Source organism: Serratia sp. H1w (assembly GCF_000633355.1).
Lineage (GTDB): Bacteria > Pseudomonadota > Gammaproteobacteria > Enterobacterales > Enterobacteriaceae > Chania.
This window is the reverse complement of record NZ_AYMQ01000054.1, coordinates 1-115343: the sequence shown is the minus strand read 5'-3', so window position 1 is coordinate 115343 and position 115343 is coordinate 1. Positions and strand designations below refer to the sequence as shown.

Below are 115343 nucleotides of genomic sequence, written 5' to 3'. Positions count from 1 at the left end.
GCAGACTCTGCTAGAATTGGCAACTATTCGTCTATCGTCAGCGCTAACATAGCAATATTGCTGCACAACAAGGAATGCAAATGAAGAAACTGCTCCCCCTTCTTATTGGTCTGAGCCTCGCGGGCTTCAGCACCATGAGCCAGGCAGAGAACCTGTTGCAGGTTTACAAACAGGCCAGGGAAAGTAACCCGGATCTGCGTAAAACCGCTGCTGACCGTGATGCGGCGTATGAAAAAATCAACGAAGCACGCAGCCCGTTGCTGCCACAGCTTGGCTTATCTGCCGGTTATACCTACGCCAACAATTTCCGTGATGCCGATGGGCTTAACAGTAAAACTACTCAAGGCTCGCTGGGGTTGACCCAGACCATCTTTGACATGTCCAAATGGCGTGCGCTGACGCTACAGGAAAAAGCCGCCGGGATCACCGACGTCACTTTCCAGACTTCATCGCAGCAACTGATCCTGAATACGGCCACCGCCTATTTCAACGTATTACAGGCGATCGATGCCCTGTCCTACACCCAGGCCAACAAGCAGGCGGTTTACCGCACCTTGGATCAGACCACCCAACGCTTTAACGTGGGTCTGGTTGCGATTACCGACGTGCAGAACGCCCGTGCCAACTACGATACCGTGCTGGCCAACGAAGTGACCGCCCGTAACAACCTGGATAATGCGGTGGAAGTGTTGCGTCAGATCACCGGCACCTTCTACCCGGAACTGGCCTCGCTCGATACCAATAAATTTAGCACCAAGCGCCCAGAGGCCGTTAACAACTTGCTGAAGGAAGCGGAAAGCCGCAACCTGAGCCTGTTGTCTGCACGCCTGAGCCAGGATCTGGCTCGTGAACAGATCAAATCGGCTCAGACCGGCTATATGCCAACTGTCGATCTGAATGCCTCTACCGGTTTAACAAACTCCAAATATACCGGATCCAGAGCTAACATCCCCAATAGTGGCGGTGGAAGCGACTCGATTAACGGCCAGAACCAGGTCGGCATCAGCGTTAGCGTGCCACTGTACAACGGCGGCGTGACCAACTCTCAGGTACAACAGGCGCAGTATAACTTCGTCGGTGCCAGCGAGCAGTTGGAAAGCGCTCACCGCAGCGTAGTGCAAACCGTACGTTCCTCCTTCAACAACGTCTCTGCCTCCATCAGCAGCATCAGCGCTTATAAACAAGCGGTGATCTCTGCTCAGAGTTCTTTGGATGCCACCGAAGCCGGTTATGAAGTCGGTACGCGTACCATCGTCGACGTGTTAGATGCGACGACGACGCTGTATAACGCCAAACAACAGCTTTCCAATGCGCGTTATTCCTATCTGATCAACCAGCTAAACATCAAGTCTGCGCTCGGTACGCTGAACGAAAACGATCTGATGATGCTGAACGGATCCTTGGGTAAACCTATCTCCACCGCGCCAGACGTGGTTGCACCACCAACCTCGGCACAAGATGCCTACGTTGACGGCTCCAGCACCACCCGGCCAACGGCCAGCAGATAAGCTGCTGTGGCAGCTTAGCGCTACCCAATAACGGGGCCCGGCATTTGCCGCGCTCCGTTTTTTTATCCGTTAATCGTGCTTCTGCCCATCACCTCACGGTCTCTCCAAGGGTTAATGTTATGATTACCAAGACGGGCGCAGCATGCAGCGCCCCTACGTGATGAGCCTGTTGAAAATTATCTACGGCCTCATATTGGTGCTTATCTGCTGAATGGGATCTGATGGATAACGCTTCACTCTGGCAACGGTTGATCACCGAAGGCGCATTACCGCCACAGCTGCGCCCCTCCCCAGCCATTTATGCCTCTTGGCTGCGTTGCAGCCACCTGATGCAACCCGCGGTGTGGAAAGCCCCACATCGCGCCCTGGGTACCACCTTCAACTCGATCTGTCAGCGTAAGGATGATTTTATTACGCTCGGCCAGGCGGCGTTGGAGGATGCCTGGGAATATATGGAACAGCGCCACTGCGTGCTGCTGATCCTCGACGAAAGCGGCTGCACGCTGTGGCAATGCGGTGACAAGGCAACTGGCGATCAACTGCTCGAACTGGGTTTTGCACCCGGCGCGTATTGGGCGGAAGGCGATATCGGCACCAATGCCCCTTCCCTGGCCGCATCGGAAGGTCACCCGGTGCAGATCCACAGTGACGAACACGTGCGCGAAGCGCTGCATGGCTGGTCATTTTGCGCCGCACCGGTGCATGACCATAGCGGCCGTCAGCGCGGCATGCTGGCGCTGGGCTGCCAGTTGGCCGATTGCAACGCAGGCGATCTTTCGCTGATCCTGGCGATCGCCAGGGAGATCGGCAACGCCCTGAACGCCGACGGCCTGTTAGCCGAATCCAACCGCCATCTCAACCAGCTCAATGGATTGTTGGACAGTGTAGACGACGGCGTCATGGCCTGGGATCACCGGGGTTATCTGCAATATATCAACCCTCGCGCCGCCGCCATGCTGAAACTGCACGAACAGCAGAGTCAGGGCAAACCGCTGTCACAGCTGTTGACGCTACCGGCGTTGCTTAACCGCGCCATCAATCAACGCCAGCCGTTACAGCATGTGGAGGTGACCTTTGAAAGTCAGGGCCAGTTTATCGCCGCGCTGCTCACCCTCAAACCGATCCTGGATGGTGAGCACTGTAGCTTTATCGCCTTGCTGCACCCTCTGGAAAGGCTGCATCAGTACGTCAGCAGCCAGATTGGCCGGGTCAGCCACACCTTTGAACAGATGCCTTCGGGTACTCAGGAAATGCGCCGCCTGATCCGCTATGGTCAGCAGGCGGCGAAAGGCCATCACCCGATTTTGCTGTGCGGTGAAGAAGGGGTGGGGAAAGAGTTGGTCAGCCAGGCCATCCATAATGCCAGCGAACGGGCCGCCGGGCCTTATATCGCCTTGAATTGCCAGTTGCTGCCTGAGGAGCAGGGGTTAAAGGAACTGCTGGGCAGCGATGCCAATGAAGATGAGGCGGGCCAGCTCAGCAAGTTCGAACTGGCCAACGGTGGCACGCTGTACCTTGAACAGATCGAATATCTGCCAATGGCGATGCAGTCTGCCCTATTGCAGGTGCTAAAAACCGGCGTGGTGATGCGCATGAATTCCAGCCGCGTGATCCCGGTCAACGTGCGGGTGATCGCCACTAGCGCCGCCAACCTGGCGCTGTTGGTGCAACAGAACCGTTTCCGCCGTCAGCTGTTTTATAGCCTGCAAGCCTTCGAGATCCAGATCCCGCCGCTACGCCAGCGCCTTAGTGACATCCCTTTGCTGGTCCAACACCATCTGCGCGCCCTGGAGCAACACTTCCAGTGCCGCTTCCGGGTGGACAATGAGGTGATGACCCAACTGGGTCTGTACCTGTGGCCGGGTAACGATCTGGAGCTGAAAGGAGTAATAGAACGCGCCGCGATGATTTGCCACGGCCATCATATCCAACTGGCCGATTTGCCTGCTCACCTGCTCAGCCATCAGCCGTTGGTGGAAAGCGACACGCAGCCAGCCATGCCGCTGCTAACGTTGGCAGAAATGGAGCGACAGGCGATTATCCGCGTGGCCAACGTCAGCCACGGGCAGCTTAACGAGATGGCGCAGCTGTTAGGCATCAGCCGCACCACCTTGTGGCGTAAAATCAAACAGTTGCAGATTGATATCAGCCAATTCAAACTACGTGCTTAATGACTGAGCTGCAAGGTTCCGCGCTCCGCATCCAGCATCGCTTTCTGGCCGTTGCGGGTCTTGCTCAGGCATTCGCTCATACCGACCACCATCGGGATCCCCATCGCTTTGGCCAGGATCGCGGTATGAGACAAGGCGTTGCCACCGCTCAGGCAAATACCCAGCACCATGCGGCGGTCGAGCATCACGACGTCGGAAGGCATCAGCTCATCCATCACCAGGATCGCTGGCTCATCGAGCACAATCGCCGGGATAGGTTGCCCTGCCAGATGGCTCAGCGTACGACGCAGCATGTCACGCACGTCCACTTCACGCGCCTGTAAATACTCATCATCCAGCGCACGATAATCGGCAGCAATCTGCTCCAACTCCAACCGCCACGCCTGTTCCGCGCTGCATTGTTGCTGGGCGATGCGGGTGAAGGCGGCCTGTTGCAAATCGGGATCGTCTAACAGCATGCTGTGCGCTCCAAAGATCGCCGCCTGCGGTTTACCGATCAGCGTGCCAGTGCGATCCGCCAGCTTGTTCAGGTCGTTGAGGGTTTGCTGCAATGCGATGCGCAGGCGCTGCTGCTCATTGAGCACATCATCGGCCCCTAGTTGGCGCTCTGCCGTTTGTGGCCAGAAGTTCAACACCTGGTATACCGGGCCGCTGCTGACGCTTTCTTCCACCGGAATGCCGTGCAGCGAAGGCAGTTGCTGCTCAGACACGGTTTCACCAAAATGCTGCTCCGCCAACGCCTTGAAAGCCGCCAACGCCTGATCGGCCTGGGTACCATCGGCAATCAGGCGGATGGTGTCGCCGTGACGAACCTGCAACAGCGCCAACTGATTCAGGCTGCGCGGGTTGGCGCACTGGCCGTGTTTTTCCAGCACCAGCTCAGCCTCAAAGGGAGCCAGAGCCTCTGCCAAACGTGCCGCCGGGCGAGCATGCAGCCCATGCGGATTTTGTACTGTCCAGCTCAGGCTTTTACCTTGGCTCAACGGTAAGTTCAGAGGTTTACTGACGGAGACCTCCTCCCCAAGCTGGACTTGCTTGGCCTGCAACGCCCCTTTCGCCTCTTCCAGCACCTGTTCCAGGCTGCCACCCGCATTAGCTGCGACGACCGCCGCCAGTGTCCCTTCAACCAGCGGTGCCGAACACAGCACCACCTTGGCCGCCACCTCTGGGTCGAGCAGTTCAAGCGCGGTTTCCGCACTCAGTAAGGCGCTGCCGAGATCCATCAGCACCACAATCCCCGTTCCATCGGAGACGGACTCGATCGCTTCCATCACTTTTACCGCATCGGTGCCGATCGGATGTAATTCATCATCCACCCCCGCCGCCAGCGCCAGCTTGCAGCCTTCCCCGCGCATCATCTGGCGGGCCAGTTGTTCAACACCCTGCGCCAATTGCGCACTGTGCGAAACCACCACAATATTGATCATCCGGCTTCCTCCACTACCGTGGCCAGCGTTTGCATCATCAACATCGCAGAAGTTGCCCCCGGATCCTGATGGCCGATGCTGCGTTCGCCAAGATAGCTGGCACGTCCTTTACGGGCCTGCATGACGATGGTGGCCTGTGCAGCCTGCTCTGCCCGAGCAGCGGCCTGCTGCAACGCCTGAGTCACGCTGAGCTGCTGCTGTAGCGACTCGCCCAGGCTGGCAACCACCGGCCCCCAGACGTCACACATGGTTTTATCGCCTGGCTCTGCCTTGCCGCGCATCGCTACGCCTTCCGCCCCTTCCTGGATCACCTGCTTCAACTCTGCCAGATCCAGGCTCTGCTTGGCGTTGGCCGCCTGGGCTGCACGGATAAAGAAAGTACCGAACAACGGGCCACTGGCCCCGCCAACGCTGGAGAGCAACGTCATGCCGGTGTTCTTGAGAATAAAGCCGATGTCCTTGTCCGCCACCGAGGGCAGCTTTTCCACCACCTTGCTAAAACCACGATTCATATTCAGGCCGTGGTCGCCATCGCCAATATCGCTATCCAACTGAGTCAGAAAATCCTGTTCGCGGGCAAAGACTTCGCCGCAACGCATTAACCACTCAACCACCTGCTGCTTGCCTAATGTCATGTGTCCTCCTCAACCCCAGCGCAGCGCTGGCGTGTTTACCGGCGCATCCCATAGCGATAACAGTTCGTCATCCACTTGCAGCAAGGTGATGGAAACCCCCTGCATATCCAATGCGGTACAATATGACCCTACCAGGTTACGCTCGATCACGATCCCGGCTGCGGCACAGCGCTGTGCCAAACGATGGTAAACCCCATACAGTTCAGAAAGCGGCGTGGCCCCCAGGTTGTTGACCAACGCAATCACCCGATCGCCCTGCGCCAAGGCCCGTTTGCTCTGGATCTCTTCGCGCCATTCCCCCTGCTGGCGATCCCAAACGCGGATCGTACGCTGATAATCACCGTGGTCGATCAGGGTGGCAAACATGTCATCCACCGTTTGATCGAGAGTGGTAAACGTCCGCCGTTCGATCCCCGGTTCACCGTGAATACCAACGCCAAACTCCATCTCGTTTTCTGCCAGGGTAAACGACGGTTTTCCTGCCGCAGGCACGGTACAAGCGCCCAGAGCGATCCCCAGCGAATGACCTTGGTTGTTGATTTTGTGCCCCAGCGTCACCAACGCGTCCAGGTCGTCGCCCCGTACCGCTGCCGCGCCGAGCAGTTTCTCCATCAGTACCGTGTTGGCAACACCACGTCGGCCAGCGGTAAACAGGCTGTCTTTGACCGCCACATCATCATCCACCAGCACCGTGGCTACCGGTACACCGCTGTCATGCAGCAATTCGGTCGCCGTTTCAAAATTCAGGATATCGCCGGTGTAGTTCTTGATGATCAGCAACACCCCGGCACCGCCGTCGATGGCCTGGCCACAGTCATACATTTTATCCGGCGTCGGCGAGGTGAAGATCTCCCCTGGGCAGGCTCCGTCCAACATCCCTTCACCGACAAAACCGCAGTGCATCGGCTCATGACCGCTACCACCGCCAGACAGGATCGCCACTTTGCCAGGGATCGGCCCCGCCGTACGGGTCACAAACACTGGCTCCTGATGCACCTGCAACTCCGAGTGAGCAGCGGCCATGCCGAGTAACTGTTCGTTAAGGACCGAATCGACCTGATTGATTAGCTTTTTCACGATGAATTCCTCTGTAGGGAACAGCGGGCGCGTTAACCGCGCCCGATGATTTATGCTCGCTGCAACCAGGCGCTACCCAGCTTGTCTGCCGTCAGGATGGCCGCCAGTACGCTTTCCGGCGTCACGCTGAATGGCATGTTGTGAATGGTTTCGCCTTTGGCACAGCTAGCCTCGGCCACTTTGCCGATTTTCTCTGTCAGTTCACCGGTGATACCCATCTGCGCCAGGGTGATCGGCAACCCGACCTGCTGGCAGAAGTTCAGCACCGTTTCAATCTGCGCCATTGGGCTGTTTTGCAGCACCAGTTGCGACAGAGTGCCGAACGCGACCTTTTCCCCGTGATACAGATGATGGCACTCTTCCAGCACGGTAAAGCCGTTGTGGATGGCGTGCGCCGCCGCCAGGCCACTGCTTTCAAAACCAATGCCGCTCAGATAGGTGTTGGCTTCGATGATGCGCTCCACCGCTTCGGTGACCACACCAGACTCCGCGGCCAACTTGGCCTTAACCCCTTCAGCCAACAGCGTTTCATAGCACAGCCGCGCCAGATTGAGCGCCGCCAGCGTAGATTTTCCCCCAGCCATACTGGTGGCCTGGGCATCGAAACAGGCCTGAGCTTCAAAATAGGTGGAGAGCGCGTCACCCATGCCCGCAACTAACAGGCGAACCGGCGCTTTGGCAATAATGGCACTATCCATTACCACCATATTCGGGTTGGCGGGATAGATCAGATATTCTTCAAACTCGCCGCTTTCGCTGTAGATCACCGACAACGCGCTGGTCGGTGCATCCGTGGAGGCAATGGTCGGCATCAGTACCACCGGCACATGCTGGTAATAGGCTATCGCCTTGGCGGTATCCAGCGTTTTACCCCCGCCGATACCGATCACGCCTTTACAACCGTGGCTTTTCAACTCCTGACCAAGCCGATCGATTTCCTTGTGGCAGCATTCGCCATTGAAAGTGCAGGCATGGTATTTCACCCCGTGCTGATGCAGGCTGCCCATCACCGTATCGCCCGTCAGTTTCATGACGAAGTCATCGGCGATCACAAAGTAATGGTCGGCAAGGGCCTTGGCGTATTCGCCAACGGAAGCCAACGCATTGGCTCCCTGGATGTATTTGCTGGGGGATTGGATGATTCTCAACATAACTGACTCCTTGTAGGGACGTTAACAGGTAACGTTCAGATTTCAGATGTAGGTATCGACGCGTTGTTCTGTTGCTGACTATACGGCTTGCGCTCAGGTTGGCGAGCAAGGAAAAAAACGTTACATAATGGAACATAGCTTCAGGCAAAACGTTCCATTATGTAACGCTTTTGCTGCGGCTATGTGCCGTAAAGCGAACTAGCGCACACCCCAACGTATAAGTGCGTAAAGAGTGGATCCTGCGGGCATTTCAGCTTTAATTTTGAGCATCTTTCCCCTATCCTATCGACCACTACTGGGCAAGGGCGAATACAGCCCGCATGATGGGATAAATATCGATGAAACGGACCAAAAACATCAACAAAGACACCTTCCGCAAATCCTGGCGCAGCTACCGCGTTGCGCCCGTAGCTTTGGCGATCAGCGCAGTATTTATGCTGGCCGGCTGCGAACAGGCGGATGAGACGGTGTCTCTGTATAAAAATGCCGACGATTGTTCAACCTCCAACCCGTCGATGAGCGAGCAGTGCACCACCGCGTACAACAACGCGCTGAAAGAAGCGGAAAAAACCGCGCCTAAATATGCCACTCGCGAAGACTGCGTAGCCGAATTCGGCGATGCGCAATGTACTCAGGCTCCAGCACAGGCTGGCATGGCCGCAGAATCACAAAGCAGTGGCAGCATGTGGATGCCGCTGATGGCAGGCTACATGATGGGCCGTATGATGGGTGGCGGGGGCTATGCTCAACAACCGCTGTTCAGCTCTAAAAATGCCGTCAGCCCGGCAAACGGCAAGTTTGTTGATGCTTCCGGTAAAAGCTACGGCCCGGCAACCGCAGGCGGTCGTTCCATGACGGTACCAAAAACTGCCATGGCACCAAAACCGGCGGTGACTAATACCGTGACCCGTGGTGGTTTCGGTGAGTCCGTAGCCAAACAGACCAGCATGCAGCGCAGCAGCGCCACCTCTAGCTCACGCAGCATGGGTGGTTAAGGCATGAAACGCGTTGCGATTAGCGAGCGCCCAGACTGGCGCGAAAAGGCCACCGAGTTTGGTTTCCAGTTTCACACCATGTATGGCGAACCCTACTGGTGTGAAGATGCCTATTACCAGTTCACGTTAGCGCAGATCGAAGAGCTGGAAGATGCCACCGCCGAGCTGCACCAGATGTGCCTGAAGGTGGTAGAGAAGGTGGTCAACAGCGATCAGCTGATGGCCAAATTCTGCATTCCCAAGCACACCTGGGAATTCGTTCGCAGCTCCTGGCGCACTAATCAGCCTTCGCTGTACTCGCGCCTCGATCTGGCCTATGACGGCATCAACCCGCCCAAATTGCTGGAAAACAACGCCGATACACCAACCTCACTGTATGAGGCGGCGTTTTTCCAATGGCTGTGGCTGGAAGATCAGATCAACGCTGGCAAGCTGGATCCGGCCGCCGATCAGTACAACAGCCTGCAAGAAAAGCTGATCGAGCGTTTCGCCGATCTGCAAGCCAACCACGGCTTTGGCCTGCTGCATCTGGCCTGTTGCCAGGACAGCGAGGAAGATCGCGGTACGGTGCAATACCTGCAAGACTGCGCGCTGGAAGCGGGTGTGCCGACCGAATTCCTGTTTATGGAAGAGATTGGCCTGGGCGAGAAAGGCCAGTTTACCGATCTGCAAAATCAGGTTATCGGTAATCTGTTCAAGCTCTATCCGTGGGAGTTTATGCTGCGCGAGATGTTCTCCACCAAGCTGGAAGACGCTGGCGTACGCTGGCTGGAGCCGGCTTGGAAGAGCATCATCTCCAACAAGGCCTTGCTGCCATTGTTGTGGGAAATGTTCCCGGATCATCCAAATCTGTTACCCGCTTACTTTGCCGAAGACGATCATCCACCAATGGATCACTACGTCACCAAGCCGCTGTTCTCACGTGAGGGGGCCAACATCCAGATCGTTCAGAACGGCCAGGAAGTGGCACGCGTAGATGGGCCATACGGCGAAGAAGGCATGATTGTGCAGCAGTTCCATCAACTGCCACAATTTGAGGGCAGCTACACGCTGATCGGCAGTTGGTTGGTTAACGATCAGCCATGCGGCATCGGCCTGCGTGAAGATCGCGAGCTGATCACCCAGGATCTGTCGCGCTTCTATCCGCATATCATCCTCGGTTAGCTGTAAAGCGGGCGCAGCATGCAGCGCCCCTACATAACGAGGCGATTGACGTTCTACTATCAATCTGAGGCGCGAAATTTTCGCGCCTTTTTTTATGCTTCATCGCTGGTGATTAATCGATTAACCTCATATACTCAAAGCGTCTGTTCTCCTCGGGCGGAGCTACCAGATATGAAATTGACCGCCATTATCCCACCGCAGGTAAATCTGCAGGATGGGCGCTTTACCGCATCTGATGTACAGCATAAATCCACTACCCTGGGCAGCCTGGCGGGGATATTTGCCGATCATCACGCCTGGCAGGCGATGCCAGCGGAGTTTGCCGTTTACAGCGTAGAGATGCTGCCTTCCCCGTTACAGGAAGGTGAGCTGTTTGTCGGTACTACGCATCTACAGCCGGGCAAGGTAGGTGACGAGTTCTTTATGACACGTGGTCATTATCACCAACGCCGCGAACAGGCCGAGTTCTATTTCGGGTTACGCGGCAAGGGATTGCTGTTGCTGCAACATCAGGATGGCGACTGCACCCTCGAACAGGTATTTCCCGGCAGCGTCCACCATATTCCCTCCTTTACCGCCCATCGTCTGATCAATATCGGTGATGAAGTGCTCTCTGCGCTGGCGGTCTGGCCAACGGTGGCCGGGCATGATTACAGCGCCTTACAACCACAGGGCTTCAAACTACGGGTGTTGGCTGACGGCGATAGCTGGAAAGCGGAGGTGCAATATGAGTGATTCCATGTTGCCGTTTGGCTTGGACGTGCGCGTGACCCACGATCCGATGGGCTTTGGTTATGGGGACGAAGTGATAGGGCCGCTGCCAGAAATCCGCACCTTGGACCAGATCCGCCCTTCTCTGCGCGATCCCGAGTGTGACGGCCCAGAGCAGGTATACGCCATCGTGATGGATGTGGCCAAGCAGCAGCATCTGGCCGAGCTGAAAAAACGCATGTTGCTATTCGGCATTGTGACCTATGCCAAAGGCCAACTGGGGCGTGAACCGATACGTAGTCAGGGGCATATTCACCGCATAAGCCAGCACAGCGGCTGGTCACCACCGGAGCTGTATGAAATCTGGCAGGGTAAAGCGATTATCTATATGCAGGAACGGGTCGAACGAGATCCGGGCCGCTGCTTCGCGGTCCATGCCGGGCCAGGGGAAAAAGTGTTGGTGCCGCCGGGATGGGCCCATGCCACCATTTCCGCCGATCCCCATCAACCGTTAACCTTCGCCGCCTGGTGCGATCGCGAATACGGCTTCGAGTACGAGGCGGTACGGGCTCACAAAGGGCTGGCCTGGTATCCTTTATTGCAGGGCGATAACATCGTCTGGCAGCAAAATCCCCACTATCAGTCCGGCAGATTGCACGCCGTTGGGCCACGGCACTACGCTGAGTTTGGCCTGAGCGATGAACCGCTCTATACGCAGTTTGAGACCGACCCGGCGCGTTTCCAGTTTATTGCCAAACCGGGCAGCGTAGCGGAGAAATGGCTGAGGTTTGAGCCTTGATTGAAGACGGGCGCAGCCTTGGGTTGCGCCCGATTACCGATGGATTAAGAGAATAAACCGCAGGCGACGCCAGCCGCGGCCAGCACCAGCAGGCCAAGCATCGCCTTCACCGGTGAAAGCCCACGTTTAGCCATCAGATACCAGGTAGCCAACACCACGATCAACGGCATCAGGTTAGGGAAAATGCCGTCCAGCATCTGTTGCAGGTGAATGTTCACCCCATCCTTGGTAATAAACTCCAGGCCGGTCCCCAGCTTGACGTAGCTGGCCGCCACGCCCCCCATCACAAATACCCCTAACAGGGAAAGCGCTTCACGCAGGCGGGAGGATTTGCTGCTGACCAGCATCTCCACCGAGCCGGACCCCATGTTATAGCCCTTCATAAACAGCCAGTAAGAGCCAGGAATAACGATCAGGCTGAAGGCAATAATATAAAACAGCGGCCCAATCACGCTGCCCCCCGCGGCCAAGGCCATGCCGATACTCAGCAGGATGGGGATCAACATTCCCGGCAGCATGGAATCACCGATCCCGGCTACCGGCCCCATCAAGCCCACCTTCAAGGTGTTGATGGTTTCACCGTCGATCGGTTCTCCGTTGGCCCGCTTCTCTTCCAGCCCGATCACCATGCCGTTGACGATCGCGCCCAGCTGCGGTTCGGTATTGTAGAATGAGGTATGGCGGCGGATCGCCTCGATACGCTGTTGCTTGTCCTGATACAGTTTTTTCAGCGCGGGCATCATGCTCAGGCAAAAACCATAAGACTCCAGACGCTCAAAGCTCATCGAAGACAGGTTATACATCATCCAGGCACGCCAGCAGCGGCGCAGATCCTGCTTATTCAGTTTGGGTGTTGGCGTTTCCATCAGAATTCATCCTCATCATCGGCCTGTGGCCCAGCCTGTACGTTGGCAATCTGCGGCTCCGGCTTATAGTTGTAGTGAATGAGCGCCAGCAGCGCACCGACAATCACCAGCGCCACCATGTTCAGCTTGAGGAACACGATGCAGATAAACCCCACCAGGAAGTAAATCAGCATGCTGTAGTTTTTAATGATCTGCTTGAGAAGAATGGCAATCCCCACAGCAGGCAGAATGCCGCCGACCACGTTCATGGTGGTCAGCACTAGCGCGGGTAGGCTGTCCATAAAGGCGTTGATGTAGCGCGCCCCGAAGAATACCGCGATAAAGGTCGGCACAAAGCGCAGCAGGAAGTTGGTCACCTGCGGCCAGATGGCACTGTTGAGATAGATCCCCCGCTCATCGCCCTGCTCTACCGCCACGTCCGCACGGTGGTTCCAATAGGAATTGAGCACCATCATGGCGTTGAACAGCACGGTGCCCATGATGCCGATGGTCGCCGCCAGCGCGACCGCCACCTCCGGCCCTTTGCCGGAAAGTATTCCCAACGCAATCGCCGGGAAGGCCACAAAGTTGAGGTCGGCCGGCATCGATCCACCCGGTGTTACCATGGCGATATACACCGCCTGAACCGCAACACCGATGATGATACCGGTCTGTACATCGCCGAGGATCGCCCCCACCAGCATACCGGATACCAACGGGCGGCTGAGAATATACCAGCCTCCTGTCAGCCCCAGCAGCCAAGGGCTACTCAGCGCGCCGAGATAGCAGAGTATCCCGATAAGCGTCGCTTCAAACCACATAGTTAACTCCTGTCAGTCAGACCTGTTTGAGTTTCTTTTTGGCATCCAACCAGCTGAAATGGCTGGCGTCGGGTACCAGACGGAATTCGATCGCGTGACCACGCTCGCTGAGGAAATCAAAGGCGGCGGTCTCTTCGTGATTTACCGATTGGTTAGGACCAATGGTCACGGTTTGTGCCCGTGCCGACATCGGCCCAACGTTGATCTTCTGGTTACGGTTTTTCAAATCGATACCGGCTTCCAACAGCCTGCGCAGCGTGAGGGGGGATTTACCGATCACGAAGTATTGCTTGTCGCTGGCGATCACCTTCGGCAGCTTTTCTATCGCCTGCGCCACGGTGAACAACCACACTTTGGTATCCTGTACCGCTCCTTTCATCACCGACGACAGCAGCGGATCTGCCGCTACCTCATCGTCGATCGCCACAATCCCGTCACAGGGCAGTTCCTTCGCCCAGCGGGTCACCAGTTGGCCGTGGATCACCCGGTCGTCGATACGTACAAATGAAATCGCCATGGTTTCTCCTCAGAAATCGTCCTGTTGCACCGTTTGCGCCGGGCGGGCAACCACGATAGCTTCTCCCCCCTGCGCCACCAGCTCACGTGCGGCATGCTGCACATCCACGCCTTCCAGCAAATCGGCACTCATCAGCAGCATGGGGAAGTTCACGCCGGTCACCACCGCCATCGGCACAGCGTTATGCGGATCGAATGCATGGCGGCAAGCCACGTTATAGGGGGTGCCACACAGTAAATCGCACAGCACCAGCACCCCGTCGGCACCCGAACCAATCCGTTCCAGCTCGGCTGCAAAATCCTGTTTAAAAGCCTCAATACCGCCAGTTTCATCCAGACTGACGTAGCTGGTGTGCGGCAGCTCGCCATAGACCATGCGAGCGCTAGCCATTAGAGCCTCTGCCAAGGGGCCATGTGAGATCACCATCACTTTCAACATCGGTTTATCCCCTTACCCAGGCTTTGATAGTGGCGAGGGTTTTCCCCTGGCTACTGCCAGCAGGGCTGATACGGTAGGCCCCAACCGCTGCCGGGACGATAAAAGTTTCTGCGTAATGCACCACAAACGGAGCGAATCGGCCTTCCGGGCTATCAACAACCGCCTCTTCCCCCTCGATCAGATTCAGCACGTTGACCCGTCCTTCGGTATGATGCAGCACCGGTTCACTGAACCAATGACGGCGGGTTTCAATAAACTCACGTTCATGCAGACCGGTACGCTCTTCTCGCCACCCCTGGCCCTCGGCAACCGGCTCGATACGGTTCACCAGATGCTCCTGCACCCACGCGGTATCGCGCTGCCAGTCGATCACCTGCTCGCCATGTTCCAGATGTACTGGACGCGGCAGCCCATCCATCCCCAGACGGCCCCAGTCCCATAATTTGAAGGTGAAAATGTAAGGCGTCGCGCTGATTTCCAGCACCATGGCCCCATCGCCGGAGCAATGCACCGTGCCCGCGGGGATCAGGAAGTGATCGTGTTGCCTGGCCGGGAACTGATTGACGAACCGATCATCATCAAAAGCTTTTTCGCCCCGCTGCGCGGCAGCCAGGTCCGCCATCATGGCTTGTGGATCGGTACCGGTTTTCACGCCTAGATAAACCTTGGCCTCTGGCTCTGCCGCCAGAATGTAGTAGCTCTCATCCTGGGTATAATGCATGCCAAAATGCTGCTGGATATATTCGGTTATCGGGTGCACCTGGAAACTGAGATTCTGACCGCCGATGGTATCCAGAAAATCAAAACGGATCGGGAATTCGGCGCCGAAGCGGGCATGAACCCGTTCACCCAATAGCGGGCGAGGATACAGCAGCACCAAATCCTGTGAGGGGATCTCGACCCGGACGTCACCAAACCGCATTAGCAGGCTGTTTTCCTCGGGCACGCAGTCAAAACACCATGCATAGTTGGCTGCCGCCGGGTCGAGATCGAACTGTTGCTTCATCCATTGACCGCCCCACACGCCGGGATCAAAGAACGGTACTACACGAAACGGCTGCTGGGTGGCCTGCTGCAAACCGGCGTGGAACGCGGCACCGGCCACCAGTTTGGGTGAACCTGCCTGATTGGTATCCAGCACAAAGTTGGCACGCTGCAACAAGGGGGTTTTATGACGATCGAAAACCCGCCATTCAACAAAGAACGCACGCTTATAACGGCGCAAAACGTCTTCATTCAGGTTGGCTACGCCCCAGTTCCCCAATTCGCCCCGGCGGAAACGCTGCTGTATCTCCCAGCGGGCCAGATCGGCATAAACCAGTACATCCCCTTCGGCGATCAGTGCCGCCCCTGGCCCATACACCACCACCAAACCGTTCTCGATGGCTGCGATTGCCGCGCGCAGCCGTTGTATCGCCTCATCAGCAAAAAACTCCGGCATTTCGTGGCAGGACAATACGCCAAACACCCGGTCATCCGTCAGGTTACGCTCGATCATCGCGTGGATATGGCTTTCATCAAATTTGGCCTGCTCGGCGTTCAGCGCCAGCGCTGGCCGTAAAGGCTCGATCAGCTGCGATTTCAGCTCGGCCAAATCCACTCCGTGGTAGCAATCCACCACCAGCACGGTCTTAGCTAATCCTTGCGCTGCGATATGATTACCGATGGCCTCCACGACGCCCGGCCAGCCTTGCCAGGCAGCACGGTCAAACCCCTGTACCACCAGCTCCGGGTATTTGTCATAGTTTGCTTTACGATGTTGCTCGGACATAATCTTCTGCCTATGCACTGAAAACATAACCAAAGATTAATCGATTAACCTATTGTTAAACAGCTTGGTTAACGGGATTAACCTCAAATAAAGGCGATAAAGCGGGTTAAAACCCAGGTTATTGCGATAGCCATCACAAATTATTTTGGTTATTTGCCAATAAAAGGTTAATCGTTATACCTTAATGATAGATCCCGCCTGCAAACAGGATAGTAAATGAGCACTATAACGCTGGCCGACGTCGCCGCCCGGGCGAACGTCTCCACCGCCACGGTTTCCATGGTATTACATAATCGTGGCCGTATTTCGGATGCAACCCGCAAGCGCGTATTGAGCGCCCTCGATGAGCTGGGCTATGTCTATAATCAGACGGCGGCCAACCTGCGCAATCGCAGCAGTAATCAGGTCGGCCTGTTACTCCACGACATCACCAACCCGTTCTACGCGGAAATGACCGCTGGGCTGAGCCAGGAAATGGAACGCCACCAGTTGATGCTGTTTTTGGCCAACAGCGAAGAGTCCGCACCCAGGCAGCAAAAGTTTGTCGACTCGCTGTTACAGAACAATGCCAGTGGCATGGTGCTGTGCTCCGCACGCCAAACTCCACCGCTGTTCTTTGAAACGCTGAAGCGCCGCAACATCCCGGCAATTATGGTGGTGCGCCCGATAGCGGATGCCCATTTCGATTTTGTCGGCACCGACAATTTTTTGGGCACCCAGTTAGCCACGCAACATCTGCTGGATCTGGGCCATCGGCATATTGCGTTTATTGGCGGCTCGGTCAGTTCCACCTCTCGTGCTCAGCGCTTGGGCGGCTATACCAGCAAGCTGTTGGAAAGGGGCATTCAGGTTAACGGGGAATGGATCGTTTGCAGTGAGGCTAGCCAGAGTTCCGGTGCCAAAACCTCAGAGCAACTGTTTACTGCCTACCCGGAGATCACCGCAGCAATATGCTATCAGGATATCGTAGCGCTGGGAGTCATGCAGACGTTACGCAAACTTGGCCGCCAGGTAGGCCACGACTTTGCGCTAATCGGCTTTGACGATATTACCGAGGCCTCCCTGGTACAGCCGGGGCTGACCACGGTGTCCGTCGCCTCACGCGAGATTGGTCGCAAGGCTGGGGAACTGCTATATAGCCGGATCCAGGGCAACGACGAGCCGCCAAAACGCATCATTCTGCCGCCTTCGCTGGTGATCCGTGAATCTTGCGGCTACGGCAGGTAATCGATAGGGAGCCGTAGCCCCCAGACGATCAGCCAACCTGCACCGAAAGCATACTCAGCGCCGCCATTTCAATCCCATCAACCGGGATCGAGATCGGCTCTTTGCCATCCCAGCCACCCAGGACATACAACAGTGGCAGGTAATGCTCCGGTGTCGGGTTCGACAATGCCGCGCCTTCATGCTGCATAAAGTTCACTAACGGGTGGTTTTCGCCCTGATATTCCAGGTTATCACGCACGTACTGGTTGAATGACTCCGCCCAAGGATACGGGCTGGTATCACCCTGCCATTTCGCCATCCGCAGGTTATGCACCACGTTGCCACTGGCCACAATCATAATGCCTCGATCGCGTAGTGCTGCCAGTTTACGGCCCAGCTCATAGTGATATTCCGCTGGCTGAGTCCCGTCGACGCTCAATTGCACCACCGGGATGTCGGCTTGCGGATACATCTTGATCAACACGCCCCAGCTACCATGATCCAGGCCCCATTCGCTGGTATCGGCAATCACCTGAACCGGTGCCAGCAGGCTTTGCAACTCTGCCGCCAGCTCCGGTGAACCCGGTGCCGGGTACTGAGTATCAAACAACGCCTGTGGGAAGCCGCCAAAATCGTGGATGGTTTTTGGTTTTGCCATCGCCGTCACCGCCGTTCCCCGGGTATACCAGTGGGCAGACACGGCAACGATCGCCTTTGGCCGCGGCAATTGCTCACCCAACGCACGCCAGGCCTGGGTATAACGGTTTTCTTCCAGCACGTTCATCGGGCTTCCGTGGCCAAGAAAGAGTGCAGGCATACGAGAGGTGGTCATAATATATCCTTGGTTAACGTGATATTCGTTCTGCTGACTACATTACGCTGTTTGCTTTACCGAGGCAGCCGGATAACCCTGATGATGATCGTCAAGAAATTTGAATGGCTGAATCGATTGGAACAATCAGCCAAATCCGCTCGATTTATGCCTTTACTCTGTTAGTATCAGAAAATAAACAATTTTTATTCGCATAAAGGAGCATGCATGTCTGTACCGCTGATCCTGACCTTGTTAGCCGGAGGCGCTACCTTTGTCGGTGCCCTGCTCGGTATTATTGGCCAGAAGCCTTCCAACCGCCTGCTGGCGTTTGCACTCGGCTTTGCCGCAGGGATTATGCTATTGATTTCGCTGATGGAAATGCTGCCAGCCGCGCTGCACACCGTCGGCATGTCGCCCATGCTCGGCTACGGGATGTTTATGCTTGGCCTGCTTGGCTATTTTGCCTTGGATCGCCTACTGCCCCACCAGCATCCGCAAGACCTGGTACAAAAGCCGATCAAGCCCCATAACCTGAAACGCACCGCCATGCTGCTGACGCTCGGCATCAGCTTGCACAACTTCCCGGAAGGGATTGCCACCTTTGTCACCGCCAGTGCCGATCTGGAACTGGGGATGGGCATTGCGCTCGCAGTGGCCATTCACAATATTCCAGAAGGATTGGCCGTCGCTGGGCCGGTGTATGCGGCAACCGGTTCCAAAACCAAGGCCCTGCTGTGGTCCGGGATCTCCGGGATGGCCGAAATTCTTGGCGGTGTACTGGCCTTCCTGGTACTGGGACCCATGGTTTCACCGGTGGTGATGGCATCGATTATGGCTGCGGTGGCGGGGATCATGGTAGCGCTGTCGGTGGATGAATTGATGCCGTTGGCCAAAGAGATCGACCCACACAATAACCCAAGTTACGGCGTGCTGTGTGGCATGGCGGTGATGGGATTCAGCCTGACGCTGTTGCAAAGCGGCGGTATCGGTTAAACCATTCGAGCATAAAAAAAAGCCACGTGTTAGGCGGCTTTATACGGGCATTGATGATACAGATGGGCGCAGCATGCCGCGCCCCTACCCGATTTCGGTCAGCTAATCAGCTGGCCTTCTTTTCATGCGACTGGCGATAGGCCACCAGATCTTCGATGGTCAGCACCACCATGTCATGTTGCTTGGCAAAGGTGATCACTTCCGGCGCATGAGCCATGCTGCCGTCATCGTTAGTCAGTTCGCACAACACGCCAGCGGGTTTGAAACCGGCCATGGAGACCAGATCGATGGTCGCTTCGGTGTGGCCACGGCGACTCAAGACGCCACCAGGCTGAGCACGCAGCGGGAACACATGGCCTGGGCGGTTCAAATCGCTCGGCTTGGCACCGTCGGCAATGGCTGCACGGATAGTCGTCAGGCGATCGCCTGCTGATACGCCAGTGGTCACGCCCTGCGCCGCTTCAATCGTCACGGTAAAGGCAGTCTGGAACTGGCTGGAGTTGTTGGTGACCATCATCGGCAGCTCAAGCTGCTGACGGCGATCTTCGGTGATACACAGGCAAACAATGCCGCTACCGTGGCGAATGGTCAGCGCCATTTGCTCAACGGTCATGGTTTCTGCGGCGAAGATCATGTCGCCTTCGTTTTCACGGTTTTCATCATCAAGCACCATCACACCGCGCCCGTTGCGCAGTGCATCAAGAGCGCGTTCAACGCGTTCTACCGGCGTACCGAAATCTGAAAGTAGAGTCTGATTCATGGTAAGAAACCTCATTAAAATTATGGATTACCAGAACCAGGGCGATCTTGAGGAGTGGCTATGCCAATAGCCAAAAAAATAACGCAAGCGAGCATAAGCCCGACAGGTGTCGTTACTCTCTCCCATCCGGACTATAACCGTCGGCCCCGGAATTACACCGGATCTGCTGACCTCTAACCCACTCCTGAGAGATAGATTGAGCGCTCGCGGGCTTTCACCGTGAATGGTGATTTACCGCCGGTGGGGACTTGCACCCCGCCCTGAGAATAAGCACATCGACTATAACCCCATCGCTTTGGGGTTTCAAGCCATCCAGTCGCGTAATGAGGGATCGCGCAGCAAACACGGTAATAGTTTATCCGGCAGGCAACTCGCATTACACTAAGCACCAGCCACCAAATATCAGAAAGGGAAACGCCATGATTGACCCGAAAAAAATTGAACAGATCGCACGCCAGGTCCAAGAGTCGATGCCTAAAGGCGTACGTGAATTCGGGGAAGACGTTGAGAAAAAAATCCGTCAGGTGCTGCAAGCGCAGTTGACCCGTCTGGATCTGGTTAACCGCGAAGAGTTTGACGTACAGACTCAGGTGCTGCTGCGCACCCGTGAGAAGCTGGCACTGCTGGAACAGCGTCTGACCGAGTTGGAAAGCAAGTTGAATACCGCACCGGTAAAACCGGAAGGCGAATAAGTTTGTACGCAGGGCGTGGCTACACGCCCTGACTGTTTGATGACGCTTTACGCGGCAGCACCAGCCAGATCAGCACCAACATCGCCAACGCATACAGGCTTTTCCAGCCGATAATCACCAGCAATAACAGGCACAACGCGGAGCCGACGATCGCCATCAGCCGCGAGCGCCCCTGCAAGATCCGCCATCCCGCCAGCATACACAGCAGATAAATCAGCACAAAAATGCCATTGGCATACACCAGCAGCGTATCCAGCGGCAGCTTCAGGGTATAAATCAGCAAGGTGAAAAGCAGACAGCACCCCACCACGGCGCTCAACGCATTGACCGGTACCTGGCCCGCAGAAAGTTTAGCCAGGCCACTGGCAGGCTTTACCTGCGCTTGAGACCAAACCAGGCGGGCAAAGCTCTGGGTGTAAATATTCACGCTGGCAAAGCAGGCCAGATAGCCGATGATGCAGGCAATCCACAGCGCATGTTCGCCAAACAGTTGCACCACGATCCCCGGCAACGAAGCGGCCGCCGCCTGATGTTCACCGTAAGCATGGAAATGCAGCACAGCCACGGTACAACCCCAATAAACCGCCCCCGCCACCAGCAGCCCCAGCATTAATGCGCGTGGAAAATCTCGCTCTGGCTGACGGAATTCGGTCGCCAGATGAGCAAACGCCTCCAGCCCGACAAAGCACCAGAACATCACCGCCAACGCGTGGAACATGTTAGGGGGAGAAATATCGCTGACCGCAGGCCACGGAATTTGGGAGGGAGTAATACCGCCTTGCCACCAGATAGCCCCAACCAGCGCTATCACCAGAATGGCAATCAAGGTCTGAATATTGGCACTGGAACCGGCACTGCGCGTGCCAAGCAGCCAGATCACCACCAGCGTGGCAATCTGTACCAGCAACAAGCCGTTGGCATCCCAACCAAAGGTTGCCTGCCAGAATCCTGCGGCGATTTGTAATGCAGCGGGCAAGCCGACGGGGATCACGGAGAGGAACAGCCAGGCGGTCACTTTTGCCATGCGTGGCCCAAAAGCCAGTCCCACAAAGTGCGCGGCACCACCGGCGCTAGGGAAGTGACGCCCCAAAGCCGCAAAGGCAATCGCGATCGGGAACACCAGCACAATCAGGATTGGCCAGGCCCACAGGCTGTCACCGCCTGCTACCTGCGCCGCCAATGCCGGAACGGCGAACACCCCGGTACCCAGCAGTGAAGTGGACAATAGCCCAACGCCCTGCGCTAAACTCAGCTCCTGCTTTAGTCCACTCACCGCAAACCACCCTGTTTACCCGTCGTCTTTCAAGCTGCTGCGTTGTTACCTGCACTTACTCACCCCAGTCACTTACAAAAACGTAAGCTCCTGGGGATGAGTAAGCTTGTCGCCTAGCAGCAACTTGAAATCCATAGGGTATAAAAAGTTAACCGCGCCCGTCCTTGATGGCCTTGATGATGTTGGTGGTTGATAGCCCATCTTCAAAGTTCAATACGCGCACATCGCCACCGTTGGCCCAGACTTCGGCGCTGCCAGCAATCTCATGTGGCTGGTAATCACCGCCTTTCACCAGCAGGTCCGGCAGGATATCGGCGATCAGGCGCTGCGGCGTATCTTCTTCGAACGGCACCACCCAATCCACTGCTTCCAGCGCGCCCAACACCACCATACGGTTTTCCAACAGGTTTACCGGGCGGGTTTCCCCTTTCAGACGTTTGGTCGAGGCATCACTGTTCACGGCAACGATCAAGCGGTCACCCAATTTACGAGCATTCGCCAGGTACGAGACATGGCCAGCGTGCAAAATGTCGAAGATGCCGTTGGTCATCACCACCTTCTCACCACGTTGACGCGCCTGCGCCACCGCTTTTTTCAACTCGGCCTCGGTCATGACGCCAAAACCGGTTTCGGCACGGCCACGAATGGCGTTTTCCAATTCGATTGGCGAGACGGTAGAGGTACCCAGTTTGCCTACCACCACGCCTGCGGCGGCATTGGCCAGGAAACAGGACTCTTCCAGCGTATTGCCCGCAGCCAAAGCCGCAGCCAGCACACCAATCACCGTATCGCCAGCACCGGTCACGTCAAACACTTCCTGTGCCTGGGTTGGCAGATGCAGCGGCTCACGGCCTGGCTGCAACAGCGTCATCCCTTGCTCAGAACGGGTGATCAGCAGCGCAGACAGTTCAAAATCCGCCACCAACTTCATCCCACGCGTCACCAGTTCTTCTTCGCTCTGACAATGGCCGACCACGGCTTCAAATTCGGACAGATTTGGGGTCAGCAGCGTGGCTCCACGGTAACGTTCAAAATCGGTGCCTTTCGGGTCGATCAGTACCGGAACCTTGGCCGCACGCGCCAGAGCGATCATGCCCTGTACCTTGCTCAACGCACCCTTGGCGTAATCTGACAGCACCAGCGCGCCGATCTGTGGCAATGCCTGCTGGATACGCTCCATGATCGGCTGCGGATCGACATTGGAAAAACCTTCTTCGAAGTCCAGGCGGATCAGCTGTTGGTTGCGGGACAGTACGCGCAGCTTGGTGATGGTCGGGTGCGTAGGGACCGAGACAAAGTCACAGCGTACGTTAACTTCATTGAGCTTGGCACTCAGTGCACGGGCTGCGTCATCAATGCCCGTCAGACCTACCAGGCGTGAATTGGCACCCAGCGAAGCGATGTTCATCGCGACGTTAGCCGCACCACCGGGACGCTCTTCGATGGTCTCAACCTTGACCACCGGCACCGGCGCTTCCGGTGAAATACGGCTGGTCGGCCCATACCAATAGCGATCCAACATGACGTCACCAACCACCAGCACACCGGCGCGGCGAAAATCAGGTAGTGTAACTTTCATCCGATAACTCCAAACAAGTCAAAAATAAATTCGGCAGATATTAGCATAATAGCCTGCAATACCCGTAAAAGTGCCCAACAACTTACTGCTTGCCCCTCACCCCAACCCTCTCCCAAAGGGCGAGGGAGCGAGTACGGAGCAGCCATCAGGCATCAGAGTCAATATGTAGCACAGGCTGTCCCCTCCCCTTGGGGAGAGGGTTAGGGTGAGGGGATGGACATCGGCACCCTCAGCCCAGCCATTTGCTCCAACTGGCACGTACCTGCTCACGTTCGGCGGCAAACAGCTCGCTGCTGACTTTGCTGGAGTGTTCCTGCAACGCCAGATGGTGGATCTCATCACGCATGGTGACATAGGCCTGGGTCAACGCCCGGGCTTCGTCTTCCGGCATGATGTCGTAATTGGCCATCAGCTCAAAGATACGCACGTTATCCGACCAACGCGTCAGGCGCGGCTCGCCCGCTGCGTAACCTAAGACCAGATATTGGGCGATAAATTCGATATCGGTGATGCCACCTTCGTCCGCTTTGATATCAAACAGATCGCGCTGTTTGCTGCCCAGGTGGTTGAGCATTTTCTCACGCATTTCACGCACCTCCTGCTGTAGCTTGTTCACGTCACGCGGCTTACATAAAATCTCGCGACGGATCGCATCGAACTGCTGATGCAGCGCAGGATCGCCATACACGATACGCGCCCGTACCAGAGCCTGATGCTCCCAGGTCCAGGCTTCGTTACGCTGATAGTCGGCAAAGGCTTCAACGGTACCGACCAGCATCCCGGCGGCACCGGAAGGACGCAGACGAGCATCCACCTCATAGAGAATGCCCGAAGAAGTGCGAGTGCTGAACAAGTGCATCACCCGCTGTGCCAGGCGCAGATAGAACTGACGGCCATCAATGCAGCGATCGCCATCCGTCATCACGTCAGGCGGGCAATCCAGCAGGAACACCAGATCGAGATCCGAACTGTAGCCCAGTTCCCAGCCCCCCAACTTGCCGTAGCCGATCACCGCAAAACCTAATCCCTCCCGCTCATGCAGATGGGTTGGTTGGCCGTAGCGCGCGACCATATCTTTCCACGCCTGTTGCACCACGGCATCAATGATCGCCTCTGCCAGGAAGGTTAAGTGATCGCTCACTTTCATCACCGGCAGCGCTTCTGCGATATCCGCAGCGGCAATACGCAAATGCTGCGCCTGTTTGAACTGCCGCAGCGCTTCCAGTTGCTGTTCTTCATCATCTTCCGGCACCCGCAGGCGGTATTGGCGCAGTTCGCTACGATAGGCATCTGGGGCCACAGGTTGGTACAGCGTGGCCGGATCAAGCAGTTCATCGAGCAACAGCGGATAACGCGCCAGTTGGCTGGCCACCATCGGTGAAGCAGCACAAAGGCGGATCAGGTGACTGAGCGCGGCATGGTATTCCACCAATAGCTCGAGGTAGGTGGTGCGGGTCACAATGCTCAGCAACAGCTGGATCAGGCGCGCCAGTGCCGTGGCCGCATCGTTACGCGAACACACTTCGGCCAGCAGGCGTGGCATCAGTTGATCCAGCACGTCACGGCCGCGTGGGCCAATGGTGCGTTTATCCACGTCGTGACGGAAATCAGCGATGGAGCGCAACATCTGCCGCCGCGCCTCTTCGTTCAGATGGGGCGTCAGCGGTGCAAGCTCGTTTTCTTCCAGCGCATCCTGCCACAGGCTGTGATAATGCTGGTAGTTGGGATCTTCGCCTACGTCCGGACTATCGTCGCCGATCAGGTCGTCAAATACCGCACGCACCTGGCGCATATGTTCTTCCAGCACCGTCATCAACGACGGCCAGTCTGGCTGCTCCATGCCCCAGGCCAGGCGCGCCTGATCCAGTTCATCCTGCGGCAGGGTTTGTGTCTGCTGGTCGGCGATCGCCTGCAACAGATTCTCCAAACGCCGCAGGAACAGGTAGCCGTCACTCAGCTCGGCAACCTGTTGTGCTGTTAATAGCCCCAGTTCACCAACCGCCTGCAACGTCGGCAGCAGTGAACGCCCTTGCAAACTGGGCTCACGACCGCCACGGATCAGTTGGAAAACCTGGGTGATAAATTCAATTTCACGGATGCCACCTGCACCCAGCTTGATATTGTCCTTCAGCCCCCGTCGCCGCACTTCACGTGCAATCATGCCCTTCATGTTGCGCAGCGACTGGATCACGCTGAAATCGATATAGCGACGGAACACAAATGGCCGCAGCGTCTTGCGCAGCTCCTGGCTGTAGGCATCTTCATGCCCGCCCATCAGACGCGCCTTGACCATCGCATAGCGTTCCCAGTCACGCCCTTGCTCCTGGTAATAATCTTCCAGTGCGGCAAAGCTCATCACCAGCGGGCCGCTATCGCCAAATGGCCGCAAACGCATATCAACACGGTAGACAAATCCATCGATGGTTTGCTGATCCAGCGCCTTGATCAGCCGTTGCCCCAGGCGGGTAAAGAACTGGGCATTATCCAGCTCACGCCGCCCACCCTGGGTATGGCCATTTTCCGGATAGGCAAAGATCAGATCGATATCGGAAGAGAAATTCAGTTCGCCACCACCGAGTTTGCCCATCCCCAGGATCAGCAATGGCTGTGGCACACCATCGGCATTGCACGGCGTGCCCCACTCGCGGCAACAGGTTTGATAGAGCCAGTCCCGGGCGCTGACGATCAGCGTTTCCGCTAGGGCACTCAACTGTTGCAGCGTTTCCTGCGTGGAGCATGACTGCTGAGCCTGCGCCCAGGCAATACGCACCAGGCTCTCCCGGCGGAACAGGCGGAGCACACGCATGAGCTGTGCTTCGTCATGCACTTCTTCAAGCTCATCCTGCAACCAGGCGGCATAGTGCTGCCACTCATCGGCAACCGGCGGCTGCTGGCGTAACGTTGCCAGCCATTCAGGATGGCCGAGCAACATGTCGCTGACAAAATCACTCGACGCCAGAACGCTTTGTTCTGTGGCACTGAGCGCTAGCTCCGCGCCCTGAGTTTCCTGAAATCGCTGCACGATATTCTGTGCCTGAAGCTGTAACGCAGCAGAGAGTGGCAACATAGTGAATGACCCGTTCTATGGCCTGCGGCCGGCAGGCCCGCTGGAGTTAACGAACCGCGCCGTTTAACCAGAATGGCGCATGGGATAATGCCTGTTTGCGAGTGGCTTCGTACCAACCCTGCCGACGCTCGGCAATCGCCGATTGCAGTTCGCGCCAGCTTTCGATATACGGCTCGGTTTCGCTGTCTGGATAGGCCCCAGAGAGCAGTGTAAACGCCAGCACCTGACGCGTCAGACGAGGCAGTTGCTCTTGATATTCATCTTCATTCAACGTGCGCGTAAAGGCTTCTTTCAGCTCTGAGGCGCTACGGCCCAACATGATGTCGCTAAAGCGCTTGAAGGAGCCATCCAGCTTCGCCTGCGATTTGGCATCGATAAACGGCCCCCATGCGCCGGTAATCAGCCACGATGTGAGTGCCAACTTACATTGCAGATACTCCGTGCCGTAACACAGCACCTGCGGTTGGGTCGTTTTATCCACCAGCAAAGGCTCCAGCGCCGTCAACCGAGCGCGCAGATCGGTGCTTGCCTTGCGTGGAACCAGGCCGCCAAAGATCACCAACGCCTGACGGATCAGGCCGATGGCTTCCATCACCGCACGGCGTGCCTGCTTGTCGCCACGTAGCCACAGCTCTTCGTGATACTGCCAGTGGCTCAGCGCCAGCTCGAAAGCGGCAATCATGCCCTGTTCAACCGTCGACTTCGGTGCCGGTTTCAACACGCTTAGCGGGCGCAACTCACGCTCAGCATTGCCCTGCGCCAGGTGATAACCCCGGGCCGCTTTGCTGAGGCTGCCCTGGCGTAAACCGCCCTGTTCTGCCAACGCGGTTGCCAAGGCCAGCAAATCACGGGTCTCACCGCTTTTCAGCTCCAGCTCCAGCTCACATAACGGCTCGGCCAACTCACCTGCACACACCTCACCTTGGTCGAGGCCAATCTCGATCTCGCTTGCACCGTAAGTGACCACCCACTTTTCACGCACAAAATCGGTGCGGAACAGTGGCTGTAATGCCTTTTGCAGCGGAGCCAATTTGCAACCCTCCGGCCAGATATCCGCCGGGAATTTTTTCAGCGCCAGCGCAGGCTTGGCAATAGCGACGTTATACTCCGGCCGCTGGTGCAACCCGCCCACCACCGTGCCGGCGGTTTTGATAGTCATTTCATAGCTATCGTCACAACCACGGATACGCAGACCCATATCATGGTTGCGCAGGAAGTTATCAGCGGTTTCATAGTAGATGTTGGTCAGCTTCTGCGGCGCAGAATGCTGATTTGGCCAAGCGGCAATTCGCTCCGGAAGGGTGGCGATCGCTTCAGGGGAAACAATAAATTTCAGTTCTATTTCAACGCTCATAGTTCTTTTACACCAATAGGTTAGGCATTCGCGTGAGTCTTCACGACGGCGGAGCCCGCCAGCCGCACTCAGCCTGACGACGCACAGTGGGAGTATCTTACCGCGATTCTCCCCGACTTGACTCTGCCAACTGCAGAAAAAACCTGTTACGTTATGGAATACGTCGCAACCCACGGGATCCACCATAGTAAGATAGTTCCCATTCCGGTTTTAGCGTTGCGCCGTCAGACTGAACGCTCTACTATCGTTCCATAAATCCACGCAGAAACGATGACATAATGCAGAAATTACGCCTGATTTGCCTTGCCGTGCTAAGTTTTAGCATCACTTGGGGCGCACATGCCGAAGATAAACGCTATATCTCCGATGAATTAAATACTTATGTCCATAGCGGCCCAGGTAATCAATATCGCATCGTCGGCACCTTGAATGCCGGTGAAGAAGTGGCGCTGTTAAGCGTCAATGACAGCACCAACTATGGCCAGATCCGCGATTCCAAAGGACGTAGCGTCTGGATCCCGCTGGATCAGTTGAGCCAGACACCAAGCCTGCGCACGCAGGTACCGGAGTTGGAACAACAGGTGAAAACCCTGACCGACAAGCTGGCTAACATCGACAATAGCTGGAACCAGCGCACCGCCGAAATGCAGCAGAAAGTTGCCGCCAGCGACAGCACCATCAGCGGCCTGCAGCAGGAAAACCAGGATCTGAAAAATCAACTGGTGGTGGCACAGAAAAAGGTCAATGCGGTTAATCTGCAACTCGACGACAAGCAGCGCACCATTATTCTGCAATGGTTCATGTACGGCGGCGGCGTTGCTGGCGTTGGTCTGCTGCTCGGTCTGCTGTTGCCGCGTCTGATCCCGCGCCGCAAGAATAATCGCTGGATGAACTGATCTCAGTTTCGACAGTTTGGGGCACCTGCGGGTGCCCTTTTTATTGGTTTGCGCATCCATCGCCCAATTCATGTAATCTGAATAAACGAGCTATAGAGAGGAGTTAACCCGTGAAAATTTACCTGGTCGGCGGTGCCGTCCGTGACACCCTGCTCAATTTACCGGTCGTCGATCACGATTGGGTGGTGGTCGGTGCCACCCCGGCCGATCTTTTGGCGCTGGGCTATCAGCAGGTAGGTAAAGACTTCCCGGTATTCCTCAATCCACAGACCCATGAGGAGTATGCGCTGGCCCGTACCGAGCGCAAATCCGGCCAGGGTTACACCGGTTTTACCTGCTATGCCGCCCCAGACGTGACGCTGGAAGAAGATCTGCTACGCCGCGATCTCACCATCAACGCCATGGCGCGGGGCGATGACGGGGAATTGGTTGATCCCTATAACGGCAAGTCCGACCTGGACGCCCGTTTGCTGCGCCATGTCTCTGACGCTTTCGGGGAAGATCCGCTACGAGTATTGCGCGTAGCGCGTTTTGCCGCCCGTTTTGCGTTCCAGGGCTTTACCGTCGCCCCAGAAACCAGCGCGCTGATGCAGAAGATGGCCGAGAGTGGTGAACTAGCCTCCCTGACGGCGGAGCGCGTGTGGAAAGAGACAGAGAAGGCGTTACAGAGCCAAAGCCCACAGGTTTACTTCCAGGTATTGCGTGACTGCGGGGCGCTGAAGGTACTGTTCCCTGAGATCGACGCTCTGTTTGGCGTGCCTGCACCAGAGAAGTGGCACCCGGAAATTGATACCGGCGTACACACGCTGATGACGTTGGCAATTGCCGCCCAACTCAGCCCTGAAGTGGATATCCGCTTCTCGGCGCTGTGCCACGATCTCGGTAAAGGCATCACGCCGCAAGAACTCTGGCCACACCACTATGGCCACGGCCCTGCGGGCGTCAGGCTGGTCGAAGCACTGTGCCAACGGCTACGGGTGCCCAATCCGGTACGTGAGCTGGCAAGGCTGGTCGCGGAGTATCACGACCTGATCCATACGGTCAACAAACTGCGGCCGGAAACGTTGTTAAAACTGTTTGATGCTATCGACGTGTGGCGCAAACCGCAGCGGCTGGAACAGATGATCCTCACCAGCGAAGCCGATGCCCGCGGGCGCACCGGTTTTGAAAACAACCCTTATCCACAGGGTGATTACCTGCGCCAGGCCTACCAGGTCGCCAATGCGGTTTCGGTAAAAGAGGTAGTGGAAAGCGGCCTGCAAGGGTTGGCGATCCGCGATGAAGTCAAACGCCGCCGTCAGCAGGCACTGGCCGACTGGAAAAAGCAACAAGAGCCTCAACCTTGAGTTAAACGGATGCCGCATGCAACTCAGCAGACGTCGCATGCGGCTCAACGGGCGCAGCATGCAGCGCCCCTACAACAACACCAATGAATCACGGCTGATTTCAGCGATACTTTTTGCGCCGGTCAACGTCATCGCGACACTCATCTCTTTCCTGATCAACTCAAGCAGATTTTCTACTCCCGCCTGGCCCGCAGTTGCCAGAGCATAGATATAGGCTCGTCCCAGCAGCACGCTATCCGCCCCGAGCGCGATCATCCTCACCACATCCAATCCGCTGCGCACCCCACTGTCTGCCAGAATAGTGATATCGCCTTTTACCGCATCGGCAATCATCGGCAACGCCCGGGCGGTAGAGAGAACTCCATCCAACTGACGGCCACCGTGGTTGGAAACCACGATGCCATCGGCACCAAAGCGCACGGCATCACGTGCATCGTCAGCGTCGAGAATGCCCTTGATGACCATTGGCCCCTGCCAGAAATCACGGATCCATTCCAGATCTTGCCAGGAAATGGAAGGATCAAAGTTGCTGCCCAGCCAACCGATGTAATCGGCTAATCCGGTAGGTTTTCCCAGATAAGTGGAGATATTCCCCAGATCGTGCGGACGTCCGTTTAATCCCACATCCCACGCCCAGGCAGGATGAGTAACAGATTGCCCATAGCGCCGCAGTGCGGCATACGGGCCACTCATTGCCGAATGCGCATCGCGGTAACGCGCACCCGGCGTCGGCATATCTACGGTGAATACCAATGTGGTGCAGCCTGCGGCTTTCGCGCGCTCCAGGGCGTTGCGCATAAATCCGCGGTCTTTTAACACATACAGCTGGAACCACATGGGCCGTTTGATGGCGGGGGCCACCTCCTCGATCGGGCAGACCGACACGGTAGACAGCGTAAACGGTATGCCTTGGTGTTCCGCTGCCCGTGCGGCCTGCACCTCGCCACGACGGGCATACATACCACACAGCCCCACCGGCCCCAGGACAACGGGCATAGATAGGGTTTCGTTAAACAGTTTGGTTTCCAGACTGAGCGCCGACATGTTCTTTAGCACACGCTGTCTCAAAGCCACCTGCGCCAGATCTTCCACGTTGCGCCGCAAAGTGTGCTCGGCGTAAGCGCCGCCATCGATGTAGTGAAATAGAAACGGTGGCAGCTTACGTTGCGCCGCAGCGCGATAATCCGTGCCTGCTGAGATAATCATCTAGCGATCTCCCTTATTACAGTGAATTTTCATCAGGCAGACGGGTAATGCGCGCCTGCCTGGCCTCATCTTCATGCAGATTTTTAATGGTGGAATGGACGAACCCCAGGTGGGATTTTGCCGCTTTACCCGCACGTTCAGGATCGCCTGCCAGGATCGCCAACAGCAATTCCTCGTGCTGTTCAGTCAGCCGTGTGAAGATCGTCGGTAGGGTGTACATACGCTGACGGCTATGCATCACTGAGGACTGCATTAAATCGAAAAAACCACGCATGGTTTGCAGCAACACCACGTTGTGCGACGCTTCGGCAATCGCCAGATGGAAGCGCACATCGGCCTGGGCGGCCAGATCTGGATGATCGCTTTCTTTAAGTGCTAACGTGGCGTCAAAACAGGCCTGTAGCTTCTCCTTGTCGGCGGCGGTGGCGCGCATTGCCGCGTGCCAGGCGGTGCTGGCCTCAATAGCGTGGCGGGCCTCCAGAATGTCATAACGATAGCCAGGGTCGTCGGCAACCAGGGTTCTCAGCGGTTCCACAATACTATGCTGCGACCAGGAAAACTCGTCGCAGACATAGGTACCGCCGCCACGTCGGCTGATGAGCGTTTTTTCGCTAATCAGCTTTTGGATCGCCTCACGTAAAGAGGAACGCGAGACCCCCATTTCGTTAGCCAATTGGCGTTCGGCAGGCAAGCGCATCCCCTCAACCAGTTGGCGTTCGTGGATCATGTGCTTGATGCGCTCAACCAATTGATCGGCCAAGCGCGCGGGCTGAAGCTTGTCGGTCATGGGATCATCCAGGTCAGCCAGTAAGCCTGTAGCGTGGTGATAATCCCCACCATACAGGTAAAGATCAGGCTGTGTTTTACCGTGAAGCGGAACAGGTCAGACTCTTTCCCCACCAAACCTACGGCGGCACAGGCGATAGCGATAGACTGCGGCGAAATCATTTTTCCTGTCACACCGCCAGTGGTGTTCGCCGCAACCAGCAGCACATCCGAGACGCCAATCTGCTGGGCAGTCGTCGCCTGCAAGGCGGCAAACAGCGCGTTGGACGAGGTATCGGAGCCGGTCAGGAACACACCCAACCAGCCAAGGAACGGAGAGAAAAAGGTGAACGCGCTGCCGGTATGCGCCAATGCCAGCGCCAGGGTGGCCGACAGGCCGGAATAGTTGGAAATAAAGGCAAAGGCTAACACCATGCCGATGGAATAGATTGGCAGCATTAGCGCTTTTAGCGTTCCAGCCAACGTGGTGACCGCATCTTTAGGCTTCATACGCAGGTAGATCACCGAGGCGATCGCCGCCACCATAATGGCGGTGCCGGTGGCAGAGAACCAGTCAAGTTTGAAGACCGCGGCATAAGGCGTGATGCTTGCCACCACCGGCGGCATTTTGGCCACCAGCTTATCCAGAAAGGGCACCGGAAAAGAGAGCACCCAATCGTACAGCGCCCCACCTTGCACAAACAGCGCCTTAAACGGAGGGATGCTCCACAGGGTGACCGTCGCAGTCAGGAAAATAAACGGCATCCAGGCGCGGATAATCTGCCCTAGAGTATAATGCTGCTGCGACTGCGTTTGATCGCTAGTTCCCCCTTCGGCGCTCTCAAAGCGGAACAGGCGCTTTGGCTGCCAAACACGTAGGAACAGCGTCAGGCACACCAATGAAACCAGCGAAGAGATGATGTCTGGCAACTCTGGCCCAAGAAAGTTGGAGCTGAGATACTGCGCCAAGGCAAAGCTTCCCCCCGCCACCATCACCGCAGGCCAGGTTTCCTTGATGCCGCGCCAACCGTCCATAATCGCCATGATCCAGAACAGCACTATGATGGTCAGGAACGGCAATTGGCGTCCAACCATCTGGCCGATCTCAAAGCTGTCCAACCCGGTCACCTGCCCGGCAACGATAATCGGGATCCCCATAGCGCCGAAAGCGACCGGTGCGGTATTGACGATCAGGCAAAGCCCTGCGGCATATAACGGATTGAATCCCAACCCAACCAACAAGGCAGCGGTGATCGCTACCGGCGCACCAAACCCGGCAGCGCCTTCCAGAAAGGCACCAAAACAGAAGCCAACGATCAGCATCTGCAAGCGTTGGTCAGGAGTGATAGAGAGAATGGAAGAGCGGATGATGTCGAACTGCCCGGTCTTGACCGAAATCTGGTAGACAAACACCGCGGCGATAATGATCCAGGCTATCGGCCACAGCCCATAGAAAAAGCCATAAACCACCGCAGCGAGCGCACGGTCAATGGGCATCCGGTAGAGGAATAACGCCACCAGTAAAGCGATGCCAACCGTTAACGTCGCTGCAATGTGCCCTTTCAATTTCAGCTTAATCAGCGCAAAGAAAAAAAACGCAATCGGCAGTGCCGCGATTAAGCTTGATAGCCAGATATTGCCAATGGGATCATAAACTTGTTGCCAGGCTTCCATGTAGATTTCTCCAGCGATTAGTCATCTTCACGCCCCCGCTTAATTGGTCCTACCAATAGAGCGAAGTCATACAATTGATAACCGATGGTTAATCTATTGTTAAAAACATGCAATGTCTGTGTATGGTTTTTTGCCGTTTATGTGCCTGAGATTCACATTTTTCCGGCTTTGGTCGGACCAAAAGGAGGGTGCAGCGGAGGCTTTACAGAAAAATTGTAGGGGCACTGCACCCGCTCAGCAGCATGCAACACCCCTGTGATTCTGGTGAGATTACATAAACACCATGTACACCGCCGCCGCGACAACAAAGCGGTAGATAGCGAACGGCACAAACGAGATACGCTTGATAAGCTGCAGGAAAGTCTTGATCGCGATCAGCGCAACCACAAAAGCGGTGGCGAAACCGACGGCAAACATCGGCAGATCATTGAGCGTCAGGAAGTGCAGGCTCTTGTACAGATCTAGCCCGCTGGCCCCGATCATCATCGGCACCGCCAGAATAAAGGAGAACTCCGAGGCCGCAAAACGGCTCACGCCCACCAGCATACCGCCCGAAATGGTGGAGCCGGAACGGGAAAAGCCGGGCCACAGCGCCAGACACTGGAAGCAACCGATCAAAAATGCCTGGCGATAGGTAATATCATCCAGCCCGACCGCGCTTGGCTTTTTCGGCTTCAGCCATTCGGCTGCCAGCAGCAACAGGCCGCCAACCACTAACGCATACATCACATTTTTCGGTTCAAACAGCGATTTGATCATGTCGTGCAGCAACAGCCCCAACGCCACCGCCGGGATCATCGCCAGCAGGATATGGCCCAACTTCAGTTGCCCTGCCGTCTGCCCTTCATGAGGCACCGGCTTACCACCGAAGTGAATGCCGATCAGGCCAAACAGACGACGCCAGAACACCACCACCACGGCCAGGATCGAACCCAGTTGGATAATGACTTCGAACGTTTTCGCCTTGTCCCCGGTAAAACCCAACAATTCCCCTACGATGATCATGTGCCCAGTAGAGGAAACCGGAAGGAACTCTGTCAGCCCTTCGACTACCCCAAGAACAAATGCCACAAACAATGAATGCATGTCCGCCATCAGCCCGCTAACCCCATTTCAAATGTAAAACCGTTAAGGTACAAACACAAAAAAGCGGCAATGTTCAACACCTTGCCGCTTAAACAATTCTAGTTACAGACCAGAATACCGCTCATTAGTTGCATAAAAGTGACAACTCATCAGGCTGGGCGCTTGCCACGCTCAATGATCACCCCAACCCGGCTGGCGTGCGCAACCGCACCCGGCTTGCTGACCTTAATACGGACCCAGGGAGATTTAAAGCGCCGCAGCAAAATTTCGGAAACCTCCTCTGCTACCCGCTCCACCAGTGCAAAACGATTGGGTTGCACATGCTGGATCACCGCATCGCTGATATCGGCATAGCTCAGGCAATCATTCACATCATCACTGGCGGCCGCCTGGCGGTTGTCCCACGCCATTTCGATATCGAACACCAGCTTTTGCTGGATAGTCTGTTCCCAATCATAAACGCCAATGGTGGTGATCACGCTAAGCTCTTCTATAAATACGATATCCATCACGTCATTCTCAGTTTTTGGCCTTGCCGGATACCACTTCCAGCGGAATATGCGTATTATCCATAGATGTTGCGAGTAAAACGACCATTATTAAACGGAACCGCGTTATGAGTGCTACCGCGCTTGGCATGATTATCTTCGCGTATCTGTGTGGCTCAGTTTCCAGTGCGATCCTGGTTTGTCGGATCGCCAGGCTACCAGATCCGCGTGAACATGGATCGGGAAATCCAGGGGCGACCAACGTCCTGCGTATCGGCGGCCGCCTGGCTGCGGCTACGGTGTTGGTGTTCGATATTCTGAAAGGGATGTTGCCTGTCTGGTTGGCTTATGCGTTCAATGTCCCACCGCTGTATCTGGGCCTGACGGCGATAGCTGCCTGTCTTGGGCATATCTATCCGGTGTTCTTCCACTTCCGGGGCGGTAAAGGTGTAGCAACGGCGTTCGGTGCCATTGCACCGATCGGCTGGGATCTCACTGGCCTGATGACCGGTACCTGGCTGTTGACCGTACTGCTGAGTGGCTATTCCTCACTCGGGGCGATCGTCAGCGCGCTGATTGCGCCGTTCTACGTCTGGTGGTTCAAACCGCAGTTTACCTTCCCAGTGGCTATGCTCTCCTGCCTGATCCTGATGCGTCATCACGATAATATCCAACGCCTGTGGCGCGGCCAGGAAGGGAAGATTTGGGGTAAGTTCCGCAAGAAGAAAGACAGTGTTGTGGGGCAGGAAGAGAAGCACGAAGAATAATAAAGGGCCGAAAATTCCGGCCCTTGGCTTTTACACCGCAGGCAGCTCTGCCAGCGGCCAACGTGGGCGTACGGTAACGCTCAGCTCCGGATCGCCACCGTTTTTCAGCCGAACCATCCCGGCGTAGGCGATCATCGCCCCATTGTCGGTACAGAATTCCGGGCGGGCATAAAACACTTCACCACCGCGTTTTTTCATCAACTCTGCCAGCTTGCTGCGCAATGTACGGTTGGCGCTGACGCCACCGGCCATCACCAGGCGTTTAAACCCGGTCTGTTCCAGCGCACGCTTGCATTTGATCGCCAGCGTATCCACCACCGCATCCTCAAAGGCACGGGCGATGTCGGCACGAGTCTGATCGTCGTTGCCGTTAGAGCGGATGGTATTGGCAGCAAAGGTTTTCAGGCCGGAAAAGCTGAAATCCAGCCCAGGGCGATCGGTCATTGGCCGTGGGAAGGTAAAGCGCCCTTCCGTGCCCTGCTGCGCCATTTTAGACAGCATCGGCCCGCCAGGATAATCCAGCCCTAACAGCTTGGCGGTTTTGTCGAACGCTTCGCCAGCGGCATCGTCGACCGACTCCCCCAACAAGGTATATTCACCGATCCCCGTCACGCTGATCAGTTGGGTGTGACCGCCAGACACCAGTAACGCCACAAACGGAAACGCCGGTGGGTTATCTTCCAACATCGGTGCCAACAAGTGGCCTTCCATATGATGCACTGGCACCGCAGGCACGCCCCAGGCAAACGCCAACGCGCGGCCAATGGTTGCCCCGACCAACAAAGCACCGACCAAGCCAGGCCCGGCGGTATACGCCACGCCGTCGATATCGCTTGGCTTCAGGTTCGCCTCTTTCAGCGCAGCCTGGATCAGCGGCACGGTTTTACGCACGTGATCGCGAGAAGCCAGCTCCGGCACCACGCCGCCATAGTCGGCATGCAGTTTTACCTGGCTGTAGAGTTGGTTGGCTAACAAACCGGTTTGATCGTCATACACTGCAATACCGGTTTCATCGCAGGACGTTTCTATACCCAATACGCGCATTACATTTCCCATCATTCACGTGCGGCCGCCAGTTTATCACAATCAACGCCATTTACCGCCTGCCCGCAGCACCCAGACCGCCTGGCGCGCTATGTCGATGATTCACAAGGTTGCCCGCCGGGTGATTAAAAACGAGCAATTTTTTCTGATTAGTCTATAATCGGCGGCTGATGCATAATTGCGCGAGTTTGCCGGAACGCGGCATGTTTCAATTTGCTATGGTGCTTTACAAAGCAGCATCCATTGAAGTAAAATTCCGCACCATTTTGAAAAGGCTGGCGCTTGGCCAGCAGCAAACCGAATTCTATTGAGGTGAGAGGCACATGCCGGTAATTAAAGTACGTGAAAACGAGCCATTTGACGTTGCACTGCGTCGTTTCAAACGCTCCTGCGAAAAAGCAGGTGTTTTAGCTGAAGTTCGTCGTCGTGAGTTCTATGAAAAACCGACTACCGAACGTAAACGCGCTAAAGCTTCTGCAGTAAAACGCCACGCGAAGAAACTGGCTCGCGAAAACGCACGCCGCACTCGTCTGTATTAATCCTTCGGGGGTAACCCCACCGCGTGATTTTTTTCTTTTTCAAGAACACGCAGACCGAGTAGTTGCATACGAAGGCCGTGCTTTCCGAAAGGAATGCGCGGCTTGTTCTCGTTTATAGGCAATCGTAACAGGGGCTTATGGCTGGACGAATTCCGCGTGTATTTATCAATGACTTGCTGGCTCGCACCGACATCGTCGATCTGATCGACGCCCGGGTAAAGCTTAAAAAGCAGGGCAAGAACTATCACGCGTGCTGTCCGTTCCACCACGAAAAAACGCCTTCATTCACCGTTAATGGCGACAAACAGTTTTATCACTGTTTTGGTTGTGGAGCGCACGGTAACGCCGTCGACTTCCTGATGAATTACGACAGACTCGAGTTTGTCGAAACCATCGAGGAACTGGCCACCATGCACGGGCTGGAAGTGCCTTACGAGGCAGGCACCGGACCGACGCAAATCGAACGCCATCAGCGTCAAAGCCTATATCAACTGATGGAACAGCTCAGCGCGTTCTATCAACAGTCACTGCATCAATCCAACGGTACGCAGGCGCGCAACTACCTGCAACAGCGCGGATTGAGCGACGACGTTATCCGCCATTTTGCCATCGGCTTTGCACCTGCCGGTTGGGATAATGCGTTAAAGCGTTTCGGGCGTGATACCGACAGCCGGGCAGCATTGAACGATGCCGGAATGTTGGTGACTAACGATCAAGGGCGCACTTACGATCGCTTCCGCGAACGTGTGATGTTCCCCATCCGCGACAAACGCGGGCGGGTGATCGCCTTTGGTGGACGAGTGCTGGGCGACGGTATGCCCAAGTACCTGAACTCGCCGGAAACCGAAGTATTCCACAAGGGCCGTCAGTTATACGGCCTGTATGAAGCACAGCAGAGCCACGCCAACCCGCAGCGTTTGTTGGTGGTTGAAGGCTATATGGACGTGGTGGCGTTAGCGCAATATGGCATTGATTATGCCGTTGCCTCACTCGGAACCTCGACAACGGCTGAACATATTCAGCTGATGTTCCGCGCCACCGATAACGTTGTCTGCTGTTACGACGGCGACAGAGCTGGCCGTGAAGCCGCCTGGCGCGCGTTGGAAACCGCACTGCCCTATCTGAACGACGGGCGTCAGCTGCGGTTTATGTTTTTACCCGATGGTGAAGATCCGGACACGCTAGTCCGTAAAGAAGGCAAAGGCGCCTTCGAACAGCGAATGGAGCTGGCGCAGCCGCTTTCCACTTTCCTGTTCGAAACGTTGATGCCGCAGGTCGATCTGAGTAGCCCGGATGGCCGTGCCAAACTGAGTACGTTGGCACTACCGCTGATCACTCAGGTGCCAGGTGAGACATTGCGTCTGTACCTGCGCCAACAGCTTGGCAGCAAGCTGGGCCTGCTGGACGATAGCCAGCTCGACAAGCTGATGCCCAAACAGGCGGAAAATGCGAATACTTATCAGGCGCCCCAGCTAAAACGCACAACCATGCGTATACTGATAGGATTACTGGTGCAAAATCCGCGTTTGGCTACACTTATCCCTTCTCTGGAAGGACTCGAGCAGACTAAGCAGGCGGGCTTACCGCTATTTGTTGAGCTGGTGCAAACCTGTTTGGCGCAACCGGGTCTGACCACCGGCCAGTTGCTGGAACTGTACCGGGATAACAAATTGAGTCCACAGCTTGAAACCTTGGCAACATGGAACCATATGATCGTTGAGGAACAAGTTGAGCAACACTTTTTAGATACGCTGACGAATCTCTACGACTCGGTCCTGGAAAAACGTCAGGAAGATTTGATCGCCCGTGACAGAACGCATGGCCTGAATGCAGACGAACGCAAAGAACTTTGGTCATTACAACTGGCACTGGCGAAGAAAGACTGAATACCAAACGGCTTAAGTGCCGATAAATGCGAGGGCTGAGCCCTGCAATATGCCGCCACAGTGGGCCGCGGCAACAACAAAAACGCCCCAAATGCTATTGTTGGCGGTTTCGCCGACCGACACCAACCCAAATACTCTGAAGTGTGGATACCGTCTTATGGAGCAAAACCCGCAGTCACAGCTTAAACTTCTTGTCCAACGTGGTAAGGAGCAAGGCTATCTGACCTATGCTGAGGTCAATGACCATCTGCCGGAAGATATCGTCGACTCCGACCAGATCGAAGACATCATCCAGATGATTAACGACATGGGCATCCAGGTGATGGAAGAAGCACCGGACGCCGATGACCTGCTGCTGGCTGAAAACAACAACAGCACAGACGAAGATGCGGAAGAAGCTGCCGCTCAGGTGCTGTCCAGCGTAGAATCTGAAATCGGGCGCACTACCGACCCGGTGCGTATGTACATGCGCGAAATGGGTACCGTTGAGTTGCTGACACGCGAAGGCGAAATCGACATCGCCAAGCGTATCGAAGACGGCATCAATCAGGTGCAGTGCTCGGTTGCCGAGTACCCTGAGGCCATCACCTATCTGCTGGAGCAGTACGATCGCGTCGAGGCTGGCGAAGCACGCCTGTCCGATCTGATCACCGGCTTCGTCGATCCTAACGCGGAAGAGGACATCGCGCCTACCGCCACGCACATCGGTTCTGAATTAACCACCGAAGAGCAGGACGACGACGAAAAAGACGAAGACGAAGAAGACGAAGCTGAAGACGACAACAGCATCGATCCGGAACTGGCGCGCCAGAAGTTTACCGATCTGCGCGATCAGTACGAAGCAACTCGTCTGGTCATCAAAAAGAACGGCCGCAGCCACGCCAGCGCAGCAGAAGAGATCCTGAAGCTGTCTGAAGTGTTCAAGCAGTTCCGCCTGGTGCCAAAACAGTTCGACTTCCTGGTCAACAGCATGCGTACCATGATGGATCGCGTTCGTACGCAAGAACGTATCATCATGAAGCTGTGCGTTGAGCAGTGCAAAATGCCGAAGAAAAACTTCGTCACCCTGTTCGCCGGCAACGAAACCAGCGATACCTGGTTCGCAGCGGCACTGGCAATGGGTAAACCATGGTCAGAAAAGCTGAAAGATGTGAGCGAAGATGTTCAGCGCAGCCTGCAAAAACTGCGTCAGATCGAAGAAGAAACCGGCCTGACCATTGAGCAGGTAAAAGACATCAACCGTCGTATGTCGATCGGTGAAGCGAAAGCCCGCCGCGCGAAGAAAGAGATGGTTGAAGCCAACTTGCGTCTGGTTATCTCGATCGCCAAGAAATACACCAACCGTGGCCTGCAGTTCCTGGATCTGATCCAGGAAGGCAACATCGGCTTGATGAAAGCGGTAGACAAGTTTGAATACCGTCGTGGCTACAAGTTCTCGACTTACGCCACCTGGTGGATCCGTCAGGCTATCACCCGCTCCATCGCCGACCAGGCACGTACCATCCGTATTCCGGTGCATATGATTGAGACCATCAACAAACTCAACCGTATTTCGCGCCAGATGCTGCAAGAGATGGGCCGTGAACCTACGCCGGAAGAGCTGGCCGAGCGTATGCTGATGCCAGAGGACAAAATCCGTAAGGTACTGAAGATCGCCAAAGAGCCGATCTCCATGGAAACGCCGATTGGTGATGATGAAGATTCACATCTGGGCGATTTCATCGAGGATACCACCCTCGAGCTGCCACTGGATTCTGCCACCTCTGAAAGCCTGCGTTCTGCCACGCACGACGTCCTGGCTGGCCTGACCGCACGTGAAGCGAAAGTGCTGCGTATGCGTTTCGGTATCGATATGAACACTGACCACACGTTGGAAGAAGTGGGCAAACAGTTCGACGTTACCCGTGAGCGTATTCGTCAGATCGAAGCCAAAGCGTTGCGTAAACTGCGCCACCCAAGCCGTTCAGAAGTGCTGCGTAGCTTCCTGGATGACTAAGGTTTAACAACCTCCTAAGAACCCCGGCTTGCCGGGGTTTTTTTATGCCTTATTGCAGGCCTCACCGCGTAGAGGCGCTGCATGCTGCGCCCTTCTGAATAATCAGTGGTTCAATCCCGACGAATTTAGCGACATTGCCAGTTTGTCATCAATCGGCAACCCCGGCTCGCCGGTTGTTTATGCCTTATTGCAGTGCTAGAAATAGCTCACGGTAACTCTCGGTAAGCTGCTCCAACGTCGCACGATTCAATCCACTGGGATTAGGTAATACCCACACCTCGGTTTCGCCCAGCATCATCTCCTGACGCCCCCAAGACGCATTGCGCACGCCAAACGCATTGCTGAACGCCTGTTTCCCCAGGATCGCCAAAGCACGCGGTTGGTAACGCAGAATTTTTTCTTTGAGCGCCTCACCGCCACCACGCAGCTCATCGCGCGTCAGTTCGCTGGCCGCCACCGTTGGGCGCGCTACCAGAGCGGTGATACCACAACCATTATCTTGCAGCTGTAACCACTCTTCCGGAGCCAACTGACGATTGGTGAAACCCGCCTGATGGATCACCTTCCAGAAGCGGTTGCTGCCATTGGCGAAGGGATAGCCCTGATGGGCAGAGGAAAGGCCAGGATTGATGCCGCAGAACACCACCTGTAGATTGGGTGCCAAGAGTTCCATAAGTATTGCGAGTCCGTTGACAGGGATTAATAACGGTTATCGCAAAATCTGCCAGCAATTACAACAGGCTAGAGCTGTACATAAAAACATCATATGGTTTGATGAGTGTAGACCTGCGTCCCCTGATTACCGTATAATCTCGCCTCTTGGCCCCTTAGCTCAGTTGGTTAGAGCAGGCGACTCATAATCGCTTGGTCACTGGTTCAAGTCCAGTAGGGGCCACCAAATAAAACAAGGACTTACGATAAAAACGTGAGTCCTTTAGTTTTTCTGGGATACTTATGGGATACCTCAGAGCGGGAACGTTAGGTATCGAAACCACCTACGGCGGAAAAACATCCATCTCATCGGTGCTTTTGCAGTCTAAAATCCACCATGCCTTTCAGAATATAGAATGAAACTTTTGATGTGACTCTCTAGTTTCTCGACATACTCTTGGTCATTCCAGTTTTTTTCAGAATAACTAGTGCCATTTGTGGATTCATAACGCTTGCCATTATCGTCAGTAAAGTAGGTGATAAAACAAAACGAACCATCAAAATGCTTACTTTCACCAAAGTAAAGGTCGTTATGCCCACCATCTTTATACCTTAGCTTAAAAGTAATGTGGCTGTCCGATGATTCAACATTCACTTTTATGCCCCTTCCAATCAGTTCTTTTTCATACTCCTGAACAGTTGGAATAAGCCTAGGGATGATTTCTTTAAAATCTTCACGAATCTGAGCAATCCGCTTTTCTCGGCCCTCCTCGGCTGCTTTTGTTTTAGAGATACTTTTATCGATCTCACCAAAAAAATCGTCTCTACTCATATCAGTTTCCTTGATCATTAAGAAAAACCATTGTTGCGCATACAATATACTAATTTCACTATTGCAACGATAGCCTCCTAGCGGCAACTCCATCTTTACATTTTATCTTCAGCATAAATCCCGGCTGATATGATGGCTCCACCGATCCGGCGCTTGCCGTAGGCAATCGGCACAGGATTACCCTGAGCGATGGTGTTGACCGGCCCACCGAAAGCGTAGGATGGCTTATTCTCTGGGCTTTCGCGCCGCGCAGCCCCTCCCTGCATCGGGGAAAGCATTTGAGCGACACCACCAATCATCATTGCAGCGCCTGCCTGTAGAGCATAAGACCCCCACGCACCGCCACCAAAAGCCTGACCCCAGGGGGACATGCCAATAGCACCAACGACAACCAATACCGCACCAAGGATGGTCTGAAACATCCCCGCCTTTTTACTGCCGATGATGACCGGCACGATCCGTATTTCGCTTGAGCCGTTATATTCCAGTTCTTCCCGCCCGATGTTCTGTTTACCGCTGAAAATGGCAAAGGTCAGCCCTTTGGCTTTACTGGTCAGCATGAACTTCTCAAACCCCGGCAAGACCGTACACAGCGCCTTGATGGCTTCCCCTGGAGTCTGGACGCACATTTCCATGACGCCCTTCCTGTTGTCTTTCACGAACTGGCGCAACGGGCCATACACACGGACAGTTCTTGTTTGGTTTTCATTGTTTTTCATGGTGTCACCTGTTATTGCTGATCTTCGGTATAGATACCGGCTGAAATTACTGCACCGCCTATCTCACGGCACCCATACCCCACGGCGACAGGATTCCCCTGCGCGGTAGTGTTTACTGGCCCGCCAAAGGCATAGCTCGGTTTGTTATCTGGACTCTCTCGCGTTCGCAGCCCGCCCGCCTGGGGTGAAAGCATTTGAGCGATCCCACCCAGGGCCATTGAGGCACCGGCAGCCATAAGGTAAGAGGCGATAGGTGCGCCTAACGGTGTGAATGAAATTGCAATCAGTGCCACGCCAAGGATGGTCTGGAACAGCCCGGCGCGTTTGCTGCCGATAATCACCGGCACTAGGTGAATATCCTCACTGCCTTTCGTCATTTCCAGCTCGGCTTCGGCAATGTTGCGCTTTCGCTCGTTACCAACGAACACCGCAAAGGTTAAGCCGCGCTTGTGCGCTTCGGCCATGTACCGCTCAAACCCATCAAGCAGGCTTTTAGCCGCTGACATCATTTTGGGGACATTGTGGGCCTTGTATTTAAAATCACGCCCAAACCGCTCAATCAAGGGGCCATGAAAAATCATTTTACGCATAGGTACATCGATAAAAGCCATCGTGTTACTCCTGTTAAATACCGGTGAACGCCGCAAGGCGCTTTTGCTGCTCTTCGCTCACGTCGAAGGCGAACTCTTCATGCTGTAGCTGGTAAGTGCCAAAGCTCATCAGGAAGGCGATCGCCGGGTCTATCTTGTTGGCGGCCTTCTTCTTGTTCGGCTTGATATTGGCGTTGGCGTCGGTTTCCATCACCACGTTAGCCATCGCCCAGGCCAGCACCGGATCGCCGTTGTGCTCGATCACCTTGCGGTTAACGAATACCTCTGCCGATTTCGCTACCGGGCTGAACTTCATATAGGTTTGAGGGAAAGGCTCCACATCGAGGCCGGCCCCCTGTAACTGGGTGCGGATTTGCGTGGCGTTCCAGGTGTCGAAACCCACCAGCTCGATACTGAACCGCTCGGCGTCGGCCAGCACATCATCACGGATGCGGTCATAGTCGATACAGTCACCCGGCGTGGTGCGCAACCAACCCTGCTTCACCCACTGGCGGTATAAGGTACGGTTTTTATTGGCAGGGTTTTGTAGTTGGGCGTCGGGGATATAATGGCGCGTCAGCAGGCGCACAGACCGCTCCAGCGGGAACGTATAGCAAACGCTAGTAATGTCACTGGTGGAGGACAGATCCAGACCGGCGTAACACTGCAATCCTTCCAGGTCGGCTTCGGTATATTCAGCGGCGCAGGCTTTCCAGGCTCCCTCACCCATCCACGGGGTTTCCCCCTGGCACCAGATGTTAAAGCGCTTGGTCAGCATTTCCACCCACTGCGAGGGAATGCCTCGGGCCTTTTGGATGGTATCGGCCAGCGCGGCCACATCGACGGACACCGACAGGTTAGGATTAGCCTTTACCCACTGCGCCGGGTCGTCTACTTCGCTCTCGTCGTCCAGCTCGTAGATCAGCGCAAACAGCGATTCATTCTCTTCTTCCCCGGCCAATATCTGGCAACAGTAATCATAGTGCTGCTTGCAGGCCGATACGATGTTGCTGCCAGCGGTGGTGATGGCAAACAAAATGCCTTCGGGACGTGCGCCCATGCCCAGTTCAAGGGCGGAGTAAACGCCGTTATCCGGGTGCAGGTGATACTCATCGACCACCGCCAGGCTAGGGTTAGTCCCTTCAATGGTTGAAGCTCTGGCCGCCAGCGGCTTTAACAGGCTGTTGGATTTGGCGTAGATCAGCTTGTGCTGTTGGATTGCTACCCGCTTGCGTAGCGGTTTGGACAGCAGGCACATCTGCCGGGCATCATCGAACACGATACGGGCCTGATCCCGGCTTACGGCAGCGGTGTAAATGTCCTGCTGGCCGTGCTCCATCACCAGGAACCAGTTAGCCAGCATGGCCGCTACCGTGGATTTGGCATTCTTGCGCGGTACCTGAATGTAGGCACTGCGGTATTTGCGGCGACCAGTAGACACCACTTTGAACCCCAACAGGTTGGCAAAGGCGAACTGCTGCCACGGCTCTAGCGCGATCGGTTGACCACGTAACGGCCCTTTGACGTGGGGACAGAGGCGAGAAAAAGCGACAAAACGCTCTACTATGGCCGTATCGAACACGTAAAGGGGGTTATTCAGGTCGCTAAAGTACCGATCAACAGCCTGTTTCAGTCGCTCACAGGCCGGGATTTTGCCGCTTTTGACGTCTAGCGCATACTGGTTATAGGCGGTCAATCTCGTCATCCTCGTCAGTTTCCACCGGGTTACGGCGGCGGGATACCGGATCAAAGCCCAGCAATGATGACATTTTGATCATCACTCTTTCCGCTTCTGCCTTGGCACTGATAGAAGGGTTGCGGCTCTCGCTCCCCTGGCTGTTTGCAATGCTGAACCCTCTGGCGAAAATGTCTGCGACCGCCTTTCTGTAAATGGAATAGTTGACGCAATACAATTCAAAGTTGTTCCAGTCGGCGGGGATCAAATCACCGCGTTCGGCCAACTGTTTGCCACGGGCTTTCCACTGCTGGGCCGCAATGTCATCGAGATAAGCGGGAGGTCTGGGTAGTTTTGCCATAATGTTATGAATCTCCATCGGTTTTATTTTTATAAAAAATGCCTCGCGTGAAAATTTGAGGAGGCGGGTGGTTCCTGCAGGAGGTTTTTTTGTCTTTAAAATCCCCCCCTCCCTTCAAATGACAACTATTATCATCTATCGATTTCTGAACGCTTCGGCTAGCTCACGGTCACGCTGTGACAGACGCTTGCCTGTGGCTTGTTCTGGCGTCTTGCCGTGGCGTTTGGTGAACCCATCACGGCTACGCTCCAATCCTTTAAGCAACTGATTAATCTCTTGTTCAGTCATGGCTCGTTACCTTCATACAACCAATCCCAACGGTGAGCGGCGGCTTCTTCCTGCTCCCGGAACTGACCGGCTTTGCGCTGCTGCTTGGTGAGTGGGTCTTGGGTGGTGGTCTTCCTGCTGTGATGGCTGACACATAACCCTTGATGATTGCTGGCAGGCCAGAACAGCACATCGCTTTCACCCTCAATCGGGATGATGTGATCGACTATCTTGGCCGGGGCGTAGATCCCTTCCTTCTCGCACATCACACAGAGCGGGTGAGCCTTGAGATAGGCAAAACGATACTGGCCCCAGCGGTTGGAATAGCCACGCTCGGTACGAGTGCCACGGCTGGCAGTCAGCGCAGCGTTGGCCTGTCGCTTGTGCTCAGGGCAACGGCCAGCCTTTACGCGATTACGGCAACCGGGATAAGTACAACGTTTGAGTGGGTGAGATGGCATCAGTACACTCCTGGCTCGCGGTAGTAGTTCCACAATGAAGTCGTGGTGAAGGGCAGCTCGGCGGTTTTCTCCGCGGCTATCTCTCGGTTCTCATACCAGTGACTTATCAACAACAGGCAACCCACCTTGATAGCTGGGTTAAGCTCCAGCTCATCACCGAAACGCCTACCGATATGTTTCTGGCAGATCTCCAGCGCGGCAGCGATATAACCCTGCAACAAGGTGTCTTCCTCGCTGCCATCGATACGGCAATGCAGCTTGACCTCTTCCAGGCCGATTGATGTTTCACTCATGGCGTAACGCCTCCCTTGCATAGCAGCTCTAACCGGCTGGCTTTCGGATCAGGGATCGCTGAGGCAATGTTGTAGGCCAGTTGCCTATGTCCTTTCTGTTGCCACAAGATACGGCTGGCACTGCCTACATCATCCCGGTAGCGCAGCCACACACGGAGGGTGATCTCCGACATCTCCGCACCCGAGGCCAGCAGCTCACGACCGCTGATCGCTTTCACCTCGGCCCACACGGTAGCCACATCAAACCAGACCTCTTTCTCACTGCCTGATGGCAGCTCAATCGTGGTGAAGTTTTGAATGGTTATGCGGTGGCGCATCTGACCTGCTTTCATTCGTCACCTGCCTTATTGTCTTTGCTGACCTTAAATTCCTGTTTCCATGCCTGGCTAAACTCCTCGCCGCCTTCGCGTGGTGGCATACCTTCACGCTCGCGGGCTTCGTTCGGGCACATCACGCCAGACTTGATCGCCGTTTCGTAACTGCGGAAACGATCTTGTGGGTTGGCGCGTAACAGGTCGGCGGTGTCGAACTCCACCTGGTAACGAGAACCGGCAGACGGGGAACTCAATAGCAAGGCGGCTTTAAGCTGTTGCTCAAAGTTGGTCAGCCAGGGGCGCATTGTCATGGTGAGAAAGGCGCGGCTCGCCTCGCTAAAGTTGCTGTAGGTGCTGTTGGAATACTCTTGCAGGAAGATCGGGCTGATATTGAAGATCCGGGCGATGTCTTCAATGGTGAAGCGGCGAGAAGCTAACCACTCGGCATCCTGATTGCTCATGCCTAATTGTTCATACTCCATGCCACCTTCAAGGATTGGCGTCTTACCGGCGTTCCTGGCCCCCTTGTAGCGCTCCAGGGCATCCATAGCTTTCTTGCCATTAACGCTGTCCAGCCACTCTTTGGCCTTAACGATCCCTGCGGCCATCATGCCATCACGCATAATGCTGGTACCGTGGCGTTGTTGAGCCATACCCAACCCCAGGGTTTCCCGGCAAATGCTGACCGGTGAGCGGGACAAGAAACCATCATCGGTTGAATAGCGCAGGTGCAAGATTTCTTCCTGCAGATAGGTGCGAACTTGACCGCTGAAAGGTTCGGTAATGGTGTAGGCGTAGCGGTGTTTGTCCAGGCGCTTCGGTACAACCGCCCTCGGTGGGTAGGGGTGTAATGATTTTGGTTGGCCGTCCTTGCCCCATTGGATCACCGCGTAGGCGTTACCGTTCAACAGGCAATGGCGCATTAGGGTGCGCTTGAACTGGTAAGGGGTCTGGCAGTCGTTCGGGCGCTCATTGAGCAACACATCAACGGGGTGATCGGCCAACCAGGCGCGGGCCTCTACACCGTTGGTACGTGTTACCCGGTATAAGTAGCAAGGCATGGAGGCTACCGCTTCGCTAATCACCGCCACGGCGTTGAGTACCGCTGGCAGGGTTTCAGCATTACCCGATGAGACATGTTCACCTGAACCGGTGTTGGGGATACCGGCCATCACCAGAAACTCATCAATGGTCATGCTGCGGTTTTCGGTCTTGCGTTTCCACGGCCACATATCACAACCCCGCCAGATAAGCCCAATGGGAGCGCAACTCCACCAGCTCCGGGTGTTGGGTCAACAGTGAGCGCTTGGCGATCTGAATGTCGGTTTCACGGTAGGCCGGTAAGCTGGTCACGGTGATTTCGCGTAACTCGGCGGCCAGCACGGTACGGACATACGGCTGTTGGGTGCTGTCCCACTGATCTTTCAAGGCTCGGAACCCGAAAGACATGCCGGAAATGTCACCACGTTCGACCAGTGTCAGCACATCGCGGCCCAGTTGGGTATCGGGTGGGGTCAGCTCAAAGCGCAAGCCGGTGGCGTCTTCACTCAGCACCAGGGTGCCGGAGGTATTGCGGCCCAGCAGCGCGGTATAGTCATGCTCGTACAGGGCGCGAACATCCGCACCAGCCGCCAGGCTATCTTTGAAGGCATTAGGGGCGAACTGTTCTACAAACTCATCCCACAGCACCTCTGATCGGCTGTTCCACTTCACGGCATAACCCACCAGCTTTTTATCGGCGGCGGAAAGTGTGGCGGTGCGGATTTCAAAATCGGTTTCTTTCATCGGTGCATTCCCTCAGACAGAAAAGGGGCCGTAGCCCCTCCGCTGATACTTACTTTTTGATTTCCAGTACCTTGATGGCGTTGGAATCCATCAGCCCGCCGCCCAGGTACTTATCGGTATGCACCTTGTAGAAACCAGGCTCGGTGATGTTGTCCGGGCGGGTACGGGTGCCAGTGTCGTGATCAACGATGAAATAGCCGCGCTTGAAGTCGCCCACAGCGATTACTGGCAAGCCTGCGGCGGCGTCTGGCATGTTCTCCAGGTAGTGAACCGGGTGGCCCAGCAACATATCCGGATCACCGGCTTGCAGACGATCGCGCCAGATGTAATCCCCGTTGCCGTTCTTCAGCTTTTGCAGCATGGCGGCGGTATTGGAGTTCATCGCCCATACGGCATTTTTGCGGTAACGGCGGCGCAGCTTGAAGACCAGATCGATCAGCTCATCGGCGGTGGGAGTGGTGCCAGCGGAAACCATTTTCTCCAGGGTGCCGAACGGGCGAGCGCGGTCACCGGTAGCAGCGCGGGGATAGGCCAGGAACCCTTTGGATTTTTTCGCTCCGTCACCGTTCACCAGGTCGGTTTCTTCGGTTTCGGCAAAGGTGTCGCTGATCTCTTCGGTCAGCCAGCCCAGAATATCCACGTCGCTAAAGTCGAGGATTTCCTGGGTGGTTTTCGGGTAAGCGTAGATAGGGTTCAGCTTGATGCTGACCTCTTCCAGCTTCGGCGTCGCGGTTTCGGTACGGGCTTCACCTTCGGTGCCACGTCCTACCGCCGCGCCGCCTACGGACACGAGTTTCTTGTATTCGTTGGATTTGGTGGTCTTCACCGTACAGATCTGGCGCATCACGCTTTCATCCGCCAACATGCGCATGATCTCGGTATCCAGCTCAGGGATAACGGAATAGCCGCCGCTCTCATTGACGGTGGTAGATAACATGCGGGTTTCGCCGGTCATGATGTAGTGACGCAACTCTTCATTGGTTACAGTCTTGCCGTCTTTGGCTGGCTTGGCGTTTCCACCTTGGGCGCGTTCTTCATCAGCCAGGGCTTCATAGCGGCCAATATCAGCCTGTAGGGCGTCGGTCTGAGTGCGGAGTTCGTCGAACTGGGTAGCCTCTTCGGTGGTAAGGCTGCGTTTCTCATCTTCGGCCTTGGTCAGCAGGGAGCGCATTTGGGTAGCGAGTTCGGCTTTCTTCTGGCGGAGTTCAATCAATTTTTTCATAGCGGTTTCCGTATAGTGTGAATACAGACGGGAAACCAACTCAGAGAGGGAAGCCGCTTAATAGATTTCCAGTGCGGAAAGGTGGGTGTTAGGCGGCTAAAGTGACGGCTCCCGTCGGAGTGTCACCCCCCAACATATACATGAAAATAAAAAATGAAACCCCTCAAAAATAGAGGGGTAATCATGAGTAATCATGGGTACAAAACATTTACACTTCTTTTTTCTTAAACGCCTCTATCGCACATACCCAATAACCAATAGTGCTATCTGTTTCACAAATTAAATCATTGAGCCTTTCGCTTGGCTTGGCCCCTTTCCTGATTTTGTCGATCGCCTTCATGTAGGAATCGTAAATTGCTGGCTCAATAAACTGCCTCTCAAAGGCGGTGAGTTCACCGCGTTTAAGTTGCCCCTGAATTTCCTTCAATGCGGCTTGAGCATACTCTTTTAACTCTGTCACTTTATCACTAATAGCCGCATCTGCTTTATACCGTGGATACATGACATTCAAATCCTCGGAGATATCATCAACACGGCGTTTAATTTCAAGTAATCTTTCCATATCACCCTCTTCGTTAAATATACTCGGTTACTAATTTATGGCCCGCTGGCACGTCTAATGGGATTGCTTCGCCATTCACTTTAATACACGGAAGCACTTGTTTCACTGGCTCATCGCTATAGATATGCCAGTAGTTCACATCGACATAGCTGATCACATCATGTACCGCAACAACCTCCTCTGTTTTGCGGTTGACTATCTTCACCCTGATACCTTGACGCGCAGGGTGTATATCCAGTATTTCAATGCCCGATCTTCTTTGGCTAGGCTGTGTCATTTTTTACCCCCATTTCATAGAGAAAAGTTTTTTACCCCTAAAACTGTCCGCACTGTCCGCCCTTGCCATTTTATCAATATAAATCATAAAGTTAAGCAGTCAGACAGTTGGTACAAAACTGTCCGCCACTACCCGCCCAAACTACCCGCCTAAGGGCGGACGGTTCAGACACTTAATACCAACTGTCCGTCCACTGTCCGCCCTATTTAATTATATGTATTTATTACATTTTTATTATAAAGGCGGACAGTTCAGACACTTTATTGAAGAAAAAACTATATTCCTGACTCGTTACCCATAGTGTCCCCGCCTCCCGTGGCGGCAGGTAGCCACTCGTCGGCCTCATCCAGCAACGTGATGTTGGACTGGATACGTCCACGGGTTGCCTTCTTCTTAGATTCGGCCTTCTTGTACTCCTTACCATACTCAGCCATCGATCCCGGCATATCCTTACCGAACCGCGTTAATGATACTGGCTTACCCAGGCCATGTGCTGACATGTAGGCCATGTAGGCGTGGTACAGATAACGGCGCGGGGCAAAGGGGATGACCTCTGCATTACCTATGAACATCCCTTCACACTCCACCATAGCCATCAGGTAGCCGCAAAAGTCCACCAGCGAATCACCCTCACGCTTGATGGCTAATGCCTCCTCAGATTGCCGCTGTTCCAGTAAAAGCCCTTTGGCCTCCTGTTGCTTGGCAAAGCGGGTTAACAGGTGCCGGATGATAACCGCCAGCTCTGCTTCAATCTTTTCAGGTAGGTGAATATCGCGTTCCCCATCCGGCACCACATCAGCAAAGTTAAAAATCACCCGCCGCCTTGATATGCCCCCGCTGCGGTCGCTAAAGGTCATTGAGTTGTTGTTCACCGCCAGCACGACAGCAGGGATCCGCATCGAGTACGGCGCTTTGTATTTCGGGTCTACGGCCACCTTGTCACCGCCCGTAATGGCTTTGATCCCTGAGCCGTCACCGGCATACCTAGCCATATCAGAGAGCACGATCAGCGACGCACCGACAATCAGCTCCCGTTCCTTGGGGTTCTCCAGTGAAGACATGCTGGCGGCCACTGTATTACCCTTGCCGGCTAGCATGGTGCAAACCTCGGCAAATACGCTTTTACCACTGCCGCCCGGCCCGGTGACCTCAAGGAATAGCTGCCAGTCATACCGGTTGGCCATCACCATATACAGCGCCGCCAGTACCCGATCGGCTTTGCGGGTATTACCCCCTGTAGAGCGGGTTAACCACTTCCAGAAGTTCGGCGCATGGGTGGCCAGCGTTTCCCCTTCGTGCGCCTGGCTGAATTCGACACCGCTGGCGATCAGCAACCAGTCTTCTCGGCGGTGCGGTCTGAACTCACCGGCCTTGGTGTCAAACACGCCATTGGTGAACCCGATCAAGTGCCGTTCCGTGGCCCCCATCCGGGGTAGGCTCAGTTTCATGGTATCCACGGCGGATTTGATACCTGGCTGTGAGTAAGAGATCTCTGCCTCTCGGTAGATCGCCGCCATTGCCCGTTGCAGCTCTTTATCGGCAATAGGCTTCCAGATCACCCCGTCATAATGATGAACGGTGTCTGAGTCACCATTGATTGCCAGTGCGCCACTGTAGCGAGCCAGAAGCACATCACCGCGCTGGCTGGCCCCCATCTGGTTAAGGGCCGGGGTTGCTGCTTGTTCGACCGCTGGCGGGGCGGCGTTGAACAGGCTATTAATCCGATCAGCGTCGGCCAGCACGGCCACCAGCTCTTTACGGCTGATAAACTCCAGCACCACCGCTTCGCGTTTCTCCCTGGCAGGTTCGGGGGCTAAGTTGGAGGAAAACCCGTTATCAGTCAGCCATTCAGGAGTGACATTCCCGATCGCAAACGCACTCAGCCGCACAGCCAGATCATTGAGTGGCGTTCCCGTTGTTGTTTGCAGTATGGCCTTTGCCGCTACCGCTTTCTCTATAGGACGACCGTTAACCCAACGGTAGACGCAGGAAAACAGCTCATTCGGCCATTGGCTGGTGTTAACCTTCTGTGCCTTGCTCATACCTTTGGCCTCACAGTCATGATGAATTTGCCGATCAGCGGGTGGAACCAGTATTTACTGCCGTATTTGCGCTTGGCCCCTTTGATAACGATCAGCGCCGCTTCACGGAATTTCGCTTCATGCACAATGTGACCGTTACCCTGGCGAACGATCATCACTCCACAGTTACGCGCCAACTCTTCCGCCTTGCTGGTGGATAGGCCCATTTCAGCCGCCAGCGTGGTTAGTGGGGCCATGCCTTCCGGCAGGGTGTCTTTACGCTGCAAGGAGGCCAAAGCCAGCTCAAGCGCTTCTACACGCTTTACCAGTTCGTTGTATTTCAGTGGGCTGATCATTGCTGTTTCTCCCGTAACCGGTAAGAGAGGGTTCCCTCTGCGCCTTTGGCACCTGCGGCAATCCGGGCAATGCTTTTCAGCATGTCGCCCAACTTGAACATGTCTATTTTCGCCTGCTCAACGTCGTAATTTTCACTTTCAGCAGCCCAGAACATGAGATTACCCACGGCGGAAATCCCCTCGATAATGCTGTCATGAACACCTGCAGCTATTTGCTCAAGCTCTGCAGCTTCTTCTAAAGGCACGGTGCGGCCGTCATTGACCAGCCAATAAGCATCTTTACGCATGGGTACTCCCTCCCTCATATGCTTCTTTAATCTCACGCAGGCGGAACAGGACTTTATCCAGCAGTTCGAAAGATATTTCACGCTCATCATCTGGCCCGTCGTGTAATTCCACGGAAGCAGCAAGAAGAACCTCAGCACGGCGCAGCTCATCACTAATCGATATAGCTATTTTTTTAGCCATGACGCACCTCCACGACCTCGGCGGAAACTTCCTCGGTGGCGGTTACGCCATCCGGCCTACATACCCAGCGCATACCCTGAGCGGCTTTCTCGGCACCGCGATAGGTTTTATAGCGGCGGCGGCAGGTTTCTACCGTGGTTTTGCCGGTGCGGTGGTTCGTGGTGGTGACGATGATTTTAAACATGACTCACCTCCGTAGAGGTTTGGTAGCGCTGGTGCATGAACTCAATGCGGTCGGCATCCAGATCTATTCGGTGAAAGTGCAACGGGCTTTCAGTGCGGATCTTGGCAGCAAAAATCAGAGTGAAATCAGTGCACTCAATTTTGAGGCGGGCTTCTTGCTCTGTATCTGCATCGGTGCGTAATACGGTTGGCCTGCCACCATTGGAATAGATAGCCAGGAACAGGAATGTAAATTTAGGGCGAGTTTGGGTAGACTTGATGTCAGCCATGATCGTTACCTCGTATAACGGTTTGGTAAGAAGCCCGGTTAGTGCTCCAACACTGCCGGGCTTCGCTATTTGCACCATTCTTAAAACCAAGGTGCACAAACACCATATATCTAGGTGCATATACACGTCAATGCTTTTCTTTTCTTTCCTTACCTGTATAGTGTTCCTACACCAATATAAGGGGAACAGCATGGCAACAGGCTTTAAGAACAACCGCTCAACAACAAAGGGAATCCGCTTTCCACACGAGTTAATTGAGGAGATCGACGCGAGCGTAGAGCGTGAGAAGCCAGAAAATCCCGGCGCTAATTTCTCGTCATGGGTGCTGGATGCCTGCGGGCGCAAGCTTAAGAGCGAGCAGCGCAAGAAGGCAAAAGAAGAACCAAAGGGCTGACCGATAGGGGTGTGCGACGATGCCGGATACCCCTTTACCCCCACTGGGGGAATACCCTCAATCGCCGATACTGAGTTTCCGGTAACAGGTGCTTTCCCTCTGATTGAGTAAAAGGTAACTGCAGGGATTCCGGTAGTTTGTGTCAGTGGATCAATGTGAACTGTTAATTTATTGAACTGCGCCAATGGCGCGGTTACCGCCAAAGCGTGTCTGATATCGAACTCAGCCAACGGCGGGGTTAACTTGACCTGATCGATCAATGTGATAATCTGGCTTGGCTTAAGTTTTATGCGTTGACACTGGCGGCCCTGCAAGGCCGCTTTTGTTTTATGTGGCATACCTCACCTCACACCGTTTGAGTTTGACGAACTGATGCCAGGTAAGCGTCTAGATCTGACTTGTGGTAAATAACCTTCTTTTTCCCCACTTTATAGAACGGGATCGACACGCGACCAGAACTGGCCCAATTAGCAAGGGTTTGAGGGCTAACGCCTAATTCGGCGGCAGCTTCTTTGCGGGTAAGTTTAATTTCTGTTGGTTCAATTAGTTTCATAAGTATCACCGTGTAATGTTGGTTATCAACGGGGATAAATATGGGGCTAAAAGTTGGAGTATTTCAGACCATTACCCGGATAACTGAACATGATATCCGGGTAATGACTTCCTATAACCGGGTGTAACACATCCAGTACCCAGCTACTGGGGGAGAACTAATTTAAAGTCAGTATATTTCTTTGGCTTAGGTGGTTTCGCTCCTGATGACTTAACCCACTTCAATAATGAGTTGGGGCTGACTTTACCATCATAGTGAATTACCAGTGCCTGATGTAATCTAGTCTGGCTGGCTCCGGGATGTTTTTTCCATGTATCTAAAATCACAGACATCACTTCATCATAATATTTATTTCTTGGCTTAGATGCTCTCTCTCTTTGAGACTCAGAAATAACCTCATTCTTTGCCAGCGCGGATAGGATATCTTTATGTTCTAGAATGCCGAGGTTTGAATCAATAAACTTTCTAATGTTAAATGAAAGCTCTTTAAACCCTAAAATCTCAAGAATAAAAGCACCAGTGTAAAGATCTCCATACTCATCACGTTTGAAGTTTTCAGCAACCTCCTTGGCCATTTTATATTTATAATCTATAGATTTATCGCTAAAATCATGAATATTAAACACATCAAAAAAACTGACATGCGAAATTTTATTGGACTCGTAATTTATCTCATTAATAAAATCATCTAGTGACTTATCACTTTCCATTATTTACCACCAATTCTTTACTTGCGATATCAAATAATAAGCGCCGTTTATCTTCATCACTCATATTCGCCAATGCAGCCAATAAACGAGCATTCATACCGTCAACTTTCTCCACCAGCCCCGCATTCTCCAGAATAGCCCGCTCTACCTTCCTGGCTGGTTCCTGTAGCTCATCAGCACCGAAATGCAGATACCCCTGGGTCACGTCTGCACTGCGTACAGTGCGGTGATTCATTAAGCGCTTGAGAATGTAGGAGCCAACCCCGGCCAATTCAGCCACTGTGCCATATGTGCGCCTGGCGTCGTGACACTTGAACTCGATGGGTATCAATCCATCTGGGTTAGCATCCGGCACTGTAGCGGCCACAATACGGGCTATGACCCGACGAGGCTCTTTAACAATGCCTTTTCTGCCATTAAATACGATGGTTTGCGCATCATTTTTCAATCTTAGGCGGCGGCGGAATATTGCCAGCAGGGTATCAGTGATCGGCAGCTCTAGCGGATCACCGTTCTTAGTGGTATCAATCCAGAAATAGCGACCACCGATATTCACCCTATCCCATTCCAAGCCGAATACCTCAGCACGGCGTAGGCCGGTAAATAAGGCCATATCCAGGGCATCACATATCGACACTGAAACATCATCCCTGACGGCGGCGGATTCCTGCCTTACTTGTTCAACAGCTTTCAACCACCGGCCAAGATCATTTGTCCTGATCCGCTCGGTCTTTCTGGTGGTACCGTGCCATTGTCGTTTTGTGCTTAGAACCATTGTCGGCGGATCAGGTAATAGCGTTTTTCCTTCCTCATCTCGGTAATGGTCATAAGCAAACCGATAAACAGCCCGGAGTGCGCGCGCCCACAAATCAGCCTGAGCTTTGCTTCCCGTTCCTACCCCGGCGCGGAGCAGTGACTTATCGCGACCAAACCAAACAGCCCCTTCGGTTACCGCCTTATGGCGAGCTTCAACACGATCCCGGCTGATATTCGCCATCGGCTGGTTCAACCAGTCACCGGAGAAGTTACCCAAGATGGAGCGGTACTGCTTTGCAGTGACAGGTTTCAGCCGGTGAGCCCGATTATCAATGTAGGTTTCCAGAGCCTCTGTCAGGGTTACTAGGCTCATTGCGTGTATGCGGCGTACATCATTTGGATTCTTGCCAGTGGTCGCTACATCCCCCAGCAGGTCTAAGGCTTTCGCCCTGGCGTTCTCGATGCTGAGATCGGGGAAACGCCCCAGCGTGGCCCGGATGAATTTCCCGTTGCGTTTGCGGGAGATGCAGAAGCTCTTCACACCTGAAGCGCCTACACGCAGTATCAGGCCATTCACAACGGCATCCCGGAACTCCAGACGACCACCAGCAGGATCTGGCTCCAGGGCTATAATGCTGGCTTTGGTAAACTTGAACGGCTTCACAATACGGTATCCCCAAAAAATCGCTTGGTCGCTCTGGGATACTTATGGGATACCTCAGAGCGGTATTTACGAGTATCAATGGGTATTTATACAGTGTCAAGCGTTAAGCTAAATACATGAAAAATAACGAAAGGTAATCATAGGTAAGTCATTAATTTGACACTCATAATCGCTTGGTCACTGGTTCAAGTCCAGTAGGGGCCACCAAATTTTAGATTTAAAATCATACGATTAAGCCACTTCTTGCGAAGTGGCTTTTTTGTTTGCTTGATGTAAATGGCCACAAAATGGCGATGCGTTTTCTTTCTACAGTTTCCTTCCAAGCCATAAGCAATAGCAACCAGCTCACCGTGTGGGGGGCATGCTTCCTCCGAGTAATCCATCAGGCCAAAAGCTTTAAAATTATCAGGCGACGATGCCAACCATTACCTTCTGATATACTGAAAATAAATAATTGAGGAAAACAGGAATACATGTTGAATTCCGATTAAATACTGATAGGGTGTTTATAATTTTTAAAAAACATCAGTACATGAGGAACGGGCATGGTAGCACTAAGAGATATGACAGATGATGAGTTTAAGTCATACCGACTGATTTTCATTGATGAATATGCCACAGATTTGACTGCCTCACGAAACTACTTAATCGAAGAAGCAAAAAAAAGGGCCTCCGAAGCGATAGATGTAGTTTTCTCTCAAGGGATAAACCAACCTCAAAGTAAATTATTCTCCATTATCTCTTCGAATGAAGAAAATACAGCACTCGGATATTTATGGGTGGAAATATCAAAAAAATCCGCCTGGATTTCAGACTTTTGGGTAAAACCGGAATGGCGCGAGAGAGGCATTGGTCGCGCTGCCCTTGCTGAAATGGAGGTGGTACTGGCAAGGTTGGGTGTAAACGAAATTGGGTTAAGAGTGGCCCCGAACAATCCATCAGCCAGGAGTTTGTACGAAAAGTGTGGTTTCCAACTGACTGGGTTTAATATGCACCGTGCATTATGAGGAAAAATAGCACATAACCAGATCATCAAGTACCGTAAGAATAGTATTGCATACCGTGCTTTGCGATATACCTACATTCTAATGATCAAGGGACAATCGTGCAGATAATAAATGCATTATTACCTCATCATTTTGAGCGTCTATCCGCAAGCACGTGTTTTGCCGTTACGTGTAAGGAAATTGATTGGTTTAATTGCGCAAGATCTGGCTGCCAACAACTCATGATTTTGAAGGATCGCGCTGGCGATGTGAACACCAATTTTAGAAACCTTCTACACTCTACTGAGGCTAAGATCTTCCCATCTTTTTAGCGATAGAAAGGAAGAAAACCTATCAAACATTTGCGGACTCAGAGACGCGAGAGGGTAATACCGATGGCAAATGCACTCAAAAAAACATTCTGGATCGCCTGTATCGCAGGTCTCTTACCTTCATTATCCAATGCTCAATCGTCAATGACCATCTTTGAGGATGTACGGATCTTTGACGGTACCACCTTGACGGCCAAGATGAATGTGGCTGTTGAAGGCAATAAAATTACGCAAATCTCTTCCCAACCGATCACTGCAACGGCCGATGCAGTACATATCGCTGGCAATGGTCAAACACTGATGCCAGGCCTTATCGATGCTCACTGGCACACCTTTATGGTTCGACCTACCATGGCCCAGGCATCACTGGCCCCGTTAACGTTTATTACTTTGCTGGCCGGTGCTGAGGCAGAGTCAACGCTGCTGCGTGGATTTACCAGCGTGCGTGATTTGGGGGGACCGGCGTTCGGCTTAAAACTCGCGATTGATAATGGCGTCATCAAAGGGCCACGCATCTGGCCATCGGGGGCAATGATTTCGCAAACGGGTGGTCATGGTGATTTTCGTATGCTTTCAGAGATACCCTCAACTCCTGATCAATTGAGCTATCCGGAGCGCGTTGGCATATCTGCGATAGCGGATTCACCCGATGAGGTTCGCAAGCGCACCAGAGAACAGTTATTGCAAGGGGCCAGCCAGATCAAACTGACTGGAGGCGGTGGAGTTTCTTCCCCCTATGGCCCGTTAGATACGGTGCAGCTCAGCGTGGATGAAATTCATGCCGCAGTCGAGGCCGCTGCGAATTGGGGCACCTATGTAACAGTTCATGCGTATACCCCAGAGGCCATTCGCAATGCCATCAAGGCCGGGGCAAAAGTGATTGAACATGGCCAACTGGCCGATGATGCCACGGCAAAATTGATGGCAGAAAGCGGAACATGGTGGAGTCTGCAACCCTTTTTGGCTGACGAAAATGCCAACCAGCTACCCGATGCGGCCGGCCAGGCCAGAGCAGCACAGGTGTTTGCCGGAACGGATAATGCCTATCGTCTGGCGAAAAAATACGGCGTGAAAGTTGCCTTCGGTACCGACATTCTATTTGATGCCAATCTGGCTGCCCGACAAGGCTCACAGCTTTCGACCATGACACGCTGGTACACCCCAGCCGAAGTGCTCAAAATGGCAACCGCAGATAATGCACAACTGTTGGCACTCTCAGATCGGCGCAATCCCTATCCAGGAAAACTGGGTGTGGTCGAAGTCGGTGCCTTAGCCGATTTATTGCTGGTTAACGGCGATCCGATCGCTGATATCGGCCTACTGGCCGATCCTGGTAAAAACCTGACGGTCATTATGAAAGACGGCCAGATAGTCAAAAACAAGCTGGCGTCGCAGTAAAGGCACGGGCGGTTATATAAATCACCAAGGGGCAACGCAAACCGCGTCACCCCTTGTCTTTCATCTCACCAACCAGCAATCACTCAGCTTATTGCGGCTTCTGCTGCACCTCTTTCCACAGCTTCAACGCCAATAGCACCAAGCCGCCCGCCCCCAGCACCAGCAGGAGCCAAAGCAGGCCCTTCTTCCACATGCTGGCCTCTTCTGCGGCATCTACCGCGCTCAAGCGTTCGGTGCCACCCAGCGTGACCTGGGATTGCAACCCGGCTTCTGGCAACGCATCGGCATCCACCGTTTTACGCAATTCGGCCGGGATCAGACTATCCAAAGGGATCGCCTGAGGCTGTGCCGCTTTATTGCCCCACGTCAGCAGGAATGGCGAGCTTCCCTGGGCGTTGAATATCAAGGTTTGGCTATCACGCTGTGCCGAGACTTCTGGCAGCGAATCGCCCCATTGCTGGTTGATACCTTTCAAGCGGATACCTTGAACCAACAAGCCATTCAGTGGGATGGGTTCAGCGTTACGCCCATTCACCGAGAACACCACCTGCTTGGTCAGCGGGTGCCAGGTATCATTCGCCGCGCTGCGGTAATCGATTTCCAGTGGTAATACCGTATTCTCCTGCGTTGGGCGAATGCTGATATTGTTCAAGGGCTGAGGATTCGGCCAGCTATATTCAGCTTCGCTGGGTGAAATAGCTTTTTGCTTGAAGGTCAGACCGATCCTCTGCTGCTGGGTGTATCGGGAAGACACCATCCCCTGCGCAGACTGGAGTTTCAGATCAGGGGCCGTTTTGGCATCGTTGAATACCAACAGTAGATAACGAGGCTTGGAATAATCGTCAACATCGATGGTATCCAACAACACCCGATCGCTGCCGGAGGCCAGATCCATCAAAGGTACATCCTCGGCGCTAGTCGACCAGTCTTTTAGATCGCTGCTATGGAACAGGCTAACGCGGGTCTGCCAATTATCCGGCAGCCGGTCCCAAACTAGTTTCAACTGGGTCAGGCGGGGATAGTTGCCCTCATGCTGCGGGATTTCCAGCAGATAGGTTTTACCCATTGGCTTGTCGCTATCTACCGGCAAGGTCACTTCGACACCACCAGCGGATTTTAACGAAATGACCTGCTGCTCCTGATTGGTGACCTTTTTGCCATTCATCGGGAACATGCGCAGAGGGAAAGTCTGGCTATTCTCCTGGGTAGTGACATTCGCGGTCAGCGCAAAAGGTACGGCCTGCCCTTGATTGTTGAACACCCGCACATCGCGCATATCCGGCCAAACGCTCTCGGTATACACCGCCTCAGGTAGTTCAATACGGAAAAACGGTTCGTTGACTTCAGTGGCTAACGTCATACCGTAGGCAAAATCTTGCGGTTTCTCTGCCATCGATTCCGCATTGACCGCGCCGGCCAGACAAAGCGAGCCCAGCAGCAACCAGTTATTCAGTTTTACTTTCATACATTCCCTCGTTCGCTTGCCACAGTTGGCTCCTTACCGCGCACCGCTTTGGGTGGCAATGGGGAAAAATATCCCACGATCAACACCAGTATCGCCACGCCGATAAACGAGATGGCCCGAGCCAGCCCGCCACCTCTGGCGCTATCAACCAGTATCAGCTTAACAATGACGATACCTAGCAATGCCGCGCCGCCAAACCACACCTCACGCTGTCCACGGCGGGTTGACCACACCATGACGATCAGTGCTATCAGCATCCACAGTAAAGCGAAGGTCGTCTGCACCAGACGTGAACCCCAGAGCGTATCGGCCCGCCAGGCAATATCGGCGTAATAAGACAGCGCCCGGAGGATTAACCCGTTGCCCCACCAGAACAGGACGGCAAGGGTAAATAACGGTAACGCCTGTTTCAGTAATGCGGCAAATTGCGGGTATTCCCGCCGGGCAAACAGCCCCAGAGTCACCAGGGCCAACAGTGCAAAACCAGCGCCCTCTTCCAACGGGTTCAACAGCGGCAAATAACGCCAGCCGATGCTGACACCATCAAACACGTTGCCTACCAGCAACAGCAACAGAGCCAACACGGCCAATGGGGCCATGGCAATCGCACCATACAGCTGACGATGCTCGGCGAACGGCCAGTATCCTTTACGCAGCGCGCCATGCGTAGCCAAAATGATCAGGGAGAGGAAGCCCATTTGCAGGCCCAGTCGCCACTCATCCATGCCCCACGGCAAGCGCATCGTGCGCCAGAAGACTTCATAACCCAGCGCAAACACCACCATCCAGAACAGCGAGAGGTGTAATCCTTGCTGCAAGCGCAGTAACGGCAGGGAGCTCGCTTCGCGCTTGAGCAGCCAGTACGCCACAGGCAAGGCCAGCAACCAGACCAGGTTCGGCCAACCGAAGTACCATAAAGAACCCATATCGGCCAGTTGGAATAACAGCAAGGCCAGCATGCCCGGCCATAGCAGCCAAATGCTATAACGCAGTTCGAGCCAGGCCAGCCGTTGTGCCACCCAACGCCACAGCACGACGGATAGCGTCAACAAGGCCAGTGCCAGGAAGGCCCCTTGGCCATCGCGAAGCGGCAATCTGCCGGCAAAACCAAGTAGGCAGACCAACCAGAGCAGGATCCCGCCAGCCAGCAGGCCACGGCTGACAACCTGCCGGAATGCAGCATCGGCCACGATTTCGCGCCAGAGGAATGCTGCCGCAAGCCAGGTTAATGCCAACACGGCAAACACCAAGGTGAAGGAAAGCGTCGTCATGCCCGCGCCAAGGGCTACCAAGGCGGAAGCCAAGGCTAGTACCAGCAAGCCAGAACCGCTGAGGCTCATGCGGATTTGTTGTTGCTGACGACCAAGCCAAAGAATGCCCAGCCCTTCCAGCGCCCAGGCCATTGAGGTCCACTCTGCGGACAGCGCCAGAGGGATCGCCAACGTAGTGAACACTCCGCCCAGTGCCAAGCCGGAAACCGCCAACATGCGGCCCAGAGAGGGGTAACGCTTCAAGGCAGCCCAGGCAAGTAACAGGTAAGCCAAACCGAAACCCAGCGCCGAAAACGCTGGGCCAAATTCCCACTGGCGGGTGATCAGATACTGCATACCAAAACCGATTAACGGTGGGCCAAACAGGAGCGCACCATCGATGATCTTCTCACCAGGCAGTTGCGCACGTAACGTCAGGGCCAGACAGAGCACACCAAAAATCACGATGTTGGCAATCAGGAACAGCTGGCAACCCAGGTAGTATTCCGGTAGGTAGTTGTTTACCCCCCATAGCCCGGCAACGCCAAAGGAAAAGACAAAACCCAACAGGTTAAGTGGCCGCCACGGCTGCCAGACGCTGATCGCCAGAATGCCCAGCGAAAGCAGCAGGTAATAGGAGAACAGAGCGATATAACTGCCACCACCGGTAGAAAGCAGCAGCGGTGAAAGATAGCCGCCAATGCTGGCAAGCATCGCCAGGCTGAGGGCACGTTGCAATACGGCCAGCCCCACGCTGGCGGCGCAGATCACCAGCATCAGGCCAAATGCCAACATATGTGGCAACAGCTGATAAAGCCGGAAGGCACCAAACACGGTGATATAGAGCGCGCCGACCGCTCCCCCTTGCAGGATCAGGGCATACATCGTCTGCTTAACACGCAGCCGCCAGCCAAACCACAGCAAAACCCCACTCGCCACTGCCGCACCCATTAGCCTGAACTCAATAGGCAACATGTCGCGTTCGACGGTGTATTTCATCAGGTAGGCCAAGCCGAAGAACAGTAACAACACCCCCAGCTTCGCCAGTGGGTTGCCTTGCATAAACCAGCTAACCAGCCCGCTGAGCAGGTCGTTTTTCGGTTCTTTTGGTTTATCAATAACAGGCTTGGCCACCGGTGGCCGAGGGAGGGTGGCTGCTGGTACGGCAGGCTGCAAGGGAACTGTAACCGATGGAGGTACAGCGATGTCAGCAACGGGTTTAACGGCAGACTGTTGTGCCGCATGTGCCGCAAAGTCATGCGTTTGCTTCGCCACCACTGGTTGCACCACGGGCTCAGGCGTCGGCGTCGGCCGCGATCTCCCGGTTTCAACGAACCGCAGGTCATCCACCTGTTTTTGCAACTGGGTGATGGTGAGTGTGAGTTGTGCAATCTCTCGCTGGTTGCGATTGCCACGGCCGAGCGATATCACCACCGCAATGGGTAATACCACCAGACACAACAACAACGCCAGACCCGCGATAAACAACAATCCGTCCATGGTGCAGCCTTTAGCTCATTTATCGTGGCATCAGTCTTACACCAAAACATAACCGCCGACAATGGATTGATACAGTAGGCCCGGCTCAGGCTGATAAAATACCGTTAGCTTGGCGGCTGTTCTGTGATTGACTCAGGCTGGTTTTTTCTGAGCCGTGGATACTTCCAGAGCCAGCGCCCGCTGACCATACGCCAGTAGAAGAAGACGCCACGTACGGCCCAGTCCATAAACATCCCCATCCAGACACCCACCACGCCCATACCCAGCACGATGCCCAGGAAATAACCGGCGACGACCCGGCAGCCCCACATGCCCAGCATCGTCACCCACATGGCAAAACGAACATCGCGTGCGCCCTTCAACCCGGCAGGTAACACCCAGGACGCGGCCCAGATCGGCATAAACGCGGCGTTAAGCCAAATCAGGATTTTGATGACTTCTTTAACGTCGTCTTCCTGGGTATAAAACGAGGCAAACAGCCCGGCAAAGGGAGCGGTTCCCCAGGCAATCGCCGTCAGGCCAATCGTTGCCAGCCAGAAGATATGCTTCATCTGCCGCTCAGCCTGGGCAATCTGCCCTTTCCCCAGACGCCTGCCGACAATAATGGTCGATGCAGAGCCCAAAGCATTGCCTGGCAGGTTAATCAATGCCGCAATAGAGAAAGCGATAAAGTTCCCGGCGATGACGTTGGTGCCCATGCCAGCCACGAACATCTGTGTCAGCAGTTTACCGGCGTTGAACAGCACCGATTCGATGCTGGCTGGGATACCAATCCCTAACACCTCACGCAGGATGCTGCCGTTGAGCGGCGTAAAATAGCTTTTGAGCGTAATACGCAGCGCCGGATTAAAGCCCACCGCCAGCACAGCAATAATAGCGATCGCACCAATATAGCGGGCAATGGTCAGCCCCAGGCCTGCACCGACAAAACCCAGCCCACCCCAGCCCAAAGCACCATAAATCAGTATGCTGCTGATGATGATATTGAGGATATTCATGCCACCGTTGATCAGCAGAGGGATCTTGGTATTGCCAGCCCCACGCAGCGCACCGCTACCAATCAGGGCGATTGCGGCTGCCGGGTAGCTCCAGACGGTAGTTTGCAGATAAGAGAGCGCCAGCGCTTTTACCTCAGGCGTGGCTTCGCCGGCGATCACATTAATGATCTGCTCCCCGGCCAGATGGATGCCGATCGCCAGCCCCAATGCCAACACGGTCATTAACACCAGCGACTGGCGGGCCGCCGCCCGCGCCCGCTTGCGATCGCGGGTGCCAAGGCTAAAGGCCACCACGACCGTTGTCCCCAGATCCACCGCCGCGAAAAAGGCCATGATGACCATATTGAAGCTGTCAGCCAGACCGACACCGGCCATCGACTCTTTGCCGAGCCAGCTTACCAGGAAAGTGCTGAGCACCCCCATCAGCAACACGCAGGTGTTCTCTAGAAAGATCGGTACCGCCAGTGGCGTGACCTCACGCCAAAAAAGCACGCGATAGCTTTTTCGCTTGGCATACCAATGCGTCTTGACAACGCGTTGGCGCAGTAGCCCGTTTAGGTTCAAGGTTGGCCTGCAGAAAGGAAGTGAAACGTCGTTTCAAATGATGGTTGATTAACTCTTATTCTGCAAGGTTTTCTTGCCAATCAAATCAACACAATGGCAACAAAGTGTTTATCGATCCGCTCGGCAAAACCCCACATTTGTCATTCCATTCTCCCCCCTGCTCCGGTACTATCGCGATAAGCTGTATAAAAAAACAGGTAAAAATATGCAACCCTTACTGCTGCAATCTACCAGGATCGCGCGCGATCAATTCCGTGGTGAAACCATCACCAACGGCAAGTTCCTCAACTGTGATTTCTCCGGCACCGACCTCACCGATAGCCAGTTTATCGGCTGCGTTTTCTACGATGAAGAAACCCAGCTTGGCTGCAACTTCAGCCGGGCGACATTGAAGGACGCCAGCTTTAAAAGTTGCGATCTGTCGCTGGCCGATTTCAGAAATACCCAGGCCCTCGGCCTGGAAATCCGCGAATGCAAAGCACAGGGGGCTGATTTTCGGGGTGCCAGCTTTATGAACATGATTTCGCAACGCAGCTATTTTTGCAGCGCCTTCATCATCAAAAGCAATCTGAGCTACAGCAACTTCTCCAAGGTAGTATTGGAGAAATGTGAACTGTGGGAGAACCGCTGGAGTGGCGCTAACGTGCTGGGTGCCAGCTTTATTGGCTCCGATCTGTCCGGCGGGGAGTTCCATCAGTTTGACTGGCGGGCCGCCACCTTCAACCACTGTAATCTGACCGGCGCAGAGTTGGGGGACATGAATATCTGCCAGGTAGATCTGGAGGGCGTACAGTTGGATAGCCAACAGATCGTTGGGTTAATCGATCGGTTGGGGATAATCCTGGTCAGCGACTCCTGATTGCCAGCCATCATCACTGTGCCTAATACGCAATTACGATTAATCATCGGCCATCGCCTTGATTTTATTGTGTTGCTCGCCAATGATTGGCAATACCCTTCTCATACTCAAGGATCCGTATGACCTCACCAGCGACCATTCTCTACACTGACGCCGACTTTTTCAGCCCGTATGCCATGTCAGCCTTCGTTGCACTCACAGAGAAAGGCATGCCGTTTACCATCAAGCCGGTGGATCTCTCACTGGGGGAACAGCAAAGTCAGGCTTACGGCAGCTTATCGTTAACGCTCCGAGTACCGACATTGGTGATAGGAGGCTTCCAGCTTTCCGAGTCCTCGGCCATTGAGGAATATTTGGAAGAGCTTCACCCCGCTCATCCGCTCTATCCGCGTGATATTAAACAACGCGCCAAAGCCCGTGAGATCCAGGCTTGGCTACGTAGCGATCTGTTGCCGCTGCGGGCCGAACGCCCAACGGAGGTGATTTTTAGTGCCGGTAAATTTGCCCCACTGAGTGCAGACGCCCAACGGGCAGCCAAAAAGCTGCTGACTGCGGTGGAAAAGTTGCTGAGCCACGGTCAGGATCATCTGTTCCAGGAGTGGTGCATCGCCGATACCGATCTGGCCTTGATGCTTAACCGGCTGGTCATGCACGGCGATCCGGTGCCGGAGAATATTCGCCACTATGCACAAAAACAGTGGCAACGCCCTTCGGTGCAGGCATGGTTGGCATTACCAGAGAAAATGCGCGGTTAAAAAAACCGGCGGCCACGACGCCGCCGTTCTCAACGGTGAGAAACATCACTTCTTGCTCGGAGGAAACGCTCCCCGCCAGCACAGGCCGCCGGAGAGCGTTCAGGTCTTGAGGGTTAATAGCTCACATCAATGCACAGATATTTCATTTCCAGATACTCTTCGATCCCATAGCGCGACCCTTCACGCCCCAGTCCCGACTGTTTGATACCGCCGAAAGGCGCCACCTCGTTGGAGATCAAACCGGTATTGATGCCCACCATGCCGTATTCCAACGCTTCTGGCACCCGCCACTGACGCGCCGCATTTTGGGTAAACAGATAGGCTGCCAGGCCAAACTCGGTATCGTTGGCCATCGCGATGGCTTCCGCTTCGTCATGGAAACGGAACAGCGGTGCGACCGGGCCGAAGGTCTCTTCTTTGGCAAAGCGCATTTGTTGAGTCACCCCGGTAACCACCGTCGGTTGGAAGAAGGTACGGCCCAGCGCATGCGGTTGCCCACCGGTGGCGATTTGCGCCCCTTTAATCAGCGCATCATCAATGTGGCTCTGTACCTTCTCTATCGCGGCCTCATCGATCAGCGGCCCCTGAGTGGTCCCTTCCTGGGTGCCATCACCGACCTTCAACTGTTCAACGGCGGCCACCAGCTTATCAACCAGGCGATCGTAGATACCGTCCTGCACGTAGATGCGGTTGGCACAAACGCAAGTCTGGCCGCTGTTGCGGAATTTGGAGGCCATGATCCCGGCAACAGCCGCGTCCAGATTGGCATCGTCAAACACGATCACCGGCGCGTTACCGCCCAGTTCCAGCGAAAGCTTCTTAATGGTTGGCGCACATTGGGCCATCAGGATCCGCCCAACTTCGGTCGATCCGGTAAAGCTCAGCTTGCGTACTACCGGGCTGTCGCACAGCACTTTACCGACCTGTGCCGCCTCGCCGGTCACTACTTGCAGTACACCAGCGGGAATACCGGCATCCTGCGCCAGTTTGGCCAGAGCCAATGCCGTCAGTGGCGTCTGCTCTGCCGGTTTGACGATCATGGTGCAACCTGCAGCCAGCGCGGGAGCGGCCTTACGGGTGATCATCGCCGCCGGGAAGTTCCATGGCGTGATCGCCGCACAGACACCGATCGGCTGCTTCACCACTACCAGGCGCTGTGAAGCCTGCGGTGCCTGTAACACGGCACCATCGACACGTTTGGCCTCTTCGGCAAACCAGGTAATAAACGAGGCGGCGTAGGCTACTTCGCCACGCGCTTCCGCCAGCGATTTACCCTGCTCGGCGGTCATCAACTGCGCCAGATCTTCCTGGGCCGCCATGATCTTATCGGCCCAGGCAAGTAACAACACGGAACGTTGCTTGGCGGTTTGTTGCTTCCAGCCGATTTGTGCTTGCTGCGCAGCGTTAATCGCCTGCTGGGTCTCTTCTGCACTAACCAAAGGCACCGTTGTCAGCTCAACACCGTTGGCCGGATTGATCACGGCCTCACGTTTACCGCTACGGGCATCGCACCACTCACCGTTAATCAGGCATTGGCTACGCAGCAGATCGGGGTTTTGCAGTTTCATGGGTATTGCTCCTTATTGGGCCAACGCGCGGGAAAGGATTGCCAGCGCCTGGTTAAACTGGGCATCAGGAATGGTCAGCGGGTACAGGAAACGGATCACGTTACCGTTCACCCCACAACTGAGCAACAACAGTCCTTCTTCCTGGGCTTTTTGCTGTACCTGACGGGTAAACTCCGACGACGGTTTGCCAGTTGCCGGGTCGTTAAACTCTACTGCTACCATGGAACCCAGCGCGCGAATATCGACAATCGCCGGGCAGTGGCTGCGTGCCTGTTGCAACACTTCCACCAAATGTTGCCCCAAACGCTGTGAGCGCTGGCACAGTTGTTCTTCTTCAATCACATCCAGTACCGCCAGCGCGGCGGCAACGGCTAATGGGTTACCGGCGTAAGTACCACCAAGGCCACCAGGAGCCGGAGCATCCATCACTTCAGCACGGCCCGCCACGGCAGACAACGGCATGCCACCGGCCAGGCTTTTCGCCATGGTGATCAGGTCCGGCTTCACCGTATAGTGATCCATTGCAAACAGCTTGCCGGTTCGGGCAAAGCCGGTCTGTACTTCATCGGCAATCAGCAGGATGCCATGTTGGTCGCACAGCGAACGCAGCGCCTGCATGAACTCTGCTGGGGCAACGTTAAAGCCCCCTTCACCCTGTACCGGCTCCAGCACTATCGCGGCAACCTGCTTGGGATCGATATCGGCCTTAAAGATGCGCTCCAGGCTGTTCATGGCATCTTCGGTGCTGACGCCATACAGCGCATTCGGATATTGGCCGTGGTACACCGAACCAGGGAACGGGCCAAAGCCCAGCTTGTAAGGGGCCACTTTACCGGTCAACGCCATGGTCATGTAAGTACGGCCATGGAAACCGCCGCCGAAGGTGATCAAACCTGGGCGCCCGGTATAAGCGCGGGCAATCTTCACCGCGTTCTCTACCGCTTCTGCGCCAGTGGTGAAGAAGGCGGTTTTACAGTCACCTTCGATCGGCGCACGCTGGTTGATGCGTTCTGCCAGCGAGATATAGCTTTCATAGGGGACAATCTGGTAAGCCGTATGGGTAAACGCCTGAAGCTGTTTCTCTATCGCGGCGATCACTTTGGGATGGCGATGGCCGGTATTGAGCACAGCAATGCCCGAGGCGAAGTCGATCACCTCATTGCCTTCCACATCCCACAAGGTGGCATTCTCTGCACGTTCGGCGTAAAAACCACACATCACGCCAATCCCTCTTGGGGTAGCGGCCAGACGACGTTGATTCAGTTCTGCGTTTTTCATGCTGTTCTCTCCGGGCGGGACCAGTTGTCGGTTTTGTTCACAAACGTGAAACATTACGTGTATTTACACCTGATGTGGCCCTATAATCGAGTGCCAGTTACGATTAATTGAGGGATCCAATTGCGCTCATTAAGTGGTGACCTGCTGCTGCAACGCCTCGGCGAGCAGCCCGATGATAAACTGCACAAGCGGTTATACAATGCCATTCGTACCAGTATTCTGGACGGCAGCCTCCCCCCTTCCAGCCGCCTGTTGGCATCACGCGATCTGGCGCATGAGTTGGGTCTCTCACGTAATACGGTTTTAACCGTTTATGAACAATTGCTGGCGGAAGGATATGTGTTTTCACGCCAGGGAAGTGGAACCTTCGTCGCAGAAACGGTACCCGATAGCTGCTTGTCCACCACCAGCCAGCCGATAAGCGGCAACGGCGAACCGCGGCGGGCCGAGCTGTCGCAACGTGGTACCACGCTACTGCAACACGCCAGCGCCAGTCCCAAACAGTGGGGAGCCTTTATCCCCGGCGTTCCCGACGTGAATGCTTTCCCGCATCATATCTTCAGCAAACTCCAGGCTCGTATCAGCCGCCGCCCGACCTCGCAACGTTTAACCTACAGCAATCAGGGCGGTAGCCCAGAGTTGCGGCATGCGTTGGTGGACTACCTGCGGGTATCGCGCTCGGTACGTTGCTCGCCGGAACAGATCCTGATTACCGAAGGCATTCATCAGGCGATCGATCTGGTCACCCGTATGTTGTGCAATCCGGGCGATGACGCCTGGATCGAGGAGCCCGGTTATTGGGGGATCCGCAATATCCTGCGCATGAACGACGTCAATATCTGCCCATGGGCGGTAGATGAAGCCGGGATGGTGCCACCAGAGCAACCGGCGGCATTGCCACGGCTGATTTTTGTCACTCCCTCACACCAATACCCGTTGGGATCGGTAATGAGCCTGGCACGGCGGCAACGGCTGTTGGCCTTGGCCCGTGCCGCTGGCGGTTGGATTGTGGAGGATGATTATGACAGTGAATTCCGCTTCTCTGGCCAGCCGATCCCCGCCTTGCAGGGGCTAGAAGCCGATGCGCCAGTGATCTACATCGGCACCTTCAGCAAAACGCTCTACCCGGCCCTGCGGTTGGGCTATGTGGTGTTGCCCAAGCCACTGGTGGACGAGTTGAAAACGGCTCACGCCGAGCTTTATCGTGGTGGCCATCTGATCATTCAGGCCGCGCTGGCGCAGTTTATTCAGGAAGGTCACTATACGGCGCACATTCGGCGCATGCGGTTGCTGTATGCCAAACGCCGCGGGTTCCTCACCGCATTAATTGAACAGCATCTGGGTAAGCAGGCATTAAGCGAGTTCAACAGCAACGCCGGGCTGCACCTGGTGCTCAACCTGCCGGATGATGCCGATGATGTCGCCATCGCCGCTGCGGCCAATGAACGTGGGGTGTTGGTGCGGGCGTTATCGCGTTACTACATGCTGCCCAACGCGCGGCGCGGGCTATTGATGGGCTTTGCCTGCGTGCCCGAGGAGCAGATGGCAGCGGCGTTTAATGTGTTGTTGGAATGTATTGTGGCCCCCTCACCCTAACCCTCTCCCACAGGGAGAGGGTTAGGGTGAGGGGGCCACAAATTGACTTCCGTGCTTGACCCCAGCCCCCTCACCCCAACCCTCTCCTTTTTGGGGAGAGGGTTGGGGTGAGGGGGCTGCGAACTCATCAATCCAGCAGATGAGAAATATCATCCTGGGTGGCCGGTGGATCCTGACGCATCCCCTTGGTCAGCCACAGCAGATAAATAAAGCCGACAAACATCCAGGCAAAGCCCACCTTCAGCGCTTCAGGATCCAGGTTGAACCACAGCCACACCGACATGCCAAAACCAATCAGCGGCAGCAGACCGTATTTGAACATCGCGTTCAGCCCACGGCGTTTCTGGTTAATCAGGAAATGTTTGATCACGCTGAGGTTAACGAAGGTGAACGCCCCCAGTGCGCCAAAGCTGATCATCGATACCACCATGCTCAAATCCATCCACAACGCCAGCAGAGAGATGATGGCGACAAACACAATCGCGCGCCACGGGGTGCGGAAACGCGGATGGAGGTGGAAGAACACTTTGCGCGGCAGCACGCCCTCACGCCCCATGGCGTAGAAGATACGTGAGACGCCAGTTTGTGCCGACATGGAAGAGGCATATACCCCGGTGAGGTAAGTGGCCATAAAGAAGTTGTACATCCACTTGCCGCCCACGTGCTCGGAGATAATCAGGCTGGCTGTGTCCTGATGCGGGATCAGCGCTTGCCAATCGGGATAGGCCAGATGCGCCGCGTAGGAGACGGCAACAAAGATGGCACCGGCACAGATCACGGTGATCAGGATCGCGCGCGGCAGCGTGCGCTTGGCGTCAGCGGCCTCTTCGGCCATGGTTGCAATGGCGTCAAAACCCAGGAAGGCCAGACATAGCACCGCAGCCCCGGCGATCAAGCCAGAAAAGTCACCGGCATCCACCAGCAGCGGTTTCATCATTGATGCCGGGCTAAGATCGGCCTCGCTGAACGCCAAGACGATAAACAGTACGATAAATACCATCTGCAAGGCGATCAGCGTGAAGTTCACCGAGCTCAGCAGGCGCACCCCGAGAATATTCAGCGCGCTGACGCTGGCGATGGAACCAAGAATAAACACGTAAGCAGGGATCGACGGGAATGCCTCGTGCAAGAAGATACCTAAAACCAGATAGTTAAGCATCGGCAGGAACAGATAATCGAGGATCTGCGCCCAACCTACCAGGAAACCGGTTTTCCCCCCAAAGCTGCGCTGTACGTACGAATAGGCCGAACCTGCCAGCGGCATGGCGTTGGTCATCCGGCAATAGCTCAGGGCGGTAAACAGGATGGTCACGATGGTAACCAGATAAGCGATGGGCAAGTGGCCCTTGCTTAACACGGTAACCTGACCGTAGGTGGTAAATACGCCCAGTGGCACCATATAGGCAAGGCCAAACGCGACCAGGGCGGGGGTTTTAAGAACTCGTTGCAACCGAATATTTTGCGGCATTACCGTATCATCTCCTGGCACAGCTCAGCGCTATTTAGGGCCAATCCCAATAGGCTATTTTATTCGCTGCGGACAAAAACAAGGGGACGGATTCTGGCACAAGAAAGGCTGCCGGGGAAGCTAACAATCGGCTTTCAAGCAACTAGGTGGCGATAGGTAAAAAACTGGATCGCAACCCGTTGCTTTATTGTTTCTTTAATCAGTAAAGCGGTAAAAAACGGGCGCAGCATGCTGCGCCCCTACTTTGGGATCCTGATCAGGACTGGTAGCTAATCTTCCCGCCGACCAAAGTACGCTCGATACGGGTTTGGTACAGTTTCTCTGCCGGTTGCTCAAACAGATTATGGTGCAGGACAATCGCGTCGGCAAATTTCCCCACTTCCAGCGAGCCAATGTACTGCTCTTTGGCAATCATATAGGCCGCATCGATGGTGGCTGCGCGCAGCGTTTCGATCAGGGTCAGATCGCGATCGTTGTCCAGACGTGGACCGGCAGGATTGCCTTCGCTATCCCAGGCGCGGCGAGTCATACCGACCTGTAGGTTATACCACTCATCCAGGCGATCGATCGGCCAGTCGCTGCCATAGGCCAGGCGCGCACCGGCATCCAGGAAGCGGGCCGCAGGCTCCAGATGCGGGAAGCGTGCCTCACCCAACATCTCGCGCTCTTCATCGATCAGCACGCCCGGTAAACCGGCCCACTGGAACGACAGCACCGCGGTAGCCTCCAATGAAGCAAAACGCGCATATTGGTGCGGCGCAACCAGTTCGTTATGTGCCAACCCTGGGCGGATATCCTTGCCAGGGCAGGCCGCACGCATCAGTTCAACCGCATCCAGCACCTGCTCAATCGCCCCGTCACCTACCGTATGGGTATGCGGGTGCAGGCCAGCGCGGCCACACTCGACAATCAGTGCGTTCAGCACCGGCGTGGTGAAGTAGAGATCGCCATAGCGCTCACCCTTGGCCTCGCCATGATGCTCGCGGTAAGGCTCTAACAGCGCCGCCGTCATGGTCGGTGGCTGCAAAACGCCATCCACAAACAGCTTGAGATGGCCAACCGAGATCCCGGCCTGCGGCGTCCACTCTTGCTTGCTCCACTGTTCGGCAAAGGCGACGATTTCCTGTACCGCACGGGCAGCATCTTCCGGCCCCTGCACGCTATCTGGGGTCACTTCTTTGGCACCCAAGACGCGCAGTGTCAGCTCACCGCGACCGCGCAATACCGCGAAAGCTTCAAGCTGTTCCGCAAACACGCGGGTATCCATCACCGTGGTGACGCCCTGCTCATGCAACACCTGTTGCACATGAGCCGCCACCTGCACGTTCTGTTCTGCCGTGCCGGAAGGAATGCTGTCGAAGGCACGCATCGCCGGAGCATCTTCCAGGATGCCGGTCAGTTGACCATTGGCATCGCGAGCGATTTTGCCATCTGGCGGCACAGGCGTATTTTCATCAATACCCAGCATCTCCAGCGCACGGCTGTTGGCCGCGAGCGTGTGGCAGTCATTAGCGAACAGTGCCACCGGGCGGCGTGTGTTGAGAGAGTCCAACAGTGCACGGCTCATGTCCGCGCCGACTGGGATCATTGCCTGACGCTGCCAGGCACGTACCGTCAACCATTCGTCATCGCCAGCCGGATATTTATCCAGATGGTTCTGAATGTGCTGCAAGGTCTGCTCGGCCGTCAGCGCCGCATAGTGCAAGCTACAGCCCTTGAGCTGTTTGCCGCCCCAGAACGGGTGCATATGGCTATCGATCAGGCCCGGCATCATCATTTTGCCGTGCAAGTCGATGCGTTCGGTGGTGGGTGTTGCCAGCGCAAGCACCTGCTCATCAGTCCCTACCGCAAGAATGTATCCCTGCCCTATCGCCAACGCGCTACAAACACGGCTTTCCGCATCGGCGGTGAAGATAGTGCCGTTGTAATAAATTACCTCGGCTGCTGTTGCCACTGGAGTCATAGTCATTGTCTCAAACCTAACAAAATTGCCCTAAGTATACCTAAAACTCCCCCGCTTCGCCCCTCAGGTAGCCTGAAAGCACCAACCCTGCGCAGTCCAGGCCAAACGATGGGTCAAGCGTAGCGCCTGCAAGAAGTCCTCATCGTGCGATACCACCAACATCGCTCCAGGGAATTCCGCCAAAGCCGCCTCAATCGCCTGCGCAGAGGCCAGATCCAAATGGTTGGTCGGTTCATCGAGCAACAAGAGTTGCGCAGGCTCCCGCCGCCACAGCACGCAGGCCAGCGCTGCTTTCAACCGCTCTCCGCCGCTCAATGCCGCCAAGGGCAGTTGTACCCGCTCAGCATTCAGTTGCAACTGAGCCAGTTGGCTACGTAACGCTCCTTCGGCCAGCGGGGTATCCTGTAAACCCAGATGTTCGACCACCGAGCACGTCAGGTCGAGCTGGGTAAGGTTTTGATCGAGATAGGCCAGCGATACCGAGCAATAGCAATGACCCGCGGCCGCCGCCAGTTGCCCCAGGATCACCTTCAGCAACGTAGATTTACCACAACCGTTCGGGCCGGTGATGGCAACACGCATCGGACCATCCATCCGCCAATCGAGCGGCGGCAAGGAGATAAACGGCAGTTGCAGCCGCTCCAGCACCAACACCTGCTTACCTGCCGCCACCGTGCTACCCGGTAAGGTCAACATCACCGGGTTATCTTCCTCTACCCGCTCCCGAGCCTCGCGCACCGCCTCATTCAGCGTGTTCTTTTGCCCCTGATGCTGTTTACGCAGGGTGCCCATGGTGTCGCGGGCAGCTCCCTTGAGGGCAACTTTCTCAAAAGAAGCGATACTCAGCGAGTCGACGGTTCTCAGCGTACGGGCGGAATGGCGCTGATAGTTATCATGCTCTCTTTGCTGGCGGGCACGGACGCGGCGTCTTTCCAGCGCGGCATGCTCCAGTTGGGCACGTGCCGCCTGTTGCTCTTGCTCACGCTGACGGTGGTAATCATGATAATTGCCGCCATAGCTGCGCAGTGCATCGGGGGTCAGTTCAACAATCCGCTGCATGCGTGCCAGCAGTTGCCGATCGTGGCTGGCAATCAACAGACCGCCATGCCACTGTGCCAGTTGCTGATACAGCCATTCACGACCGGTGGTATCGAGATGGTTGGTCGGTTCATCCAGCAACAGGAAGTCTGCCCCCGTCAGTAACGCGCCACACAGTGCCGCACGCATCCGTTCACCGCCACTCAGATCGCTGGCTGGCCGCAGCGGATCAAAAGCGGGCAATCCCGCCGCCACAAAGGCGGCGCTCAGGCGATCTGCCAGATCCCATTGACCTTCAAGACGATCGATGTCGTTTAGCTGAGGATAGCCCTGCTCAAGGCGAGCCTGGGCAGCAAAAACCTCGCCGTAGCCCAACAATTCCGCCAACGTAGTTTGCTCAGCGATATGCGGCTGCTGCGCCACATAGGCACACGAGGCATGAGTCTCAATATGCCCTGACGCGGGTTGATCCAAGCCGGCAATCAGACGTAGCAGGCGGGTTTTCCCCACGCCGTTACGCCCCACCAAGCCGCAGTGCAGCTGTTCAACGGCCAGGTTAAGCGGGCCAAACAGCGTTTCGCCATTGGCAAACTGACAGATTAATTGATGTAACACGAAATAAGGGGACTGCGCAAAATGAGCCATAAGCACTCCTGAATGAAATCAAAACATCCCCATACGGCACAGGCGTGCGCGCTATAGGGCCAGATATCAGCAGGTGTGGTTGTTCATTTTCGGTAATGGCTCCGCAAAGAGAAAAGAGTAAAGCGAGCAGATGGTAGCCGATCTTTTATCCCGATTGCAAACATGAGGTCTATCACATTCAGCACATCCTCGTTTCCCAAGTGCGGCGACAACGGCTAGATTTATCTCATCCGACCACTTCAAGGTCGTCTATAACTATAAATATTTTGGAGACTGCAATGAGCGCTTACCCCAACCTGCTTGCGCCGCTGGATCTTGGCTTCACCACCCTGAAAAATCGGGTGCTGATGGGCTCGATGCATACCGGCCTGGAAGAACTGCCCAATGGCCCGGAGCGTATGGCGGCATTCTATGCCGAGCGGGCCGCTGCCGGTGTTGCTCTTATCGTCACTGGCGGTATCGCCCCCAATGAAAAAGGCGTGGTCTATCGCGGAGCATCGGTGCTGAACCAGCCACAACAGGTGGCCCATCACCAAATCGTGACCGATGCAGTCCATCAGGCCGGGGGCAAAATTGCCCTGCAAATCTTGCATACCGGGCGCTATAGCTATCAGCCACGGCCAGTGGCCCCTTCGGCGCTACAGGCACCGATCAACCCGTTCAGTCCGGCGGAGCTCACCTCGCAAGAAGTCGAACAAACCATTGCCGATTTCGCCAACTGTGCGGCATTGGCACAGCAGGCGGGCTACGACGGCGTAGAGGTCATGGGGTCTGAAGGCTATCTGATTAACCAATTCCTGGTGTCGCGCACCAATCAGCGTACCGATCAATGGGGCGGCAGTTTCAGCAACCGCATGCGTTTCGCCGTGGAAATTGTGCGAGCGGTACGCCAGGCGACCGGCCCGGAATTTATTCTGATCTACCGCCTATCGATGCTGGATCTGGTGGAAGACGGCTCCAGTTGGCAGGAGATCGAGCAACTGGCGCTGGCGATCGAACAGGCTGGTGCAACGCTGATCAACACCGGGATCGGCTGGCACGAAGCCCGTATTCCCACCATTGCCACTATGGTGCCACGCGCCGGATTCAGTTGGGTAACACGCAAACTGATGGGGAAAGTGAAGATCCCACTGATCACCACCAACCGCATCAACGATCCTACGGTAGCCGAGCAGGTGTTGGCCGACGGCTGTGCCGATATGGTCTCCATGGCGCGCCCCTTCCTGGCGGACGCCGCATTCGTGCAAAAAGCCGCCGAAGGCCGCGCCGACGAAATCAACACCTGCATCGGCTGTAACCAGGCCTGCCTGGATCAGATTTTTGATCATAAGCTGACCTCCTGCCTGGTGAATCCTCGCGCCTGCCGCGAAAGCGAAATGCCATTCACCACTACGGCAACGCCTAAAAAGCTGGCCGTGGTGGGTGCAGGGCCTGCCGGGTTGGCGTTTGCCACTACCGCCGCTAGCCGTGGGCATCAGGTGACGTTGTTTGACGCTGCCGAGCAGATCGGCGGCCAGTTCAATATCGCCAAGCAAATCCCCGGCAAGGAAGAATTTCACCAGACGTTACGCTACTTTCGCCGCCAACTGGCGCTCAATGAAGTGGAGCTGAAACTGGGCCAGCAGGTCAATCCACAGGATCTCGCTGATTTCGATGAGGTGATCCTCGCCTGCGGCATCGTGCCACGCCTGCCAGCCATTGTGGGCATCGAACACGCCAAGGTGATGAACTATCTGGATGTGCTAAGAGATAAAAAACCGGTTGGCCAGCGGGTCGCCATCATCGGGGCCGGCGGGATTGGCTTCGACGTAGCCGAATACCTCAGTCAGCATGGCACCTCCAGCAGTCTGGATCCGGCCGCGTTTAATCGCGAATGGGGCATCGATCCGCAGCTTAACGAGCGTGGTGGGTTGAGTGCCCAAGGGCCGGAGGTCGCACCATCGCCGCGCCAGATTTTCCTATTACAGCGCAAAACCAGCAAGGTGGGTGAAGGTCTGGGTAAAACCACCGGTTGGATCCATCGTACCAGCCTGACGGTGCGCGGCGTGAAGATGCTCAATAGCGTGAACTATCAACGCATTGACGACGAAGGTCTGCATATCCTGCGCGCCGAGCAGGAGAGCTGTTTGCCGGTAGATACGGTGGTGATCTGTGCCGGGCAGGAACCGCGCCGTGAATTGCAGCAACCGCTGCTGGAGATGGGAAAAACGGTACATCTGATTGGCGGTGCCGATGTGGCCGTCGAACTGGATGCCCGCCGCGCTATCGATCAGGGCACGCGGCTGGCAATGGCACTGTAATTATCTAGAAGGGCGCAGCATGTGAACTGACCCCAAGAGGTTGGGCGTATGCATTACACGCTACGCCCTCCGACTTAATACCGAGCGCCAGACTTGACCGCTTTGAGGATCAAGAACTTCTGGTTGGAAGCCACCGTGGTGCAGTTGCCAAACAAACGTCTCAGCTTCTGGTAGTAATCCAGATGGCGGTTGCCCACGATCCATAGCTCACCACCCACTTGCAGGCAGCGCTTGGCGTCGCAGAACATCTGCCAGGCGGTGTGATCGGTGATCGCATGCTGCTGGTGGAACGGTGGGTTGCACAATACGGCCTGCACGCTTTCACGCTCAATGCCCGCCAGTGAGTTGTTCACTTCAAACTGACAGCGATCCATATCCTGCGGCAGATTGTGTGCCACGTTCAGTTCGCTGGAAGCCACCGCCATATAAGACTCATCGACGAAGGTCATCTGTGCCAATGGGTTCTGCACCAAGGCACGCATACCGATAATGCCGTTGCCACAGCCGAGGTCGACAATATGCCCCTGCAACTCTTTCGGCAGGTGCTCCAGGAACAAACGTGCACCAATATCCAGGCCACTACGTGAGAACACGTTGGCGTGGTTGTGGATCAGCCAATCGGTATCATCCAGCAACCAGTCGGTGGTTTCCGGCGCGGCCGGTGGCACGATGTCGGCAACCTGGCAATAAATCAGACGCGCCTTTTTCCAGGCCAGGCTGGTGCGGGTCGGGCCAAGCACTCGCTCAAACACCTGCATGGTCGAGGTATGCACATCACGCGCTTTAGCACCGGCCACGATCAACGTATCGGGGGCGACTACGTCACGCAGGGCACGCAGTTGCTGCTCCAGCAACGCCAACGCTTTCGGGATGCGGATCAGAACGACCGCCGGGTTAGCTGGCAATTCTGCCAGGCTGTCTTGCAGTGTAACCTGTTCAACATCGAGTTCATTGAGCTTGAGGTTGTGGCGGGTCGCCAACTGGCTCATGTAAGAATCGCTGATGCTGTAAGGCTTATGGCCGTGCAGTGCACATACCAGCGTGCCAAAGTTGTCGTTGAAAATCAGCACCGGGCGTTCGCCGATGTCGACATTGTCCAACTGTTGCAGCAGATATTCGTCCGCCGCTTCCCACGCCTGCAACTGGGTGGCTTCTTCCTGTTGGGGATAACGCTCCAGCTCAAGTTGCTGTGTTCCCAGATCGAGTTGGCTCATTGCCCCTCCTGAATGATAAATTTGGGCTGTTTATCCCCTAAAAACGCTCCACAGTAAAATGTTTTTTGGGATTAATTGCCCTTTAGCGGATTTGTACAACAAAACGTCATACAATGCTCGCCCCGGTTTACCACTGAATACTGAATAACATGTCCGAACTGAGCTACCTGCAAGGCTACCCCGATCATCTGCAAATCCAGGTGCAACAACTCATCCAGCAACAGCGGCTGGGCGAGGTTTTGCTACAGCGCTATCCACAGGTGCACGGCTGCACGACCGACAAGTCGCTCTATCAGTTTACCGTCGATCTGAAAAATCAGTACCTACGCAATGCGCAACCGCTGAGCAAAGTGGCCTACGACAGCAAGATCCAGGTGATGAAGCACGCCTTGGGCCTGCACACCGCCATTTCCCGGGTACAGGGTGGCAAGCTGAAGGCCAAGGCCGAAATCCGCGTAGCGACGGTATTTAAAAACGCCCCGGAACCTTTCCTGCGCATGATCGTGGTCCACGAACTGGCGCATCTGAAAGAGAAAGACCACAACAAGGCGTTCTACAGCCTGTGCTGCCATATGGAACCCAGCTATCACCAGTTGGAGTTTGATACCCGCCTGTATCTGACCCATCTTTCCTTGTTTGGTGAACTCTATGAATAGTCAGCATTTTTAAGCAAATATTCGCCTATCCTTTGCGGCGTGATAATCTGGTTCCCTAAGCTATCTTCCTGTGGAAATCGGAGTCACCCATGATTCGCTTTGCTGTTGTCGGCACCAACTGGATCACCGAACGTTTTATCGATGCGGCTCACGAAAGCGGCAAGATGAAGCTGACCGCCATCTATTCGCGCAAGCTTGAACAGGCGCAGGCATTTGGCGCCAACTACCCGGTCGAACATTTCTTTGACTCGCTGGAAGCGTTGGCACAATCCGACGTCATTGATGCGGTGTATATCGCCAGCCCCAACTCTCTGCACTGCCAACAATCGCTGCTGTTCCTCAGCCATAAAAAACATGTGATTTGCGAGAAACCGCTGGCGTCAAATCTGCGCGAAGTGGAACAGTTGGTGGCCTGCGCAAGGGAAAATCAGGTAGTGCTGTTTGAAGCGTTCAAAAGCGCCCATCTGCCGAATTTCCTCGCTCTGCAACAGGCGTTGCCGAAGATAGGCAAACTGCGTAAGGCGTTTATCAACTATTGCCAATACTCGTCTCGCTATCCGCGTTACCTGGCTGGTGAAAACCCAAACACCTTTAACCCACGCTTTTCCAACGGCTCGATCATGGACATTGGCTATTACTGCGTGGCCAGCACCGTGGCGCTGTTTGGTGCACCGCAGTCGGTATTGGCTAGCGCGACGTTGCTGGATACCGGGGTCGATGCCCACGGCAGCGTGTGCCTGAACTATGGCGACTTTGACGTCGTGATCAGTCATTCCAAAGTCAGCAACTCGAATATTCCCAGTGAGATCCAGGGTGAAGAAGGCACACTGGTGATCGACAAGATCTCCGAAGTCCAAGGCGTGGTGCTGACGCCGCGCGGTGAACATAGCCAGGTACTGACCCAACCGCAGCACATCAATACCATGCTGTACGAAGCGCAAGTATTTGCCGATCTGGTGGAACAACAGCAGGTCGAGCATGTGGGGCTGGAAAATTCCCTGATCGTCGCCAGTTTGCTGACCGAGATCCGCCGCCAGACCGGCGTAGTGTTCCCCGCCGACGGAGAATAAAATGAAACCGCTGTTGTTGATGCAAACCGGCGATGCGCCACAAGCCATTCAACAGGAACTGGCCAACTTTGAGCAGATGTTTGTGCAACAAGGGAACATCGCCACCGATCGTGTGCACATCGTGCACGTTCTTGCCGGTGAGACGCCGTTATCGCCCGCAGAGTATTGCGGCGTGGTGATCACCGGCTCAGCCGCGATGGTGACCGAACGCTTACCCTGGAGCGAGCAGGCGGCAGAGTGGTTGCGCCAGGCAATGCGCATCAAGTTGCCGATCTTTGGCGTGTGCTATGGCCACCAGCTTTTGGCTTATGCCCTGGGCGGCGAGGTGGGTTATCACCCACAGGGCATGGAAGTCGGAACTCTGGATATCGAACTGTTGCCCGCAGCCCACCATGATGAGCGTCTAGCCGCCCTGCCTTCGCGCTTCAAAGCTAACCTGATCCATTCGCAAAGCGTGCTGACTCCGCCGCCCGGAGCCGAAGTGCTGGCCCGTTCACAACAGGACGCCTGCCAAATCCTGCGCTACGGCGATAACGCCTTGACCACCCAATTCCACCCGGAATTTAACGGGGCAATCATGCAGCACTACCTGAACTGGCTCAGTGAATTGGAACCGGCCAATCAGCAAACCTATCAACTTAAACAACAGCAGGTTAGCGACACGCCGTTCAGCCAACGGTTGCTGCAGGACTTTGTCGCCAGCCTTGGGGCTCGCCAGCCGATGGCCGGGTAGTCCTCAGCACGTCATAATCTATTAGTCGGGGCGCTAGACGCCCCGCGATTATTTGGCAAATAGCCTTAAACGCCAAATGTTATGGTGATCACACAAATGTAAACAGCATGTTATCAATCATTGATCCGTGCAGAGAATTTCACCTTCCCCCCTTTCCAACCCCCATCGTTTACTGAATACTGACTTGGCAAACACACTTAGTTACAGATATGACGATAAGTTGCCCGGCATCGTTCTGCCGAGGCGCAGCAGTCTGTACATCACATTCTCAGGGAGCGGAAACGCAAGAGCACATGAATAAACTATTACTACGCATCACTCAGGGCAGCCTGGTTAAGCAAATCATGATCGGCCTGGTCGCGGGCATTATGGTGGCACTGGTTTCACCAGACGCCGCAGCCGCTATTGGCCTGCTCGGTACACTGTTCGTCGGTGCTCTAAAGGCCGTTGCTCCACTGCTGGTACTGGTGTTGGTCATGGCTTCCATCGCTAACCATAAGCAGGGTCAAAAAACCAACATTCGCCCAATCCTGTTCCTCTATCTGCTGGGTACCTTTGCCGCCGCGCTCACTGCTGTGGTGATCAGCTTTATGTTCCCTTCCACGCTGGCACTGGCCGTCGGCACCACCGATATCAACCCACCGGGGGGCATCGTTGAAGTAATCAAAGGCTTGCTGATGAGTGTGGTCGCCAACCCGTTCCATGCGCTGATCAATGCCAACTATATCGGCATTCTAGCCTGGGCTGTTGGTTTGGGGCTGGCGCTACGTCATGCCTCTGAAACCACCAAATCGCTGATCAATGACATGTCTCACGCCGTGACCATGGTAGTACGCGCAGTGATCCGCTGTGCACCGCTGGGTATTTTTGGTCTGGTAGCTTCGACACTGGCGGAAACCGGCTTTGGCGCGCTGTGGGGCTATGCCCAGTTGCTGTTCGTGCTGATTGGCTGCATGCTGCTGGTAGCGCTGGTGCTGAACCCGCTGATCGTTTGGTGGAAAATCCGCCGCAACCCTTATCCGCTGGTGTTCACCTGCCTGCGTGAAAGTGGCGTTACCGCCTTCTTTACCCGCAGTTCCGCAGCAAACATCCCAGTGAATATGGAGCTGAGTAGAAAACTGAATCTGAATGAAGATACCTATTCGGTTTCCATCCCATTGGGCGCAACCATCAACATGGCGGGTGCCGCAATCACCATCACCGTACTGACGCTGGCGGCAGTTAATACGCTGGGCATCCCGGTTGATATCCCGACGGCGCTATTGCTGAGTGTGGTAGCTGCGATTTGTGCCTGTGGCGCATCTGGCGTGGCTGGTGGTTCACTGCTGTTGATCCCGCTGGCGTGCAACATGTTCGGTATTCCTAACGAAATCGCGATGCAGGTGGTTGCGGTCGGCTTTATTATTGGCGTGTTGCAGGACTCGGCGGAAACCGCGTTGAACTCCTCCACTGACGTGCTGTTTACCGCTGCTGTTTGTCAGGCGGAAGACCAGCGTTTGGCCAGTGAAGACCCGCTGAAAGTACGTTAAGTATCCCCTCACTCCAACCCTCTCCCACAGGGAGAGGGAGCTGTTAGCCCCTACTCTGTTGAAAGAAAGAAGATCATTTCGACAAACTCAATCGCCCCTCATCAAAAGTGCATTACTGAATTTTCAAATCTTCTCGATCGGCCCCCTCTCCCGGTGGGAGAGGGTTAGGGTGAGGGGCTGCGTTCTTTTCGACCGCAAAAGGATCGATACCGCGCAGTTGCAGACGGCGGAAGCGGATAATGTTAAAGCCGTTCATCAGCAGGAAGCTGCCTTCAATCAGCGAACCGCCGATCGAACCCAGCCAGATATTATGGGTGACCCAACAGGCCGTTGAACACCACATCACGCAACGGGTGGTTAAACCACGGGTGCGAAACAGCGCCCAGGTGCTGATGGTGGTGCCAAAGATCGGCAATAGTTCGATCCAATAGTGGAAACGGGATAGCCCGATGATCAACGTGAGGGTGATGAAGATCCACATCACCCATAGGCTGCGAGTCTTCATGGAAACCAGGTTGCGACAGGCGCTAAGCAGAGCGCTGCTCCCTGCCGCGTTGGCCCCCATCAACAGAAAATGGATGCCGATAATCAGGCTGTAGCCCGACAGTTGCAGTTTGAAACGCTGGTCATCGCGATTAAAAAAGCTGGTGATGCCCACTAAAAAAGCCAGCACGCCAACGGACTGCGCAAACCAATAAAACGTCATTAGGGAGATCCTGAGGCGGTAATAACAAGGCGCTGAAAGGTGAAACGCCGTTTTATGCTACTCCCGCCCGCCAAGCATTACAACGTTACGCCGCTTTTAAAGATCGCCAACTCGCGGAAATCATTCACTTCATTGCGCGCCGGTTGACCATCGGCAATGGCGACGATCAGATCGACAAACTGCTCCAGCATCTGCGCCATCGGCAAACCATGGATCAGGCGGCCCGCATCAAAATCGATCCAGTGTGGTTTTTTCGCCGCCAGCTCCGAGTTGGTCGCCAGCTTCACCGTTGGCACAAAGCCACCGTAAGGTGTCCCCCGCCCGGTGCTGAACAGCACCATATGGCATCCGGCCCCCGCCAGCGCGCTGGTGGCAACAGCATCATTACCCGGCGCACTCAGCAGGTTCAGCCCCGGCAGACGCAGGCGTTCACCGTATTTCAGCACGTCCACCACCTGGCTCTGCCCGGCTTTTTGGGTACAGCCCAGGGATTTTTCTTCCAACGTGGTGATCCCCCCGGCCTTGTTGCCCGGCGAAGGGTTCTCGTAAATCGGTTGGTTGTGGGCAATAAAATACTGTTTGAAGTCGTTGACCATGCTGACGGTTTTTTCAAAGGTCCCTTCATCACGGCAACGGCTCATCAGAATACGCTCGGCACCAAACATTTCCGGCACTTCGGTCAGCACCGTGGTGCCGCCGTTGGCAATCACGTAGTCCGAGAAGCAGCCCAGCAACGGGTTGGCCGTGATCCCCGATAAACCGTCCGATCCCCCACATTCCAGGCCAAACTTCAGTTCGCTGAGTTTACCTGGCTGGCGGCGATCGTCGCGCATAATCTGGTATAGCGCGTGCAAGTGCGCCAATCCGTCGGCAACTTCATCGTCCTGTTGCTGGCAGACCATAAAGCGCACGCGCTGCTCATCAAATTCACCCAGCGTACTGCGGAAGGCATCCACCTGGTTGTTCTCACAGCCCAGGCCAATGACCAACACCGCACCGGCATTGGGATGGCGCACCATATTTTGCAGCATGGTACGGGTGTTCTCATGATCCTGGCCGAGCTGCGAACAACCGAAGGGGTGGCTGAACAGGTGTACACCGTCGATCCCCGCCGCATCCTCAGTTTCCTTCTGGAAGCGTTGCAGGATCTGGCGCGCAATGCCGTTCACACAGCCCACGGTCGGAATGATCCACAATTCGTTGCGGATCCCGACCTCACCGTTGCTGCGGCGGTAAATCTGTACCTCACGATCTGCCGCCTGCGCCGGTAAGGTCTGGAACTCCGGTTGATACTGATAGCTGTCGAGATCGCTCAGGTTGGTTTTGGCATTTTGCGAATGAATATGTTCGCCTGCGGCAATGGCCACCAGCGCATGGCCGATCGGCAAGCCGTATTTGACGATCATCTCACCGGCAGCGATGGGCTCAAGAGCAAACTTGTGCCCACGTACCACGTCTTGTGCCAGTGTGATCGACCGCCCTTCCCAGTTGGGCTGGTCACCCGCAGCCAAATCACACAGCGCGACCGCCACATTATCTTTTGCATGGATCTTTATGATGCTTTGCATAAACCAACCTTGAGCTGTAACTACGCTAATTCGATAGCGAAATAGTGTTTGGCATTGTCGAAGCAGATGTTTTTCACCATCTCACCCAGTAACGCGATATCCGCCGGGGCTTCGCCATCTTCTACCCAACGGCCAATCATCTGGCACAGGATGCGGCGGAAGTATTCGTGACGGGTATAGGACAGGAAGCTGCGGCTGTCGGTGAGCATGCCGACAAAGCGGCTAAGCAGCCCAAGCTGTGCCAACTGCGTCATCTGGCGCTGCATCCCGTCTTTCTGATCGTTAAACCACCAGCCAGAGCCAAACTGCATCTTGCCCGGCGTACCTTCGCCCTGGAAGTTGCCGACCATGGTGCCGATCACTTCGTTATCCCGTGGGTTGAGGCAGTAAAGAATGGTTTTCGGCAGTCCTCCCTGCTTGGCCTGAGCATCCAGCAGACGAGACAGAGATTCAGCGACGGGCTGATCGTTAATGGAGTCAAAGCCGATATCCGGGCCGATGGTATTGAACATCCGGCTGTTGTTATTACGCAGCGCGCCAATGTGGTATTGCTGCACCCATTCGCGGCGCTGATATTCAGCGGCCAGGAACAGCAGCACCGCAGTCTTGAACTGGGCAACCTGCTGTGGAGTTGGCAACTCACCGCCGAGGCGTTGTGCCAGGATCTGGTCCAGCGTAGCTTCGTCGGCCTCGCCATAAACCACGACGTCCAGCGCGTGATCGGAAACTTTACAGCCGTGAGCGGCAAAGTGATCCAGGCGTTTTTTCAGCGCATCACACAAATCGCTGAAGCGGCTGATGGAGGTATCTGCGGCGGCTTCCAACTGTTGCAGATAGTCATTGAACCCAGCGGCTTCAATATTGAAGGCCTTATCTGGCCGCCAGCTTGGCAACACTTTGATATCGAAACTGCCGTCGGCGGCGATGGCTTTATGGTGGCGCAGATCGTCGATCGGATCGTCGGTAGTGCCGACCATTTTCACCTTCATCTGCTTCATGATGCCGCGCGCGCTGAAAGCGTCCTGCGCCAGCAGTTCATTGCCACGCTGCCAGATTTCATCGGCGGTGGTTGGGGATAGCAGCTTGCCGGTGATGCCAAACGGACGGCGCAATTCCAGGTGCGTCCAGTGATACAGCGGGTTGCCGATGGTATGCGGCACCGTGGCTGCCCAGGCATCAAATTTCTCGCGGTCAGAAGCATCGCCGGTACACAGGCGTTCAGCCACGCCGTTGGTGCGCATCGCGCGCCATTTGTAGTGATCACCCTTCAGCCAAATATCGTACATGTTTTTAAAACGGGTGTTTTCGGCAATCTGCTGCGGCGGCAGATGGCAGTGATAGTCGAAAATCGGCTGATCCGCCGCGTAGTCGTGATACAGGCGGCGGGCAAATTCACTGTCTAACAAAAAATCATCGCTCAAAAACGTGGCCATAATGGGTTCCTCACCTTTTTCCTGGCTAGCCTTGCTGTCAACTTTTAGAAAGTTATCACACCAATTTAATCTAGCGTCTAGCAGAATTTTACCTTTCCTTGCCCTTTATCGCGGCTTTCAGGCCTCTATCCAGACAACGCTTGTTAAACCAATGCCATATGGTGCCAAGCATTATCACCTAAAAAAATAATGGTTTTTGTGATGTCACTCAACTTTTAAATCTGTATGACAAGTTATCTTTTCGCCACCCTGCCAACGGTTACCAATCACTCACTATGGCAATGCGCAGGGCGGCGCCGGTAACAGGAATACCGGCAACACAATGAAAGGGAATCACCACCAAAGACCGCCACGGGTTTGCCAGTGGCCGAAATTTTAAGACTGGGAGAGATTTGGGATGCGTAAAATTAAAGGCTTACGCTGGTATATGATCGGCCTGGTGACTATCGGCACCGTGCTCGGTTATCTGACCCGCAATGCGATGTCTGTCGCAGCACCCTCGCTGGAAGGCTCGCTGGGGATCACAACCCAGCAGTATTCCTATATTGTTGCCGCCTATTCAGCCTGTTATACCCTGATGCAGCCCGTTGCAGGCTATATCCTTGACGTGCTCGGCACCAAAATCGGCTATGCGATGTTTGCCATTCTGTGGGCTATCTTCTGTATGGGCACCGCGCTGGCTAATAGCTGGGTCGGTCTGGCGATGGCCCGTGGTGCGGTCGGTATGGCCGAAGCGGCCATGATCCCTGCTGGCCTGAAAGCCAGTAGCGAATGGTTCCCGGCCAAAGAACGCTCCATCGCCGTGGGCTACTTTAACGTAGGCTCCTCCGTGGGTGCGATGCTCGCGCCTCCCCTGGTGGTCTGGGCGATTGTGGCTCACAGCTGGGAAATGGCGTTTATCATTACCGGGGTCTTGAGCCTGATCTGGGCCATCTGCTGGCTGATCTTCTATAAGCACCCGAAGGACCAGAAAAAACTCAGTACCGAAGAGCGTGATTACATTCTTGATGGTCAGGAAGCGCATCACCAGACCACCAACGCCAAGAAGATGTCAGCCTGGCAGATCCTGCGTAACCGTCAGTTCTGGGGCATCGCGCTGCCACGTTTTCTGGCAGAACCTGCCTGGGGAACCTTCAACGCCTGGATCCCGCTGTTCATGTTCAAGGCTTACGGTTTTAACCTGAAAGAAATTGCCATGTTCGCCTGGATGCCAATGCTGTTCGCCGATTTCGGCTGCATCCTGGGTGGCTATCTGCCACCGTTCTTCCAAAAGCATTTCGGCGTCAATCTGATCGTCTCACGCAAACTGGTCGTCACCATGGGCGCCGTGCTGATGATTGGCCCTGGCATGATCGGCCTGTTCACCAGCCCTTATGTTGCCATCGCCTTGCTGTGCATTGGGGGCTTTGCCCACCAGGCGCTGTCCGGTGCGCTGATTACGCTGTCGTCAGACGTCTTTGGCCGTAACGAGGTCGCCACCGCCAACGGGCTGACTGGAATGGCCGCCTGGACGGCAAGCACCATGTTCGCCCTGGTGGTCGGCGCATTGGCTGACACCATGGGCTTCAGCCCGCTGTTCGCCGCGCTGTCGGTGTTCGATATTCTGGCCGCCATCGTGATCTGGACCGTGCTGCAAAACAAGCCGGTTTCCGAACTGGAACAGGAGCGATTGCAAACGGCAGACGCCAGCAGTTAATCCCGCACAGCCCGGCCTTGGAGCCGGGCTTTTTGCATCTGACTCGCTAGCGGCTCCAACAGATAAGTGGTATAACAGGTCTTATGGCAACACGCCCTTCTACCGCCGAGTATTCACTATGGAATTCACTGACACCAGACGCCTTTATCAGCAATTGGCCGCCGAACTGAAACGGCGCATTGAGGGCGGGGTCTACCCGGTCGGGGAGAAGCTGCCAGCCGAGCGCTATATCGCGGAAGAGATGAACGTCAGCCGCACCGTGGTGCGTGAGGCAATCATCATGCTGGAAGTCGAAGGTTACGTGGAAGTGCGCAAAGGTTCGGGTATCCATGTGATCTCCAACCAGCAAAAACACCTGGTTATGCCCGGTGAAAGCCTCGAGTTTGCCACCTCCGGACCTTTTGAGCTGCTACAGGCCCGCCAGTTGATCGAAAGTAATATCGCCGAGTTCGCTGCCACCCAGGTGACCAAACAGGATATCGTCCAACTGATGGAGATCCAGGAGCAGGCACGCAAAGAGGATCGCTTCCGCGATTCGCAGTGGGATCTCAAATTCCACGTGCAGGTCGCACTGGCCACTCAGAACACCGCCATGGCCACCATCGTGGAAAAAATGTGGGCACAGCGTGTCAGCAACCCTTACTGGATCAAACTGCACGAACACATCGATGAGCGTTCCATTGCCAGCTGGTGTGACGATCATGATGAGATCCTCAAGGCTCTGATACGTAAGGATCCGCATGGCGCCAAACTGGCCATGTGGCAACATCTGGAAAACACCAAACAGATGCTGTTCAATGCCACCACCGACGATTTCGAATACAACGCCGATCGCTACCTGTTTGCCGAGAATCCGGTGATCCATTTGGACAGCGTGACCACCACCGCCAAATAGCTTTTGCCCATCAAGCAATGGCGCTGAATGTCAGGTATTGTAAAAACGGCTGAATCGATCCCGGTACGGCCGCCCACTGCGCGATATTTCCCCAGCCACCACGTAGATTTCCCTGTTGCCAATCATGCTATTTTGGTAAAGTTAGCCCACTTTTTTATTGACTGGCTTTGGGGGCGGAACGCGAATACATGCGCTGGTTGTTTGCCATGCTTATTGCTCTTTTCTGCTGGACCGGTTCGGTCTCCGGCCCAAAGCTGTATGCCGCACAAACCGTAGCTTTAGCCTCCGCGTTAAATGTTCAGGCCCCCTTTGCTGAGCAGAGTATTTCCCCCTACGATCAAGATTACCGTCCACACGCTGAACTCCGCCGCAAACCCCTCGGCAAATTATTGTTGTCATTGCCCCGGATGCATTCCTATCCCAGCTCGTTGCAGGCTCCAACCCAATCGGTTCCAGCCTATACTTTAGCAACGGACTTGGGCTATCGCCTTCGGCCTCAATGGCAGGCAGATAACCCAGCCCCCAACCGGTTGCGGCAGGTCAATTGGACATTAGACTTCCCGCAGCAGCAAAGCCGGCTCGGGGGTTGGAAAGAAAGCAACATGCTTTACCGTGGCTCGCTAACGTATCACTCATGATCCGGTGTCGCCCCATTAGAACCAAAGAATAAAGCAACACCGATCATCATCTTCAGCAGCCAGGGTTCTTCGCGAGCTTACCGCCACCGGGCCGCTGAACGAAAATAAACAATGACGTTTTTAGGAACACCGGATGGATATCATTAAGCAACTGTTGGATGCCTTATGGCAGCAAGACTTTGAAACGCTGGCCAACCCTTCGCTGGTCTGGACGCTGTACGTCTTGCTGTTTATGATTTTATTTCTGGAAAATGGCCTGCTGCCCGCCGCCTTCCTGCCGGGTGATAGCCTGCTGATCCTGGTCGGCGTGTTGGTTGCCAAAGGCACCATGAATTTCCCGGTGACCATTCTGATCCTGACAACTGCGGCCAGCCTGGGCTGCTGGGTCAGTTACATCCAGGGCCGATGGCTAGGCAATACGCCCACGGTACAGGGCTGGCTAGCCCACCTACCCGCTCATTACCATCAGCGTGCCCATCAATTGTTCCACCGCCATGGCCTCTCGGCCTTGTTGGTTGGCCGTTTTCTGGCCTTCGTACGTACGCTGTTGCCAACCATTGCTGGCTTGTCCGGTTTGAGCAATGCACGCTTCCAGTTCTTTAACTGGATGAGTGGCTTGCTGTGGGTCCTGATCCTGGTCTCGGTCGGCTTTGCTCTCGGGAAAACCCCGATGTTCCGCAAGTATGAAGACCAGTTGATGTTTGGCCTGATGATGCTGCCGCTGGTGTTGCTGGTGGTCGGTCTGGTGGGTTCCCTGGTGGTACTGTGGCGCAAAAAACGTGCTGACCGCGCAGGAAAAGGCGCGTGAAAGCCAAACGCCCACGCTGGCAATACGCTCTGATGCTTTCAGTGCTATTGCTGGCATTGGCCGCCGCGCTGGTGCCGTACATCCTGCGTACGGAAAGCGAGCTGCGTATTCACTCGCTTCACCAGGGCCTATCGTTGCCGGATGGTTTTTATGTCTATCAGCGGCTGGATGAACGCGGCATCCGTATCAAAAGCATTACGCCAGAGGGCGATGGCCTGGTGATCCGCCTGGATACCCCAGAGCAGCAACTGCTGGCCAGTGAAGCCCTGAAAAACATCCTGCCCCCAGGCTATGTCATTGCCCTGAACGGACCCTCGCTCCCCGCTTACTGGGTACGTAAATTTACACGAGCCCCCCTTGATCTGGGATAATTCGTTCTCATTTAAGATATTATCTCAGCGGGTGTAGCACGCAGCGCCCCTACAAGGCGATTAAAAATCATCTACAGTCTTGTCTTTGGGGTTCTACGCAATTTGTGACTATGCTGATAGTCAGCATAAGTCAGCCGCGTAGGCCACCTGTCGCACTGCCCCTTGGGCAGCAGGAAACCGGGAGCATCATCATTGTCTCCCAGCATTAAGGAATTGAAATTATGAAATTACGCCACACTTTGTCACTGGCCATCCCCCTGTTCGCTTTTTCTGCGCTTTCGCAGGCAGCGGTCGAGACTTGTGCCAGCAAAGCCCAAGAGATCCAGACTCAGATAGATTATGCCACCAAGCATGGCAACAGCCACCGCGTGGCAGGCTTGCAGAAAGCCCTGAGCGAAGTGCAGACCCATTGCACCGAGGCCGGTTTACAGGCCGATCGTCAGAAGGCGATTGCGGATAAACAGGAAAAAGTTGCCGAGCGTGAGCAGGAGCTGAAAGAAGCCCAGGAAACCGGCAAGGCGGATAAAATCGCCAACAAGCAGAAAAAGCTGGCAGAAGCCCAGGCTGAGTTGCAAGCCGCGCAGGCCAAATAATTTTTTATATTAGCGGATTTATCGTTTAGCGGCCCATCTGGCGGGATTTTCATAAGCCATACCGCTGATGATTAGGGATATCCTCCGGGTATAAACCTTTGCTTAAGTGAATAAATCCGCTATGTTAAAAGTCTGTCGAAGTTAATGTTAAGGAGTTATCGAAATGGCACATGATTCAAATGCAGAAAACTTACGCGCTGAACTGAAGTCCCTGGCCGATACCTTGGAAGAAGTGTTGAACTCTTCTACCGATAAACCGAAAGCTGAACTGGACAAACTGCGTTCCAAAGCCGAAGGCGCACTGAAAGAAACCCGTGCCCGCCTGAGCGATGCCGGTGACAAACTGGCGCACCAAACCAAGCAGATGGCTGGCCAGGCCGATGACTACGTCCGTGAAAACCCGTGGACCGGTATCGGTATCGGCGCTGCGGTTGGCGTGGTGTTAGGCGTTCTGCTCGCGCGCCGCTGATTATGGCAGAGCAGCCGCAAACGCGCGCACAGGGCCCCGGTAAAGGGGTCCTGGATATCGCCCAACGGATTGTCACCATTATGGTCGGCATGGTGGAAACCCGGGTGCGTCTGGCCGTTATCGAGCTGGAAGAGGAGAAAGCCAACATCATTCAGTTGCTGATGATGGCGGGCCTTACCCTGCTGTTTACCGCCTTTGGCCTGATGAGCCTGTTAATCCTGATCTTCTGGGCCATCGACCCCGCCTATCGCCTGATGGCTCTGGGCACAACTACCGCTATTCTGCTGTTCCTGGCCATTGTGGGGATCTTCTGGACGCTGTCCAAGGCTCGCCGTTCGACCCTGTTAGGAGCAACACGTCAACAATTGGAACTTGATCGTGCTGAACTGGAGGAGAGTCATGAATCACCGCCAGTACCGTGAACGCAGAAAAGAGCAACTTATCCGGCAGATCCAGCAACAACGTCTGGATCTGGCCGCCAACAAAAGCCAGTGGCTGCAAAAGACCGAACCCTTCGATCGCAGCTGGCAGACCCTGTATGGGCTGCGTAAGTTTGTGGCTATCGGTTCCAGCGTGATTGCGCTGTACGGCATTCGCCATCCCAGCAAGTTGATCCGTTGGTCACGTCGGGCGCTCAGCGTCTGGGGCACCGTTCGTCTGATCCGTAACGCACTCCCCAAGAAATAACCCCACGGTAAAAGGTTCAATTATCCCGTTGTTACCCCCTCTGATTTGCGTGTTTTTTACTCTACCTGCCATTTTAAAATCATAACAATATGATTTTGAAACCATTTCACGCCCTAACTAATATTCATATTTTTTGAAAAAGTACGACAGTTTTACTTGCTAACAACCCGCAGCATTCCCGTCTAACATTCACTCCATCAACCGGTCATGGTGGCAACAAGCCCCTTGGCGGTACCAATGCCAAGCTTGGCAAGCCACAACACTTTTTGGAGTTAATGATGAAAAAATTAGAAGATGCAGGTCTGCTGGTTGCACGTGTTCTGATGCCAATCCTGTTTATCGTTGCAGGCTACGGCAAAATGGGTGATGCCTATGCCGGCACCCAACAGTACATGCAAGCGATGGGCGTACCTGGCTTCTTGCTGCCACTGACCATCCTGCTGGAATTTGGCGGCGGCCTGGCAATCCTGTTCGGCTTCCTGACCCGTACCGTGGCACTGTTCACCGCCGGTTTCACCATCCTGACCGCGCTGCTGTTCCACACCAACTTTGCCGAAGGCGTGAACCAGCTGATGTTTATGAAAAACCTGACCATTGCCGGTGGCTTCATCGTGCTGGCGATTGCAGGCCCTGGTGGCTTCAGCATTGACCGCATTCTGAACAAAAAGTGGTAAGCTTATAATATCGCCAACAGGCTCGGCTCCATGCCGGGCCTGTTGACTTTTTCAGACACATTGGAGGATCTCATGGGACAACTCGTTGATGGCGTTTGGCAAGACACCTGGTATGACACCAAATCCACCGGGGGCCGTTTCAAGCGTTCAACCTCTCAGTTTCGCAATTGGGTTACGCCAGACGGTGCTGCGGGAGAACATGGCAAGGCGGGTTTTAAGGCCGAGCAAGATCGCTACCATCTGTACGTTTCGCTGGCTTGCCCTTGGGCGCACCGCACCCTGTTGATGCGCAAGTTGAAGGGACTGGAGAACACCATTCCCGTTTCCGTCGTGCATCCGCTGATGTTGGAAAACGGCTGGACCTTCGGCCAGGATTTCCCTGCGGCCACCGGCGATACGTTGTATCACGCTGATTTTCTTTACCAACTCTATCTGCGTGCCGATCCACAGTATAGCGGCCGCGTTACCGTGCCGGTGCTGTGGGATAAGCAGCAACAGACCATCGTCAGCAATGAGTCTGCCGATATCATCCGCATGTTCAACAGTGCTTTCGATGGAGTAGGCGCGCGGGCTGGGGATTATTATCCGCAAGAACTGCGTGAAGAGATCGATTCGCTCAACGGCTGGATTTACGACTCGGTGAACAACGGGGTGTACAAGGCCGGTTTTGCTACCAGCCAGGATGCCTATGACGAAGCCGTCAACGGCGTGTTTGCCTCGTTGGAACGGTTGGAACAGATCCTTGGCCAGCACCGCTATCTGACTGGCGATCGCCTGACCGAGGCCGACTTACGCCTATGGACCACGCTGATCCGCTTCGATCCGGTCTACGTGACCCATTTCAAATGCGACCAACGCCGCATCAGCGACTATCTCAACCTGTACGGCTTCCTGCGCGATATCTACCAGATGCCGGGGATTGCCGAAACGGTCGATATGGCGCATATCCGCAATCACTACTATCGCAGCCATGCCACCATCAATCCGCACGGGATCATTTCAATCGGCCCTGCGCAGGATCTGGATGAACCCCACGGGCGCGATGTGCGTTTTGGTTGATTGGCGCTAGCCTGAACGTTTCCCCTCATCCCAACCTTCTCCCAAAGGGAGAAGGGGCTGCAACGGTGCCATAATTGGATGCTGTGATCGACAACAAAATGGCACGGTGCACAGGCAAACTTCAGCAATCAATAGCGAACTCGATCGATCCCCTCTCCCTTTGGGAGAGGGTTAGGGTTAGGGTTAGGGTGAGGGGACGTTACTGATTTTCCTCGCGTGCAAACAGGCGCGGGATCTCGCGCAGGAACCAGGACTTGGCCTCGCCCATGCTGTCGCGCCGCCAGGCCATGATGATGTCCGCCTCCCGGCTGTATTCCGGCCCCACTACACGCAAACGCCCCTGCTCGATATCCTTCTCCACCATCTGATAAGGCATGGTGGCCACCCCTAGCCCCGCCAATAAAGCGCGGCGCTTGTCTTCGATGGTGCTCACCGTCAGGCGTTGTTGTTTATCCAGCAGTTGTACCGTCAACACCGGCCGCTCCCGCGCGGTATCCGCCACCGCAATCCCACGGTATTTGACCCGGGTCAGCTCAGACAACGGCTCCGGCTCCTGATGGATCGGATGCTCCGGCGCGGCAACATACACGCTCATCACCTTGTACAGCTTACGGGTGTTGATTTCAGAAGAGGCGCGAAAGTGCATATCCGGCGCAATCACGATGTCGGCCCGGCCCTGCTCCAGGCGCTCCCAAGCCCCGGCCAACACTTCGGTAAAGATCGACACCTGGGTATTGGCCTTCAACGCCAGTTTATCGACCAGCGGAAACAGCTTGTAGGCCGGTGACAGCGCTTCGCTGACGATGGTGAGATGGGTTTCCCACCCCCGCGCCAGTGCCTCAGCATCGGTCGTCAGCTTGTCTGCTGCTTCAAGCAGTACGCGGCCACGTTCGAGCAGCATGCGTCCCACGTTGGTGAATTTGGTGCGATGCCCGGAGCGGTCAAACAACACCACATCCAGTTCTTCTTCCAATTTTTGCATGGTGTAGCTGAGCGCCGAAGGCACTCGCCCCAGCTCATCGGCAGCCGCGGCAAAGCTGCCACGACGGTCGATCGCATCCATTACCCTAAGCGCTTCAAGCGTTAACGCCCGATCTCTGGCCATCGAAACTCTCTTTCAGGAAATTTGAATATTCCGACCAGATTAACTGGCTAACAATCCGGCGTCCAGATGCTTACCATCAGGATAATGAATTTAGAGAGCCGATTGCCATGATCACATGCAGAACAGCACAACAATGCGGGCAAGCTGACTTTGGTTGGCTACAGGCTCGCTATACCTTTTCCTTTGGCCACTATTTCGATCCCAAACTGATGGGCTATGCCTCACTACGGGTACTCAATCAGGAGGTATTGGCACCGGGTGCCGCCTTCCAGCCACGCGCCTATCCCAATGTGGATATCCTGAATCTGATCTTGCAGGGCGAAGCCGAATACCGGGACAGCGACGGCAACACCGTGCGTGCAGCCGCTGGAGAAGCGCTATTACTGGCTACGCAGCCGGGGCTGAGCTATAGCGAACAGAACGTCAGCAACAACACGCCACTGACACGGATGCAGTTATGGCTGGACGCCTGCCCAGAGCGCAGTAACGAGCGTGTGCAGCGCTTGAGCCTGACAGAGCAGCCCTATACACTGCTGGCCTCACCAGATGGGAGCCAGGGCAGCCTGCAACTGCGCCAACAGGTCTGGATCCATCATTTGAACCTAGCGGCAGGTGCGCAGCAGACGCTGAACCTGCACGGGCCACGCGCCTACCTGCAATCGATCCATGGCACCGTCGAGGTAAATGGCGAACATAATGACAGCCAGCGCCTGACCTGTGGTGACGGTGCGTTTATCCGCGAAGAACATCGCCTCACCATTCAGGCCAAAGCACCGTTACGTGCGTTACTGATTGATTTGCCGATATAAGAAAAAGAAAAACCCCGCGCGACTTTCGTCACGCGGGGTTATCTATATAGAGGGAGCTGACCGGTAAGCCGGGTTCTGTCGTGGACAGTCATTCCTCTAGGCCAGCAATCGCTCACTGGCTCAAGCAGCCTACCCGGGTTCAGTACGGGCCGTACCATGCGAACCCCTATTTGGCCTTGCTCCGGGTGGAGTTTACCGTGCCACGAACTGTTGCCAGTCGCGCGGTGCGCTCTTACCGCACCCTTTCACCCTTACCTGATCCCGCTTGCGCGGGCCATCGGCGGTTTGCTCTCTGTTGCACTAGTCGTAGGCTTGCGCCTCCCAGGCGTTACCTGGCACCCTGCCCTATGGAGCCCGGACTTTCCTCCCCTCCATCTGTCTCCCCCGAAGAGGACGGCAATGAAGCGGCGACTGTCTGGTCAACTCCGGCGCGGATAGTAGCGTTGCTGCGCCAGCAGGTCAACCGCTTTACTGTTCCTGTTGCTCCAACGCATGTTTATACAGTGCATTTTTCTTTACGCCGTGGATCTCTGCGGTTAGCGCCGCCGCCTTTTTCAGCGGCAGCTCTTTTTGCAGCAGGGCCAGGGTGCGCAGCGCTTCGAGCGGCAAATCGTCTTCCTGTGCCTTGTGGCCTTCCACAATCAGCACCATTTCCCCCCGGCGACGTACCTCATCCTCTAGCACCCAGGCCAGCAGTTCCCCTACCGGAGCACCGTGAATCGATTCCCAGGTTTTGGTCAGCTCACGCGCCAGAACCACATAGCGCTGCGGCCCCCACACGGTGACCATGTCCTGTAAACTTTCCAACAAACGGTGGGTAGATTCATAGAAAATCAGCGTTCGCGGTTCCTCTGCCAGCGCCAGCAGGGTATCCTTACGGCCTTTGGTTTTTGCAGGCAGGAAGCCTTCGTAGCAAAAGCGATCGGAAGCCACACCGGCGGCACACAGCGCGGTAGTGGCAGCACAGGCGCCCGGCAGCGGTACGACGCGGATCCCCGCTTCACGGCAACGGCGCACCAGGTGATAACCCGGATCGTTAATCAGTGGCGTGCCTGCGTCACTGACCAGTGCTATGCTCTGACCTTCCTGCAGTTTTGCCAGCAGTTGGTCCGCCTTCTGCTGTTCGTTATGGTCATGCAGCGCAAACAACCGCGCGCTAATAGCAAAGTGTTGCAGCAGCAACCCGGTATGGCGCGTATCTTCCGCCGCAATCAGATCCACGCTCTTCAGTACCTCTATTGCCCGATGCGTCATGTCCCCCAGGTTACCGATGGGGGTGGGCACCACGTACAGCGTTGATGCAGAAATAACTGATTGTTGGTGTTGATTCATTGTTTCATCCGGATTGCCGATTTAATATTGAGCATCTTGAAAAAAACATCACTGGATACAGTATGCTTTCCTCAACATTCCTTCGTACCAAAGCAGGGCGATTAGTGCCTGTTGTACTGGCAGCCCTGCTGTTAGCTGGTTGTCCAAGTCAGGTTCCACAGACTCCGCCCTCAAATATCCAGGACGAAGCCAGTGCCAACTCTGATTACTATCTGCAGCAGTTGCAGCAAAGCAGCGATAATAACAAGGCTGACTGGCAATTACTTGCTATTCGCGCATTAACTCGCGAAGGCAAGCTGCCGCAGGCCGCCGAGCAACTGAGTTCGCTGCCACAAGACATGACGGGGACACAACAGCAAGAGCGCCAACTATTGAGCGCAGAATTGCAGGTGGCCAACAAGAATTTAGGCGCAGCCCGTGATGCGTTGAACAAAATAGACAGCAGCGCGCTGTCACCTAATCAGCTGGTTCGCCTGTATCAGGCGCAGATCGCGGCCAACCAGGGCCAAGCCTCTCTGCCGCTGATCCGTGCCTATATCGCCCAGGAGCCGTTGCTTAGCGCCCAGGCTCATCAGGATAATCTGGACAAAACCTGGCAGACCCTGCTTGGCCTGAAACCGGCCGACATGAACAGCCTGGTGATTAACGCCAACGAAAACGTGCTGCAAGGCTGGCTGGATCTGTTACGTGTCTATCAGGACAACCGTCAGGATCCCGATCTGCTGAAAGCCGGGATCAAAGACTGGCAAAACCGCTACCCGCAGAATCCGGCGGCAAAAAGCCTGCCAACCCAGTTGAATCAGGTGCTGAACTTCACCCAGGCTTCGACCTCGCATATCGCCCTGTTGCTGCCGTTGAACGGCCAGGCCAAGGTGTTTGCCGATGCGATCCAGCAGGGCTTTAACGCGGCGCAGAGTGGCATAGCCATCGCCGCGCCGGTTCCGGCACAGCAACCCGTCACTAATCCAGACCAGAGTATTGCGGCAACGCCAGACAATGCTAACGGTGCAGTAAGTACTTCGGCACCTGCGGCGGATGCAACTCAGGTCGCCGCAGTGCAGCCCGCGGCTCCAGCTCCGGTGACGCCAGCCCCGGCAACCGGTGGGCAGGTGAAGGTATACGATACCACCAGCCAGCCTCTGCCAGCGCTGTTGGCCCAAGCCCAGCAGGATGGCGCAACCCTGATCGTCGGCCCGCTGTTGAAGGCCGAAGTTGATCAACTGGCTACCACGTCCACTACGTTGAACGTGCTGGCACTCAACCAACCTGAGCAGCCGAAGGATAGCCCGAATATCTGCTACTTCGCTCTGTCGCCAGAAGACGAAGCCCGCGATGCCGCCCGTCATATCTGGGAGCAGCAAAAGCGCCAGCCGTTACTGCTGCTGCCACGCGGCGCATTTGGCGATCGAGTTGCCAAGGCCTTCACCGAAGAGTGGCAGAAACTCGGTGGTCAGACCGTATTGCAACAAGGGATCGGTTCTGCCGGTGAGTTACGCCAGATGGTCAACAGCGGCGGGGTCCGCATGAGTGGCACCCCGGTAGCCTCACAGGCGGCAGCACCGCAGTCGGTGACTATTGCAGGCTTGACGATCCCTGCGCCACCAAGCGATATCCCAGCCTCTACCGGTGGCGGTGTGGACTCGGTGTATATCGTTGCCACGCAGGACCAACTGACGCTGATCAAGCCGATGATCGACATGACCACCAGCTCTCGCAGCAAACCTGCCATGTTTGCCAGCTCACGCAGCTATCAGGCCGGTGCCGGCCCGGACTTCCGTCTGGAAATGGAAGGCCTGCAATTCAGCGATATTCCTCTGCTGGCAGGGGCCAATCCACAGTTGCAGCAGCAAGCTACCGCCAAGTTCCGCAACGACTATTCTCTGGTACGTCTCTACGCCATGGGGATGGATGCCTGGACATTGGCCAATCACTTTGCTCAAATGCGCCAGTTGCCAGGATTCCAGGTTTCAGGAACCACCGGCTTGCTGACATCGTCACCTAACTGTGTGATCAACAGGAAACTGACTTGGCTGCAATACCGCCAGGGCTCGGTCGTTCCGGTCTCCTGAGTCAACGCGCCAAGGGGGCGGGCTATGAGAACCAGGCCCGCCAATACCTGGAGCGCGCAGGGCTGACCTTCACCGCCGCTAACGTGGTGGTACGTGGAGGTGAGCTCGACCTTATCATGCGTGATGGCCAAACCTGGGTGTTCGTCGAGGTCCGTTACCGGCGCAGTGACGCTTTTGGTGACGCCGCGGCCAGTGTGACTTACCGCAAGCAACGGCGATTGCTGCATGCCGCTGCCGTTTGGCTGGCAGGGCGAGGAGCCAGTTTTGACACATCATCTTGCCGTTTTGATGTTTTAGCCATTACCGGTAGCCAGTTAGAATGGCTCCCCAATGCCTTCAATGCGGATTAAACCTGTTTACCGGTCTATACCGGCCCTTTGACCTAGTGGATTAAAACAACGTGCTGGATAGAATCAAAGTCTGTTTTACCGAGAGTATCCAAACCCAGATTGCGGCGGCGGAAGCCTTACCTGACGCGATATCCCGTGCCGCGATGACCCTGGTTCAATCGTTATTGAACGGCAACAAGATCCTGTGCTGCGGCAACGGCACCTCGGCGGCCAACGCCCAGCATTTTGCCGCCTGTATGATCAACCGCTTTGAAACCGAACGCCCCAGCCTGCCCGCGATCGCGCTCAACGCCGATAACGTGGTGCTGACCGCCATCGGCAACGATCGCCTGCATGATGAAATGTATGCCAAACAGGTGCGGGCGCTCGGCCATGCCGGTGACGTGCTGCTGGCGATTTCCACCCGCGGCAATAGCCGTGATATTGTGAAAGCGGTTGAAGCTGCGGTAACGCGTGATATGACCATTGTTGCGCTTACCGGCTACGATGGCGGAGAGCTGGCGGGTTTACTCGGCCAGCAGGATGTGGAGATACGTATTCCCTCTCACCGCAGTGCACGCATTCAGGAGATGCATATGCTTACCGTCAATTGCCTATGCGACCTGATTGATAACACATTGTTCCCCCACCAGGATGATTAAAGGAACTGAGATGAAGCTAAGAGCCACATTTGCAGTGCTGTTCAGCGCCCTACTGTTACAAGGCTGCGTCGCGGGCGTTGTCGTTGGCAGCGCCGCTGTTGCCACCAAGACGGCGACCGATCCACGCACCGTAGGAACACAGGTCGATGACGGCACCCTGGAAGCCCGGGTTGAAAATGCCATTGGCAAAGATCAGCAACTGAAGAAAGAAGCGCGTGTCGTGGCAACGGCCTATCAGGGCAAAGTGCTGCTGACCGGCCAGGCACCTAGCACCGAACTCGCCAGCCGTGCGAAACAGATCGCGCTTGGCGTGGATGGGGCCGTTGAGGTGTATAACGAGATCCGCCAAGGCACGCCGGTTAGCCTGGGTACGGCTTCTTCCGATACCTGGATCACCACCAAGGTACGTTCACAGATCCTGACCAGCGATACGGTCAAATCTTCCAACGTGAAGGTGACAACCGAAAATGGCGAAGTGTTCTTGTTAGGTCTGGTGACTCAGCAGGAAGGCCAATCTGCGGCGCAGATCGCCAGCCAGGTCAGCGGCGTGAAGCACGTAACGACGGCGTTTACCTACGTTAAATAATTTCGTGCAGCATGGGTGGGATCGGCGCTGTCTGGTGCCCTAACCCTCTCCCACGGGAGAGGGGACCGATCGAGTTCATTGATTGTTCTGCGTTACACGGGCGCAGCATGCGGCGCCCCTACAGCCCACGACGCTGAACCAGCTCCCTCGCCCTGTGGGAGAGGGTTGGGGTGAGGGCATCAATCCAACCCATTCGCCTTAAGAAAACCGTCCCCACCTAACTGGCGCATCTGGCGCATAATCCACTGCTGGCGTTGAACCACGTATCCCGAAGGGGCGCCGGCCTTATAACGATGCGGATTAGGCAGCACCGCCGCCAGCAGGGCCGCTTCTGACGCCGTCAGGCGGCTTGCCGGCTTGTGGAAAAAATGCTGGGCAGCCGCTTCTACGCCGAAGATACCGTCACCAAATTCGACGATATTCAGGTACACCGTCAAAATCCGCCGTTTGGTCCACACCAGCTCAATGCCCGCCGTCAGCCCGGCCTCAAATCCTTTACGCAGCCAACTGCGTCCATCCCACAAAAACAGGTTTTTGGCCGTTTGCTGGGAAAGCGTAGAAGCGCCGCGAATGCGCGTTGGCCGCTTTTCATTATGGCTAAGCGCCTTTTCAATAGCCGCAATATCGAATCCCCAGTGATCGGGAAATTTCTGATCTTCTGCCGCCATCACCGCCAGGACCATCGAGGGAGCAATATCATCCATCGCCACCCAGTCGGAATGCGCCACGTAACCAAAATCACCGCTCAGCCAGGCACCGAGCTGCCGCTCCACCATCACGGCAGAAAACGGCACCGGCAGAAAAGCGAACAGGATGATGCCAATCAGCCACAAGCCAACCACCGCGATAACGCCACGTTTCAACCATCCCCACAGGCGAACCACCCACGATTTACGTGAAAACCTTATCATTCCACCAAATCCAGCACCCGTGAGACCAGCTTATCAATGCCACGCGCCGCCTCGCCGATCGACTGGGCCAACATGTAGGCCGGGGTCGTGACGACCTTGTTTTCAATATCGACCACGATGTCATCCACCGGGCAGATAACCGGCTCACCGCCCATGGCATCAATCACTTCCCCCAGATCGGGATCGTTACCAATGGTCAATCGCAACGGCTGACCGATCACTTTTGGCAACAGGACGGGCGCAATGCACATAAAACCCATTGGTTTATTTTTCTTATGCATTTCTCGAATAAGCTTAGACAGGTCTGGATCTATTGAACATTCAGCCCCTTGCGTGGCAAAGCTGCTCAGATTCTTCGCTGCACCAAACCCGCCGGGTACAATCAGGGCATCCAGTTGCCCGGCATCGGCCTGCGAAAGAGGCTGAATATGGCCACGAGCGATGCGTGCCGACTCCAGTAAAACGTTGCGGCTTTCTAGCATTTCTTCGCCAGTTAAATGATTAATAACATGAACTTGCTGCTTATCCGGCGCGAAGCATATCACCTGTGCACCGGCACGATCCAAGGCCAGTAAGGTAAGCACCGCCTCATGGATTTCTGCCCCGTCATAAACACCACAACCACTCAGCACTACAGCTACCTGTTTCATCGTTACTCTCCCAGCCAGGACCGCCAGCAAAGGCAGGCCCAGAGGCGACAAATACTAACTACATCACATATTTTAATGATTCTTCTAACAAGAGCGCTTACATTTGGTATGTTATTCACGGTATGATGTATACGAATTTAGTAACACCTGCTCTACCAGAACGCTAAAAACCAATACGCAGGTTAATGTTTTCCCTGGTGTTGGCGCAATATTCGCGCACCCCGGCCTCGGCTGGGGTCATTTTTTTTCAGCGTTCTCAACCCAGGCACGCAGTACCGCCACATCATTACGCCACTCTTGTTTCAACTCATCGACCCACTCTTGTACGTTGTCTTGCCAGGCCGGTAACGTTGGCGTCTGGATCTGCTGAGCCAGCTGTTGCAGATGTTTTAACCCGACAGAGCCAGCAGCCCCCTTGATTTTGTGCCCTTCTTCGGTGATCCCTTTCTGGTCCTTCGCCGTCATGTTGGAATCCAGCACCGCCAGATAGCCCGGCATCACCTGTTCAAACATCGCCAGGCTCTGATGGATCAACTGCGGCCCCAACAGATCCATGTACTGCTCCAGCATTGCGGTATCCAACAACGATTCATTAATCTGCATCGACTTTTGCTCCGTTTTCTTTGTGGTATGTTGAGGTTGGTGATCCCAGTAATGTTTAATCATCTTGGTCAAGGCCGGTACCGACAACGGCTTGCTCAGCACATCGTCCATGCCCGCTTCAAGATACTCTTTCTTGTCTTTCAGCACATTAGCCGTCAGCGCAATCAACGGCGGCAGTGAGCGGCCAGCATAACGCTCGCGCAGCTCACGGGCGATGTCCAGCCCGCTCATATCCGGCAGTTGGATGTCCAACAGGGCCAGATCGAATTCGTCCGGGTCGAACATGTCTAGCGCATCACGGCCGTTCATCGCCACCGCAACGCTGTTGCCCAGCTTCTCCAGCACCGAACGGGCGACAATCACGTTCAGTTCGATATCTTCCACCAGCAGGATATGCAGCGCTGGCAACGGCATTTCTTCCACCTTCTGCACTTCGTCAACCACTTCCTCCACCGCCGGAGCCTTGATGGTTAAAGTGAAGCAAGAACCATGCCCTTGCGCGCTGTTGACTGTGATATCCCCACCCATGCTCTGCGCCAGCCGTTTGGAAACCGCCAGACCGATCCCGGTACCGGTCGCCGGACGGCCGCCGTTCTGGTCCTTGACCTGATAATACATGGCAAAAATCTTGTCTTGCTCATCCTGCGGGATGCCCATGCCTGAGTCTTCCACCTCAAACACGATCTGCTCCTGCCCTTCGCGCCTGACGCGTACCACAATCTGGCCCTGCTGGGTGAATTTCACCGCGTTGCCGATCAGGTTCCACAGGATCTGGCGCAGGCGCGTCCCATCCGTGATGATTTTCTGCGGCAGCGGTAGCTCGGGTTCCATCACGAACTGTAGCCCTTTCGGCTGGACCAGCAGCCCGGAGAGGTTCTCCAGGTCCGCCAGGAAGCCGGTAAAGTCGACCGGCTGATTGTCCAACTGGACCTTGCGCCGTTCGAGTTTATCCATCTCGATGATGTCGTTGAAAATATTGCCCAGCGTGATGGCGCTGACGTGGATGGTTTTCAAATACTTCAGTTGTTCGTCGTTCAATTCGGTATCGAGCAGAATGCGGCTCAGGCCGACAATGCCATTAAGCGGCGTACGAAGCTCGTGGCTGATCGTTGAGATAAAGGTGGTCTTATCCCTGCTGGCGTTCTCCAGCGCGTCCTGGTAGCGCTTACGCTCGGTTATATCGCGGCCAAAGCCCATCAGCCCGTGACGTTTACCCACGCGGTCGTAAAACGGCACCTTGCGCAGCTCAAAACAGGCTTTGCGCCCGTCCGGGTACACCAGCCATTGTTCATAGGTCAGGGAAACGTTGTGGCGGAACACTTTCTCATCGGTTTCGATGACTTTTTCGGCAATGTCTTGGCTGTAGACATCAAAGGGGGTCAGGCCAATCAGCTGTTTTTCGCTCTTGCCGGTCAGCAGTTCCATCGCCCGGTTGCAGCCGGAGAACTCTTTTTCTTCGTTGCGGTAGTAAACCAAATCGGGGGAGGCATCGAGGAAGGAGCGCAGTAACGCCGACTGTTGGCCCAGTTCCACCTGCGCTAGTTCGCGTTGCTCCATCTCTTCGGTCAGTTTATCCATGACCTGCTGGCGCTCTTGCTCCGCCTTGATACGGTCGGCAATTTCCTGATTGAGCTGGCTGATGTTCTCCTGCATCTGCTGGTTCAGCGCGAGATCGCGATTACGCATCTCCTCAAGCTTATCCACCAGCCGGGCCAGGCGCTGACGCGACTCTTCCAGTTGCTCTACCACCACCGAAAGGAAGTAAACCGCCCACGGGGTGATCAGCAAACCGAAGAAGATGGAGCGCACCACATCAATGCTTTCCACTTCACCACGCAGCAGCATGGTGACCGCCATCTGCACCACCATCGCCAGTATCACCAGCGCTGAAGCGAGCAACAGTGAAAAGCGCACCAGCCCCAGTTTTACCATCAAATCAACGTAGTACTGGGCTAACACCCGGATTTGCTTCATGAGCTATTCCCTACAGACATAATCTCTCAAATCATACCGTAAAAAGGCGCAGAGATAAGAAACCTTACTGTGAACTGTGGGAAGAGTTGCAAATCGTCAGTGGAAAACGGGGGATTTTAAGGGTGGTAATGCTGCTCTGCCGCCAAAGCCGACCCCTGGCCGCCATGCAGTTGGAGATAGCCGCCAACGGCCTGCATGCCGTTCCAGCGATTTTCGCACCATAAGGGGGCAAGCAGGGTTGGCCGTCGGGCGCTGGCCGAAATGCGGTGGTAGATAATTTCTTTAGGCGTATGGCGGATCATTTCCCCGGCGCTGCAGGCGTAATCCTCCAACGACAGCTCAGGCAAACGCCCCGCCTGCCAGGCCCGTGCCATGGTGCTACCGGTGACGATATGCAGCGGGTGCAGTTTAATGCCGTCAACGCCGCTGTCTGCCACCGCTTGTAGCGTGTCTAGATGATGTTGATGGGTTTCCCCCGGCAGGCCAACGATCAGGTGGCTGCACACCTTCAGGCCGCGCTCACGAGCCAGGCGGCTGGTCTGCTGGTAACAGGAAAAGTTGTGGCCACGGTTGATGCGCTTGAGCGTTTTATCGTGCGCGGTTTGCAGCCCCAGCTCCAGCCACACCTCAAAGCCCTGTTCTCGGTAACCAGCCAGCAGATCGAGAGCCGCTTCCGGCACGCAGTCTGGCCGGGTGCCAACACAGATGCCCACCATCTCGGCCTGCGTCAGCGCCTGTTGGTACATGTTGGCCAGCAGTTCCACTTCGGCATAGGTGCTGGTATAGGCCTGGAAATAGGCCAGATAGCGCTTGGCCCGGTTAACCTTCTGCGCCTGGATAGCCAGCTGTTGCGCGATGCTTTGCTGCTGCATCTGCTCATCAGCAAAAGAAGCTACGTTGCAGAAAGTGCAGCCGCCGCGCCCCAGCGTGCCGTCGCGGTTTGGGCAGCTAAACCCACCGTGCAGCGTGAGTTTGTGGATCTTCTCCCCATAACGGCGCTGAAGATCGCTACCAAACATATTGACTAATTGCGGCAACTGCATAATCTTGGTGTCTCTCTGTGTTCAAAGGCCGTATATGCTAATAAGAAACGGCTTTTCCCGCGATGACAGGGATCAACGCTTTTCCCCAAAGGCCGCCCCATGCATAATTATTCATTATTAGTGCAAATAAAATCATTTTTATCTCGATGAAAATTTCTAATCTTCAGCGCACCGTTAACCGCTTTATGACAAAGCGATGAAAAATAGTTATAAACAACAACAAATAGATATTTACCAGAACAAAACTCTGACATTGCCGTCAGCACTAGCATGGTGCAGAGATTCAGGCATTGCACTATAGTGAGACAGCTCACATTTTTACGGCCCTTCCCTCAGCTATCCATCACGCTTAAAAGGTCTGAAAAAACTTATTTTTCATCATCATAAACCTCCTCAAAGCCATCAAAATCCCTGTTAGGCCCATATTTGACCTGCGTATTCTTTCTCGCTAAGTTGGATGTCCGCTGGAAGCTTTCTGGACGAGCAAACTGCTCGTCATAATTATGCAGTAATTTAAGACTCCCTCTTAAAACAAGTCATTTACCACTTGTGAGAACCGTCACGAGAGGCCATTGATGGAGGGCGGAAAAGCAGATTGGCGATATTAACCTTGCTGATTGGACTTCTGCCTGAAGTTGGGAAGCCCCCTCGCAGTTGGTTGTAAGAGTCACGCAGAGCCTGGGGAGGTTCACTGATATGTTGTACGATAAATCCCATGAGAGGGACAACTGTGGTTTCGGCCTGATCGCCCATATAGAAGGCGAACCTAGCCACAAAGTGGTGAGGACCGCTATTCACGCACTGGCCCGCATGCAACACCGTGGTGCAATTCTTGCTGACGGCAAGACTGGCGACGGTTGCGGCCTGTTATTGCAAAAGCCCGATCGCTTTTTCCGCATGGTAGCGCAAGAGCGCGGCTGGCGTTTAGCCAAGAACTACGCCGTTGGCATGATGTTCCTCAGCCAGAACGAAGAGGAAGCCCGTACCAGCCGCCGCATTGTTGAAGAAGAGCTGCAGAACGAAACGCTGTCGATCGTCGGCTGGCGCGAAGTTCCTACCAACCCGGACGTATTGGGTGAAATTGCCCTCTCTTCTCTGCCGCGTATTGAACAGATTTTCGTGAATGCCCCTGCGGGCTGGCGTCCACGTGATATGGAGCGCCGCCTGTTTGTGGCACGCCGCCGTATCGAGAAGCGCGTCCAGGACGACAGCTTCTATGTGTGCAGCTTCTCCAACCTGGTGACCATCTACAAAGGTCTGTGCATGCCTGCCGACCTGCCACGTTTCTATCTGGATCTGGCAGACCTGCGGCTGGAATCGGCCATCTGCCTGTTCCACCAGCGCTTCTCGACCAATACCGTGCCGCGCTGGCCGTTGGCACAGCCGTTCCGCTATCTGGCACACAACGGTGAGATCAACACCATCACCGGTAACCGCCAGTGGGCACGTGCACGTACCTACAAGTTCCAGACTCCGCTGATCCCGGATTTGCAATCCGCCGCGCCGTTCGTCAACGAAACCGGCTCAGACTCCAGCTCGCTGGACAATATGCTGGAGCTGTTGTTGGCAGGCGGGATGGATCTGATCCGTGCGATGCGTTTGCTGGTGCCACCGGCCTGGCAGAACAACCCGGATATGGATACCGACCTGCGCGCCTTCTTCGACTTCAACTCGATGCACATGGAGCCGTGGGACGGCCCAGCAGGCATCGTGATGTCCGATGGCCGCTACGCCGCCTGTAACCTGGATCGTAACGGTCTGCGTCCGGCGCGCTACGTCATCACCAAAGACAAGCTGATCACCTGCGCCTCAGAAGTCGGCATCTGGGATTACCAGCCGGATGAAGTGATCGAAAAAGGCCGTGTTGGGCCAGGCGAGCTGATGGTGATCGACACCCGCAGCGGCAAGATCCTGCACTCCGCCGAAACCGACGACGACCTGAAAAGCCGCCATCCGTATAAAGAATGGATGGAGAAGAACGTTAAGCGTCTGGTGCCGTTCGAAGACCTGCCGGAAGATCAGGTGGGCAGCCGCGAGCTGGATGACGCGACGCTGGAAACTTACCAGAAGCAGTTCGGCTATAGCAGCGAAGAACTGGATCAGGTGATCCGCGTACTGGGCGAAATCGGCCAGGAAGCTACCGGTTCGATGGGTGATGACACTCCGTTCGCCGTGCTTTCCAGCCGCCCACGCATCATTTATGACTACTTCCGCCAGCAGTTCGCGCAGGTTACCAACCCGCCGATCGATCCGCTGCGTGAAGCCCACGTGATGTCGCTGGCCACCAGCATCGGCCGCGAGATGAACGTCTTCTGCGAAGCCGAAGGCCAAGCCCACCGCCTGAGCTTCAAATCGCCGATCCTGTTGTATTCCGATTTCAAACAGCTCACCACGCTGGAAGGCGAATATTATCGCGCCGACACGCTCGATCTGACCTTCGATCCCGCCGTGCAGGATCTGGAACAGACCATCCATGCCCTGTGCGATGAAGCGGAACGTAAAGTCCGTGACGGCGCGGTGCTGCTGGTGCTGTCTGACCGAGCCATCAGCAACCAACGTCTGCCGGTACCGGCACCGATGGCGGTTGGGGCAATCCAGACCCGTTTGGTAGACAAGAACCTGCGTTGCGATGCCAACATCATCGTTGAAACCGCCAGCGCCCGCGATCCCCACCATTTCGCCGTGCTGCTGGGCTTTGGTGCCACCGCCGTCTACCCATATCTGGCCTACGAAACGCTGGCCAAGCTGGTCGACAGCCAGGCCATCGACAAGAAATACCGCGACGTGATGCTGAACTACCGTAACGGCATCAATAAAGGGCTGTACAAGATCATGTCCAAAATGGGCATCTCGACTATCGCCTCTTACCGTTGCTCCAAACTGTTTGAAGCCGTTGGCCTGCACCGTGACCTGTCCAATCTGTGCTTCCAGGGCGTGGTCAGCCGTATCGGCGGTGCCAGCTTCAGCGACTTCCAGCAAGATCTGCAAAACCTGTCCAAACGCGCCTGGCTGAAACGCAAACCTTTGGATCAGGGCGGCCTGCTGAAGTTCGTCCATAACGGCGAGTACCATGCGTACAACCCAGACGTGGTGAACTCACTGCAAAAAGCGGTGCACAGCGGCGAATATAGCGACTACCAGGCTTATGCCAAGCTGGTGAACGAGCGCCCGATTGCCACGCTGCGCGATTTGCTGGCGATCACCCCGCAAGGCACGCCAATCCCGGTCGATCAGGTTGAACCGGCCGAATCACTGTTCAAACGCTTCGATACCGCCGCCATGTCCATCGGGGCACTCAGCCCGGAAGCTCATGAATCGCTGGCGATTGCCATGAACAGCCTGGGTGGTTTCTCCAACTCCGGTGAAGGTGGTGAAGATCCCGCACGCTACGGCACCAACAAGGTTTCTCGTATCAAGCAGGTGGCCTCTGGCCGCTTTGGCGTGACGCCAGCCTATCTGGTCAACGCCGACGTGATCCAGATTAAGGTCGCGCAAGGTGCCAAGCCGGGTGAAGGTGGCCAGTTGCCAGGGGATAAGGTGACGCCATATATCGCCAAGCTGCGTTATTCGGTACCAGGCGTTACCCTGATCTCGCCTCCGCCGCATCACGACATTTATTCGATTGAGGATTTGGCACAGCTGATTTTCGACCTGAAGCAGGTGAACCCGAAGGCGATGATTTCGGTGAAGCTGGTTTCCGAGCCGGGTGTTGGCACCATTGCCACCGGCGTGGCGAAAGCCTATGCCGATCTGATCACCATTGCCGGTTACGACGGCGGCACCGGTGCCAGCCCGCTATCTTCGGTTAAATATGCTGGCTGCCCGTGGGAACTGGGCCTGGTGGAAACTCAGCAAGCGCTGGTTGCCAACGGCCTGCGCCACAAGATCCGCCTCCAGGTGGATGGCGGCCTGAAAACCGGCGTCGATATTGTCAAAGCAGCCATTTTGGGCGCTGAAAGCTTCGGCTTCGGTACTGGCCCAATGGTGGCGCTGGGTTGTAAATACCTGCGTATCTGCCACTTGAACAACTGCGCGACCGGCGTGGCAACTCAAGATGAAAAACTGCGCCGCGATCACTATCACGGCCTGCCAGAGCGCGTGACCAACTACTTCCAGTTTATCGCTCGGGAAACCCGCGAGATCATGGCTTCGTTGGGCGTCAGCCAATTGGTCGATCTGATCGGTCGCACCGAGTTCCTGACCGAGCTGGACGGGATCTCCGCCAAGCAGAACAAGCTGGATCTGTCGCCATTGCTGAAAACCGCCACGCCGCACGTGGGCAAAGCTTTGCATTGCACCGAAAGCAGCAACCCGCCGTTCGATCAAGGCGTGCTGAACAAGGATCTGATGGCGCAGGCACAGCCGCATATCGAAGCGAAGCACAGCAAGACCTTCTACTTCGATATCCGTAACACCGACCGCTCCGTTGGCGCGACCCTGTCCGGGGCGATTGCCACACTGCATGGCGACCAAGGGATGGCAGCCGATCCGATCAAGGCGCATTTCTCCGGTACCGCAGGCCAGAGCTTCGGCGTGTGGAATGCCGGTGGCGTTGAGCTGACCCTGACCGGCGATGCCAACGACTATGTGGGCAAAGGGATGGCCGGTGGCCGTATCGCCGTGCGTCCTCCGGTAGGCTCTGCATTCCGTAGCCATGAAGCCAGCATCATCGGCAACACCTGCCTGTACGGCGCAACCGGTGGCAAGCTGTTCGCCGCAGGCCGTGCTGGTGAGCGTTTCGCCGTGCGTAACTCCGGGGCGATCACCGTCGTTGAAGGCATTGGCGATAACGGTTGTGAATACATGACCGGTGGTATCGTATGCGTCCTGGGCAAAACCGGCATCAACTTTGGTGCGGGTATGACCGGCGGCTTCGCCTATGTACTGGACGAAGATGGCGAGTTCCGCAAACGCGTTAACCCGGAACTGGTAGAAGTGCTGGAGGTCGATCAACTGGCGATCCATGAAGAACACCTGCGCGGTCTGATCACCGAGCATGTGCAGCTAACCGGTTCATCGCGGGCAGAAGAGATTTTGGCTAACTGGCCGCTATGGGCGCCGAAGTTTGCGCTGGTCAAGCCGAAGTCCAGTGATGTCAAAGCATTGTTGGGTCACCGTAGTCGTTCCGCAGCCGAGCTGCGGGTTCAGGCGCAGTAAGGGGTCATTGAATGAGTCAGAACGTTTATCAATTTATCGACCTGCAGCGCGTTGATCCGCCAAAGAAACCGCTGAAGATCCGCAAAATCGAGTTTGTAGAGATCTATGAACCCTTTTCGGAAACCCAGGCGAAATCGCAGGCAGACCGTTGCCTGTCATGCGGCAACCCCTATTGCGAATGGAAATGCCCGGTTCACAACTATATTCCGAACTGGCTGAAGCTGGCGAACGAAGGGCGCATCATGGAGGCGGCGGATCTGGCACACCAGACCAACAGCCTGCCGGAAGTATGTGGCCGCGTTTGTCCGCAAGATCGCCTGTGCGAAGGTTCCTGCACCTTGAACGACGAGTTTGGTGCGGTGACCATCGGCAATATCGAGCGCTATATCAGCGATAAAGCCATCGAGATGGGTTGGAAACCGGATATGTCACACGTCCATCCTACCGGTAAACGGGTGGCCGTGATTGGTGCTGGCCCGGCAGGTTTGGCCTGTGCCGACGTGTTGACCCGTAACGGCGTCAAGGCCGTGGTTTACGATCGTCATCCAGAGATCGGCGGCCTGCTGACCTTCGGCATTCCAGCCTTTAAGCTGGAAAAAGAGGTGATGATCAAGCGCCGTGGCATCTTTAGCGAGATGGGTATCGAGTTCCAACTCAATACCGAAGTCGGTAAAGACATCACCATGGATGCGCTGCTGAGCGAATACGATGCGGTGTTCCTTGGCGTTGGCACTTATCAGTCGATGCGTGGTGGATTGGATAACGAAGAGGCACCAGGCGTGTACGATGCGCTGCCGTTCCTGATTGCCAACACCAAGCAGTTGATGGGCTACCAGCCGGAACAGCACGAGCCGTATGTCAGTATGGAAGGCAAACGTGTCGTGGTGCTGGGCGGTGGTGACACCGCAATGGACTGTGTACGTACCTCCGTTCGTCAGGGTGCAACTCAGGTCATCTGTGCCTATCGCCGGGATGAAGCGAACATGCCGGGTTCCAAACGCGAAGTGAAGAACGCGCGTGAGGAAGGGGTAGAGTTCCAGTTCAACCTGCAACCGCTGAGCATTGAGCTTAACGGCGCGGGGCGCGTTGCTGGCGTCAAGATGGTGCGCACTCAACTGGGTGCCCCGGATGCCAATGGCCGCCAGGTTGCCGAGCAGGTACCAGGTTCCGAGCACGTGATCGACGCCGATGCGGTGGTGATGGCCTTTGGCTTCCGCCCACATCAGATGGACTGGCTGGCCGCGCACGACGTACAGTTGGACAAGCAGGGGCGCATCCTGGCACCTGAAGCGGTCGATAACGCTTTCCAGACCAGCAACCCGAAAATCTTCGCCGGTGGCGATGCGGTTCGTGGTTCTGACTTGGTAGTGACTGCGATTGCCGAAGGGCGTAAAGCTGCCGAAGGCATCATGAGCTATCTGGAAGTATGATTTACAACTGACACCGTTCGGTTGAGGGCAAGAGGTGGCGTCGTGCTCCAATGATGTCCCTCACCCTAACCCTCTCC

108 protein-coding genes, 1 tRNA gene, 1 other RNA gene and 1 riboswitch are annotated in these 115343 nt (G+C 55.3%); of the genes, 45 read left to right on the top strand and 65 right to left on the bottom strand.

All coding sequences use genetic code 11. The features are described from left to right. Positions 1 to 80: 80 nt before the first annotated feature. Both tolC and dhaR read left to right on the top strand, forming a co-directional pair. Positions 81 to 1508: an outer membrane channel protein TolC gene (gene tolC / locus U869_RS0112255; RefSeq protein WP_029988647.1), complete on the top strand. Its 1428-nt coding sequence runs from the start codon at positions 81 to 83 to the stop codon at positions 1506 to 1508. Positions 1509 to 1729: 221 nt separating this feature from the next. Continuing rightward, positions 1730 to 3679 carry a dihydroxyacetone kinase operon transcriptional regulator DhaR gene (gene dhaR / locus U869_RS0112250; protein ID WP_025119941.1) on the top strand — a complete coding sequence of 650 codons (1950 nt, stop codon included), beginning with the start codon at positions 1730 to 1732 and terminating at the stop codon, positions 3677 to 3679. Here the strand turns inward: dhaR and dhaM are convergent. From dhaM to U869_RS0112230, 4 genes are read right to left on the bottom strand one after another with little or no spacing between them, the layout of a single operon-like run. Continuing rightward, a complete protein-coding gene (gene dhaM / locus U869_RS0112245; protein ID WP_025119942.1) occupies positions 3676 to 5106 on the bottom strand; it encodes a dihydroxyacetone kinase phosphoryl donor subunit DhaM in 1431 nt (476 codons plus the stop codon). The two genes, dhaR and dhaM, sit on opposite strands and share 4 nt — an antisense overlap. Continuing rightward, entirely contained in the window at positions 5103 to 5741 is a 639-nt protein-coding gene (gene dhaL, locus U869_RS0112240) for a dihydroxyacetone kinase subunit DhaL (protein WP_025119943.1), read from the bottom strand. The genes dhaM and dhaL overlap by 4 nt, the downstream gene beginning before the upstream one ends. Before the next feature lie 9 nt (positions 5742 to 5750). Further along, positions 5751 to 6818, bottom strand: a complete 1068-nt coding sequence (gene dhaK, locus U869_RS0112235) for a dihydroxyacetone kinase subunit DhaK (RefSeq protein WP_025119944.1) — start codon at positions 6816 to 6818, stop codon at positions 5751 to 5753. Positions 6819 to 6868: 50 nt separating this feature from the next. Beyond that, positions 6869 to 7969, bottom strand: coding sequence for a glycerol dehydrogenase (locus U869_RS0112230; protein WP_025119945.1), 1101 nt, complete (start codon positions 7967 to 7969; stop codon positions 6869 to 6871). A 338-nt stretch (positions 7970 to 8307) separates the two neighbouring features. On the opposite strand from U869_RS0112230, the gene U869_RS0112225 reads away from it, so the two are divergent. The 4 genes from U869_RS0112225 (at position 8308) to U869_RS0112210 (ending at position 11638) form a co-directional block, all read left to right on the top strand. Then, positions 8308 to 8964 carry a DUF1190 family protein gene (locus tag U869_RS0112225; protein WP_025119946.1) on the top strand — a complete coding sequence of 219 codons (657 nt, stop codon included), beginning with the start codon at positions 8308 to 8310 and terminating at the stop codon, positions 8962 to 8964. 3 nt (positions 8965 to 8967) lie between these two features. Further along, on the top strand, positions 8968 to 10128 hold the full coding sequence (locus U869_RS0112220; protein WP_025119947.1) for a glutathionylspermidine synthase family protein: 1161 nt from the start codon (positions 8968 to 8970) through the stop codon (positions 10126 to 10128). Positions 10129 to 10299: 171 nt separating this feature from the next. Further along, positions 10300 to 10863, top strand: coding sequence for a glucose-6-phosphate isomerase family protein (locus U869_RS0112215; RefSeq protein WP_025119948.1), 564 nt, complete (start codon positions 10300 to 10302; stop codon positions 10861 to 10863). Then, positions 10856 to 11638, top strand: coding sequence for a glucose-6-phosphate isomerase family protein (locus U869_RS0112210; protein ID WP_025119949.1), 783 nt, complete (start codon positions 10856 to 10858; stop codon positions 11636 to 11638). Before U869_RS0112215 ends, U869_RS0112210 begins: the two co-directional genes overlap by 8 nt. A gap of 44 nt (positions 11639 to 11682) precedes the next feature. Here the strand turns inward: U869_RS0112210 and U869_RS0112205 are convergent, their stop codons facing one another. The 5 genes from U869_RS0112205 to U869_RS0112185 are packed head-to-tail and all read right to left on the bottom strand — an operon-like array spanning position 11683 to position 16030. Further along, entirely contained in the window at positions 11683 to 12504 is an 822-nt protein-coding gene (locus U869_RS0112205; protein ID WP_025119950.1) for a PTS system mannose/fructose/sorbose family transporter subunit IID, read from the bottom strand. After that, positions 12504 to 13304 carry a PTS sugar transporter subunit IIC gene (locus U869_RS0112200; protein ID WP_025119951.1) on the bottom strand — a complete coding sequence of 267 codons (801 nt, stop codon included), beginning with the start codon at positions 13302 to 13304 and terminating at the stop codon, positions 12504 to 12506. Before U869_RS0112200 ends, U869_RS0112205 begins: the two co-directional genes overlap by 1 nt. Before the next feature lie 16 nt (positions 13305 to 13320). Continuing rightward, positions 13321 to 13821, bottom strand: a complete 501-nt coding sequence (locus tag U869_RS0112195) for a PTS sugar transporter subunit IIB (protein ID WP_025119952.1) — start codon at positions 13819 to 13821, stop codon at positions 13321 to 13323. A 9-nt stretch (positions 13822 to 13830) separates the two neighbouring features. Next, positions 13831 to 14259, bottom strand: coding sequence for a PTS sugar transporter subunit IIA (locus tag U869_RS0112190; protein WP_025119953.1), 429 nt, complete (start codon positions 14257 to 14259; stop codon positions 13831 to 13833). A 4-nt stretch (positions 14260 to 14263) separates the two neighbouring features. After that, a complete protein-coding gene (locus U869_RS0112185; protein ID WP_025119954.1) occupies positions 14264 to 16030 on the bottom strand; it encodes a class I mannose-6-phosphate isomerase in 1767 nt (588 codons plus the stop codon). Positions 16031 to 16246: 216 nt separating this feature from the next. Between U869_RS0112185 and U869_RS0112180 the strand changes: the two genes are divergently transcribed. Beyond that, positions 16247 to 17257 carry a LacI family DNA-binding transcriptional regulator gene (locus tag U869_RS0112180; protein ID WP_025119955.1) on the top strand — a complete coding sequence of 337 codons (1011 nt, stop codon included), beginning with the start codon at positions 16247 to 16249 and terminating at the stop codon, positions 17255 to 17257. Between the two features lie 28 nt (positions 17258 to 17285). Here U869_RS0112180 and ygiD read toward each other — a convergent pair whose 3' ends face one another. Further along, positions 17286 to 18068, bottom strand: coding sequence for a 4,5-DOPA dioxygenase extradiol (gene ygiD / locus U869_RS0112175; RefSeq protein WP_025119956.1), 783 nt, complete (start codon positions 18066 to 18068; stop codon positions 17286 to 17288). 207 nt (positions 18069 to 18275) lie between these two features. On the opposite strand from ygiD, the gene zupT reads away from it, so the two are divergent. Then, on the top strand, positions 18276 to 19043 hold the full coding sequence (zupT, locus tag U869_RS0112170) for a zinc transporter ZupT (RefSeq protein ID WP_025119957.1): 768 nt from the start codon (positions 18276 to 18278) through the stop codon (positions 19041 to 19043). A gap of 106 nt (positions 19044 to 19149) precedes the next feature. Here zupT and ribB read toward each other — a convergent pair whose 3' ends face one another. After that, complete coding sequence (gene ribB / locus U869_RS0112165) at positions 19150 to 19803, bottom strand: 3,4-dihydroxy-2-butanone-4-phosphate synthase (protein ID WP_025119958.1); 654 nt, start codon at positions 19801 to 19803, stop codon at positions 19150 to 19152. 110 nt (positions 19804 to 19913) lie between these two features. Further along, a riboswitch (FMN riboswitch) is annotated at positions 19914 to 20075 on the bottom strand. A 147-nt stretch (positions 20076 to 20222) separates the two neighbouring features. On the opposite strand from ribB, the gene ubiK reads away from it, so the two are divergent. Continuing rightward, complete coding sequence (ubiK, locus tag U869_RS0112160) at positions 20223 to 20495, top strand: ubiquinone biosynthesis accessory factor UbiK (RefSeq protein ID WP_025119959.1); 273 nt, start codon at positions 20223 to 20225, stop codon at positions 20493 to 20495. 19 nt (positions 20496 to 20514) lie between these two features. Here ubiK and yjeH read toward each other — a convergent pair whose 3' ends face one another. The 4 genes from yjeH to U869_RS0112140 all read right to left on the bottom strand — a co-directional run bounded on the left by yjeH (position 20515) and on the right by U869_RS0112140 (position 27768). Beyond that, complete coding sequence (gene yjeH / locus U869_RS0112155) at positions 20515 to 21768, bottom strand: L-methionine/branched-chain amino acid transporter (RefSeq protein ID WP_025119960.1); 1254 nt, start codon at positions 21766 to 21768, stop codon at positions 20515 to 20517. Between the two features lie 148 nt (positions 21769 to 21916). Continuing rightward, the gene (gene hldE, locus U869_RS0112150; protein ID WP_025119961.1) at positions 21917 to 23347 is read right to left on the bottom strand and encodes a bifunctional D-glycero-beta-D-manno-heptose-7-phosphate kinase/D-glycero-beta-D-manno-heptose 1-phosphate adenylyltransferase HldE; all 1431 of its coding nucleotides are present in this window, start codon (positions 23345 to 23347) and stop codon (positions 21917 to 21919) included. Between the two features lie 229 nt (positions 23348 to 23576). Further along, entirely contained in the window at positions 23577 to 26414 is a 2838-nt protein-coding gene (glnE, locus tag U869_RS0112145; RefSeq protein ID WP_025119962.1) for a bifunctional [glutamate--ammonia ligase]-adenylyl-L-tyrosine phosphorylase/[glutamate--ammonia-ligase] adenylyltransferase, read from the bottom strand. 46 nt (positions 26415 to 26460) lie between these two features. After that, on the bottom strand, positions 26461 to 27768 hold the full coding sequence (locus U869_RS0112140) for an inorganic triphosphatase (protein ID WP_025119963.1): 1308 nt from the start codon (positions 27766 to 27768) through the stop codon (positions 26461 to 26463). Positions 27769 to 28046: 278 nt separating this feature from the next. Between U869_RS0112140 and U869_RS0112135 the strand changes: the two genes are divergently transcribed. Both U869_RS0112135 and U869_RS0112130 read left to right on the top strand, forming a co-directional pair. Continuing rightward, entirely contained in the window at positions 28047 to 28664 is a 618-nt protein-coding gene (locus U869_RS0112135; protein WP_025119964.1) for a TIGR04211 family SH3 domain-containing protein, read from the top strand. A gap of 110 nt (positions 28665 to 28774) precedes the next feature. Then, positions 28775 to 30010: a multifunctional CCA addition/repair protein gene (locus U869_RS0112130; protein ID WP_025119965.1), complete on the top strand. Its 1236-nt coding sequence runs from the start codon at positions 28775 to 28777 to the stop codon at positions 30008 to 30010. Positions 30011 to 30079: 69 nt separating this feature from the next. On the opposite strand, the gene lldD is transcribed toward U869_RS0112130, so the two are convergent. From lldD to folB, 5 genes are all read right to left on the bottom strand, one after another. Next, complete coding sequence (lldD, locus tag U869_RS0112125; RefSeq protein ID WP_029987314.1) at positions 30080 to 31216, bottom strand: FMN-dependent L-lactate dehydrogenase LldD; 1137 nt, start codon at positions 31214 to 31216, stop codon at positions 30080 to 30082. A gap of 16 nt (positions 31217 to 31232) precedes the next feature. Next, entirely contained in the window at positions 31233 to 32003 is a 771-nt protein-coding gene (lldR, locus tag U869_RS0112120; protein ID WP_025119966.1) for a transcriptional regulator LldR, read from the bottom strand. Next, positions 32000 to 33655 carry an L-lactate permease gene (lldP, locus tag U869_RS0112115; RefSeq protein ID WP_025119967.1) on the bottom strand — a complete coding sequence of 552 codons (1656 nt, stop codon included), beginning with the start codon at positions 33653 to 33655 and terminating at the stop codon, positions 32000 to 32002. Before lldP ends, lldR begins: the two co-directional genes overlap by 4 nt. A gap of 270 nt (positions 33656 to 33925) precedes the next feature. After that, positions 33926 to 34750 (bottom strand): undecaprenyl-diphosphate phosphatase, encoded by an 825-nt coding sequence (gene bacA, locus U869_RS0112110; RefSeq protein ID WP_025119968.1) that lies wholly within the window; start codon positions 34748 to 34750, stop codon positions 33926 to 33928. A 140-nt stretch (positions 34751 to 34890) separates the two neighbouring features. Further along, positions 34891 to 35250, bottom strand: a complete 360-nt coding sequence (gene folB, locus U869_RS0112105) for a bifunctional dihydroneopterin aldolase/7,8-dihydroneopterin epimerase (protein WP_025119969.1) — start codon at positions 35248 to 35250, stop codon at positions 34891 to 34893. 107 nt (positions 35251 to 35357) lie between these two features. On the opposite strand from folB, the gene plsY reads away from it, so the two are divergent. Then, complete coding sequence (gene plsY, locus U869_RS0112100; RefSeq protein ID WP_025119970.1) at positions 35358 to 35996, top strand: glycerol-3-phosphate 1-O-acyltransferase PlsY; 639 nt, start codon at positions 35358 to 35360, stop codon at positions 35994 to 35996. Positions 35997 to 36026: 30 nt separating this feature from the next. Here the strand turns inward: plsY and tsaD are convergent, their stop codons facing one another. Then, positions 36027 to 37040, bottom strand: coding sequence for a tRNA (adenosine(37)-N6)-threonylcarbamoyltransferase complex transferase subunit TsaD (gene tsaD, locus U869_RS0112095; protein WP_025119971.1), 1014 nt, complete (start codon positions 37038 to 37040; stop codon positions 36027 to 36029). A 323-nt stretch (positions 37041 to 37363) separates the two neighbouring features. On the opposite strand from tsaD, the gene rpsU reads away from it, so the two are divergent. The 3 genes from rpsU (at position 37364) to rpoD (ending at position 41461) form a co-directional block, all read left to right on the top strand. After that, positions 37364 to 37579 (top strand): 30S ribosomal protein S21, encoded by a 216-nt coding sequence (gene rpsU, locus U869_RS0112085; RefSeq protein ID WP_001144069.1) that lies wholly within the window; start codon positions 37364 to 37366, stop codon positions 37577 to 37579. Between the two features lie 137 nt (positions 37580 to 37716). After that, positions 37717 to 39465, top strand: coding sequence for a DNA primase (dnaG, locus tag U869_RS0112080; protein ID WP_025119972.1), 1749 nt, complete (start codon positions 37717 to 37719; stop codon positions 39463 to 39465). 157 nt (positions 39466 to 39622) lie between these two features. Continuing rightward, positions 39623 to 41461, top strand: a complete 1839-nt coding sequence (rpoD, locus tag U869_RS0112075; protein ID WP_025119973.1) for an RNA polymerase sigma factor RpoD — start codon at positions 39623 to 39625, stop codon at positions 41459 to 41461. 184 nt (positions 41462 to 41645) lie between these two features. Here rpoD and mug read toward each other — a convergent pair whose 3' ends face one another. Then, positions 41646 to 42134, bottom strand: coding sequence for a G/U mismatch-specific DNA glycosylase (gene mug, locus U869_RS0112070; RefSeq protein ID WP_025119974.1), 489 nt, complete (start codon positions 42132 to 42134; stop codon positions 41646 to 41648). Positions 42135 to 42282: 148 nt separating this feature from the next. Here mug and U869_RS0112065 point away from each other — a divergent pair. Continuing rightward, positions 42283 to 42359 (top strand) — tRNA-Ile (locus U869_RS0112065). A gap of 138 nt (positions 42360 to 42497) precedes the next feature. Here the strand turns inward: U869_RS0112065 and U869_RS0112060 are convergent. The 20 genes from U869_RS0112060 to U869_RS32390 form a co-directional block, all read right to left on the bottom strand. Further along, on the bottom strand, positions 42498 to 42944 hold the full coding sequence (locus U869_RS0112060; protein WP_025119975.1) for a hypothetical protein: 447 nt from the start codon (positions 42942 to 42944) through the stop codon (positions 42498 to 42500). A 95-nt stretch (positions 42945 to 43039) separates the two neighbouring features. Beyond that, the gene (locus U869_RS0112055) at positions 43040 to 43663 is read right to left on the bottom strand and encodes a tail assembly protein (protein ID WP_025119976.1); all 624 of its coding nucleotides are present in this window, start codon (positions 43661 to 43663) and stop codon (positions 43040 to 43042) included. Positions 43664 to 43674: 11 nt separating this feature from the next. Beyond that, positions 43675 to 44274: a tail assembly protein gene (locus U869_RS0112050; protein WP_025119977.1), complete on the bottom strand. Its 600-nt coding sequence runs from the start codon at positions 44272 to 44274 to the stop codon at positions 43675 to 43677. Between the two features lie 13 nt (positions 44275 to 44287). Further along, positions 44288 to 45949 carry a terminase large subunit gene (locus U869_RS0112045; RefSeq protein WP_025119978.1) on the bottom strand — a complete coding sequence of 554 codons (1662 nt, stop codon included), beginning with the start codon at positions 45947 to 45949 and terminating at the stop codon, positions 44288 to 44290. Further along, positions 45936 to 46289: a phage terminase small subunit P27 family gene (locus U869_RS0112040; RefSeq protein WP_025119979.1), complete on the bottom strand. Its 354-nt coding sequence runs from the start codon at positions 46287 to 46289 to the stop codon at positions 45936 to 45938. The genes U869_RS0112045 and U869_RS0112040 overlap by 14 nt, the downstream gene beginning before the upstream one ends. A gap of 135 nt (positions 46290 to 46424) precedes the next feature. Further along, positions 46425 to 46577 carry a hypothetical protein gene (locus U869_RS32395; protein ID WP_198530675.1) on the bottom strand — a complete coding sequence of 51 codons (153 nt, stop codon included), beginning with the start codon at positions 46575 to 46577 and terminating at the stop codon, positions 46425 to 46427. Continuing rightward, entirely contained in the window at positions 46574 to 47017 is a 444-nt protein-coding gene (locus U869_RS0112030) for an HNH endonuclease (RefSeq protein ID WP_025119980.1), read from the bottom strand. Before U869_RS0112030 ends, U869_RS32395 begins: the two co-directional genes overlap by 4 nt. Further along, positions 47017 to 47310, bottom strand: a complete 294-nt coding sequence (locus U869_RS0112025; protein WP_025119981.1) for a head-tail connector protein — start codon at positions 47308 to 47310, stop codon at positions 47017 to 47019. The genes U869_RS0112030 and U869_RS0112025 overlap by 1 nt, the downstream gene beginning before the upstream one ends. Continuing rightward, the gene (locus U869_RS0112020; protein WP_025119982.1) at positions 47307 to 47642 is read right to left on the bottom strand and encodes a phage head closure protein; all 336 of its coding nucleotides are present in this window, start codon (positions 47640 to 47642) and stop codon (positions 47307 to 47309) included. The genes U869_RS0112025 and U869_RS0112020 overlap by 4 nt, the downstream gene beginning before the upstream one ends. Next, the gene (locus tag U869_RS0112015) at positions 47639 to 48856 is read right to left on the bottom strand and encodes a phage portal protein (protein ID WP_115650693.1); all 1218 of its coding nucleotides are present in this window, start codon (positions 48854 to 48856) and stop codon (positions 47639 to 47641) included. The genes U869_RS0112020 and U869_RS0112015 overlap by 4 nt, the downstream gene beginning before the upstream one ends. A 1-nt stretch (position 48857) precedes the next feature. Continuing rightward, positions 48858 to 49409, bottom strand: a complete 552-nt coding sequence (locus U869_RS0112010; protein ID WP_025119984.1) for an HK97 family phage prohead protease — start codon at positions 49407 to 49409, stop codon at positions 48858 to 48860. Positions 49410 to 49458: 49 nt separating this feature from the next. Then, positions 49459 to 50631, bottom strand: a complete 1173-nt coding sequence (locus U869_RS0112005) for a phage major capsid protein (protein ID WP_025119985.1) — start codon at positions 50629 to 50631, stop codon at positions 49459 to 49461. Positions 50632 to 50839: 208 nt separating this feature from the next. After that, on the bottom strand, positions 50840 to 51193 hold the full coding sequence (locus tag U869_RS0112000) for a hypothetical protein (RefSeq protein ID WP_025119986.1): 354 nt from the start codon (positions 51191 to 51193) through the stop codon (positions 50840 to 50842). 13 nt (positions 51194 to 51206) lie between these two features. Further along, positions 51207 to 51470, bottom strand: coding sequence for a hypothetical protein (locus tag U869_RS0111995; RefSeq protein ID WP_025119987.1), 264 nt, complete (start codon positions 51468 to 51470; stop codon positions 51207 to 51209). Positions 51471 to 51745: 275 nt separating this feature from the next. Continuing rightward, entirely contained in the window at positions 51746 to 53512 is a 1767-nt protein-coding gene (locus tag U869_RS0111990) for a DUF5906 domain-containing protein (protein WP_025119988.1), read from the bottom strand. Beyond that, positions 53509 to 53847 (bottom strand): hypothetical protein, encoded by a 339-nt coding sequence (locus U869_RS0111985; RefSeq protein ID WP_025119989.1) that lies wholly within the window; start codon positions 53845 to 53847, stop codon positions 53509 to 53511. Before U869_RS0111985 ends, U869_RS0111990 begins: the two co-directional genes overlap by 4 nt. Continuing rightward, positions 53844 to 54134, bottom strand: a complete 291-nt coding sequence (locus U869_RS0111980) for a hypothetical protein (protein WP_025119990.1) — start codon at positions 54132 to 54134, stop codon at positions 53844 to 53846. The genes U869_RS0111985 and U869_RS0111980 overlap by 4 nt, the downstream gene beginning before the upstream one ends. Then, a complete protein-coding gene (locus U869_RS30025) occupies positions 54127 to 54315 on the bottom strand; it encodes a hypothetical protein (protein ID WP_051588642.1) in 189 nt (62 codons plus the stop codon). Before U869_RS30025 ends, U869_RS0111980 begins: the two co-directional genes overlap by 8 nt. After that, a complete protein-coding gene (locus tag U869_RS29390) occupies positions 54308 to 54499 on the bottom strand; it encodes a hypothetical protein (protein WP_051588643.1) in 192 nt (63 codons plus the stop codon). Before U869_RS29390 ends, U869_RS30025 begins: the two co-directional genes overlap by 8 nt. Continuing rightward, entirely contained in the window at positions 54492 to 54767 is a 276-nt protein-coding gene (locus tag U869_RS32390) for a host cell division inhibitor Icd-like protein (protein ID WP_025119991.1), read from the bottom strand. The genes U869_RS29390 and U869_RS32390 overlap by 8 nt, the downstream gene beginning before the upstream one ends. A gap of 190 nt (positions 54768 to 54957) precedes the next feature. On the opposite strand from U869_RS32390, the gene U869_RS32545 reads away from it, so the two are divergent. Next, positions 54958 to 55161 (top strand): YlcI/YnfO family protein, encoded by a 204-nt coding sequence (locus U869_RS32545; RefSeq protein WP_025119992.1) that lies wholly within the window; start codon positions 54958 to 54960, stop codon positions 55159 to 55161. 346 nt (positions 55162 to 55507) lie between these two features. Here U869_RS32545 and U869_RS0111960 read toward each other — a convergent pair whose 3' ends face one another. The 4 genes from U869_RS0111960 to U869_RS32195 form a co-directional block, all read right to left on the bottom strand. After that, positions 55508 to 55714, bottom strand: coding sequence for a helix-turn-helix domain-containing protein (locus U869_RS0111960; RefSeq protein ID WP_025119993.1), 207 nt, complete (start codon positions 55712 to 55714; stop codon positions 55508 to 55510). 143 nt (positions 55715 to 55857) lie between these two features. Continuing rightward, the gene (locus tag U869_RS32540) at positions 55858 to 56424 is read right to left on the bottom strand and encodes a hypothetical protein (RefSeq protein ID WP_025119994.1); all 567 of its coding nucleotides are present in this window, start codon (positions 56422 to 56424) and stop codon (positions 55858 to 55860) included. Next, the gene (locus tag U869_RS0111950) at positions 56414 to 57844 is read right to left on the bottom strand and encodes an integrase family protein (RefSeq protein ID WP_025119995.1); all 1431 of its coding nucleotides are present in this window, start codon (positions 57842 to 57844) and stop codon (positions 56414 to 56416) included. The genes U869_RS32540 and U869_RS0111950 overlap by 11 nt, the downstream gene beginning before the upstream one ends. Before the next feature lie 185 nt (positions 57845 to 58029). Then, positions 58030 to 58266 carry a hypothetical protein gene (locus tag U869_RS32195; RefSeq protein WP_157834731.1) on the bottom strand — a complete coding sequence of 79 codons (237 nt, stop codon included), beginning with the start codon at positions 58264 to 58266 and terminating at the stop codon, positions 58030 to 58032. Between the two features lie 123 nt (positions 58267 to 58389). On the opposite strand from U869_RS32195, the gene U869_RS0111945 reads away from it, so the two are divergent. Together U869_RS0111945 and U869_RS0111940 are read left to right on the top strand one after the other, a co-directional pair. After that, on the top strand, positions 58390 to 58851 hold the full coding sequence (locus U869_RS0111945) for a GNAT family N-acetyltransferase (protein ID WP_025119996.1): 462 nt from the start codon (positions 58390 to 58392) through the stop codon (positions 58849 to 58851). A gap of 374 nt (positions 58852 to 59225) precedes the next feature. Continuing rightward, entirely contained in the window at positions 59226 to 60560 is a 1335-nt protein-coding gene (locus U869_RS0111940; RefSeq protein WP_025119997.1) for an amidohydrolase family protein, read from the top strand. Positions 60561 to 60648: 88 nt separating this feature from the next. Here the strand turns inward: U869_RS0111940 and U869_RS0111935 are convergent, their stop codons facing one another. From U869_RS0111935 to U869_RS0111925, 3 genes are all read right to left on the bottom strand, one after another. Continuing rightward, entirely contained in the window at positions 60649 to 62025 is a 1377-nt protein-coding gene (locus tag U869_RS0111935; protein WP_025119998.1) for a DUF3999 family protein, read from the bottom strand. Then, positions 62022 to 64775 (bottom strand): DUF2339 domain-containing protein, encoded by a 2754-nt coding sequence (locus U869_RS0111930; RefSeq protein ID WP_025119999.1) that lies wholly within the window; start codon positions 64773 to 64775, stop codon positions 62022 to 62024. The genes U869_RS0111935 and U869_RS0111930 overlap by 4 nt, the downstream gene beginning before the upstream one ends. Before the next feature lie 104 nt (positions 64776 to 64879). After that, on the bottom strand, positions 64880 to 66337 hold the full coding sequence (locus U869_RS0111925) for an EmmdR/YeeO family multidrug/toxin efflux MATE transporter (RefSeq protein WP_025120000.1): 1458 nt from the start codon (positions 66335 to 66337) through the stop codon (positions 64880 to 64882). A gap of 205 nt (positions 66338 to 66542) precedes the next feature. Here U869_RS0111925 and U869_RS0111920 point away from each other — a divergent pair, with 205 nt between their 5' ends. Then, positions 66543 to 67196 (top strand): Qnr family pentapeptide repeat protein, encoded by a 654-nt coding sequence (locus U869_RS0111920; RefSeq protein WP_025120001.1) that lies wholly within the window; start codon positions 66543 to 66545, stop codon positions 67194 to 67196. Between the two features lie 119 nt (positions 67197 to 67315). Continuing rightward, positions 67316 to 67951 carry a glutathione transferase gene (gene yfcF / locus U869_RS0111915; protein ID WP_025120002.1) on the top strand — a complete coding sequence of 212 codons (636 nt, stop codon included), beginning with the start codon at positions 67316 to 67318 and terminating at the stop codon, positions 67949 to 67951. A 113-nt stretch (positions 67952 to 68064) separates the two neighbouring features. On the opposite strand, the gene U869_RS0111910 is transcribed toward yfcF, so the two are convergent. Both U869_RS0111910 and U869_RS0111905 read right to left on the bottom strand, forming a co-directional pair. Then, positions 68065 to 69519, bottom strand: a complete 1455-nt coding sequence (locus tag U869_RS0111910; protein ID WP_025120003.1) for an NAD-dependent succinate-semialdehyde dehydrogenase — start codon at positions 69517 to 69519, stop codon at positions 68065 to 68067. 12 nt (positions 69520 to 69531) lie between these two features. Then, positions 69532 to 70797 (bottom strand): 4-aminobutyrate--2-oxoglutarate transaminase, encoded by a 1266-nt coding sequence (locus U869_RS0111905; protein WP_025120004.1) that lies wholly within the window; start codon positions 70795 to 70797, stop codon positions 69532 to 69534. 120 nt (positions 70798 to 70917) lie between these two features. On the opposite strand from U869_RS0111905, the gene U869_RS0111900 reads away from it, so the two are divergent. After that, positions 70918 to 72393: a PLP-dependent aminotransferase family protein gene (locus U869_RS0111900; RefSeq protein WP_025120005.1), complete on the top strand. Its 1476-nt coding sequence runs from the start codon at positions 70918 to 70920 to the stop codon at positions 72391 to 72393. A 127-nt stretch (positions 72394 to 72520) separates the two neighbouring features. On the opposite strand, the gene U869_RS0111895 is transcribed toward U869_RS0111900, so the two are convergent. From U869_RS0111895 to U869_RS0111880, 3 genes are all read right to left on the bottom strand, one after another. After that, positions 72521 to 73861, bottom strand: a complete 1341-nt coding sequence (locus U869_RS0111895; protein WP_025120006.1) for an APC family permease — start codon at positions 73859 to 73861, stop codon at positions 72521 to 72523. A 256-nt stretch (positions 73862 to 74117) separates the two neighbouring features. Then, a complete protein-coding gene (locus U869_RS0111885) occupies positions 74118 to 75824 on the bottom strand; it encodes an amidohydrolase (protein ID WP_025120007.1) in 1707 nt (568 codons plus the stop codon). 63 nt (positions 75825 to 75887) lie between these two features. Then, positions 75888 to 77507 carry an ABC-F family ATP-binding cassette domain-containing protein gene (locus tag U869_RS0111880; RefSeq protein ID WP_025120008.1) on the bottom strand — a complete coding sequence of 540 codons (1620 nt, stop codon included), beginning with the start codon at positions 77505 to 77507 and terminating at the stop codon, positions 75888 to 75890. A 278-nt stretch (positions 77508 to 77785) separates the two neighbouring features. On the opposite strand from U869_RS0111880, the gene U869_RS0111875 reads away from it, so the two are divergent. Then, positions 77786 to 79807 (top strand): NADPH-dependent 2,4-dienoyl-CoA reductase, encoded by a 2022-nt coding sequence (locus U869_RS0111875; RefSeq protein ID WP_025120009.1) that lies wholly within the window; start codon positions 77786 to 77788, stop codon positions 79805 to 79807. Positions 79808 to 79881: 74 nt separating this feature from the next. Here U869_RS0111875 and rlmG read toward each other — a convergent pair whose 3' ends face one another. Next, positions 79882 to 81021 (bottom strand): 23S rRNA (guanine(1835)-N(2))-methyltransferase RlmG, encoded by a 1140-nt coding sequence (gene rlmG / locus U869_RS0111870; protein ID WP_025120010.1) that lies wholly within the window; start codon positions 81019 to 81021, stop codon positions 79882 to 79884. A gap of 149 nt (positions 81022 to 81170) precedes the next feature. Between rlmG and U869_RS0111865 the strand changes: the two genes are divergently transcribed. The 4 genes from U869_RS0111865 (at position 81171) to sstT (ending at position 85009) form a co-directional block, all read left to right on the top strand. Then, a complete protein-coding gene (locus U869_RS0111865; protein ID WP_025120011.1) occupies positions 81171 to 81677 on the top strand; it encodes a M48 family metallopeptidase in 507 nt (168 codons plus the stop codon). Between the two features lie 89 nt (positions 81678 to 81766). Further along, positions 81767 to 82747, top strand: a complete 981-nt coding sequence (locus tag U869_RS0111860; protein ID WP_025120012.1) for a Gfo/Idh/MocA family protein — start codon at positions 81767 to 81769, stop codon at positions 82745 to 82747. 1 nt (position 82748) lies between these two features. Further along, positions 82749 to 83480, top strand: coding sequence for a glutamine amidotransferase (locus U869_RS0111855; RefSeq protein ID WP_025120013.1), 732 nt, complete (start codon positions 82749 to 82751; stop codon positions 83478 to 83480). A 293-nt stretch (positions 83481 to 83773) separates the two neighbouring features. Then, positions 83774 to 85009: a serine/threonine transporter SstT gene (gene sstT / locus U869_RS0111850; RefSeq protein ID WP_025120014.1), complete on the top strand. Its 1236-nt coding sequence runs from the start codon at positions 83774 to 83776 to the stop codon at positions 85007 to 85009. Between the two features lie 112 nt (positions 85010 to 85121). Here the strand turns inward: sstT and U869_RS0111845 are convergent, their stop codons facing one another. From U869_RS0111845 to uxaC, 3 genes are all read right to left on the bottom strand, one after another. Continuing rightward, complete coding sequence (locus U869_RS0111845) at positions 85122 to 85715, bottom strand: YgjV family protein (RefSeq protein ID WP_025120015.1); 594 nt, start codon at positions 85713 to 85715, stop codon at positions 85122 to 85124. Between the two features lie 77 nt (positions 85716 to 85792). After that, on the bottom strand, positions 85793 to 87283 hold the full coding sequence (locus U869_RS0111840) for a UxaA family hydrolase (protein ID WP_025120016.1): 1491 nt from the start codon (positions 87281 to 87283) through the stop codon (positions 85793 to 85795). Between the two features lie 20 nt (positions 87284 to 87303). Continuing rightward, the gene (gene uxaC / locus U869_RS0111835; protein WP_025120017.1) at positions 87304 to 88716 is read right to left on the bottom strand and encodes a glucuronate isomerase; all 1413 of its coding nucleotides are present in this window, start codon (positions 88714 to 88716) and stop codon (positions 87304 to 87306) included. 397 nt (positions 88717 to 89113) lie between these two features. On the opposite strand from uxaC, the gene U869_RS0111830 reads away from it, so the two are divergent. The 11 genes from U869_RS0111830 to U869_RS0111785 all read left to right on the top strand — a co-directional run bounded on the left by U869_RS0111830 (position 89114) and on the right by U869_RS0111785 (position 96606). Then, a complete protein-coding gene (locus tag U869_RS0111830) occupies positions 89114 to 90412 on the top strand; it encodes an MFS transporter (RefSeq protein ID WP_025120018.1) in 1299 nt (432 codons plus the stop codon). Positions 90413 to 90530: 118 nt separating this feature from the next. Further along, positions 90531 to 91307 (top strand): transcriptional regulator ExuR, encoded by a 777-nt coding sequence (exuR, locus tag U869_RS0111825; RefSeq protein ID WP_025120019.1) that lies wholly within the window; start codon positions 90531 to 90533, stop codon positions 91305 to 91307. A 188-nt stretch (positions 91308 to 91495) separates the two neighbouring features. Continuing rightward, entirely contained in the window at positions 91496 to 91945 is a 450-nt protein-coding gene (locus U869_RS30640) for a hypothetical protein (RefSeq protein WP_071998234.1), read from the top strand. 133 nt (positions 91946 to 92078) lie between these two features. Next, entirely contained in the window at positions 92079 to 92753 is a 675-nt protein-coding gene (locus tag U869_RS0111820) for a DedA family protein (RefSeq protein WP_025120020.1), read from the top strand. A gap of 32 nt (positions 92754 to 92785) precedes the next feature. Further along, on the top strand, positions 92786 to 93124 hold the full coding sequence (gene mzrA, locus U869_RS0111815) for an EnvZ/OmpR regulon moderator MzrA (RefSeq protein WP_037408381.1): 339 nt from the start codon (positions 92786 to 92788) through the stop codon (positions 93122 to 93124). Positions 93125 to 93345: 221 nt separating this feature from the next. After that, positions 93346 to 93717, top strand: a complete 372-nt coding sequence (locus tag U869_RS0111810; protein WP_025120022.1) for a DUF1090 domain-containing protein — start codon at positions 93346 to 93348, stop codon at positions 93715 to 93717. A 163-nt stretch (positions 93718 to 93880) separates the two neighbouring features. Continuing rightward, entirely contained in the window at positions 93881 to 94186 is a 306-nt protein-coding gene (locus tag U869_RS0111805; RefSeq protein ID WP_025120023.1) for a YqjD family protein, read from the top strand. A 2-nt stretch (positions 94187 to 94188) separates the two neighbouring features. Beyond that, positions 94189 to 94608 (top strand): phage holin family protein, encoded by a 420-nt coding sequence (locus U869_RS0111800; protein WP_025120024.1) that lies wholly within the window; start codon positions 94189 to 94191, stop codon positions 94606 to 94608. Next, a complete protein-coding gene (locus U869_RS0111795) occupies positions 94586 to 94873 on the top strand; it encodes a YqjK-like family protein (protein WP_025120025.1) in 288 nt (95 codons plus the stop codon). Before U869_RS0111800 ends, U869_RS0111795 begins: the two co-directional genes overlap by 23 nt. A gap of 278 nt (positions 94874 to 95151) precedes the next feature. Then, positions 95152 to 95547, top strand: coding sequence for a DoxX family protein (locus tag U869_RS0111790; protein WP_025120026.1), 396 nt, complete (start codon positions 95152 to 95154; stop codon positions 95545 to 95547). A 72-nt stretch (positions 95548 to 95619) separates the two neighbouring features. Then, positions 95620 to 96606 (top strand): glutathione S-transferase family protein, encoded by a 987-nt coding sequence (locus U869_RS0111785; protein ID WP_025120027.1) that lies wholly within the window; start codon positions 95620 to 95622, stop codon positions 96604 to 96606. Positions 96607 to 96805: 199 nt separating this feature from the next. On the opposite strand, the gene U869_RS0111780 is transcribed toward U869_RS0111785, so the two are convergent. Then, complete coding sequence (locus U869_RS0111780; RefSeq protein WP_025120028.1) at positions 96806 to 97711, bottom strand: LysR family transcriptional regulator; 906 nt, start codon at positions 97709 to 97711, stop codon at positions 96806 to 96808. Between the two features lie 107 nt (positions 97712 to 97818). Here U869_RS0111780 and U869_RS0111775 point away from each other — a divergent pair, with 107 nt between their 5' ends. Continuing rightward, a complete protein-coding gene (locus U869_RS0111775) occupies positions 97819 to 98520 on the top strand; it encodes a pirin family protein (RefSeq protein WP_025120029.1) in 702 nt (233 codons plus the stop codon). 48 nt (positions 98521 to 98568) lie between these two features. Here the strand turns inward: U869_RS0111775 and rnpB are convergent. Next, positions 98569 to 98947: RNase P RNA component class A (gene rnpB / locus U869_RS30035), an RNA gene on the bottom strand. A 41-nt stretch (positions 98948 to 98988) separates the two neighbouring features. Beyond that, positions 98989 to 99852 (bottom strand): 16S rRNA (cytidine(1402)-2'-O)-methyltransferase, encoded by an 864-nt coding sequence (rsmI, locus tag U869_RS0111770; RefSeq protein ID WP_025120030.1) that lies wholly within the window; start codon positions 99850 to 99852, stop codon positions 98989 to 98991. 62 nt (positions 99853 to 99914) lie between these two features. On the opposite strand from rsmI, the gene U869_RS0111765 reads away from it, so the two are divergent. Genes U869_RS0111765 through dolP form a run of 4 tightly spaced genes read left to right on the top strand, consistent with a single transcriptional unit; the run spans position 99915 to position 103498 of the window. After that, positions 99915 to 101921 (top strand): penicillin-binding protein activator, encoded by a 2007-nt coding sequence (locus U869_RS0111765; RefSeq protein WP_025120031.1) that lies wholly within the window; start codon positions 99915 to 99917, stop codon positions 101919 to 101921. Next, positions 101918 to 102271 carry a YraN family protein gene (locus tag U869_RS0111760; protein WP_025120032.1) on the top strand — a complete coding sequence of 118 codons (354 nt, stop codon included), beginning with the start codon at positions 101918 to 101920 and terminating at the stop codon, positions 102269 to 102271. The genes U869_RS0111765 and U869_RS0111760 overlap by 4 nt, the downstream gene beginning before the upstream one ends. A gap of 50 nt (positions 102272 to 102321) precedes the next feature. Next, positions 102322 to 102912 carry a DnaA initiator-associating protein DiaA gene (gene diaA, locus U869_RS0111755; protein ID WP_025120033.1) on the top strand — a complete coding sequence of 197 codons (591 nt, stop codon included), beginning with the start codon at positions 102322 to 102324 and terminating at the stop codon, positions 102910 to 102912. Between the two features lie 10 nt (positions 102913 to 102922). Further along, positions 102923 to 103498, top strand: a complete 576-nt coding sequence (gene dolP / locus U869_RS0111750) for a division/outer membrane stress-associated lipid-binding lipoprotein (RefSeq protein WP_025120034.1) — start codon at positions 102923 to 102925, stop codon at positions 103496 to 103498. Between the two features lie 179 nt (positions 103499 to 103677). On the opposite strand, the gene mtgA is transcribed toward dolP, so the two are convergent. The 4 genes from mtgA to U869_RS0111730 all read right to left on the bottom strand — a co-directional run bounded on the left by mtgA (position 103678) and on the right by U869_RS0111730 (position 108679). Beyond that, positions 103678 to 104409, bottom strand: a complete 732-nt coding sequence (mtgA, locus tag U869_RS0111745; protein WP_025120035.1) for a monofunctional biosynthetic peptidoglycan transglycosylase — start codon at positions 104407 to 104409, stop codon at positions 103678 to 103680. Further along, positions 104406 to 105059: an isoprenoid biosynthesis glyoxalase ElbB gene (elbB, locus tag U869_RS0111740; RefSeq protein ID WP_025120036.1), complete on the bottom strand. Its 654-nt coding sequence runs from the start codon at positions 105057 to 105059 to the stop codon at positions 104406 to 104408. The genes mtgA and elbB overlap by 4 nt, the downstream gene beginning before the upstream one ends. A 237-nt stretch (positions 105060 to 105296) precedes the next feature. After that, positions 105297 to 107636 (bottom strand): aerobic respiration two-component sensor histidine kinase ArcB, encoded by a 2340-nt coding sequence (arcB, locus tag U869_RS0111735; protein WP_025120037.1) that lies wholly within the window; start codon positions 107634 to 107636, stop codon positions 105297 to 105299. Positions 107637 to 107752: 116 nt separating this feature from the next. Beyond that, on the bottom strand, positions 107753 to 108679 hold the full coding sequence (locus U869_RS0111730; protein ID WP_025120038.1) for a TIGR01212 family radical SAM protein: 927 nt from the start codon (positions 108677 to 108679) through the stop codon (positions 107753 to 107755). A 696-nt stretch (positions 108680 to 109375) separates the two neighbouring features. Between U869_RS0111730 and gltB the strand changes: the two genes are divergently transcribed. Both gltB and U869_RS0111720 read left to right on the top strand, forming a co-directional pair. After that, a complete protein-coding gene (gltB, locus tag U869_RS0111725) occupies positions 109376 to 113836 on the top strand; it encodes a glutamate synthase large subunit (protein WP_025120039.1) in 4461 nt (1486 codons plus the stop codon). Between the two features lie 11 nt (positions 113837 to 113847). After that, a complete protein-coding gene (locus tag U869_RS0111720) occupies positions 113848 to 115266 on the top strand; it encodes a glutamate synthase small subunit (RefSeq protein ID WP_025120040.1) in 1419 nt (472 codons plus the stop codon). Positions 115267 to 115343: the final 77 nt, after the last annotated feature.

Bases quoted from the DNA above. Each gene is read 5' to 3' on its own strand.
- tolC (WP_029988647.1), top strand. From the start codon at position 81: ATGAAGAAACTGCTCCCCCTTCTTATTGGTCTGAGCCTCGCGGGCTTC.
- dhaR (WP_025119941.1), top strand. From the start codon at position 1,730: ATGGATAACGCTTCACTCTGGCAACGGTTGATCACCGAAGGCGCATTA.
- dhaM (WP_025119942.1), bottom strand. From the start codon at position 5,106: ATGATCAATATTGTGGTGGTTTCGCACAGTGCGCAATTGGCGCAGGGT.
- dhaL (WP_025119943.1), bottom strand. From the start codon at position 5,741: ATGACATTAGGCAAGCAGCAGGTGGTTGAGTGGTTAATGCGTTGCGGC.
- U869_RS0112230 (WP_025119945.1), bottom strand. From the start codon at position 7,969: ATGTTGAGAATCATCCAATCCCCCAGCAAATACATCCAGGGAGCCAAT.
- U869_RS0112225 (WP_025119946.1), top strand. From the start codon at position 8,308: ATGAAACGGACCAAAAACATCAACAAAGACACCTTCCGCAAATCCTGG.
- U869_RS0112220 (WP_025119947.1), top strand. From the start codon at position 8,968: ATGAAACGCGTTGCGATTAGCGAGCGCCCAGACTGGCGCGAAAAGGCC.
- U869_RS0112215 (WP_025119948.1), top strand. From the start codon at position 10,300: ATGAAATTGACCGCCATTATCCCACCGCAGGTAAATCTGCAGGATGGG.
- U869_RS0112210 (WP_025119949.1), top strand. From the start codon at position 10,856: ATGAGTGATTCCATGTTGCCGTTTGGCTTGGACGTGCGCGTGACCCAC.
- U869_RS0112205 (WP_025119950.1), bottom strand. From the start codon at position 12,504: ATGGAAACGCCAACACCCAAACTGAATAAGCAGGATCTGCGCCGCTGC.
- U869_RS0112200 (WP_025119951.1), bottom strand. From the start codon at position 13,304: ATGTGGTTTGAAGCGACGCTTATCGGGATACTCTGCTATCTCGGCGCG.
- U869_RS0112195 (WP_025119952.1), bottom strand. From the start codon at position 13,821: ATGGCGATTTCATTTGTACGTATCGACGACCGGGTGATCCACGGCCAA.
- U869_RS0112190 (WP_025119953.1), bottom strand. From the start codon at position 14,259: ATGTTGAAAGTGATGGTGATCTCACATGGCCCCTTGGCAGAGGCTCTA.
- U869_RS0112185 (WP_025119954.1), bottom strand. From the start codon at position 16,030: ATGTCCGAGCAACATCGTAAAGCAAACTATGACAAATACCCGGAGCTG.
- U869_RS0112180 (WP_025119955.1), top strand. From the start codon at position 16,247: ATGAGCACTATAACGCTGGCCGACGTCGCCGCCCGGGCGAACGTCTCC.
- ygiD (WP_025119956.1), bottom strand. From the start codon at position 18,068: ATGACCACCTCTCGTATGCCTGCACTCTTTCTTGGCCACGGAAGCCCG.
- zupT (WP_025119957.1), top strand. From the start codon at position 18,276: ATGTCTGTACCGCTGATCCTGACCTTGTTAGCCGGAGGCGCTACCTTT.
- ribB (WP_025119958.1), bottom strand. From the start codon at position 19,803: ATGAATCAGACTCTACTTTCAGATTTCGGTACGCCGGTAGAACGCGTT.
- ubiK (WP_025119959.1), top strand. From the start codon at position 20,223: ATGATTGACCCGAAAAAAATTGAACAGATCGCACGCCAGGTCCAAGAG.
- hldE (WP_025119961.1), bottom strand. From the start codon at position 23,347: ATGAAAGTTACACTACCTGATTTTCGCCGCGCCGGTGTGCTGGTGGTT.
- glnE (WP_025119962.1), bottom strand. From the start codon at position 26,414: ATGTTGCCACTCTCTGCTGCGTTACAGCTTCAGGCACAGAATATCGTG.
- U869_RS0112140 (WP_025119963.1), bottom strand. From the start codon at position 27,768: ATGAGCGTTGAAATAGAACTGAAATTTATTGTTTCCCCTGAAGCGATC.
- U869_RS0112135 (WP_025119964.1), top strand. From the start codon at position 28,047: ATGCAGAAATTACGCCTGATTTGCCTTGCCGTGCTAAGTTTTAGCATC.
- lldD (WP_029987314.1), bottom strand. From the start codon at position 31,216: ATGATTATCTCAGCAGGCACGGATTATCGCGCTGCGGCGCAACGTAAG.
- lldR (WP_025119966.1), bottom strand. From the start codon at position 32,003: ATGACCGACAAGCTTCAGCCCGCGCGCTTGGCCGATCAATTGGTTGAG.
- lldP (WP_025119967.1), bottom strand. From the start codon at position 33,655: ATGGAAGCCTGGCAACAAGTTTATGATCCCATTGGCAATATCTGGCTA.
- bacA (WP_025119968.1), bottom strand. From the start codon at position 34,750: ATGGCGGACATGCATTCATTGTTTGTGGCATTTGTTCTTGGGGTAGTC.
- folB (WP_025119969.1), bottom strand. From the start codon at position 35,250: ATGGATATCGTATTTATAGAAGAGCTTAGCGTGATCACCACCATTGGC.
- plsY (WP_025119970.1), top strand. From the start codon at position 35,358: ATGAGTGCTACCGCGCTTGGCATGATTATCTTCGCGTATCTGTGTGGC.
- tsaD (WP_025119971.1), bottom strand. From the start codon at position 37,040: ATGCGCGTATTGGGTATAGAAACGTCCTGCGATGAAACCGGTATTGCA.
- rpsU (WP_001144069.1), top strand. From the start codon at position 37,364: ATGCCGGTAATTAAAGTACGTGAAAACGAGCCATTTGACGTTGCACTG.
- dnaG (WP_025119972.1), top strand. From the start codon at position 37,717: ATGGCTGGACGAATTCCGCGTGTATTTATCAATGACTTGCTGGCTCGC.
- rpoD (WP_025119973.1), top strand. From the start codon at position 39,623: ATGGAGCAAAACCCGCAGTCACAGCTTAAACTTCTTGTCCAACGTGGT.
- mug (WP_025119974.1), bottom strand. From the start codon at position 42,134: ATGGAACTCTTGGCACCCAATCTACAGGTGGTGTTCTGCGGCATCAAT.
- U869_RS0112060 (WP_025119975.1), bottom strand. From the start codon at position 42,944: ATGAGTAGAGACGATTTTTTTGGTGAGATCGATAAAAGTATCTCTAAA.
- U869_RS0112055 (WP_025119976.1), bottom strand. From the start codon at position 43,663: ATGAAAAACAATGAAAACCAAACAAGAACTGTCCGTGTGTATGGCCCG.
- U869_RS0112050 (WP_025119977.1), bottom strand. From the start codon at position 44,274: ATGGCTTTTATCGATGTACCTATGCGTAAAATGATTTTTCATGGCCCC.
- U869_RS0112040 (WP_025119979.1), bottom strand. From the start codon at position 46,289: ATGGCAAAACTACCCAGACCTCCCGCTTATCTCGATGACATTGCGGCC.
- U869_RS32395 (WP_198530675.1), bottom strand. From the start codon at position 46,577: ATGACTGAACAAGAGATTAATCAGTTGCTTAAAGGATTGGAGCGTAGC.
- U869_RS0112030 (WP_025119980.1), bottom strand. From the start codon at position 47,017: ATGCCATCTCACCCACTCAAACGTTGTACTTATCCCGGTTGCCGTAAT.
- U869_RS0112025 (WP_025119981.1), bottom strand. From the start codon at position 47,310: ATGAGTGAAACATCAATCGGCCTGGAAGAGGTCAAGCTGCATTGCCGT.
- U869_RS0112020 (WP_025119982.1), bottom strand. From the start codon at position 47,642: ATGAAAGCAGGTCAGATGCGCCACCGCATAACCATTCAAAACTTCACC.
- U869_RS0112015 (WP_115650693.1), bottom strand. From the start codon at position 48,856: ATGTGGCCGTGGAAACGCAAGACCGAAAACCGCAGCATGACCATTGAT.
- U869_RS0112010 (WP_025119984.1), bottom strand. From the start codon at position 49,409: ATGAAAGAAACCGATTTTGAAATCCGCACCGCCACACTTTCCGCCGCC.
- U869_RS0112005 (WP_025119985.1), bottom strand. From the start codon at position 50,631: ATGAAAAAATTGATTGAACTCCGCCAGAAGAAAGCCGAACTCGCTACC.
- U869_RS0112000 (WP_025119986.1), bottom strand. From the start codon at position 51,193: ATGGAAAGATTACTTGAAATTAAACGCCGTGTTGATGATATCTCCGAG.
- U869_RS0111995 (WP_025119987.1), bottom strand. From the start codon at position 51,470: ATGACACAGCCTAGCCAAAGAAGATCGGGCATTGAAATACTGGATATA.
- U869_RS0111990 (WP_025119988.1), bottom strand. From the start codon at position 53,512: ATGAGCAAGGCACAGAAGGTTAACACCAGCCAATGGCCGAATGAGCTG.
- U869_RS0111985 (WP_025119989.1), bottom strand. From the start codon at position 53,847: ATGATCAGCCCACTGAAATACAACGAACTGGTAAAGCGTGTAGAAGCG.
- U869_RS0111980 (WP_025119990.1), bottom strand. From the start codon at position 54,134: ATGCGTAAAGATGCTTATTGGCTGGTCAATGACGGCCGCACCGTGCCT.
- U869_RS30025 (WP_051588642.1), bottom strand. From the start codon at position 54,315: ATGGCTAAAAAAATAGCTATATCGATTAGTGATGAGCTGCGCCGTGCT.
- U869_RS29390 (WP_051588643.1), bottom strand. From the start codon at position 54,499: ATGTTTAAAATCATCGTCACCACCACGAACCACCGCACCGGCAAAACC.
- U869_RS32390 (WP_025119991.1), bottom strand. From the start codon at position 54,767: ATGGCTGACATCAAGTCTACCCAAACTCGCCCTAAATTTACATTCCTG.
- U869_RS32545 (WP_025119992.1), top strand. From the start codon at position 54,958: ATGGCAACAGGCTTTAAGAACAACCGCTCAACAACAAAGGGAATCCGC.
- U869_RS0111960 (WP_025119993.1), bottom strand. From the start codon at position 55,714: ATGAAACTAATTGAACCAACAGAAATTAAACTTACCCGCAAAGAAGCT.
- U869_RS32540 (WP_025119994.1), bottom strand. From the start codon at position 56,424: ATGGAAAGTGATAAGTCACTAGATGATTTTATTAATGAGATAAATTAC.
- U869_RS0111945 (WP_025119996.1), top strand. From the start codon at position 58,390: ATGGTAGCACTAAGAGATATGACAGATGATGAGTTTAAGTCATACCGA.
- U869_RS0111940 (WP_025119997.1), top strand. From the start codon at position 59,226: ATGGCAAATGCACTCAAAAAAACATTCTGGATCGCCTGTATCGCAGGT.
- U869_RS0111935 (WP_025119998.1), bottom strand. From the start codon at position 62,025: ATGAAAGTAAAACTGAATAACTGGTTGCTGCTGGGCTCGCTTTGTCTG.
- U869_RS0111930 (WP_025119999.1), bottom strand. From the start codon at position 64,775: ATGGACGGATTGTTGTTTATCGCGGGTCTGGCGTTGTTGTTGTGTCTG.
- U869_RS0111920 (WP_025120001.1), top strand. From the start codon at position 66,543: ATGCAACCCTTACTGCTGCAATCTACCAGGATCGCGCGCGATCAATTC.
- yfcF (WP_025120002.1), top strand. From the start codon at position 67,316: ATGACCTCACCAGCGACCATTCTCTACACTGACGCCGACTTTTTCAGC.
- U869_RS0111910 (WP_025120003.1), bottom strand. From the start codon at position 69,519: ATGAAACTGCAAAACCCCGATCTGCTGCGTAGCCAATGCCTGATTAAC.
- U869_RS0111905 (WP_025120004.1), bottom strand. From the start codon at position 70,797: ATGAAAAACGCAGAACTGAATCAACGTCGTCTGGCCGCTACCCCAAGA.
- U869_RS0111895 (WP_025120006.1), bottom strand. From the start codon at position 73,861: ATGCCGCAAAATATTCGGTTGCAACGAGTTCTTAAAACCCCCGCCCTG.
- U869_RS0111885 (WP_025120007.1), bottom strand. From the start codon at position 75,824: ATGACTCCAGTGGCAACAGCAGCCGAGGTAATTTATTACAACGGCACT.
- U869_RS0111880 (WP_025120008.1), bottom strand. From the start codon at position 77,507: ATGGCTCATTTTGCGCAGTCCCCTTATTTCGTGTTACATCAATTAATC.
- U869_RS0111875 (WP_025120009.1), top strand. From the start codon at position 77,786: ATGAGCGCTTACCCCAACCTGCTTGCGCCGCTGGATCTTGGCTTCACC.
- rlmG (WP_025120010.1), bottom strand. From the start codon at position 81,021: ATGAGCCAACTCGATCTGGGAACACAGCAACTTGAGCTGGAGCGTTAT.
- U869_RS0111865 (WP_025120011.1), top strand. From the start codon at position 81,171: ATGTCCGAACTGAGCTACCTGCAAGGCTACCCCGATCATCTGCAAATC.
- U869_RS0111860 (WP_025120012.1), top strand. From the start codon at position 81,767: ATGATTCGCTTTGCTGTTGTCGGCACCAACTGGATCACCGAACGTTTT.
- U869_RS0111855 (WP_025120013.1), top strand. From the start codon at position 82,749: ATGAAACCGCTGTTGTTGATGCAAACCGGCGATGCGCCACAAGCCATT.
- sstT (WP_025120014.1), top strand. From the start codon at position 83,774: ATGAATAAACTATTACTACGCATCACTCAGGGCAGCCTGGTTAAGCAA.
- U869_RS0111845 (WP_025120015.1), bottom strand. From the start codon at position 85,715: ATGACGTTTTATTGGTTTGCGCAGTCCGTTGGCGTGCTGGCTTTTTTA.
- U869_RS0111840 (WP_025120016.1), bottom strand. From the start codon at position 87,283: ATGCAAAGCATCATAAAGATCCATGCAAAAGATAATGTGGCGGTCGCG.
- uxaC (WP_025120017.1), bottom strand. From the start codon at position 88,716: ATGGCCACGTTTTTGAGCGATGATTTTTTGTTAGACAGTGAATTTGCC.
- U869_RS0111830 (WP_025120018.1), top strand. From the start codon at position 89,114: ATGCGTAAAATTAAAGGCTTACGCTGGTATATGATCGGCCTGGTGACT.
- exuR (WP_025120019.1), top strand. From the start codon at position 90,531: ATGGAATTCACTGACACCAGACGCCTTTATCAGCAATTGGCCGCCGAA.
- U869_RS30640 (WP_071998234.1), top strand. From the start codon at position 91,496: ATGCGCTGGTTGTTTGCCATGCTTATTGCTCTTTTCTGCTGGACCGGT.
- U869_RS0111820 (WP_025120020.1), top strand. From the start codon at position 92,079: ATGGATATCATTAAGCAACTGTTGGATGCCTTATGGCAGCAAGACTTT.
- mzrA (WP_037408381.1), top strand. From the start codon at position 92,786: ATGCTTTCAGTGCTATTGCTGGCATTGGCCGCCGCGCTGGTGCCGTAC.
- U869_RS0111810 (WP_025120022.1), top strand. From the start codon at position 93,346: ATGAAATTACGCCACACTTTGTCACTGGCCATCCCCCTGTTCGCTTTT.
- U869_RS0111805 (WP_025120023.1), top strand. From the start codon at position 93,881: ATGGCACATGATTCAAATGCAGAAAACTTACGCGCTGAACTGAAGTCC.
- U869_RS0111800 (WP_025120024.1), top strand. From the start codon at position 94,189: ATGGCAGAGCAGCCGCAAACGCGCGCACAGGGCCCCGGTAAAGGGGTC.
- U869_RS0111795 (WP_025120025.1), top strand. From the start codon at position 94,586: ATGAATCACCGCCAGTACCGTGAACGCAGAAAAGAGCAACTTATCCGG.
- U869_RS0111790 (WP_025120026.1), top strand. From the start codon at position 95,152: ATGAAAAAATTAGAAGATGCAGGTCTGCTGGTTGCACGTGTTCTGATG.
- U869_RS0111785 (WP_025120027.1), top strand. From the start codon at position 95,620: ATGGGACAACTCGTTGATGGCGTTTGGCAAGACACCTGGTATGACACC.
- U869_RS0111780 (WP_025120028.1), bottom strand. From the start codon at position 97,711: ATGGCCAGAGATCGGGCGTTAACGCTTGAAGCGCTTAGGGTAATGGAT.
- U869_RS0111775 (WP_025120029.1), top strand. From the start codon at position 97,819: ATGATCACATGCAGAACAGCACAACAATGCGGGCAAGCTGACTTTGGT.
- rsmI (WP_025120030.1), bottom strand. From the start codon at position 99,852: ATGAATCAACACCAACAATCAGTTATTTCTGCATCAACGCTGTACGTG.
- U869_RS0111765 (WP_025120031.1), top strand. From the start codon at position 99,915: ATGCTTTCCTCAACATTCCTTCGTACCAAAGCAGGGCGATTAGTGCCT.
- dolP (WP_025120034.1), top strand. From the start codon at position 102,923: ATGAAGCTAAGAGCCACATTTGCAGTGCTGTTCAGCGCCCTACTGTTA.
- mtgA (WP_025120035.1), bottom strand. From the start codon at position 104,409: ATGATAAGGTTTTCACGTAAATCGTGGGTGGTTCGCCTGTGGGGATGG.
- elbB (WP_025120036.1), bottom strand. From the start codon at position 105,059: ATGAAACAGGTAGCTGTAGTGCTGAGTGGTTGTGGTGTTTATGACGGG.
- arcB (WP_025120037.1), bottom strand. From the start codon at position 107,636: ATGAAGCAAATCCGGGTGTTAGCCCAGTACTACGTTGATTTGATGGTA.
- U869_RS0111730 (WP_025120038.1), bottom strand. From the start codon at position 108,679: ATGCAGTTGCCGCAATTAGTCAATATGTTTGGTAGCGATCTTCAGCGC.
- gltB (WP_025120039.1), top strand. From the start codon at position 109,376: ATGTTGTACGATAAATCCCATGAGAGGGACAACTGTGGTTTCGGCCTG.
- U869_RS0111720 (WP_025120040.1), top strand. From the start codon at position 113,848: ATGAGTCAGAACGTTTATCAATTTATCGACCTGCAGCGCGTTGATCCG.